The sequence below is a fragment of the Sphingomonas endophytica genome, assembly GCF_014199415.1.
Lineage (GTDB): Bacteria > Pseudomonadota > Alphaproteobacteria > Sphingomonadales > Sphingomonadaceae > Sphingomonas > Sphingomonas endophytica.
The window spans coordinates 57,672-170,013 of the sequence record NZ_JACIJN010000004.1 but is presented as its reverse complement, the minus strand read 5'-3'; the positions used below and the strand labels follow the sequence as shown (position 1 = coordinate 170,013).

Genomic DNA, 112,342 nt, shown 5'->3' with positions numbered 1-112,342 from the left:
ATCACCAGCGCCGGGCGCGCGCTGTCCGACGGCGGCGCGGGCCAGCCGGTGCGCGTCGTCGCGCTGGCGACTAACCGCACATTGGACGGAGTGGTCGACGGGGAAGGGCGCGTGCGCGTGACGGCGCGATGAGGAGAGTGACATTGCGATCCACCATCACCCTGGTCACGCTCGCGGCGTTGCTGAGCGGTTGCGGCTCGATCGGCCGCCTCCGCCAGATCGGCAAGCCGCCGCGGATGTCGACTTCGGACGCGACGGGAGCGCCGGTGATCGAGCCGTCGCTCGGCGACCAGACCTATGCGCATCGCGGCGCCGGCGATCCGACGCATGGTGTGCCGCCGCCCGCGCCGAATGCGTCGCTGTTCCGCACCGGCGCGGGCGCGTTCTTTCACGACCAGCGCGCGTCGCGCAAAGGCGACGTGCTCACCGTGCGCATCCGGATCGCGGACAAGGCGGTGCTCGACAACGAGACGTCGCGGTCGCGCAGCGGCAGCGAAAGCGCCGGGCTGCCGACCTTCCTCGGTCTGCTCGGCAAGGGCGCATCCGCCTTGGTCGACGGATCGTCCACGTCCAAATCGAGCGGCGCGGGCAACACCGCGCGCAGCGAACAGATCGACACGGTCATCGCCGCGATCGTCACCGATGTCCTTCCCAACGGCAATCTGCTGGTGCAGGGGCGCCAGGAAGTGCGCGTCAATTTCGAGCTGCGCGAGCTGCTCGTCTCCGGCATCGTCCGGCCGCAGGATATCGCGCGCGACAACAGCGTGCTCAACAGCCAGCTCGCCGAGGCGCGGATCAGCTACGGCGGCCGCGGCCAGCTTACCGATGCGCAGCAGCAGCGTTGGGGCCAGCAGATCTACGACGCGCTGTTTCCGTTCTGAGTGCGTCCACCGCGCGCTTCGACGCCGATCGACCGCCCGCCGCATGGGAGTGCGGCGGGCGTTTCGTTGCAGGCGCGCGGCTGGCCGTCGCCGCGGAAAATTTTCGTGCAGCGCGCCCGACGCCGCATACGTCATCCTATCATGAAGCCGTGGGGGGCAGTCGGCTCTTCCACTTAGTCATCCGGCGGTGCGCCGGGCTGGGACGAAGAATCGACCCGCACATCCCAGAAGGACAATCTCATGAGCAATATCGTCAACACGAACGTCGGTGCATGGGCCGCGCTGCAGAACCTGAGCGCTTCGCAGCGCTCGCTGGGCACGCTGCAGACCCGCATCAACTCGGGCCTGTCGGTGTCGTCGACCAAGGACGATTCGGCCGTTTACAACCTGGCGCAGAGCCTGCGTGGCGACGTCGGCGGTCTCGCCGCGGTCGGCTCGTCGCTCAGCACCGCCAAGAGCGTCGTCGACGTCGCCGTGAACGGCGCCGAGTCGATCAACGACATTCTCAACCAGATGAAGTCGGTCGCTACCAAGGCCGATGACGGCACGCTGACCGACGCACAGCGCGGCCAGTACGACACTGACTTCAAGAACCTCCAGAAGCAGATCGACACGATCGTCAAGTCGTCGAACTTCAACGGCATCAACCTGCTGAAGGACGGCGGCGGTTCGGTGTCGGCGCTGAAGTCGCTCTATGGCGGCGGCAGCGTCGGTGCGACCACCGGCAGCGCGATTGCATGGTCGCCGAACACGCTGGAAGTCGACAACGTCGGCGTCGACGGCGGCTCGGGCCTCACCGCTACCGGCAGCGGCGTCGATCTGACGAGTGCCGACAACGCCAAGGCGGCGCTGGGCAAGCTTGCCGACGACACTGTCACGCTTGGCAGCGCGCTCAGCAAGCTCGGTTCGGCGGCGCGTACGATCGACTCGCAGCTGACCTTCAACAGCAAGCTGACCGACACGCTGAACAGCGGCATCGGCAATCTGGTCGACGCCGACCTCGCCAAGGAATCGGCCAACCTCCAGGCGCTGCAGGTCAAGCAGCAGCTGGGTATCCAGGCGCTGTCGATCGCCAACCAGGCACCGCAAACGCTGCTGTCGCTGTTCCGCGGCTGACGCGAACCCGTCTTTCCGGGCATAACACCGGAAGGAACGAAAGGGACCGGGATGGCGTCAGCGCCATCCCGGTCTTTTTTTGGTCATGGTTAGTGGTGCGCTATTTACAGCGAACGAAAAACGGCGCGGCCAGCGGGGCCGCGCCGTTTGCTTCTTGAAAGAGAGTTGGATCAGGCGGTCTGCCGCCTCGCCAGATCGACTTGGAGATCGATCACCCGCAGGTAGGAGGCCAAGCGATTCCGCTCCAGCGTCGCCAGAAGTTCGTTCTGGTGGTAGGGAATGAGAAAGTCTGCCAGCTTCTCGCTCCAGGGCGCTGTCGTCGAGAAGAGGATGCCCAAGCCGAGGACCGCCGGGATCTCGACATAGGCCAGGTCGTCACGCTCTGTTGAACGCTCGGCGACGAAGTCGACGAGCGCGGTCTTCACGCCGTTGCGCGGGCCGCCCTCCCGCAAGGCCCAGGCAAAGTGCTTGGCACCCGTAACGCCGCGACCATAAGCGAGATTGCTTTGGCCGGGCAGTGCTCCCCCTTCATAGCTGTGCGGGTGGCGAAACTCCTCCGGAATGTCCTCCGGCGCGTAATAAAGGTCGCGAAATGCGCATGGCCATCCCACGTCATGCATGAAGATCAGGAGAGGTTTGCCCTCCCTTGAGCAGATCTCGTCGACTTTCTCCAGCTCGTTATAAACGGTATGCCAATTGTGATCGCCATCGATCAGCCACGCATCAGCTGTGGCCACGTGATCGAGCGCCTCAAGGCTGTTATGCGCGACGTGCTCGACATGTGGCGTTAAATTGACCCAATCGAGGAACATCTTTTTCGGAGCGGGATCGATGCTGATCAACCGGCCATGGTGCTTCTCGGTAAATTCCGCCAGCTGCATTGACATGCCGCCATATTCGGCTCCGATCTCACAAATGGTACGAGCTTCGGCCAGTTCGAGCGCCGGCAGGATGATACCGCTGAACTCGGCCATGCTGTGCAGGTAAAGATCGGTCATGTCAGGCAGCCTTCTTCTGCGCGGCCTGGCTTTCGCCGGCCTTTATGATGGGACGAAGGACCAGGCTCAGCACCCAGCTCAGGCTCTCGTCGAGATCTTCGGCAGCGGGCGGCGGAAGCAGCATGAAGCTTTGCGCGCCATCGCAACGGTACAGCCCGGCGGCCATTTCCTCCATTCCGTCGAGGATCGGCTGGGCAGGGATCAGCCGTTCTCGTCCGGTCAGATCTCCAACCGGCAAGTAAGCCGCTTCCTCGATCTGAATGATGTGGCCAAGGCTGGCCAGTCGCAATCCGACGGAATAGCGTCGACGGCCGATCGGAACGAGTGCGCGGTAATATCCGTCGCTGGTGGGGTGGGCGTCCACCGTCGTGACGATCGGTTCACCGCCATCGAGCAACACGATCGGCAGGCGTGGTCCCCCGACATCGAAATCGGCCGCGCGGAGTTGAAGGGCAAAGCGCGAGATCGTCAGCATCGAGAGGTTGAGCGGCAAGCCGAGACCACGCAATTCGGCTGCCTGATAGATGCGTTCACCGTTTTTGACATAGGTCAGTCCACGACGGCGCATACCGTCTTCGGCCGCGGCGGTGTCGATCATGCCGACCTTCATCTTCGTGCCCATGTTCACGTCGAGCTGGAAACAGGAAAAGATGCCGGTCTCTTCCGCGCTGGGCAGGAAGATCAGGCGCCCGAGAACGCTCAGCGCTGTGCGGCGCCAGCCTTCGACATCCGCTGACGCCGGTGGCGCAACCACGGCCTCGCGGACATGCGCGAGATACGCCAGCGCCGCTGCCTGGGCGGCGTCACGATATTCGCCTTGTTGCTCATGTAAGTCGGCCTCGCCGCGGATCGGCGTACCGTCACGATCGTAATCCAGCACGGATCCCTGCGCCACGGTGCACATCATTTCCAGGATCGAGATGTCCTGGAACAGGGACCGCAGCACCTCCATGCTGTAATGGCGCAGGTCGAACAGGCCCTTCTTGTCCAGCCCGGACAGATGATCCTCGCACAACAGCAGATAACGCCCGTGGATATCGAGCTGCATCTTCTGACGAAGCATCGGCTCTGCGGCGTTCTGGACCGTGCCGTTATAGCCAAGGTCGACCATCAGTACCGTGTCGCCGTCCTCGACACCATTTGCCCGGAGATGCGCGCAGAGCCGTTCGGCCATTCTGTTCGACCGCGTCGTGATCTTCTCGACGTTGAACGGCAGCACCAGCTTCTTGACGAGGTCGCCGCGCCCGCGGGTTGCGGTGAAGCGATGTTGCTCCTCTTTGTCGAACAGCAATTGCTGCGCGATGAAGGCGGGCGTTGCCCGCGTCGGGACGACGTCCATCAGGTAACGCTGGATGACGAGCGGATCGGTGAAGCTGGCGGCTCTCGAGGTGAAGCGGCTGATCTCGGCGGTCAGGACGCGATCCTGCCATTCGGGATAAAGCGTGGCGAAAGCACGGGCGGGCATATGGCCGTCGCGCATCAGGAACAGCAACTTCGCCCGCTTGCCCGTCTGCTTTTCCAGCGCCTCGGCTTCGGCGCGCAGCCAGACGGCAAAGCCGTGAAGGATCGGCCCCAATACGTCATGCCCCAGTGCGAACAGCGCGTCGTCGCTGGCGCGGCGGGCGATCTGCGGCCGATGGGCCTGGATCGGCATCGGCGAGACGCTGGCCTCAGCCTCCATGACCGCCGCGACGGCGGCCTCGTGTCGCAACCGCTGCTCCGCCCGGTCGTCGAACTGGACGAGATGAGCCGTGTGAATCCCGATCCGCGCCGGCGCCTGCTGGTCACTGACCGGATTGTCGCCGAGGTGCAGGATTTCTTCCGGAGCGGCATGCAGCGTCGTCAGCACGGCCTCGAACAAACCACTGGGCTTGGCGACGCCATATTCGCACGAGCAGAAGATCCGATCGATCATCGACAGTGCCTCGCCGCCGCCCGCGCGCTCGATCAGTTTGCGCAACCGCTTTTCGTTCAGATAGGTGTCGGAGACGATGATGACGCTCAGACCGCGGCGCCTTGCTTCGGAGATCAGGTCAAGGATCGGCGCGAATATATAGCAATGGCGCGCTTCCGCCTCTAACTCAGCCTCGATCAGCACCTGACGTTCGGCCGCCCGGCTGGCCGGCAGAAGCCTTTCATGAATTTCGTCCAGCGACACGTCGCGTTGACTGCGCAGTTGGAACACGTCCGCCCGCGCCGCAGCTTCCGCCCGCTGCCTCAGTTCGGAACCACCCGGCAGCGGCAGTTCGGCAAAGATGTCGGTTGGTTTGTGTACGTTGCGCCACAATAACGTATCGAAGCAGTCGAGGGACAGATAACGCACCTCGGGTGGCAGGTCGGCAAGAAGGCCGGGCAGCTCTGCCGGCCGGACGGATGAATGTAGCATGTGGCTCTCCGACGGACCCCGGCTGTTTTCGGGTCAGCAGGTCCTTCACGCATTATAGACATGTGCCGCCATCCGACGCCGTGACTCGCCCAAGTGGGAAAGCGGTGCCCGCTCGAACTCGACGGGATCACCGATCTGGGTCATCAGGATTGCCGCGGTGGCCGCTCAATCAAATGGACGTGAAAGGCACGCGAAACGGGGTCCGGAAGGACGAGGGAAAAATCAAGCTCGAATGGCAAATGCCTGATAGTGCTGCCGATTGCTTGCGGATGCCGCCATCGCGGCCGCGATGTAGTTGCGATGGTGCGCCTGATATCCTGATATGGCGCAAGTGCCGTGAAGATCCGCTTTCATTTGCTTGCCAGATTGGTAATGGGCGCCGTCGCCGGGCAGTGGTATGTCTTGCGCGGCGCCTCGTCCGGCTTTGCCGGGCACCGCGATGGACCCGTGAATGGCTGGAGATGACGATCGTGGAGGTTAGGGTGCAGCTTGCCGTCACCACGCCATCGCGGTTGTGGGAAGGCGCGGCGCTGCGCCTCCGGCAAAGCGGCCTGCACTATGACGAGATCGTCGAGACCATCGGCTCGGTCCTCGACCCGCAGCTCGAGGATTGCGTCGCGGTCATGCTGATGCCGGGCCAGATCGACGGTTGCACGCTGGAGCTGTTCCAGGTCAATTCCGCCGCACGGCCCGGCATCGCGCCGGTCAATTGATCGTGGTCAGCTTGGCCACGGGCACGTGCAGGCCGTTGATCCCGACCAGCACCGCGCCGTCGTTCTGGACGACATCCTTGATGATCCCGGCCGTCTTCACCGTCACGGGAAGCTCGTCCCCGCTGACGGTCGTGGCCTTGAGCGACAGCGTATAAAGACCATCGGGGGCGACCCCGGCGGCGGTGCGCCCGTCCCAGCGGATCGTACCGGTCGCACTGGGATTGAGGGTGATGGTGTCGACCGTGCGGCCGTGGCTGTCGAGGATCGTCCCGGTCAGCGCGGCGGGGCGCTGACCGATGTCGAACGACCAATTGGCGGGCGTGTCGCTCGACAGGCCCGCGATGTCGGACGCGACCTCGACCTGATGGCCGACCAGCGCCGAGGCTTGCGCCATGCCCTGCGTCGTGAGGCCGGACAGGATTTCCTTCAGGGTCAAGGTCTGTTGCAGCGATTGTTCGACCTGCGAATATTGCACGAGCTGCTGCGTATATTGCGCGGTGTCCATCGGGCTGAGCGGGTCTTGATGCTGGAGCTGGGTGGTCAGCAGCTTCAGGAACATGTTGAGATCGGGCGTCAGCGACTTCTGCGTGGCGGCGGTGCGGGCCGCGGCGGTGTCGGTCGGGGTGATGCTGGTCATGACAGGGCTCCTAGGCCATCAGGTTGATGCGGGCGCCGCTGCGCCCCGGGCGATAGGCGGGGATGGCAGCCTCGTCCGGACCCGCCGGTGCGAAGACCGGCGTCGCGGCGGCGACGGCGCGCCGGTCCTGCTGCGGATGCGGCGATTGGCCGAAGCCGCTTGCATGGCCGTCGCTGCGGTCGAAGCTGAAGGACGACAGATCGGTGCTGATCCCGGCGTCGGCCAAGGCGCGCCCCAGGTCGGGCGCGTCGCGCCGCAACATGTCGAGCGCGGCCGGATTGTCGGCGCGGACGGCGGCGTGGAGGTGTCCCTCGTCGGTAAAGGAGAGGCGCACGTCGACCCGCCCCATGTTTGCGGGGTTGAGGCGCACGGTCAATTGTTCGCGGCCGTCGGCGACATGCCGGGCGATATGAACGCCGATGTCATGGCCGAGCCGCCCCGGCGCGGCGCTTGCGGTTGGCTCGGCCGCAGGCGCGGCGGACGGCGTGGGTGGCACGGGCGCCGCCGGTGCCGCCGGTGAAGCCTGCGCGACATCGACGCGCGCGCCGAAATCCGTCGCGGCCGCCGGGCCGTTCTCCGCAGTCGCTCGCGCCGTGCTCACGTCCTTCTCGCCCGGGCGCGACGGCGCGGGCGGTGCCGCGCCGCCCGGCAGCGCGTCGGCGCTTGCCGTCGCGGTTCGTGGCGCCGCGTCGGCGATCCGATCGTTGCGCGGCGCGGCGGGGGGCGGCACGGTCACCGCCAGCGACGCAACGGCGGTCGGCACCTGATCGGCAGAAAGCGGCGTGGGCGTCGCCGGGGCGTCGTCGGCAGCGGCGTGCCGCTCGCGCTCGTTCGCCGATGCCTTGCCGGCAGGCACGCCGTCGTCACCCGTCGGCGCGTCGGCCGGCGCCTCGACGCTCGCGGTGAGCGGCGCCGGGATCCGTATGCCGGGAGGCAGCGCCCGGCGCAGGGCTGCCGTCTTCGCCGTGTCGGCGCGCGGCACCGCGGGTTTGGCGACGCCCGGCGCATCGTCGCCGGATGTCGCCGGGGCGGGCGGCGTGGCGGGTTCGGCCGCGGGCGTGGCATCTTCGGCGGACGGGGCGAGCGGCGGCAGCGCCTCCGGCAGCGCTGCCGGTGCGTCGGGCGTCGCGGCGGTCAGCGCCGCGCCCGGCGACGATGCCGCGGCTGGCGGACTCACCCGAACCGGCGTCGCGCCGACCGGCAGCGGCGGAACGATGCCCGCCAGACCCGCCGCCGAGCCACGGGATACGATCGCCCCCGCTGCTGGCACGACCAGCGCGGCCCCCGGTGCCGCGGCCGTCTGGTCGTCGACCATGCCGCCGAAGTCGACGCTCGCGGTGCCGGCGCCCGGGCGCGGCGCGGCCGACGTGCGCTCTGGCGTAGGGGCGGGGGCGGCGACAATTTCCATGAGCAGCGTCTCGATCGCGAAAGAGCTTGAACCTCATTATAGCGCGCGCGACGCCGGCACCGGATCAGGCGGTCAATTGACCATGCCGAGATTGCGGATCCGTGCCCGCGTATGGATTTCGTCCTGCGACAGCACCACCGTCGCCGGGCGCACCCGCTCGATGATCGCGCGGACATAGGGGCGCAGCGTCGCATTGGTCAGCAGGCACGGAATTTCCCCGTCGGCTGCCAGCCGATCGAACGCGTCGCGTACCGCGGCGATGAACTCCTGCAGCCGCGAGGGTGCCATCGCCAGATGGCGGTCGTCACCCTGGCCGATCAGGCTTTCGCTGAACGCTTCGTCCCAGTGCGGGGCGAGCGTCACCACCGGGATCGCGCCGTCGCGGGTCTGCTGCGAGGAGATCTGCCGCGCCAGCCGCGCGCGGACATGTTCGGCGATCTGGGTGATGTTCTGGGTCAGCCCGACTCCTTCGGCGATGCCTTCGAGGATCGACGGCACGTCACGGATCGACACGCCTTCGGCCAGCAGCAGCTGGAAGATGCGCTGGATGCCCGAGATGCTGATCCGCGCCGGGACCAGCTCGTTGTAGAGCTTCTCGCAATCCTTGTGGATGTCGGTCAGCAGCTTCTGCGTCTCGGTGTACGACAGCAGGTCGGCGATCGAATCCTTGACGATCTCGGTGAGATGGGTGGTGATGATCGTGCCGCTCTCGACCACGGTCAGCCCGCGCAGGCCCGCCTCGTCGCGCAGCGAACGGTCGATCCACAGCGCCGGCAGCTTGAAGACCGGCTCCTGCGTCGGTTCGCCGGCAAGCCCCGGGGGGGCGCCGTTGGGATTGATCGCCAGCAGCTTGTCGATCCGCAGCTCGCCGCGCGCGGTCTCGGTCTCCTTGATGTAGACGACATATTCGTTGGGCTTGAGCGCGACATTGTCGGTGATCCGCACCGCCGGCAGGATGAAGCCGTAATCGATCGCCATCTGGCGGCGCAGCGCGCGGACCTGATCGTCGAGCCGCGGCTCGCTGACCGACTGGTTGATGATCGGCAGCAGCGCATAGCCGAGTTCGATCCGCATCGCGTCGATCGCCAGCGTCTGCTGGATCGGCTCTTCGCTCCGCTGCCCCTCGGCGGCCTCCTTTTCGATCAGCGCCGATCGCGCCGCGGCGATGCGGGCGTTGCGCTTCAGCAGCCAGGCGAGCCAGCCGCTCAGCCCCGCCATCGCCGCGAATGGCAGGAACGGCAGCCCCGGCATCACCGCCAGCCCGCCGAGCAGCGCCGCGACAACGCCGAACGCCTTGGGATCGTTGCCGAGCTGCTGGGTCAGCGTGGTGCCGGTGCGCCCGTCGATCCCGCCCTTCGAGACCAGCAGGCCGGCGGCGGTCGAGACGATCAGCGCCGGGATCTGGCTGACCAGCCCGTCGCCGGCGGTCAGCACCGTATAGGTCTTGAACGCCTCCGCCACCGGCAGGTCGTGGAAGACGACCCCGACGATCAGCCCGACGATGATGTTGATCGCGGTGATGACCAGCGCGGCGATCGCGTCGCCCTTCACGAATTTTGACGCACCGTCCATCGCGCCGAAGAAGCCGCTTTCCGCTTCCAGCTCGCTGCGGCGTTCGCGCGCCTGCTTCTCGTCGATCAGCCCGGCGTTGAGATCGGCGTCGATCGCCATCTGCTTGCCCGGCATCGCGTCGAGGCTGAAGCGCGCCGCGACCTCGGCGATGCGCCCCGCGCCCTTGGTGATGACGACGAAGTTGATGACCACCAGGATGATGAAGATGGTCAGCCCGATGACGGTCTGGCCGCCCATCAGGAAGGTGCCGAACGCGCCGATCACCCCGCCCGCGGCATTCACCCCCTCGTGCCCGTTGCCGAGGATCAGCCGCGTCGAGGAAAGGTTCAGGCCGAGCCGCAACATGGTGGTGATGAGCAGGATCGTCGGGAAGCTCGACAATTGCAGCGGCTTTTCGATGAACAACGCGGTCATCAGGATCAGCACGGAGGCGGTGATCGACAGCGCGAGCCCGAAGTCGAGCAACCAGCCCGGCATCGGCAGGATCAGCATCGCGATGATCGCCACGACGCCGAGCGCAAGCGCGACGTCGCGATTGGGGCCGAAGCGCGACAGCATGCGCTCCCATTGCGGCGGCATCATCTCTCTCCCGTCGAGACCACAGGATCAGCGCAGCGCCGGCCATACGGTCGGCGCAAAGCCCACCGGCCGCATGTCGCGCAACGTGTCGCCGATCCGCCGCGCCGGGATGCCGAGGATCATCGCCGCGCGCTCGCGGTCGCCCTGGCAGCGCGCCAGCGTGCGCCACGTCAGGTCGCATTCGATATCCGCCAGCGTGCGGCCGATCAGCGTCTCGATCGGATCGATCGTGGGCGCGCTGGTCCCGCTCGTGTCGGCGCGCAGCCGGTCCGTCGCCCAGCCGAGATCGAACGTCACCTTCACCGACAATTGGGTCGCTTCGGCTTGCGTCGACGGTGTCGGGGCGGTGACATCGGCGGCGTCGACCTTCAGCATCGCGTGCGGCGACCGCGCCAGACCATAAGCGAGCGCGAGCACCGCGCCCGGCTCTCCGACCAGCGTGCACTGGCCCACGGCGGCGCCTGGCATCTCAGCTGCGATCCTGATGGACGATTTCGGTCAGCGTGACCCCCAGCGTCCCGTCGATCAGCACCACCTCGCCGCGCGCGATCAGGCGGTTGTTGACGAAGATATCGGCCGGTTCGCCGACCCGCCGGTCGAGTTCAATGACGTCGCCGGTCTTGAGCCGCAGCAGGTTGGAGATCGTCATCCGCGACCGGCCCAGCACCGCCTGCACGCGGACCGGCACGTCGAACACCGCCTGCAGGTCGGCGGGCGAGGGCGGGCCGTCGCGGGTGACGGGGTCGACCGGATCGGCATCCGAGTCGAAGGAGGTGGGCGCGAGCAGGGGTAGCGCGCTGTCCTGCGTCAGATTTTCTTCGGTCATGCGTTCATCCAGTTACGGATCACCGAGGTGGATTCGGTGGGGTTCTTGGCGATCACCTCGCCGATCTTCTTGATCGCGGAGAGCCGGACGCGTCCGTCGACCTGCGCCAGATCGATCTCCTGGTCGAGCATCGGCACGTCGGGATCGGCCCCGCTTTCGATCAGCTCGGGCGCGGCGGCGCCGTCCACCGGCTGCGCGGTCAGCGCGATCGGTGCGGCCGCCTCGGCGGCGAGCGGACGGAGCCGGTTCAGCGCCATGCGGAGCCCGACCAGCAACAGCCCGCCGATCAGGATGATCTTGGCAAAGCCGATCAGCGTCGCGGGGGTCAGCCCGAAGGGAAGCTTGCCGCTCGCGCCATCCAGATCGGCCGGCGCCACGAACGGCATGCCTTCCACGATCACGCTGTCGCCGCGCTCGCTATCGAAGCCGACCGCATTCTGCACCAGCCGGGTCAGCCGCTGGTTCTGTTGTTCGCTCAGCGGCTTGCCGCCGGTGTCGATCATCACGGCCACCGTCAGCCGGTCGATCTTGCCCGGCGTGCGGACGCTGATCGAATGTTTGCGGCTGTTCTGGTAGCTGGTGTCCTCCGACGTGTCGGACTTGGTGGACCGCTGGCTGTCGCCCCCGCCGCCGTTGATCGGACCGGCACTGTCGGGCAATTGGCTGCTGACCGACGCGCCCGGCGCGCTGGCCTGGTTCTGCTGGTTCTGGTCGTTCGATTCGACCGTCACCTGATGCGCGATCACCTGCTGGTCGGGATCGTAGGTGTCGGCTTCCTCGCGCGTTTCGTCGCGGTCGAGCCGCGCGGCGATCTGTGCATGGACCTTGCCGGTGCCGACCACCGGTTCGAGCAGCCGCTCGACCTGTTCGCGCAGATGCGCCTCCAGCGACGCCTGCCGCTCCTCGATCTGCGACGAGGTGCCGGCGGCGGGATCGCCCGCCCGCGCGAGCAGCGCGCCCTGCTGGTCGACGACCGAGATGCTGTCGGGCGACAGATCCGGCACCGAGGAGGCGACCAGGTACCGGATCGCCTGGACCGATTCGTTCGACAGCCGCCCGCGCGTCTTGAGCGTCACCGCGGCGGTCGCCTTGCGCTCCTGCGTCGAGAACATGTCGCGGTCGGGCATCACGATATGGACGCGCGCCTTGTCGACATTCTGCAGGCTCTCCACCGAGCGCGCGAGCTCTCCCTCGATCGCGCGCGTCTCGTTCAGCTTCTCGCGCGACGACGACACGCCGAACGGCTGTTCGGCGTCGAGAATTTCATAGCCGATCTTGCCACCCAGCTTCTCGCCGGCGAGCTGCATCCGCAGCTCCGCGAGCCGATCGACCGGCGCCATCACCGCGGTGCCGTCGGGCGACATCTGGAAGGGCACCGACTGCGCCTTCAGCTTCTCGGTGATCGACTGGGCGGAGGAGGGATCGAGGTCCGTGTAGAGATAGCCCATGTCCGGTGAGGCGCCGCGCAATGCGAGGGCGCCGACGCCGATCAGCACGGCGAGCGCGACGCCCCCCATGATCATCAGGCGGCGGGTTCCCAGCTGCGCGATCAACGATCGCAATCCTTCCAAGGCCGGCCTCGTGAATAATGGTGAAGGGCGCGTTCGCCCCCGCTGATGTCATTATAGAGGGGTCGTGCCGACGGGGCCGGCGCGCGCCGTTTTCTTGCGCTTGCGCCGCGATCAAGGCGCCAGGTCGGGCAACAGCGGGCGCAGTTCGTCGATCACGATCGCGCGGCGCGCGGCGGCGTCGACCATCAGGCCGCCCTCGTCCCAGACGATCCGCGCATCGCCCTCCGCGACCGACGGATCGGCCAGCGGCGTCACGTGCAATTGCCGCCGGTCGAGCTGCTGCCGCGCCTCCAGCGCGATGACCAGTTCCGGGTAGAGCGCCGGATGGACGTACACCGCGAGGTGCGTGCCGCGCGAGACCTGCGCCAGCGCGCGGGTCAGCGCCTCCTCGATCGCGCGCAGCGGCGCGGCGGCGACGGCATGGCCGGCCAGCACCTCGGCCGCGGCGAGCGCGGCCTCCGCGGCCATGCGCGTCTGCTGCGCCGCGACCGCGACGAAGCGCACGTCGAGATCGTCCAGCGCGGCATGGATCGCGTCGGTGGCGGACAACAGCGCTGCGGCGCCTTCGCGGCGTCCTTCGTCCATGCCGGCGCGAAAGCCCTCGGCATGCGCCGCCGCCAGCGCCGACGCCTGCGCCTCCTCGGCCTGGGCGAGCTGCTCGGCCAGCGCTCGCGCCTGCGTCGAGCGCTCGGCGTCGGCGGGCTCCGGGACGGCCTTGCCGGGGTGGAAGACGCGGTCGAAGCCGAACGGCTCGACCCTGCCGGGCTGGGGCCTCGTCATCGCAATGTCTCCGTGCGGTTCGTGACCTTCGTCCGACGCGCCATGGTCAGTAGATCATCGCATCGTTGCTCTTGGGATCGACGAGGATGATCTCGCCGCGATCGCCGAGCGATTTGGCCAGCCGGACCAGATTGGCCTGCGCGTCCTCGCAATCGCGCGCGCGCACCGGCCCCATCGCGCTCATGTCGCTGCGGATCAGCTTGGCGGCGCGCTCGGTCATGCTCGACAGGAAGAGCTGGCGGATCTCCTCGTTGGCGCCCTTCAGCGCAAGCGCCAGCTCGCGCTTGTTGGCGTTGCGCACCAGCGTCTGCACCGCCGCCGGCAGCAGCTTGCCGAGGTCCTCGAAGGTGAACATCAGGCTGCGGACGCGCTCGGCGGATTCGGGCGAGCGCTCGTCCAGCGCGGCCATCATCCGCTCCTCCGACGAGCGGTCGAGCGCGTTGAAGATCTCGGCGATCGTCTCGTGCGGGTCGCGCCGCTGCGCGCGCGCGAGGTTCGACATGAACTCGCTGCGCAACGTCTGCTCGACCTCGAGGATGACCTCCTTCTGCACATGGTCCATGCGGATCATCCGCATGATGACGTCCGCCGACAGCTCCTGCGGCAGCTCGGCCAGCACGCGCGCGGCGTGGTCGGGACGTACCTTGTCGAGGATCACCGCCACGGTCTGCGGATATTCGTTCTTCAGATAGGTCGCGAGCAGCGTCTCGCTGACGTTCGACAATTTGTCCCACATCGTCCGGCCGGACGGGCCGCGGATATTCTCCATGATCTCGCGGACCTTCTCCTCCGACATCACCGCGCGCAACAGCCGCTCGGTGGAATCGTAGGAGCCGTGCAGCGTAGCCATCCCCGCGACCTCGCTGGAAAACTGCACGAGCAGATGCTCGACCACCGCCGCCGGCACGCGCCCCAGCTCGGCGATGCACGACGACAATTCGGTCACCTCGTCGATCGACAGTTGCGCCCAGATCGGCGCACCATGCTTCTCGCCCAGCGCCAGCATCAGCGCACCGGCACGCTGCATCCCGGAATATTTCTTGAGATCGGCAGGTTCGATGACCGGTGCCAACATAGCGCTTCCATCCCCAGAAAGTCGTCCGGGCGCGACCGTCGGCCGCGCTTTTCGTCTATCTTATAGGAGGAATGCACGATCGCTCCGCGTGGAGGTGAAAATGGTGAACGATAGTGGCGCCCTGACCGGCCTCGGTCTTTTGACCGGCAGCTATGTCGGGGGCGGGGCAACCGTCTCCGAAACCCCGGCGGCGCGCGCCGCGCGCAAGTTGTTCACCACGCCCGCGACAAAGGCGCCATGGACGGTCAAGACGAAAGCCGACACCAGCCTGAACGGGATCCTCGCCAAGGCGAGCACGGTGCGGATGATGCATTCGATCGTCGACGCGTTCCGCCCGTCGGACGCGGCCGGCTCCGACGATGTCGAGACCAGCTTCATCACCTATCGCGCGCTCGACCGGCTGAACGCGCTCGCCAAGGCGGGTCAGCAGGCCGGGTTGAGCGACGCCGAGCGCAGCGGCCTGCAAAAGGCCTTCAGCAAGGGCCTGACCGATCTCCGGCGCTTCCTGGCCGACGCCCCCGCCCAGAAGCTCAGCCTCGCCTTCGGACCGCCGTCGTCCACCGTGAAGAGCGCGCCGGCCGAGGCGACGCAGGACATCGGCAAGTTCACCGGCACGGGCGTGGTCGACGATCTCGACGCCGCCATCCCCGGGCTGACCGGCAAGGAAGTGCTGTCGATCACGCTCGCCAGCGGGCACGACCAGCACGACACCGTCACCGTCGATCTCTCGACGCTCGACCAGCAGCCGCCGACGCTCCAGCAGGTGGCCAAGGCGATCAACGACGCGGTCGCCGCGCCGGCGAGCGGCTTCGACTATAGGGTCAAGTTCAGCGTCGCGAAGGTCGACGACAAACATTACGGCCTGACCATGTCGTCCGGTTCGACCCGCGTGTCGATTGATCAGGCCGGCGCGGGGGACGCGCTGACGGTGGTGAGCAGCCGGACGCGCTACGATGCGGCGGAGGGCGCGCAGATCTACCGGATCGCCGACCCCGCGACCGCACTGGACCGGCAGAAGCTCGGCGAGATCGTCGCCATCGACCGGCTCGCGACCGGCGCGGCGCAGGAGAAGGTCAAGGCGCGCGACGCGGCGACCGCCGGTGACCGCAAGGCGCGCGCCACCGATCCGGCCACGCCGCTGCCGACCGTCACCGCCGGTCTGACGGCGCAGGCGTCGGTAACCGCATCCGATGGCTTCACCTATGTGGTCGGCACCACCAGGGGTGATCTGGGCACCAACCGCTCTGACGGCAGCGACGATCTGTTCCTCTCCAAGGTCGACAGCGAGGGCACGATCGTATGGCAGCACGCGCTGGGCGCGACCGGCACCGCACAGGGCGCGGCGATCAGCCTCGGCGCGCATGGCGACATCATCGTGGCGGGAACCGTGACCGGCACGTCCGGCGACAGCGGCGACGAGCGCAGCGCGATGCTGGTGGCGCGCTACGACACGACCGGCGAGAAGCTCTTCGCGACCGAATTGCCGAGCAGCGGGCACGACGAGGCGACGGCGGTGGTCGCCGCCGCGGATGGCAGCATCTATGTGGGCGGGCGCACCGCGGTCGAGGATGGCGGTCGGGCGGGGTATGTCGCGCATCTGGACGCCAACGGCAAGTTCGTCGAACAGCGCAGCCTCGGCACCGAGGCCGACCGGGTCAACGCCCTCGCGATCGACACGTCCGGGAACCTGCTGGCGCTGACCCGGAAGCAGGGCGAGGCCACGCTGCGGCGGCTCGACGCCACCGCGCTGACCAACGAGCTGGGCAGTGCGGATCTCGGCGCGGCGGATGCGCGCGCGCTGGCGGTCGCGGCGGACGGCCGGATCGCGGTGGTCGGCGCCACCTCGCAGGCACTGCCCGACAATGCCGCCTTTGGCACGGACCATGGCAGCGACGGTTTCGTGACCCGTCTGAAGAGCGACCTGACCGGCGCCAGCACCACCTATCTGGGCGGCGAAGGCGAGGATCAGGCCGACAGCGTCACCTTCGTCGGCGCCGCGCTCTACGTCGGCGGTCGCACCACCGGCAACCTTGGCGGTACGCGTGAAGGCAAGCTCGACGGCTTCGTCGCACGGATCGATGCGGCGAGCGGCGCGATCGGCGCGCTGTCGCAATTCGGCAGCGGCGGCGGGGTCGCCGATCCGGTGATCGTTGCCGCGGCGAAGGGCGGCAACACCGTGCTCGGCGCGCTGGGGCTGCATCGCGGCGCGTTGAACGGCGAGATCGCGACCTCGTTGTCGACGCAGTTCGGACTGGCCGACAACGACAGTTTCAAGGTGCAGCTCGATAACGGCGTTGCGCAAAGTATCACGATCAAGGCCGGCGAGACGATGACCAGCCTGCGGCTGAAGATCCAGCAGCAACTGGGCAGCGATGCGGTGATGGTCACGACGACGCGCGACGCCGACAATCATGTCCAGCTCAGCATTTCGGTCCGGCAGGGGCATACGCTCAGCCTGACCGGCGGGCCGAAGGGGCGCGACGCGCTGGCCAAGCTCGGCATCGCGCCGACGCGGGTCCATTCGGACGCGGTGCGCAAGAAGAGCGACCCCAAGGTCCTGCCCGGCGGCAGCTTCGGCCTGTCGCTATCCGACACGTTGAACATCGCCACGGTCGACGCGGCCAAGGGCGTCGGCAAGACGATCGAGGCGGCGATCTCGATGACGCAAACCGCCTATCGCTCGCTCTATTGGGACAAGACCAAGGCGACCCAGGCCAGCGGCATCGTGGACGGCGGCGGGACCGCCCGCCAGCAGGCGCAGCTCGCGTCCTACAAGCTGGCGCTCAGCCGTCTCGGCGGCGGCGCCTGACCCCTTCTTCCTTTTTCCGAGGTCCTGTCATGTCGAACCCCGTCTCGTTGATCGAAGGCCTGACCGGCGCGATGAAGCATCTCGCCGAGCGGCAGCGCGTCGTGGCGCAGAACATCGCCAACAGCGAAACTCCCGCCTTCCGGGCGCAGGAGGTGGAGGCGCCGGACTTTTCGGCGTTGCTCGTCGACAAGGGCAAGCCGCATGTCGCCGCGCCGCGCGTGCGGGTGACCAGCGGGATGATCGCGCTCGGCGCTTCGCCCGCGGTGGACGGGCATATCTTCAACGATACGCAGGTCAGCGAGACCAAGCCGGACGGCAATACGGTGACGCTCGAGGATCAGTTGCTCAAGATGGGCGACATCCAGAGCCGCTTCCAGACGATGACCGATCTTTATCACAAGCAGATGGCGCTCCTGCAAACCGCGATCGGCCGCTGATCCACGCGGCGCGGGCGCCGCGCCGCGTGTCCATCACAGCGGATCGCCGCCGTCGCCGAGGCGCTGGCGGATGCCGTGCAGGCTCGTGTCGAGGAAGCGGCGGCAGTCCTTGGCGAAGTGCGAATGGTCGACATAGCCGGCTTCCCACAGCACCCGCCCGGTCGCGGTCGGATCGGGGAGCAGCCGCCGAAGCACGCGCACGAAGCGGCGCAGCATCAGCAGCCGCTTGGGCGGCAGACCGAACGCGTGCAGGCAGGCGGCCGACACTTGCTGCGGCGTGAGGCCGAGCGCCGCGCCGATCTCCGCGACGCTGGTGCGCGGGCTGGCGTCGATCCGCGCGACGATCCGCTGCGCCACGGCGTCGCGCGCATGGCCGCTGGCGCAGCGCGCGGCGAGCCACGGCGCGAAGGCCGCCGCCGCGCCCGCGCCGGGATCGCAGACGACCGGCCGCGCGACCGGGTCGATCGTCGCCAGCGGCACGATCCGGTCGGTGAAGCGCGACAGGTCGCGATCGAACAAGGTCGCCCAGGCGGTCGCGCGCAGCCGCAGCCCGAAAAGGAGCGCGTCGCCGTGATCCAGTTGCGCGATCGTGGTCGTCGGTCCGATGAACCCGACCCGCGGCAGCAGATCGCTGCGTCGACCGCGGCGCGTCAGCCGCGCGTCGCCTGCGCCGCCCAGCAGCATGTACAGCCGTGGCCCACCCGGCAGGACAATCGTCTCGCGTACGCCCGCCGCCGGCATCCGCGCGACATAGCCCGCGACGAGCCCGTCCGGCGATAGCGGGGGCGCGCGCCGCCCCGGCGCTGGCGATGGTCTGTCCAAGTGCGGCTCCGCGGTGATGTCCGCGAAGATACGGTGCCGACCGGCCGGCGGATGCGCCGCGCGCGCTTGCGGCGTCAGCGGCGGTGGAGATGATCGTGCGTCGAGGCGCGGATCAGGTTGCTGAAGATCAACCGGACGAGATCGACCTGCCGATTGCTGCCGGTCTTGACGAACACCTGCTTCAGATAGCCGCGCGCGGTGCCCAGCTTGACGTGCAGCGCCTGCGCGGCGGCGGCCAGCGTCTGCCCCGATGCCAGCAGGCAGGTCAGCTCGGTCTCGACCCGCGACAGCCGGAACAGCTTGCAGACCGGCTCGGCAAGCTGGTGGATGTCGAGCCCCGGATCGACGAAGAACAGCAAGGCGCCATCGTCGTCGGACCGGTCGGAATGCGGCAACGCGGCGAAGGACGTGACCAACGGCGGCCCGCTCTCCCGGTGCAGCATCAACAGCGGCAGCCGGTCGGCGCCGCCGTCCGCCCCGCTTTGCGCCAGCACATAGCCGATCGCGGTCGACAGCGCCGCGGCATCGGCGCGGTCGGTCGCCTGCACCTGGCCGCGATGCTCGCGGATGCCGTCCTGCCGGTCCATCAACTGTCGCGCCGCGTCGTTGGCGAACACGATATGCCCGTCGCCCGACAGCAGCACGATCCCGATCGCGACCAGGTTCAGCCCGGTTTCGACGCCGATCGTACGCCGCTGCGCCAGCCGCGCCGCCTCCCACAGCCGGAAATAGGCCGAGACGCTCGGCCATTCGCTTCGGCACCGCGTCTCGATCTCGCCGCGCGCGTCATCGTCGGGCGAGCGGAAGACAAGGTTGACGAACGCGCCCGGTTGGCCCGGCGTTCGCGGCACCGGGATCACCAGCGCCGAGGCGGGGTGCGCGGTCGACAGCCGGTCGCACCACAGCGGCGCGGGCGCGTGATGTTTGAAGCCGGTGTCGATCCGGTCGGCGATCCGGACCAGCGCCGCGCAGCTGTCGTCGTCGAGGCCGTCGGCGGCGAGGCAGCGCGACGCCCCCTGTTCGTGCGTGCTGGTCAGCGCCCAGGCGTCGGCGCCCAGGGTGCGGGCGAAGTGGCCGGTGACCAGCGCGACATCGTCGGATATCGCCAGTCCGTCGTCGTGAATGTCATGAAAAGCGATCCGCGCGATACGCTCCGTCGGCCGCCCCTGTGTCGAATGCCGCAAGCTCCCTCCATCGCGCTCCGCCAATATATCGGCGCGCGCGATGGCTCCGCGAAAGAGCATGGGCAGATCCTTCTCTGCCAGCAATGCACTACCTCTCCACCGTCATTCCCCGATTCCCTGAGTCGGGGTTTTTTCTGTTGTACGCCAACTGGCCGCCAAGTCATTCGATCCCGTCTATCCCATTTTGAAACAAGGCAAATAGCAGCAATTTTTACCCCCTCATTTGGGGGTGGCGAGCATCACGGAACGGGAGGAACGGTCGCCCGCGAAGAGGGGGAATGGTGAACGAAAGATTAACGGTATTTCCGATTCGGCTCGGTCCGCAGGATTGCCGGGCTGGAAAACACCGCCGGGCTAACCGGCCAACAAGGGATGCCTCACCATGAAATCGCGTCTTCTGATCGCCGCATCGATCCCGGTTCTGGCGTGGACCGTGCCCGTGTCCGCGCAAACCACCGAGCCCGGCAGCACCTATACCACCACCAACACCGACAGTTCGACCAACGACAGCAACAACACCGCGACGAACACCCAGACCGATTCGTCGGACCGTTCGTGGACCGACAATTCCAACCGCTCGTCGATGGACAATTCGAATAATTCGCGGACCAACAATTCCACGAACGACAGCAACAACACCGCCACCACCACCTCGACGTGGACCGATCAGGCGAACAATTCGACCACCGACAATTCCAACAACGCCCGCACGAACACCACCACCAACACCGACAGCAGCGGCGCGTCGGGCGCGCAGGTCGCGGCCAACAACGGCAGCAACGCCACCGACAGCCGCAACCAGTCGACCACCAACACCAGCACCGACAATGCCGACCGGTCGATGACCGACAATTCGAACCGCTCGACCACCGACAATTCGAACCGGTCGACGGCGACCACCACCAACACGACCAACTCGTCGGCGAGTGGCGCGCAGGTCGCGGCCAACAACGGCAGCACCGCCACCGACAACCGCAACCAGTCGACCACCAACACCGACAATGCCGACCGGTCGTACACCTATAACGACAATGCCGATCGCTCGACGGTGAACAACGACGCTTCCAACCGCTCCACCACCAACACCTCGACCACCACCTCGGCGTCGGGCGCGCAGGTCGCGAACAACGGCAGCGGCTCGGCGACCGACAGCCGCGACCAGTCGAACAATTCGCGGATGACGACCACGAATACCGACAATTCGGCGAGCGGCGCGCAGGTCGCGGCCAGCGGCGGCGGCAACGCCAGCGACAGTCGCAACCAGTCGACCACCACCAACACGACGACCACCTCGGCGTCGGGCGCCCAGGTCGCCTCGAACGGCAGCGGCTCGGCCACCGACAGCCGCAACCAGTCCACGACCGACAATTCGGACAATTCTAATCGCTCGCGGACCAGCTCGGCAAGCGGCGCGCAGGTCGCGAACAACGGCAGCGGTTCCGCGACCGACAGCCGCAACCAGTCCACGACCGACAATTCGGACAATTCGAACCGCTCGATGACCAGCTCGGCCAGCGGCGCGCAGGTCGCGGCGAACAACGGCGACGCCACCGACAGCCGCAATCAGTCGACCAACGACAATTCGGACCGTCGCAACACCGCCAGCAATTCGGGCCGCGGCTCGGTCGCGACCAATGGCGACGCCAGCTACGCCGACAGCTCGATGCGCAGCACCGGCATGGCGTCGGCGGGAACCGGGGCGGCATCGACCTCGAACGTCTTCGGGGCCAGCGCGGTGGTCTCCTCGGCGACGCTCGCCAGCTACGTCACCGGCGTGCGGGTCGATTACAGCCAGACCCCGGGCGGCGCGACCAACTCGGTCAACAACAGCCTGACCACCGGCGACGGCGCGTTCCAGAACCTCGCCGGGCTGCAGTCGCTCAACATGAACACCGGCGCCGGCGCATCGCAGAATTCGGCGGTGAACGTCAGCGTCGCGGCCGGCACGATCAACCTCGGCGGCGGTCAATAAGGCAAGGGGGCGGGGAGGGGTGGCGGTGCCGCCCCTCCTCCTTTTCTCTGATCGATCGGGAGATCGGGACATGCGTATGCTCTTCATCGGTCCGGCGCTGCTCGCCGCCGCCGTGCCGGTTTCGGCCGTTGCGCAGACCGCGCCGGCCGCGGCGCCGCTTCAGGCCAGTCCGTTCGGTGCCGCCGCACCGGTCGACAATGCACAGCTCGGCGCGGTCACCGGCCAGTCGGATCTGTCGCAGGTGATCCGCGCGCAGAACACCAGCACGGTCAGCGGCAACAGCGTCAACGGCCATTCGGAAACCGGGACGATCAGCTTCGACCCCAATTCCTTCCAGAATCTCAACGGCCTGTCGTTGCTCAGCGCGAACACCGGAAACAATGTTTCCATCAATTCGTCGCTGAACGTGAACGTCGCGATCAACCAGTAACGATGCGCGCGCCGCTCCGCCTCGCCCGGTGGCTGCCGGCGGCGCTGCTGGCGACCGCCGGCTGTACCGCGATGCCGCTGCCCGAGGGCGGGAACGTCACCAACTTCTCGCCGACGCTCAATTTCACCGTTCCCGTCACCAGCCTGATCGGGCGGCGGTTCGAGACGGTGGTGCGGCAGCAATATGATTTCAGCTGCGGATCGGCGGCGCTCGCGACGCTGCTGCGTTTCCATTACGACGATCCGCAGAACGAGCAGAGCGTGTTCCTCGGCATGTTCCGCGACGGCGATCAGGCGCAGATCCGCCGGCTCGGCTTCTCGCTGCTCGACATGAAGCGTTATCTCGCGGCGCGCGGCATCGCCGCCGATGGCTTCAAGGTCAGCGCCGCGCAGATCGCGCGGGCGCGCGTGCCCGGCATCGCGCTGATCGACTTCGACGGTTACCGCCACTTCGTCGTCGTCAAGGGGATCGACGATCAGACCTTGCTGCTCGGCGACCCGTCGCTGGGGCTGCGGCGCGAGACGATCGGGCGCTTCGCCAAGCAATGGAACGGCGTGTTCTTCATCATCAGCGGGCGCGACGCGGTCGGGCAGTCGCATTTCAACATGCCCGTCGACCTTGCGCGCGCGCCGCATGGTCGTCCGTTCCTGCCCGCCGATCCGCTGGAAAGCGCGCAGCTCGCGCTCACCCGCCCGCGTCTGGGAGAGTTCTGACATGTCGATCGCCTTGCTGATCGCCGCTTCACTGGCCGCGCCCGGCGACGCACCGGTGCCGGTCCCGGATCGCGAGCTGGCGACGATGCGCGGCGGGCTGATGCTGCCCAACGGGCTCAACGTCGCGATCGGCATCGACATCCAAACGCGCATCGACGGCGTGCTGGCGCTGCACACGATCTTCTCCAGCGAGGCGCAGGGCGTGCGCGTCTTCACCGACGGCAGGACCAGCCCCAGCGAGGTGCCCGGCACCGTCACCGTCGAGACCGGCGACCCGAGCTGGCCGACCGTCTCGGTGTCGCGGACGCCGACCGGCACCACCGTCACCGCGCCCGGCACGGACACGCCCGCCAGCGTCAACATCGTCTCCGGGCCGACCACCGGCTGGCTCGACGCGTCGGGGCAGACCCCGGTGCCGGTGGTCGCCAACGGTCCGGCGGTCGACGCCAGTTCGGGGAGCATCCGGCTGACCAGCGACGAGCGCGGCAGCCAGGTGCAGTTGGTGACGCCGACCACCGAGATCCGGCATCTGGTCGGGCAGGCGACCGGCGCGGTGATCTCGAACACCGCCAACGACCGCGTCATCGATACCGTCAGCACCGTCAACGTCAATCTGGTCGGGCTGCCCGCCGGGCTGACCAACGGCATGCTGCTCGCCAACCGGATCGCGACCGAGGCAGCGGGTCCGCGCTGAGCCAATTGGAAAAGGGGATAATCATCGATGCGACCGGCGGCCTCCAGTGCGTTTCTCTCTCTCGGCCTGATCGCCGCGCCGGCGGCGGCGCAGCAGCCGGTGTCCCCGGCGACCGCGGCAATGCCGGCCGCGGTGGATGACGGCGACGAGCTGCGCCGCACGCTCGCCGCCGAGCGGCAGGAGCTGGACCGCCAGCAGCGCGCGCTCGACGAACAGCGCGCGCGGATCGACCGGCTGGAGGCGCGGCTGTCCGGGCGCGGCGATGCCGGCACGCAGGTCGCACAGACCGCGCTCCCGCCGGGCGGCGTGCCGCTCCCGGCGTCGCCGCCGCCCGCGCCGCCGCCCTCTGCCGCGGCCTCGACCGCGAGCGCGGGCACGCAGGTGCAGACCGTCGGCGAGGCGCCGTCCGACCAGCGGCAGGTGCAGGTCGCGGTCCTCTCCGAACAGGGGGGGATCATCACCAAGGCGGGCCGCGCGACGGTCGAGGTCAACTTCGAATATGCGCGCGCCGACCGCAACCAGGTGGTGTTCCGCGGCGTGCAGATCCCCGAGGCGGTGCTGATCGGCGTCTTCGACATCAACCAGAGCCGGCAGGACGTGCTGACCGTCGGCACGGTCGGGCGGCTCGGGCTGACCAGCCGGCTAGAGATCAACGGGCGGCTGCCGTTCGTCTACCGGTCCGACAAGTCGGTGCTCGCCCCGGTCGCCAATCCGACCGAGCCCAACGCCGGGCAGCTCGACCGGCCGGTCAGTGGCGCGAACATCGGCGATATCGACTTCGGGCTGCGCTACCAATTCACCGACGGCAACAACGGCGCGCCGTATCTGATCGCGGGCGTGCAGGCGGTGGCACCCACCGGCACCGATCCGTTCCGTGTGCCGCGCGATGCGCTCGGCAATGCGCTCAAGGGCGCAACGGGGGCGGGATTCTGGGGCGTGACACCGAACCTGACCGCGATTCTACCCAGCGATCCGGCGGTTTTGTTCGCGACATTGGGCTACACCTACAATTTCGCGCGCACCATCAACCGTCAGATCGGTGCCGCGTTCATTGAACGCATCGCCCCGGGCAGCCAGCCGTCGGCGAGCGCAGGGATCGCGATCGCATTGAATCCGCGCACGTCGCTCAGCTTCGGCTACGCCCAGACCTGGGCGTTGGGGACGAAAACCCGCGTCCGCGCGCTCAACCAGACGACGCAGGAACTCGGCGACGCCATGACCGCCGAAAGCCGCGATCTCCAGATCGGGCGTTTGCTGTTCGGCGTCAGCTACCGCACCTCGCCGACGACGACGCTGAACTGGAACGTCGAGGTAGGGGCGACCGACGATGCCGCCGACGTCCGCACCACGTTGCGCATCCCCTTCACGTTCAACGCTTATTGACGCCCGTCATCACGCCGCGCGCGCGAGCGGAGGCGGTGCCGCGCCGACGTCGAAGCGTGCGATCTGGCTGCCGAGCGCACCGGCCTGCGTCTCCAGCTTGCGGGTAACCGCGGTCACTTCCTCGACCATCGCCGCATTCTGCTGCGTGGTGCCGTCGATCTGCGCCAGCGCGATGTCGATCTGACGCAGACCCTCGGCCTGTGCGGAAGCATTGGTCGCGATGTCAGATACCTGCGTGGTAATCGCGCCGATCTGCGTCGTGATCCGCTCCAGCGCGCTGCCGGTGTCGTTGACCAGCCGCACGCCATCCTCGACCTGCTGCCCGCTCAGCACGATCCGCTGTCGGACATCGGTGGCAGCGTCCGAGCAGCGCCCGGCGAGCGCGCGCACCTCGCTGGCGACCACCGCGAAGCCCTTGCCGGCGTCGCCGGCGCGCGCCGCCTCGACCCCGGCGTTGAGCGCCAACAGGTTGGTCTGAAAGGCGATACCGTCGATCACCGCGATGATCTCCGAAATCTCGTTCGACGCCTGTTCGAGCCGCCCCATCGCCGCGACCGCCTCGCGTACCACCTGCGCGCCGTCGCGCGCCTCGCCGTGGACGCGGTGCATCGCTTCCTGCGCACTCGCGGCGCCGGTAGCGGCATTGTTCACGGTGTCGGCGATCGCGCTCATCGCCGCAGCGGTTTCCTCAAGGCTCGCAGCCTGTTGCTCGGTGCGGCACGACAGATCGTCGGAGGCCTGCGTCAGCTCGGCGGTGAAGCGGTAGACGGTCTCGCTGCCGCGGCTGATCCCGAGCAAGGCGTCATGGATCGACGACAGCGCGCGGTCGAAATCCTTTGCGAGCGTCGCATAAGCGGCGGGCAGCGTCTGTCCGAGCCGCTGCGTGAGGCGCCCGTCGGCGAGCGCGGCAAGCTGTTGTGCGAGGGCGTCGACCGCCTGCTGCTGCTCGGCATCGACGCGCGCCTTGGCCTCGCCGGCATCGCGGAACACGACCAGCGCCTTGGCCATCGCGCCGATCTCGTCGCGCCGCTCCGTGCCCGGAACCGCGACATCGCGCCGCCCGCCGGCCAGTACGGTCATCGCGCGCCGCATCTCGCCGAGCGGGCGGAACATCTTTCGAGTCAGCGCGAGACACGCCAGCGCGGCACAGAGCGTCACCAGCACCGCGACGATCGCGATACTGCCCTGAACCTCATGAACACTGGCGAGGAAGTCGGCGGCCGGGATGCCGACGTAAAGGATGCCGACTACCGCGCCGTTCGCATCCTTGATCGGGTCGTAAGCGGTGAAATAATTGGTGCCGAGAATATCGGCGCGGCCGCGATAGTTGCGGCCGTCGCGCAGCACGGTCTCACGGACGGCGTCGCTGGTCAGCTTGGTGCCGGTCGCGCGGCTGCCGTCCTTGTTCTTGACGTTGGTGGCGATGCGGGTGTCGCCGCGGAAGATCGTCGCGGTGCCACCAACCAGTTCCTTGACGCGGTCGACCGCGCTGTGATCGCCGTTGAGGACATGCCCGTCGATTGTGAGCAGATCACCGTTTACGGTGGCGTAACGGCCATGGCGCTGGAGCACGCTCCACGCGACACGCATGTTCGCCTCCTGACGCTCGGTCGCGCTCCGCTCGGCATTGATCGCCAGCACGGTGGCAGTGACCCCAGCCGTCACCAGCGACAAGAGGCACAGCGACAGCGCGATAAGCCATGTCACCTTCGCGGAAAGACCGAGATCGCGAATTCGTGCGGCCACACCCGGCATCTGACGCTTCCATTTCTCTGTTGTTCGCTCATCGCCTGCTCGGCGGCTAAACGGCCATTTGAAGAAAAAGCGTTAATTTACAGACACCATCGATCGATTGCGGCCCGCCCGACGACCGGGCGGGCCGATCGGGTCAGCCGGCGGCGGCGGCCGCTTCGGGCTTGAGCGCACGGCTGGTGCGACCGTCGATGCCACGCGGCACGTCTCCGGCGACCGTGGCGCGGCGCAGGTGACGACGCTGCAATCCGAAATCGGCGACCGCGCGATGCTGCGTCGAGCGATTGTCCCAGATCGCCACGTCGCCGGCCTGCCAGCGCCAGCGCACGACATTCTCCGGCTTGGTGATGTGATCCTGCAGGATCGCGAACAACCGCTGCGAATCCGCGGTGTTCAGCCCGGCGAAGCGCTTGACGAAATGACCGAGCAGCAGCGAGCGCGCGCCGCTCACCGGATGGACGCGCACCACCGGATGTTCGGTTTCGTAGATCGTCGAGGTGAAGACCTTGCGGTGCTCCTCCTGCGTCTTCGACGCGCCGGCCAGCACCTCGGCATAGTCATAGTCGTTGCTGTGGATCGCGGTCAGCCCGTCGACGAGCGTGCGCAGCGCGTCGGGCAGCTCCTCATAGGCGGTCTCGCCGTTCGCCCACAGCGTGTCGCCGCCCGCGTCGGGGATCACCAGCGCGCGCAGGATCGATGCCTTGGGATAGGCGGGGACGAAGGTGACGTCGGTATGCCAGCTCGACGCGGCATAGCCTTCCTTCGACTCGAGTTCGAGCAGGTAGCGCGACCCCTCGGCGACCGGCACCGTCGGGTGCGCGATCGGCTCGCCGAGCAGCGCGGCGAACGCCTCGTGCGCTTCGTCGGTGAGATGCTGTTCGCGGAAGAAGATCACCTTGTGGCGGACGAGCGCGGCCTCGATCGCGGCGACGGTCAGCGGGTCGAGGTCGCCGCCGAGCTTCACGCCGCGGATCTCGGCGCCGATCCGGCCGGCGACGGGGTGGATGTCGAGCGGGCTTTCCGCTTCGGCGGCGTTCACGAACCGGTGGACGAGAGACGTCATGGCACTTCTCCTTCTTCGTGGTTGATGGCGGTTATGGGTCAGTCGGCGAGCGCCCGGCGGATGCGCGCATGCTCGGCTTGATCGAGCGGAAAACGGTAGAGGCTGGCGGCGGAGATCAGGTGCGCGGCCGCGGGGCCAAGCGCAAAGACCAGCAGCAAGCCGTGCAGGGCGGCGGGGCTGTTCGCGGCGCCCGGCGTGAAGCCGAGCCACGCCACCAGCGGCAGCGCGATCCCGATCGCCGCCGCCATGCCGGCCTTGCTGGTCAGGCTGAACACCGAGAAGAACAAGGTGGTGCGATCCGCGCCGGTCTCCAGCCGGTGCTTGTCGGCGACGTCGGCGACCATCGATCGCAGCATCAGGTTGCCCGAACCCTGCGCGAGCCCCTGCGCCAGCGTCAGCGCGAGCAGCAGCGGGAAGCGGGCCGGGGTGACGAAGAGCAGCCCGAGGTTGATCGCGACCTGCACCAGCTCGCCGAGGATCGCGGTCCGGTGCTTGCCGAGCCGGGTGGAAATCCGCAGCCAGATCGGCCCCGCCGCGATCCCGAAGACGAACTGGAACAGGAACAGCCCGCTCGCCCATTCGGGGCGGCCCATATAGGCACTGACGAAGAAGACGATCAGCGCCGAGCGGATCAGCTGTCCGGTCGTGACCGCGAAGTCGGACAGGATCACGCGGAGCAGCAAGGTCTCGCCGAGGATCAGCCGCACCGCGCGCGCGAACGGCATCCGCGCGTTCGCGACCGGCGGGCGGCTGTTGTCCTCGACCGCGGTCAGCGCCAGCGGCAGCGTCACGACCAGCCCGCCGATCACCACCAGCCCGAACGAGGCGAGCTTCAGCGCGGCATCTTCGGGGCGCAACTGGTCGATGATCGTCGGCAGGATCAGCACCAGCAACAGCGCGATCGATCCGGCGACCGTGCCATAGGTGGCGATGCGGGTGCGCTCGTCATAGTCGCGCGAGATTTCACCCGACCACGCCAGATACGGGATCTGGATCATCGACCAGCCGAGATAGAAGAGGAACAACGCCGCGGCGAGCAACGGCGCGCCGAATCCGGCCGGCGGGAAGAACAGGGTCGACGCCGCGGCGGCATAGACGACCGCGCCGGCGAGGATCCACGTTCGCCGGCGACCGAGCCGGCTGCTGCCGTAATCGCCGAGCACGCCGATCAACGGGTCCGCGATCGCGCCCCACACACGCTCGAGCAGGAAGATCAGCCCGATCGTCGCCAGCGACAGCCCGTAATGCTCGGCATAGATCGCGGGCAGATAGACTGCGAGCGGTCCCTGCGCGGCGTAGATCGGCAGCGTCAGTGACGAGAAGGCCGCCAGCCGCAGCGGGGTGAGCCGTCTGCTGCCGCGCGTTGCCGGGGCGAAGAGGGATGCGGGGAGTGTGGCCATGCCGCTGGATCCTCACAGCTTCGTGCGAAGGGTGACGCCCCACGTGCGCGGGTCGCCGACGATGCCGGTCACCAGCCCGAAATTGGTCGGCGACAGCGTCTGGAAGTAATCGGTGTCGCCCGCATTCCTGACCCAGGCGGACAGGTCCCAGCGGGCGTCTTCGGTGCGCAGGCCGACGCGCAGGTTGAGCACGCCGTACGCGTCGATCACGCCGTAGCGCGAGTTGCCGGCGGTGGTGTTGAACGACGAGCGATGCGAATAGTCGGCATGGCCGTACAGTTCGAGCGCGCCGCCGAGCGGCTGCGCGGCGTCGGCGCCGAGCGTGTAGGTGAACTTCGGCACGCCCGCGAGCTGTTGCCCGGTCAGGTTCTGGATGCCACCGAGGTTCAGCCGCTCGGGCGCCTGCGGCGCGTTGCGGTAATCGCGGTAGGTGGCTTCGGTGTAGCTGATGGAGGCGTTGAGCGAGGCGTGCCGCACCGGCGCCCAGACCAGATCGCCCTCGACCCCGCGCGAGCGCACCGACGGGATGTTCGCGATATACTGGCGATAGGTGACGGTGTCGGCGAGTTGCTCGGTGATGCCAGTCTGATAATCCGAAACGTCGGTCCAGAAGCCGGCGAGGTTGAGCGTCACCGTCCGGTCCAGCCATTGCGACTTCAGCCCGACCTCATAGGCGTTGACCCCTTCCGGTCGGACGTTCGGGTCGATCCCGGTGGGCAGCGCGGTGAGGTTGAGCCCGCCCGATTTGCTGCCGCGCGAATAGGAGGCGTAGAGCAACGCATCAGGCGCGACGCGGTATGATAGTGTCGCCAGCCCCGAGAGGCTGTCGTCGTTGAGCCGGGTCGTGAAATCCATCACCGGATTAAACTGCGTCCGGATCGCGAGCGCGGCGGTGCGCGCCTGCGCAGACAGTGACGACAGGTCCGCCCCCGCGTAATGGAACTGGCGGAAGCGGCCGTTCTTGCGTTCGGTGGTGTAACGTAGCCCGACGGTGAGGTGCAGCGCGTCGGTGGCGTTCCACGTCGCCTGCCCGAAGGCGGCGAGGCTCTTCGTCTCCGGCGTCGAGGTCGAGCGCGCCTCGAACCCGGACAGCGCGGCATTGCCGATCGTCGCGGACACCGCCGGCAGGTTCCAGTTGGCGGCCGCGGGGCCGTAAGCGGTCGCGCCGTAGCCGCGGACGATCTGCCAGAAGTAATAGGCGCCGACCACGTAATCGACCGTGTTGGTGCCAGTCGACGCCAGCCGCACTTCCTGGCTGAACTGGCGCTGGCGGTTCGCCTGCTGCGCCTTGATGGTGACCGGCAGCGCCGTGTTGTCGCCGTCGTTCGCAGGGTCCCAGTCCCACCAGCGATAGGCGGTGATCGAGGTGAGCGCCGCCGACCCCAGATCCCAGTCGAGCTGCCCCGACGCGCCATAGCTCTTCATGTTCGACTGATAATGGCTGTCGGATTCGCCGCGGCGCGCGAACGGATCGACCGGCAGCGGCGTATGGCCGGCGCGCGCGGTGCGATCGCGAAAGTTGTTCGGGATCGCGGCGCCGTTGTCGTAGCTGCCGAAATAATCGGCGAAGATGCCGAGCACGAAGTGCTGCTTCTGCTGCGCATAGTCGCCGATCAGCTTGATCGCGAGCGCCGGGGTCGGCGTGATGAGCAATTGACCGCGCGCGGAGAAATTGTCGTAATCCTGCGCGCGTTCGCGGGTGGTGACGTTGGTCAGGAAGCCGTTACGATGCGTGTCGGCGATGCTCAGCCGATAGGCGATCGTGTCGGCGACGATCGGCCCCGACAGCGAGCCGCGGACCTGATGATAGCCATAATCGCCGAGCGTCGCCTCGCCCGCGAACTCGGTCGTGAAGCTCGGCGCGCGGGTGGAGATGTTGATCGCGCCGGCGGTGGTGTTCTTGCCGAACAGCGTCCCCTGCGGCCCGCGCAGCACCTCGATGCGATCGAGGTCGACCAGATCGAACTGCGACTGGCCGACGCGGCCGTAAAAGACATTGTCGATATAGATGCCGACGCCATTCTCCAGCCCGTCGTTGGTCAGCGCGACGTTCGAGCCGAGCCCGCGGATGTTGATGTTGGTGTTGCGCGGGTTGAAGCTGAAGACCTGCAGGCTCGGCACGAGCTGCTGCACTTGGCCGAGCGTGAAATTACCGGTGCGCTCCAGCGCTTCGGACCCGACGACGCTGAGCGCGATCGGCACGTCCTGCGCGCGCTCCTGCCGGCGGCGTGCAGTGACCAGCACCTCCGCACCGGCCTCGTCGGGCGTGGCGGGATCGGTGGTCGGCGCGGCGGCGGGGTCGGCCGGCGCGACGGTGGTGAGATCGGCGTCCGCACGCGGGCCGGCGGCGAGCGCACCGCTCGCGGTGGCGCCCAGGAGGCCGGTCAGCAGAATGCGCCAGGCGCGACGCGGCACGCCGCACGCCAAGGTGGTCGATGGCAGCAAGATGTGGAACTCCCGTCGCGATCCGGCGCCCGTCCCCCGAAGGCGGCACGAACCGGTCGCTGGATTGTCGTTGGATCCGGCGCGCGCCGGGCGTCGCCGTGGCGGCGCACCGGCGGCACGATCGTCTAGCTGATGAAGCGCATCACATTCCCCTTCGCATCAGGGGGAAGACACGAGGCCTGGCGTGGTCGCCTCGGCATCGTGCGCTTTAGCCGTTGGTGACGCGGAGCAAGCTGCATCCCGATCAAAAGCCGCGGGCCCTGTTTCCGGTGAACCGGAAGCGGCGGGCCAATCCGCTGTGGGAATATCTATCGAACCGATAGAAGATCAGGTCACGAAAGCTTTGGTATCAACGCCGAAAGTTCAATCGGTGAAGCGGCGGCGACGAGTGACGTCGAGCTGCACGACCCGCGCGTCGTGCACCGTCAGGATGATCGAGCCATAGTCGAGGCCGGCGATCGCCTCCTCCACCGCGCGCAGCACGGCGGCGCGCGGGGCGGGACCGGAGCGGTCGACGACGGCGGATTGTTGATCGGTCACCGCTTCGGCTTTCGCTGGCGGGGTGAGGGGGAGCGTCGCGCGGGTCAATGCGCCCCGCTTTCCGGCGCGGCGGGGCGACCGCGCGCACGCACATCGTCCCAGGTGACGAGCGGATAGAGGTTGTGCGCCTGCGCTTCGGTGTCGAACAGCGCCTGCAATTCCGCCAGCTTGGCCGGGTTCTTCGCGGCCAGATCGACCCGCTCGGTCGGATCGGCGTCGAGGTTGAACAGCCGCCACGACGGCGCGCCGCGCGGCAGGCCGACATCGGCGTCGTTGATGAGCGGATTGTGCGCCGCGAGCGACGCCTTCCAGCCGTCGCGGTAGATCGCACGCGCGCCGAAGATATAGTAATATTGCGTCCGGTGGCGTGACGGGGCGGCGGCGTCGGTGATCGAATAAGCGAGCGAAACGCCCTCGATCGGCTGCTGCGCGACGCCGCGGATCGTGGTCGGCGCGGTGATCTTCGCCAGCTCGAGCGTCGTCGGCAGGATGTCGATGACATGTCCGTATTGCGACCGGATGCCGCGGGCCGCGATCCCCTTCGGATAGGTGACGATCAGCGGGTTGCGCGTCCCTCCCTCGCAATTGGCGTCCTGTTTCCAGCAGCGGAACGGCGTGTTGGCGGCCTGCGCCCAGCCGAGCGGGTAGTTGGCCTCGATCCCCTCGGGCTTCCCGATCTGGTCGATGTGCGCGAGATTATAGGCGATATTCTCCTTCGCGCCGAGCGGCGGCGCGGTCATCGCGCGATCGACGTCGCCGTTGAGCGTGCCTTCCTTGCTGGCGCCATTGTCGCCGACCATCACCACGAACAGCGTGTTGTCGAACTGGCCGATCCGCTTGAGATGATCGACCAGCCGCCCGATCTGCGCATCGGTGTAGGTCATATAGCCGGCATAGACTTCCATGAAGCGCGCGTAGAGCTTGCGCTCGTCGGGGCTGAGCTTCGCCCAGGCGGTGACCCCCGCGTCGCGATCGGGGAGGACGGCGTTGCGCGGGATCGTGCCGAGCTTCTGCTGCTGCGCGAACACCTGCCGGCGATAGACGTCCCAGCCGGCATCGAAGGCGCCGCGATAGCGGTCGCTCCATTCGGCGGGCACCTGATGCGGGGCATGGGTCGCGCCCGGGGCGTAATAGAGGAAGAACGGCTTGGACGGCGGCGCGGCGGCATCGGCGCGTACTGGCGCGGCGTGGCGCTGCCGATCGATGAAGGCGATCGCCTTGTCGGTGATCTGCTCGCTCAGATGGCGGCCGTCCGGGGTGACATGCGCCTGATCCTCGACGAGGTCGGGTTTGTACTGGTCGGTCTGCGAGCCGAGGAAGCCGAAGAAATGGTCGAAGCCCTTGCCGGTCGGCCAGCGATCGAACGGGCCGGCGTCGGTGGCGTCCTCGTCGGGGGTGACGCCGTATTTGCCGACCGCGAAGGTGCTGTAGCCGTTGCCGTGCAGGATCTCGGCGATCGTGCCGGCGCTGGCGGGCAGATAGCCGTCCCAGCCCGGGAAGCCGGCGGCGAGGCGATGATGCGAGAAGCCGGCGACGTGCACCGAAGAACTGTTGCGCCCGGTCAGCAGCGCGGCCCGGGTCGGGGCGCAGATCGCGGTGGTGTGGAAATTGGTGTAGCGCAGCCCCTGTTGCGCCAGTTCCTCGAGCCGCGGCGTCCTGATCCCGCCGCCGAACGCGCTGGCGGCGCCATAGCCGACGTCGTCGAGCAGGATCCAAACGATGTTCGGCGCACCGGCGGGCGCACGGACCGGCGCGGGCCAGGCCTCGGTTGATTCCGCGAGCGTGCGGCCGATCTTGCCCGGGAACGGCTGTTGCGTCTGCGCCTGCGCCTGTCCGGCCAGCATCAGGATCGCGGCGAGCGCGGTCATGGGTCGTCTCATCGTCTCTTCCCCTTTTGAATGGATGCGGTGGCGGGCGGCGCGGGGCGCCAGACGCAGCGAAAGCCGATGTGCGTCGTCCCGGTGTCGGTTGCCTGCGCGTGGCGCGCCGCCGGGCGATAGCGGCGGCAGTAATTGTCCGCGCACAGATGTGAGCCGCCCTTGAGCACCTTGCGCCCGCCGCTGTCGGCGCGGGTGCCGCCGCGCGGGTTGGCGGGCGCGCAACAGCTTTTCGTCGGGGTGGCGGCGACCGCATACCAGTCGTCGGTCCATTCCCAGACGTTGCCGATCATGTCGTGCAGGCCGAAGCCGTTGGCGGGATAGCTGCCGACCGGCGAGGTGCGGCTCCAGCCGTCGCGCGTGTCGTTGGCGAGCGGAAACGCGCCGTGCCAGTAGTTGGCGAGGATCCGCCCGTCCGGCGCGAGTTCGTCGCCCCACGCATAATCGGCCCCGGCCAGCCCGCCGCGCGCGGCATATTCCCATTCGGCCTCGGTCGGGAGCGACTTGCCCGCCCAGTGCGCATAGGCGAGCGCGTCGGGATGCGCGACATGGACGACCGGGTGATCCTCCAACCCGTCGATCGTGCTGTCGGGGCCGGTCGGATGACGCCAGTCGGCACCGAAGACGAACCGCCACCATTGGCGATGGTCGCTTGGGTCGGTCAACCGGGTCGGCGGCACGAACACCGACGATCCCGCCTGCGCCATGTCGGGGGCCATGCCCGGATAGTCGCGCGGATCGGGCGCGACCTCCGCCACGGTGCGATAACCGGTCGCGGCGACGAAGGCGGCGAACTGCCGGTTGGTGACCGGGTGCGGGTCGATCCAGAACGCGTCGACCCGCACGTGGCGGACGGGCGCTTCCTCGGGATAGAAGCGCGCCGATCCCATCGCGAACGTGCCGCCGGGAAGGGCGACCATCGTCGCGCGATCCACCGCCGCATGCGCCTGTCGCGCGCGGTGCCGGTAAAATCGTGATCCGGTCGATCTCGCTTGATTCATCGGTGGTCCGTTCGTCGCTCCGGCACGCCACCGGGTAACTCGTGTGCAATCCACACTAGATTGATGGGAGATGCGAACCCCGCAAATCTTTTGCGGTGAGAAGGTCAGCTTGGTGACTACCGCACCGACCGAGCGCTGCCGACGCAACAATCTGTAAACGTTGCATGTTCTTGTCGGAGTATTTAGGTCGGCCAAGGACCGGCGGCAGTTGCTGGCGAGGGGAGAGGATATGAGAGCGTTCTTCGCAGCAACGACCATGGCGCTGGCGCTCGGCACGATCGCGTCGTCTGCACCGTCGGTCGCGCAGCAGGCGGTGCCGGACGTGCGGCAGCTGGCCATTGTCCCTGCGCTGGCGGGCTATCCCGCGCCCAAGGTCGTCGCGGCGGCGCGTTCGGCGTATCTGCTCGCCTATTTCAAGGACGAGACGCACTCGCTGCATTTCGCGACTTCGGCGGACGGCTATACCTTCACCGACGTCAACGACGGCGCGCCGGTGCTGTCGGGGCGCGCGGTCGCCGACCAGAAGGGCATCCGCGATCCGCACATCATGCGCGGGCCGGACGGCGCCTTCTATATGTCGATGACCGACCTGCATATCTTCGCCAAGCGCGAGGGGCTGCGCGCCACCGACTGGGAGCGACCGGAGAAGGAGTACGGCTGGGGCAACAACCGCAACCTGATCCTGATGAAGAGCCACGACCTGCTGCACTGGACGCTGGCGAAGGTGAACGTCAGCGCCTTGTTCCCGGCCTTTGCGCAGGCGGGCAACGCCTGGGCGCCGGAGACGATCTGGGACCCGGCGCGGAAGCGGATGATGGTCTATTTCACCACCCGGATCGGCAACGGTCCGAACTTCATGGTGCAGTCGCTCGCCGACCCGGCGTTTAAAACGCTGACCACCGAGCCGAAGCAGATCCTGCACTATCCACGTCCGGCGGTGAACACGATCGACGCCGACATCACCAAGGTCGGCGACCGCTATCACATGTTCTATGTCGCGCACGAGCAGCCCGGCAGTATCCGGCAGGCGGTGTCCCGACGGATCGACGGCGGCTATGTCTACGACGCGCAGAAGATCGATCCCGAGACGGTCGCGGCTGAGGCGCCGAACCTGTGGAAGCGCTATGGCACGAACACCTATGTGCTGATGTACGACGTGTTCGGGGCGAAGCCGAACAACATGGGGTTCGCCGAGACGACCGACTTCAAGACCTTCCGCAACATCGGGCGGTTCAACGATCCGGGCTCGACGATGAAGACCACCAATTTCACCGCGCCCAAGCATGGCACGGTGATGGCGATCACGCCGGAGGAGGCCGAGCGGCTGCGGGGGTATTTCGGGGCGCGGTGACGGTCGTCGTCCCGGACCTGATCCAGGGCGGCGAGAGCGACAGAGCGAAGGAAAGGATGACAGGGCGGCCCTTCATCGTCATCCTGTCTGCAAGACGAAGCGGGAGAGGAAGATGGACAGCGCACGGCGTCGCTTGTGGCAGGGACTTACCCTAGCGATCGCGGCGGCGCTCGCCGTGTCGCCCGCGGCCGCACAATCGCCCGACGCCTATACCCCTGCGCCCGCCAATCTCGCCGCGCGCAAATGGTTTCAGGACGCCAAGTTCGGCATTTTCCTCCACTGGGGTCTGTACAGCGAGCTGGGCGGGACCGGATCGTCGGGTGGCGCCGAGTGGATCATGCAGGACAACAAGATCCCGGCGGCTAAATATGAGCGGCTCGCCAAGTTTTTCTACCCGCAGAAGTTCGATGCCGATGCCTGGGTGCGCTCGTTCAAGGACGCCGGCGCGCGCTATATCGTCATCACCAGCAAGCATCACGACGGCTTCGCGATGTTCGACAGCAAGGTGTCGCCGTACAATGTCGTGCAGGCGACACCGTTCAAGCGCGATCCGATCGGTGAGCTGGCGGCGGCGTGCCGGCGGCAGGGCGTGAAGCTGTTCTTCTATTATTCGCAGCTCGACTGGCACCATCCCGATTACTTCCCGCGCGGGCGCACCGGCCATTCGGCAGGGCGGCCCGAGGCGGGCGATTGGGACAAATATCTCGATTATCAGGACGCGCAGCTGCGCGAGTTGTTGACGCAATATGGGCCGATCGGCGGGATCTGGTTCGACGGCTGGTGGGATCAGGAGAAGACGCCGCTGCGTGATCGCTGGCGGCTGGAGCGCACCTACCGGCTGATCCACCAGCTTCAGCCCGGCGCGTTGATCGTCAACAACCACCATCACGCACCGTTCGCGGGCGAGGACTACCAGACCTTCGAGCGCGACCTGCCCGGCGAGAACAAGACCGGGTTCAGCGGCACCGCAACGATCGGCAGGCTGCCGCTGGAAACCGCCGAGACGATGAACGGCAGCTGGGGCTTCAACCTGACCGACGATCAGTACAAGTCGCCCAAGACGTTGGTGCAGACCTTGGTCGGCGCGGCGGGGCGGAACGCCAATTTCCTGCTCAATACCGGGCCGATGCCCAATGGCGAGATCCAGCCGGAAAACCTCGCGACCTTCCGCACGATCGGCGACTGGCTGAAGGTCAACGGCGTCAGCATCTACGGCACGCGCGGCGGGCCGTTGTCGCCGGGCGAATGGGGCGTCACCACGCAGAAGGGCAAGACGGTGTACGTCCATCTGCTGCGCGCGCATGACGGACGTATCGTGTTGCCGTTGCAGGCGCCGGTCGCCGCGGCGCGGCTGCTGGACGGCGGCGCGCGGATCGCGGTCGCGCGGCGGGGGGATGGTGTTGAAATCACCGGGCTTCCGCCGCTCGGCGACAGCTGGGATCAGGTGATCGAACTCACGCTGCGCTGAGGCTTGGTCGATCGCGCGGGCGGGAGCATAAGCGGACGCATGGCTGCTTTCGATGATTCCGCCGACCCCGCGCTGGGCGCTGCGTGCAACCGCCTGGCATCATGGGTCGAACCCTTGCCGGCCGGGATCGTGATCGACCCGGCGTCGGGGCTGAGCGAAGCAGATCTGGCGTTGATTTTACGGCATCTCCACGCGACCCGGCGCCAAGGTGCACCCGGTCGGTCCTCGGTGCCGCTGACGGCGCGGGACTGACCGCGATGAGCGAGCGCAGCGAGAAGCAGAAGATGCTGGCCGGCGAGCCCTATCATGCGGGCGACGAAGAACTTATCGCCGACCATCAGGCGGCGCTGGTGTGGATGGAGCGCTATAACGGCGCGGCGGCACGATCGGCGGCCGAGCGGCGCGCGCTCCTGCGCGAGCGGTTGGCGGCGGTCGGCGAGGGGGCGGTGATCCGGCCGCCGTTCCATTGCGATTACGGCTATAATATCCGCCTCGGGGACGATGTGTTCCTCAATTATAGCTGCATCATCCTCGACGTGGTGGCGGTGACGATCGGAACGGGGACGCAGATCGGACCGGCGGTGCAGATCCTGACCGCGGATCATCCGCGCGACCCGGCGACGCGCGCGACCGGCGCCGAATGGGGGCGGCCGATCACGATCGGACGCAATGTGTGGATCGGCGGCGGGGCGCTGATCCTGCCCGGCGTCACGATCGGCGACGATGCGATCATCGGCGCGGGCAGCGTGGTGACGCGCGACGTCCGGACGGGCGCGACGGTCGCGGGCAATCCGGCGCGCGAGCGGCGCAGGGACGTCGTGCCGCCGGGTTGACCCGCGCCATGCCCCGGTTATTGTCTGACTTAACCGGGGGAGATGACGCATGACCATCCTTGCCGCTGCGCGCATCGGCGTGACAGCTGCGCTGCGCGCCATGCTTATCGTGGCGCTCGCGTGCGCCACGTGGTCAGTGGCGACTGCCGCCCCGCGCGCCCCCGATGCGCCGCTGCTGCTGCCCGACATGCCGCTCCACGACCCGTGGATCATCGCCGACCGCGCCACGCGCACCTATTGGCTGTTCACCCGCAACGAGCACCGACTGACCGGCGACAAACGGCTGGGGATCATGGCCTATCGCAGCCGCGACCTGAAGCATTGGCAGCGGCCGGTGCTGGTCTTCGCGCTGCCCGAGGACAGCTGGGCCAACGACGGCGCCTGGGCGCCGGAGGTGCATCGCTGGAAGGGGCGGTGGTATCTGTTCTCCACCTTCTACAACGACGCGCTGAAGCTGCCGGGGGAGAACGGGCGTCAGCCGGTGCGGCGCTCGACCCTGCTCGCCTCGTCGGCGACGCTCGGCGGGCCATACCGGATCGAGCGTGGCGGCGCGCCGATCGTCGATGCGGCGCGCATGACGCTCGACGGCTCGCTGCACGTCGACCGGAACGGCAAGCCGTGGATGGTCTATGCGCACGAATGGGTGCAGGTCGGCGACGGGACGATCGAGGCGGTGCCGCTTGACCACGGGCTCGCCGCCGCGGGGCCGCCGCAGCTGCTGTTCCGCGCCTCCGACGCGCCATGGGTCAAGCGCGCCGATCCCGCCGACCCGAAGGCCGGCAACGTCACCGACGGGCCCGAGCTGTTCCGCACGCGCACCGGCACGTTGCTGATGCTGTGGTCGAGCTACGACCGGCGCGGTTACGTCCAGTCGCTTGCGCGCTCCAGGAGCGGGACGATTGCGGGACCGTGGGAACAATTGCCCCCGCTGGTGCGCGGTGACAGCGGACACGGAATGCTGTTCCGCACCTTCAAGGGCAGGCTGACGATGGTGCTGCACCGCCCGTTCGAGAATGCGCGCGGCAAGCTGTATGCGATGCGCGACCTCGGCGACACGATCGCGGTCGAGCGCGAGCTGACCGAGCTGGACGGCGAGACGCGGCCGGTGGTGACGGCGGCTGGGGATTAGGTTTGGTCGAGCTTCGACATTTCATCCGCCCCCTCGTGTCATCCCGGACTTGATCCGGAAGCCCGCCAGTTTTCCGACCGCAAAAAGAAGCGGGACCCCGGCTCAAGGCCGGGGCGACGAGGGAGGGCGGCCGGACCGCTTCTGGTCAGTAATCGACCGCATAGTCCTTGCGAAAATCCTGTCCGGCGAAGGCGCGGCGCATCGTCCAGGGCTGCGGCGGCGCGGTCCAGTAAGCGTGATCGGCGGGCAGACCGAGCGCGATCAGGCTTTCCGAAGCGATATACATGCTGCCGGCGTTGGAATAGATGTCGCCCAGCGTCGGCTGGTGCCGCGCAAAGCCGATCGTCAGGAAACCGTCGGCGTTGAAATTGCTCGGATCGGCGAACACGCGCCGCTGCGCCGCCATCGTCGCGGCGCGCACTTGCCCCGGCGGCAAGCTGTCGGGCAATTGCCCGCGCCACGCCAGATGCCCGAGCGGCTGATGCACCGCGGTGCGATAGGTGAGCGAGCGGCCGATCGCGGCATAGCTGCCATCGGGGGCGATCATCCGCTCGAGATGCTCGGCATAGCGCTGCTCACGCTTCACCGCGCGCGCCAGTTCCTCGGCGGGGCGGAGGTTGTTGAAGCCGGGTTTGCCAACGGCGAGCGTGGCGAGGATCTGCACCAGCATCGGGTGGATGACGTAGCTGTTGTAATAATCGAAGTGGAAGCGCGCGCCGTCGCCGTACCAGCCGTCGCCGACATACCATTCGAGCATCTTCTTGACGGTCAGGTCGACGCGCATCGGGTCCCAGTCCTCGCCGATCGCGAACAGGAACGCCTCGTTCATCGCCGCGAACAGCAGCCAGTTCTGATACGGCGGGGAGATGCGGCGCAGGCCCTTGACCTCCTCGACGATCCGCGCCTTGGTCTTCGCGTCGAGCGGTTTCCACAGCGCATCGGGCGCACGCAGCAGCGCGCTGGTGAAATAAGCGGAATCGACCAACGCCTGCCCATGGCCACGCCACAGCAGATAGTCGGGGCTCTTCGGATCGACGGCATGGGTGTAGCTCTCCAGCGCCTGTGCGCGGAGCCGGGCGCGCAGCCGACCCTCGGCGCTGGAATCATCGGGGAGCGCGAGCCATGGCGCGATGCCGTCGATCAGCCGGCCGAACGCCTCGAGATACGCGACGCCGGGATTGCGGCCGTCCCATGTCGGGCTGAGTTCCGGTGTCCATTCGGCATGCAGCCGCCCGCGCGCCATACGCCCGAGCACCGGCTCGGCCATGCGGCGCAGGAGCGCAAGCGCGTCGGCGCGGTCGGTCGCGCCATCGGGAAGCGGAGGCGCGGCGGGCTGCTCCTGCGCCGCTGCGGCCGTCGTCGCGAGCGCGCCCGCCGCCAGTCCGCCCGCCAGCAGTGCGCGTCGATCCACCTTCATCGTCATTGCCCTGCCTTCGGTATCGTGAAATCGAGCGCAGCGCCTCTGGCGTAATCGTCCCATTGCGCGCGCGTGCGGAAATCGCCCTCGCCATGGCTCCATGCCGAGCCCGAATAATAGACGAACGGCGTGCCCGGCGTGACGCGCAGCAGCACCAGCTGGTTGTCGGCGTCGGCGCGCACCTCGGCGATCATCCGCGGGTCGACGCGGATCGCGATCGCGATTCGTCCGTGGCCGGGATCGTCCGGACCCCACCACGACAGCAGCCCGCGCGCGCGATCGACGGTCAGCTCGCCCGCGCCCTGTCCGGTGGTGTGCTTGCCGATCCCGATCCCGACCAGCAACGGCTCGGCACGGTCGGAGGAGAGCGTCGAGACCATGCGCGTGAAATGCGTGCCGAGTGGCAGCGTGAAGCGCCGCGTCTCCCACACCTTGCGCACCGTATCGACCGGCCAGGGTGCATAATCGACGGTGAAATCGGCGCGATCGCCACCGCTGGCGAGGATGCGGTGGCGGACGAAGTTGCGCGAGGTCCACAATTTGTTGTCGTGCCAGATGCCCAGCCCGCCCGCGCCGCGCGTCGTTCCGACATTGTAGAAGTCGATCCCCTCGCCATGATAGGCGTGCTGGTCGCCGGTGCGGAGCTGGCGGTCGGCGAACGACCAGCGCACGTTCTTCCCCCAGCTGTCGATCCCAGAGCCCGACGGCGGTTCGGCCGCCTCCAGCGCATGGCCGTAAATGCGGTGCGCGGTGCGATCATTCTCCCACAGGAGATCGTCGTAACGATAGTCGGCGAGCAGCGCGACCGCGCGCGGCGTGCGGTCGGGCGGCGGGGGGAGCGGCGAGACGACCGGGAGCGGGAGCGGCGGCTCCTGCGCCGCGGCCGGCGCCCCCGCCAACAGGCACCACGCCACCGCTGCGCCCGCTCGCCCGCCGATCCTCATGCCCAACCCCTCCGCACCGCAATGTTGTAGGATAACCTAAGGCATCGTATCTATTTTGCCAAGGCGACGCTTTTGCCCATGGGGTTGGCGCGCGACCTTGATATAGAGCGGGAATGACCAAGACCATGTCGCTGGCGGATGCCTTGTACGTGAAGCTGGAGGCGCGAATCCGCTCGGGCGAGATGCCGCCCGGCGCGCGTCTGCCGACCCAGAAGGAAATCGCCGAGGACGAGAAGGTCAGCCGCACCGTGGTGCGCGAGGCGGTCGCGCGGCTGGAGGCGCATGGGATTGCGGTCGCGCGCCAGGGGTCGGGCGTGTTCGTCACCGACGATGCGCGCTATCAGGCGTTCCAGATCACGCGGCAGGATATGAGCGAACTCGCGGATGTGATCCGCTTGCTCGAAGTGCGCCTGTCAGTGGAGGCGGAGATGGCGGCTTTCGCGGCGTCGCGGCGGACCCTGACCGATATATCGGCGATGCGCGCGGCGCTGCGCGACATGGCGGCGGTCGCCGACGATCCGGTCGCCTCGGCCGGCGCCGACACGCGCTTCCACGCCGCGATCGCGCGCGCGACGCAGAACGAGACCTTCGTCAAGCTGATCGAGTTCCTGGGCGTGCGGCTGGTGCCGCCACGCAACCTGTACCTGCGCGGTCAGCCGCCCGAGGCGCAGCGCGCCTATGTCGAGAAGGTGCGCGCCGAACATGAGGCGATCGTCGACGCGATCGTCCGGATGAACCCGGCCGGCGCGCGCGATGCCGCGCGGCATCACATGCAGGAGAGCCTCAGCCGCCATACCGAGCTAAGCGAGGCGGCGCATCTTTCTGGCAGCGGGGAATTGACGATCTGACGAACTTGTATGATAACCCGATCTGCAAGCCGCAAGCAGCGGCGCAACAGGAGGGGTTGTCGTGGGCAGGTCGTTGTTCATCGGTATGGCGTCGGCGCATGCCATTGCATTGACGTTGGCGGCGGCTCCGGCCGTGGCGCAAACCACGCTAGCCGATCCTGCCGCGCCGACCGGCGCCGACGCACAGGTGCCCACGGACGCGCCCGGCGAGGATATCGTCGTTACTGGCTTCCGCCGCAGCCTTGCCGAAGGACTGGAGCTGAAGCGCGAGGCGGTCGGCATCCGCGACTCGATCGTCGCCGAGGACATTGGCAAGTTCCCGGAGGCGAACGTCGCCGATTCGATGCAGCGCATCCCGGGCGTGATCCTCAGCCGCGATGGCGGGGCCGGGACCAACGAAGGTCAGCGGGTGGCGATCCGCGGGCTCAGTTCCGACTTCGTGGTGACGACGCTCAACGGCGCGCCGGTGCGCACCACTTCGGCTGGTAGCGTCGGCAGTTCGAGCCGCGCGTTCAACTATGACGTCTTTCCGTCCGAGCTGTTCGGCCGCGTCGACGTCTATAAGTCGCCGCTCGCCAATCTCGAAGAGGGCGGGATCGGCGGCAACGTCGATCTGCAGACGCCGCGCCCGTTCGACAGCAAGGAGCGGGTGTTCCGCTACACCGCGCAATACAGCTACAACGACCAATCGGAGAAGTGGCGGCCGCGCGGGTCGTTGATCGTCAGCGATCACTGGGGCAATTTCGGCGTCCTGTTCGGCGCCGCTTATGCCAAGACCGTCAACGAACGCTCGGGTTTCCAGTCGACCGGCGGCTACAATTCGTCGACGCTCGGCCGGCGTCCTTATTACGGCTCGGTGCCGTCGAACACGAGTGGTCCGTTCCAGTTCGAGCTGAACCTCGACAGCCCGCTCGCCAAGCTCGGCAACCTGACGCGCGACCAAGTCGCCAACGCGTTGCTGCCGCGCTTCTATCGCGTCTATACCTCGAACACCGAACGCGAGCGGATGGGGTTCGTCGGCTCGGTGCAGTATAAGAGTGACCGCTTCGAGGCGAGCCTCGACGGCATCTATTCCAAGCTGACCGACCAGATGGACGAGTTCACGTTCGGTGTGCCGGTGCGCAGTACCCGCACGGCGCCGGGCACGACCGCGACGCCGGGAACCGGCACCAACTCCGGCATCATCCCGCTCGACGTCAAGATCGACCAGTACAACAACCTGTACGGGACGTTCGGCAACACCAGCATCATCAGTGAGAGCTTCTTCCGCGATTTCGAGACCAAGTTCTCGTACGGCGTGGCGCGCGCGAAATATGATTTCAGCGACCGCGTGACGTTGCAGGCGCAGGGCAGCATTTCGAAGAGTCGGGCGTGGCAGTCGGGCAACCGCATCGTCTCGAACATCTACGGGATCACGACGACCTACGATCCGACCGTCAACGTTTCCTATCCGACGATCAGTTCACCGACGTCGTTCACCGATCCGGCCAATTTCCGCGACCCGTCGCTCGGCTTCTCGATCCAGCGCGAGGACGATACCGTGAAGAGCCTGCGTTCGGCGCTCGACTGGACCGTGGTCGATACCGGCGATACCAGCATGGCGTTCAAGGTCGGCGGCAGCTACGTCTCCAGCCTCAAGAGCCGCACGAAGCAGGACGGCTCGTCGATCGCGCGCGCCGCGGTGCTGCCGAACGGAAACACCTTCGCCGCGAGCGGTAATGGCGTGTTCCAGTATATGGATCCGTTCCTGCAATACGGGACGCTCAACAACGGCGGCAACTCGGGCTATCCGTCCAATTTTGCGACCTTCTCGCGCGACTTTGTGATGGGCACGCTGAACGCCAACGGGGCCAACCGCCAGGCGGCGCGCCAGCTCAACGCCACCTATGAGGCGGAGGAGCGCGTCACGTCGGGGTTCCTCGAGACGTCGTTCAAGCTGACGATCGGTGGCCACGAACTGCGCGGCGATGCCGGCATCCGTTATTCCGATACCAAGACGATCATCGACAATTACACCAACCTGGGTGGCGTGTTCACGCCCAACCGGCGCACCGGCGGCTATCAGAACTGGCTGCCGTCGGCGAGCCTCGCCTTCGACATCACGCCCAAGCTGCTGCTGCGCGGATCGATCGGCAGCACGGTGACGCGCGGCGCGCTCAACGACATCGCCGGCAGCATCGTCGTCCCGAACGTGTTCAGCAATGCGGTGACGGTCGGCAACCCCGACCTGCGCCCGCAGGTCGCGACGACGTATGACGCGGTGCTCGAATGGTATTTCGCGCCCGCCGCGTTGTTGAGCGTCGGCCTGTTCGAGAAGGACATCACCGATCAGCCGGTTGCGATAATCGAGGACGTCCCGTTCGCCGCAACCGGCCTCGACCCGAGCTATTTCAGCTGCGCGGCGTTCGGCGGCCCGACCGGCACCTGTACGCTGGCGCAGGTCAATGCGCTGACCAACAACAACCCGCTGATCCGGCGGACGATCGTGCAGAATGCCGGGCAGTTGAAGCTGCGCGGGCTGGAAGCGGCCTATCAGCAGAACTTCACCTTCCTGCCCAAGCCGTTCGATGGTTTGGGCCTGACGAGCAGCTTCACGCTGATCGATCAGCAGCAGAAGGGCATCGACTATAATTTCGTGCTGACCAACGGCAGCGTCGTCGCGCTCCAGAGCGTACCGAAGTACACGTACAGCATCACAGGCTTTTACGAGAAGGGGCCGTTCTCGCTGCGCGGATCGTACAATTACCGGTCGAAGACGGGTGGGCCGCAGCGCAATACGCTGAACGACGAAATCTCGTATTTCGCCGCGCAGGGGTATCTCGACGCAACGGTCGCGTTCAAGATCAACGACTATATCGAATTGCGTGTCGACGCGCTGAACATCACCAACGAAAATACCTATACCTTCTACCAGAATCCGTCGAAGTCGGTCGGAGAGACGCACCGCGACAATTCCTACTTCAACGGGCGGACCTTCTCGTTCGGCATCCGCGGCAAGTTCTAAACCGTTCCCCACCTGGCGCGCGGCGGTGTCGCGCGCCCTTTTTTCCCGGAGCGCCACCGCCATGCCGGACCTCGCCGCCGCGCCGCCGACCGGGCGCTATCGCTGGACGATCTGCGCGCTGCTGTTCGCGGCGACCGCGATCAACTATATCGACCGGCAGATGATCGGCGTGCTCAAGCCGGTGCTCCAGCAGGATCTGGGGTGGAGCGAGGCGCAATATGCCGACATCGTCTTCTGGTTCCAGGCCGCCTATGCCGCCGGGTTCCTGATGATGGGGCGGTTGATCGACCGGTTCGGCGCGCGGCTCGGCTATGCGCTGGCTTTCTCGTTCTGGACGCTGGCGCATGTCGCGCACGGGCTGGTGAGCAGCGTGGCGCAATTCGGTGCGGCGCGGTTCGCTTTGGGGCTGGGCGAGGCGGGAAACTTCCCGTCCGGGTTGAAGGCGGTGACCGAATGGTTTCCGCAACGTGAGCGCGCGTTGGCGGTCGGGCTGTTCAACGCCGGGGCGAATGTCGGCGCGATCGCGACGCCGCTGCTCGTGCCCGCGATCACGCTCGCTTATGGCTGGCGGATGGCGTTCATCGCGACCGGGGCGTTCAGCGTGCTGTGGCTGATCGCGTGGGTCACGATCTATCGCCGGCCGGAGGAGCATTCGCGCGTCACGCCGGGCGAGCTGGCGCTGATTCGCAGCGATCCGGCACCGGCGGTGCAGCGCGTGCCGTGGCTGCGGCTGTTCGCCTATCGCGAAACCTGGGCCTATGCGGTGCCGAAGTTTCTGACCGATCCGATCTGGTGGATGTTCCTCTTCTGGCTGCCGGACTTCCTTGGGAAGCGCTATGGGCTCGATCTCAAGTCGTTCGGACCGCCGCTGGTGGCAATCTATCTGCTGTCGGATGCGGGGAGCGTGCTGGGCGGCTGGACCTCGTCGCGGTTGCTGCGGCGCGGCTGGTCGGCCAATGCCGCGCGCAAGGCGACGATGCTGGGCTGCGCAGTCGCGGTGCTGCCGATCGTCACCGTCCAGTACGTCGACAGCCTGTGGATCGCGGTCGCGCTGATCGGGCTGGCGACCGCCGCGCATCAGGCGTTTTCCGCCAATCTGCTGACGCTGCCATCCGACCTGTTCCCGCGCGCCGCAGTCGGCTCGGTCGTGGGGATCGGCGGGACGGCGGGGGCGATCGGCGGGATGCTGATCGCCAAGTTCGTGGGGCACGTGCTCGGCATATCGGGCAGCTATGCGCCGATCTTCGCGGTGGCGGGGGGTGCCTATCTACTGGCATTGCTGGCGCTGCACGTCATCAGCCCCCGGCTCGCCCCGGCCCGTTTCGACCTTGAGGAGAGCGCCGCATGATCTTTCGACACCTTGCCCTCGCTACCAGCCTCGTGGCGGTCGCTGCCCCCGCCGCGGCACAGCAACAGGGGCCGATCGCGCAGGCGGTGAAGCTGGCCGACTGGCAGCTGGCGCACATGGACGTGAACCCGCGCAGCGGCGACATGCGCGCCTGGGAGCCGGCGGTTTTCTGGGTCGGGATGACCGCGCTCGCCGATGCCGGCGCGCCGCCGCGGATCAAGGATGCGATCATGACGATGGGGCGCGCAAACGGCTGGCGGCCGGGCGAGAAGCCTTATTTCGCGGACGATCATGCGATCGTGCAAAGCTATCTGTGGGCCGCCGCGCATGGCGGGCCACCGCAGGCGCTGGCCAGCGCCAAAGCCACGTTCGACCGGGTGGTGGACAGGCCGGCGGTGACGACGCTCGCCTTTGCGGTACCGCCGGCGGGCTATGGCGCGACCGAGTGCCTGACGCGTTGGTGCTGGTGCGACGCCTTGTTCATGGCGCCGCCGGCGTTGATCGAGCTGAGCCGCCAAACCGGCGACCCGAAATATCGCGACTTCGCGCTGAAGGAATTCTGGGCGACGACCGACTTCCTGCTCGATCCGGTCGAACAGCTTTATTACCGCGACAGCCGCTTCTTCGAGCGGCGCGATGCGCAGCGCCGCAAGCAATTCTGGGCACGCGGCAATGGCTGGGTGTTCGCCGGCATGGCGCGGATCATCCCGCTGCTGCCGAAGAACAGCCCGGATCGCGTGCGGATGGAGGCGCTGTTCCGCAAGATGGCGGCGAAGCTGAAGGCGTTGCAGAAGCCCGATGGCTATTGGGCACCGTCGCTGCTCGCCCCTGAGGGCTCGCCGCCGGAATCGAGCGGCACCGGCTTCTTCACTTATGGCATGGCGTGGGGCGTCAACGCCGGGGTGCTGCCGCGCGCCGACTACGCCCCGGTCGCGAACCGCGGCTGGGCGGCGCTGGAGCGGTCGATCCAGCCCGATGGCCGGCTCGGCTGGGTACAGCAGGTCAGCGATCGGCCCGACAAGGTCGCCGCGCAAGAGACGCAATATTACGGCGTGGGCGCGTTCCTGCTGGCGGCGACGCAAATCGCGCAGCTCGACCGCGCCCGTTGAACAGGAGCACCGACGTGTACGCCAAAACTTATTACGCCACCCACCCGGACATGATGGAAGGCGCCTCCAATCAGGCGCTGCGCGACCGCTATCTGGTTGGCGGATTGTTCCGCGACGGCGAGATCGTGCTGACCTATTCGCATGGCGAGCGCTTCATCATCGGCGGGGCGGTGCCGGGGGCGACTCCGCTGGCGTTGCCGACGCACCGCGAGCCGGAAAGCGCGGCGGGGCACCCGCTGCTCGAACGGCGCGAACTGGGGGTGGTCAATATCGGGCGCGGCACCGGCAGCGTGACGGTCGACGGGCAGGTGTTTGAACTGGCGCGCTACGAGGCGCTGTACGTGCCGATGGGGTCGGCGGAGGTGACGTTCGCGGGCGAGGGCGCGCGCTTTTATCTGCTCAGCGTCCCCGCCCATGCGCCGTTCCCGCTGCGCAAGGTGACGCTGGATGATGCCAATCCGATGCAGCGTGGCAGTCTGGAGACCTCGAACGACCGCACCATCTATCAGTTGGTGCTGCCGCATCTGTGCGCCAGCGCGTCCTTGTGCCTCGGGCTGACGCAGTTGAAGCCGGGATCGGTGTGGAACACGATGCCGCCGCACGTCCATGAGCGGCGCAGCGAAATCTATCTCTATTTCGATCTGGAGGATGACAATCGCGTCTTCCACTACATGGGCCGCCCCGACGACCTGCGGCATATCGTCGTCGACAATGAAGAGGTGGTGATCAGCCCGCCGTGGTCGGTGCACATGGGGGCGGGGACCAGCAACTATACCTTCATCTGGGCGATGGCGGGCGAGAACCAGGATTATAACGATATGGACGTGTGCGACATATGCCAGCTGCGCTGAACCATCCGTTCGACCTGAGCGGGCGCGCCGCGATCGTCACCGGTGCGAATACCGGGATCGGGCAGGCGATCGCGGTCGCGCTGGCGCAGGCGGGGGCGGATGTCGCCTGCGTCGGGCGCACCGCGGCGGAGGAGACGGCGGCGCAGATCCGCGCGCTGGGGCGGCGTGCGGCGGTGATCCACGCCGATCTCGCCAAGATCGAACCGGTCGGGCGGGTGGTTGCGGAGACGCTCGACGCGCTCGGGCGGCTCGACATCCTCGTCAACAATGCCGGGATCATCCGGCGCGCCGATGCGGTCGACTTCACCGAGGAAGACTGGGATGCGGTGATCGACACCAATCTCAAGTCGGTTTTCTTCCTCAGCCAAGCGGCGGGGCGGCACATGATCGCCGCCGGCGGGGGGCGGATCATCAACATCGCGTCGATGCTGACCTTTCAGGGCGGGATCCGCGTGCCGAGCTATACTGCGGCGAAGAGCGGGGTCGGCGGGCTGACCAAGCTGCTCGCCAATGAATGGGCAAAGCATAATGTGACGGTGAATGCGATCGCGCCGGGCTATATCGCGACCAGCAACACCGCGGCCTTGCAGGCCGATCCGGAGCGCAACCGCGCGATCGTCGAGCGCATTCCGGCGGGGCGCTGGGGCGCGCCGGCCGATCTGGGCGGGGCGGCGGTGTTTCTCGCCTCCGACGCCGCCGCCTATGTGCAGGGACATGTGCTGGCGGTCGACGGGGGTTGGCTGGCGCGGTAGCGACAAGCTGCGCAACCTCCCTTCGTTATTGCGAGCATAGCGAAGCAATCCAGCGCCGGATCAAGACGCCCTGGATTGCTTCGCTACGCTGGCGATGACGAGGCACTCAGCCGATCGTGCGGCGGAAGAAGGCGAGCGTCTGCGTCATCGCCTGCAGGAACAGCGCGGGGTCGTAGCGCGGGCCCTCGTCGCGCAGGAAGGCGTGCTGCGCATTCCACTCGTGCCATTCGTAGGAGGCCCCCACGTCCTCAAGCCGCGCGCGGATCGCGGCGCGGCCCTCTGGCGGGACGTGCGGGTCCTGCCGTCCCCAGACGAGCATCAGTTCCGCCTTCAACGCCGCCAGCCGCGCCAGCGTGTCGTCGTTGCGGCCTGCGCCGAGCGTGCCCGAGTGGATGTCGGTCGGGTAGAAGCACGCCGCGGCGACGACGCGCGGGTCGAGCGCGGCACGGCATGCGAGATGCCCGCCGAGACACACGCCGAAGGTCGCCAGCGAGCCGGTGCAGGCCGGGTGCGCCGCCAGCGCGCCGATCGCCGCGGCGGCATCGGCGTCGAAGGCGGCGACCGGCTTGGTGAGTTTCAGCGCATTGCCGCGCTCGGTCCCGGCCGCGTCATAGCCGAGCACGGTCCCGGCGGGCTCATAGTCGTGATAGACTTCGGGGACCGCGACGACATAGCCGTTGCCCGCAAGCATCGCCGCCAGCCGCCGGATCGGCGCGGTCACCTGATAGATTTCTGAATAAAGCAGCACGCCGGGATGGCGACCGTCCGCGACCGGGCGGAACAGGTGCACCCGCATCGCGCCGCTGCCCGGCACGTCGATGTCGACGGTTTCATCACTGCGCAGGATCATCGGCGACTTTCCTATTTGCCCGGGAAACTATTACGAAAGCACTGTCGTGTAGGGCAGCGACATGACACCGCCCACCTTCCATATCGAAGCCGATGCGCCGGGAGAATTCCTGAAACTGACGTTGGCCGGCGACTGGAATGAAGAGATCTCCGCGCGGTTCGGCGTCGCGGTGGCGGCGACGCTGCGGCAGATGCTGGTCGACGGCACACGGCACGGCCAGTTGCGCACCTTGATCGACATGAAGCGCAAGAACGTCCTGCCGCAGACCGTCGTCGCGGACTTCGCGAAGATGGTCCGCCCGGACTCCCCGTCGAAGCGGATCGCGATGGTCTTTTCGGGCGCGCTTCACCGGATGCAGGTGAAGCGGATCGCCGACCATCGCTGCGCCTTGTTCGACAACGTCGAGGAGGCGCGTGCCTGGTTGTTCGCCGACTGACACGGCAGCGGACGGATCGCTCGACCGCCGGCGCTCGACGGCGCAGCGATACCTTATTGCACGCCCGGCCAGCCGTCGGCGCTCCACGTCAGCGGCTGGATCTGGAGCGTCGGGAAGCCGTTCTTCTGCCGGTCGTAGGCGTGGTAGACGATATAGTCGCCGTCCGCCTGTTGCAGCACCGCGACATGCCCGCGTCCGACGAAGCGGCTGCCGTCGTTCTGGCCGTTGCCGAGCACCGGCGTGCCGCCGCCCTGGAGCATCGGCTTGCCGTCGCGGTCGACGTACGGGCCGTCGGGGGCCGACGAACGGCCGACGACGGTGTTGTAGGTGCTGTTCGCCCCCGCGCAGCAGGTGTCGAACGACACGAACAGATAATAGAAAGCACCGTGGCGGACGATGTACGGCGCTTCGATCGCTCCGGGGAAGGGCCGCTGCGCCAACGCCCGCGGCGCGGGGTCGCCGCTCAGCCGCAGCCCGGTGGTAGGATCGAGCCGGATCAGCTTGATCCCCGTCCAGAAGCTGCCGAACGTCAGCCAGGCGCGGCCGTCGGCGTCGGTGAAGGCCATCGGGTCGATCGCATTGTAATCGTCGCTGGTCTGTGACTGCACGACCGGGCCGCGGTCGACCCAATTGGCGGCCGGCCTCGTGGGATCGATGACCGTCGCGGTGGCGAGGCCGATCGCCGACTGGTTCGACCCGAAGGTCGAGATCGAATAATAGAGCCGGTATTCGTTGCCGACCTTGGAGATGTCGGGCGCCCACATCCCGGTCGCGCCGGGGACGGCGGTCGCGGTCCACGCCGGCAGCGCGGTGTAGCTGCCGCCGCGCAGCGTCCAGTCGCGCAGGTCGGTGGAGGTGCGCAGCGCCAGCAGGCCCTCGGCATCGCCGGCGTTGCCGGTGGTAAACAGGTAATAGGTGTTGCCGTCCTTGAGGATCGCCGGATCGTGCGCGGGGGCGATATTGCCGGTGAGCGCGAGCGTGGCGCTGCCAGTCGGCGTCGGGGTGGGCGCAGGAGTGGGCGAGGGCGTCGGTGACGGCACCGGGGTCGGCGTCGCGGAAGGGGCGGTGCTGGCGGACGGCGCGCCGTCGCTGCCCCCGCAACCGGAGGCGAGCAGGAGCAACGCGAGCGTGGGGAAGCGCTTCACGGCAAATTCCTTTGCGAAGAAGAAAGGGGCGGACCGGCCGGTCCGCCCCTTGATGAGGTCAGTTGAAGCTGTAGCGGACACCGACCGCGAAGGTGCGCGGGATCAGCACCGTGCCGAGATTATAGCGATCCTTGTCGCCGACATTGTCGAAGCGATAATATTCCTGCTGCTTGGTGCGCGTCAGGTTGACCGCGTCGAAGGTGAGGCCGAGCCGGTCGGTCAGGCGCGCGGTCAGCTGGAGGTCGAGGCTCGCCTCCGCGCGGCGCCAGACGCCGAGCGGGTTGGCGAACAGCCGCGCCTCGTAACGCGCCTGCCATGCGTTGCGGTAGACATAGGACAGGCGGGCGCCGACCGGGCCGTTATCATAGGCCAACGTGGCGTTGTACGAGAGGTCCGACACGCCGAAGAAGCCCGAACGCTGCTCGCCGACCTGCTGCCCCGAATTGTTGTAGATCGGCACGTTCTGATCGGAATCGAGCACCGTCAGGCTGCCCTGGAAGCCGAGCCCGTTGAGCACCGACGGGAGATAGGTCGGGAAATAGGTGAGCCCAACCTCGACGCCCTTGAGCACGCCGTTCGAGGCGTTGGCGGGGCGGCTGATGACGAAATTGTTCGTCGCGCCGGCGACGATGCCGTTGTTGGGGATGAATTCGAGCTGGCTGACCGGGACGACCAGCCCTTCGATCTCGCGGCGGAAGCCGGTGACGGTGATCGCGCTGTTGCGATCGAAATACCATTCCAGCGCGACGTCATAGTTCTTCGACGTGGTCGGCTTGAGCCCGGCAGTGCCGGCCGTGCCGCTGCCATAGCCGACGTTGGTGAGATCGCCGGTCAGGTTGAAGTTCGGGTTGATGTCCCCGAAGTTCGGCCGGCGCAGCGTCTCGCCATAGTTGAAGCGCGCGCGGATCGCCGACGTGATGTCATAGCGCGCGGTGAAGCTTGGCAGGAAGCGCGCCGAGCCCGGCGAGGCGCGCGAGATCGCGCCGTTGTTGAAACGGTCTCGGAAGGTCGCATCGGTATCGACCGTGACGGAGCGGAACCCGCCCTGCAGGTTCAGCGGACGCCCGAAGATCGTGATCTGCGCATCGGCCTGCAGATAGGCGGCCAGCGTCGTCTCGCTGACCTCGAACACCTTGGTCAGCGACAGCTGGTCCGAGGTCTTCAGCCCGTACAGCCCGCGGATCTGGTCGGCATTGGCGTAATTGTAATAGCCGTTCGCCGACACCCAGCTGGTCGGCACGTCGCCGCGACCCTCGAAGAAGTCCGAGTTGGTGAAGGTCGCGCCCTCGGGCAGGCTCGACAACGGGCGATTGAGCCCGGCCGCGTCGGCGGTACGGATCTCGCTCGACGCGCGGCGATTGTCGAAGCGGAAGCCGGCCTTGATCTGGCGGAGGAAGCCGGTGTCCCAACGGTAGAAGCCGTCGAGCGTCCCGGTGATCGCGCTGCCCTTGTCGCGCCCGGCATTGTCATACAATTGCGCGACGTTCCACACGCTGGGGTCGGCGAGCAGCGCGTCATTGTCGAAATGGTAGGACGGGATGCCGCCCCCGGCGTTGAAGTCGGTGGTGATCTGGCTTGCGACGCGGTCGGTACGCATCGCGAAGAACGCGGTCTTGTTGGTGCTGGTCTGATAGGCGACGTCGGCGACGATCCCGCCGTGATCGCCGACATCCCACTTGCCGTTCAGCGCGTAGACGAAGCTGTCGGTCTGACTGCGGCTGTAATCGGCGCTGTTGAAGCCATAGACGTCGTTGGCGACGCGCGACTTCACGATGTTGGTGCCGTCGTACACTTCCGGCGCGACCGGGTTCGCCCAATAATCGACGAAGCTGAACTGGAGGCTGTTGAACGTTTCGTTGCGGAAGCCGGCATAATAGGCCTCTGCGGTGTAGACCGAGCTGCTGTTCGGCGCCCATTGCAGCGCGACGTTGACCGACGGGCGCTCGCGCTTGCCGTACAGGTCCGAGCTGAACACCGCGTCGCGTGACAGGTAATAAGGCGTCTCGACGCCGTTGACGTTGATCGTCGAGCCCGGCGTCGTCGAAAGCCCGGTTTCGGTGCCGACCTGCCAGTTGCCGAGGCCGGGAGCGCTGATGAACTGTCCGGTCAGCGGATCGGTCGCGGCCGGGAAGATGCGCTGGAAGCCGGACAGCCCGCTGCCCGCCGGCGGGTTGAGCGTCGCGAACGGCACGAACGCGCCCGCGGTGGTCGACATGGTCCGGAACTTGGAGCGCGTGTAGCTGCCGTTGACCAGCACGCCGATGTCGCCGATCCCGGTCTCCCAGCGATCGCTGATGAGCAGGGCGCCGTTCGGATTGAACTTGTCGGCCTCCTGATCATAGATGCCGCGCGCCAGCGCCGAGATCGCGAAGCCGTCGAAATCGAACGGGCGGCGCGTCACGACATCGACCTGACCGGCGAGCCCCGTTTCGATCTGATCGGCGGCGCGCGTCTTGAAGATGTCGACGCGCTTGATGAGGTTGGCCGAGATATCCTGCAACGCGAACGACTGGCCGGCGGCGGTGAAGATGTTGCGGCCGTTGAGCGTGGTCAGCGCGTCGGGGAGGCCGCGGATCTGGATGCCGGCGGCTTCGCCCTGGCCGCGGTCGGTGACCTGCACGCCGGTGACGCGCTGCAACGCCTCGACGACGTTGTTGTCGGGCAATTTGCCGACATCCTCGGCCACCACCGAGTCGACGATTTGCGTCGATTCGCGGCGGCGGTTGAGCGCGCCGACGATCGAGGCGCGGACGCCGGTGACGACGATGTCATCGGGCGATTGCTCCTGCGCGGCGGGCGGCTGGTTGCCGTCGATCGCCTGCGCGGTGCCGGAAGAGGCAACGGCGGCCCCCGCCTCGCTCTGTGCGAGCGCCGGTGCGGCGGCCAGCAGCGATGCGGCCGAAACCGATGCCAGGAAAAGCAGCTTGGGTGCCATGTCGATCCTCCCCATTTTTCGTCGCCGTGTTGTCGAGATGGCCGATCTTATGTCGGTCATTACTCCTACATTCGCGTAGCAGGCTGGCGGGAATAGGCAAGCAACTTCGTTGTGGCTGGTGGGACAAATGCTTGAGATGAAACGCCGATGAAGCCGAGCGGCCGAGGGTGACGCTACGGTTTTCGCGGTTGGAAGGGGCCAGGATCGGACCTTCTTTGCTCCGATCAAAGGCGTTCCGGGCGCCCGCCGGTCACAGCCTTTCAACGCCGAGAATTGCCGGGAGGGTCGCGTCGGCACGTTGCGAGGGATGCGGCGGCGGTCCGCCTCCCGTCCCGCCATGGTTGGGCCGCTCCGTGGATGCGCAGCCTGACGCCGCGCGGTGCGCCGGGCGCTGTCCGGCCTTGTAGCGGAGCGAAGCCGTGGCGCGTCCACGACACGGCGCCCGGCGACGATGACATCGGTCGTCACGCCGTTCGCACTTTGGCCCATGTCGGCGCGGGCGAGATCGAGAAGGCGGCCGACGAGCTGCCTCAGCCGCCGGCGTCTTCGTCGATCTTGGCGAGAAAGCGGTCGCGATCGGCGGTCCGGGTGTCCGGATGGTCCTGCAGCAGTTCCTCCGCACCGTCGACCCCGGCGAGCGCGCCAGGTCGAACTGAAGGGAGAAGCGTGCGTCCCAACCGCCTCCCGCATTTCAGCGGCAGGAAAAGGAAAGTCAGGGAAGGCCAAAAGCACAACGGCCCCGCGATCGCTCGCGAGGCCGTTGGAGAAACTGGTGGACGCACTTGGGCTCGAACCAAGGACCCGCTGATTAAGAGTCAGCTGCTCTACCAACTGAGCTATGCGTCCAGTGACCGTGGGAGAAGCGTTTCCGAAGAACCGCCCCGCGATCGGGAAGCGCGCCTCTAACAGCGCTTCCCGGATTCGCAAACCCCTTTTTTGACTTTTTTCACCACCGCGTCGGCTGGCGGGTCGAGGTCGAGCGGTCGATGCCCATCAGGATGCCGATCGAAATCAGCACCGTCATCTGCGCCGAGCCGCCGAAACTGACCAATGGCAAGGGGATACCGACCACGGGCGCCAGCCCCATCACCATCATCAGGTTGATCGCCATGTAGAAGAAGATTGTCGTCGCCAGGCCGGCGGCGGCGAGCTTGGCGAAGCGATCCTCGGCGCGCACCCCGACGTTCACGCCCCAGCGAATCACCAGCAGGAAGGCGATGATCAGGAACGCGCCGCCCGCCAGCCCCCATTCCTCGGCCATCGTCGCGAAGACGAAGTCGGTGTGGCCCTCGGGAAGGTAATCGAGGTGGCTCTGCGTGCCTTGCAGGAAGCCCTTGCCGAACAGCCCGCCCGAGCCGATCGCGATCTTCGACTGGCTGATGTGATAGCCGGTGCCGAGCGGATCGCTCTCCGGGTCCAAGAAGATCAGGATGCGGTGGCGCTGATACTCGTGGAGCACATAGTTGAAGGCGAGCGGGATCGCGGTCGCCACCGCCAGCGCGCCGCCGACGAACAGCCGCAGCGGCACCCCGGAGAGGAACATCACCGTCGCGCCGCCCGCGCAGATCATCAGCCCGGTGCCCAAATCGGGCTGCATCATCACGATCAGCGCGGGCATCCCGATCAGCACCGCCGCCGGCCAGATCGCCTGAAAGCGGCGCGTCTCGGCGGCGGGGAGCAGGTCGTAGAAGCGCGCCAGCGCCAGCACGATCGCCAGCTTCATCGTCTCGGACGGCTGGATGCGCAGCGGGCCGTAACCCAGCCAGCGCTGGCTGCCGCCGCGTACCGCGCCGAGCAGCTCGACCATGATCAGCAGGATCAGAAAGATCCCGTAGATGTAGAAAGCCGATTTCTTCCACCAGTCGAGCGGCACGCGCGACAGGGCGACCGCGCCGATCATGAACACCCCGAACCGCAGCCCCTGCGGGATTACCCACGGGCGCAGGCTGCCCCCGGCGGCGGAATAGAGCACGATCAGCCCGAAGCCGCCGATCGCGGTGACGAGCAGCAGCACGCGCCATGGCAGGACCGCGAGGGGGGCGGGGACGAAGCCGCTCATGGTCGCGGGTCCGTGGCGGGATCGAGCGGCGCGGCGCGACGCTCGCCCTCCGTCTCCGGGTCGGGCGAGCCGGTGCGGGCAGGGCCACCGCTGGTCGCGATGTCGCGCGCGGTCGCCTCGGCGCTGGCGTTCGATGCGTCGGTCGCGGCTTCGACGGCTGGCGAGTTCGAGGCGGGCACGTCGTCGTCGTCGACGACCGGCGGCGCGGGGGCATGCGCGGCGCGATAGGCGGCGCGCTGTGCATTCATGCGCGTGGTGATGTCGCCGCCCCAAGTCGGCTCGACCTCGGCAAGGCTCTTCATCGCGCGGTCGCGGTCGAACAGGTAGGTCATGATGTCGCGGCCGATCATCGGCGTGTCGAGGTTGCGGACGGTATGGCCGTTGTGCTCGAGCACCACCGCCGCGGCATAGCGCGGATTGTCATAGGGCGCGAAGCACACGAACAAGGCGTGGTCGCGCAGCTTGAACGGCAATTGCCCGTTCTTGAGCACGCCCGAGCGCCGTTCCGCCATCGTGATGCGGCGCACTTGCGCGGTGCCGGTCTTGGCGGCGATCGAGACGCCAGGCACCAGCATCCGCGCCGCGCCGCCGGTGCCGCCGTGGTTGACGACGCCGTCCATTGCCTCGCGGATGATGCGGAAATGCTCGGGATCGATCGGGAGCATCTCGGCCTGCGGCTTGAACGGATCGCGGATCAGCGTCGGCACGAGCTTGCGCCCCGACGCCAGCCGGCTGGCCATCACCGCGAGCTGGAGCGGGTTGGAGAGCACATAACCCTGACCAATCGAGGCGTTGAGCGAGTCGGCAACCTTCCAGTCGGTCTTGTACTTGCGCTGCTTCCATGCGCTGTCGGGCACGGTGCCGTAGCGCTGCGTGGAGAAGGGCAGGTCGAACTTCTGCCCCAGCCCCAGCTCGCGCGCGACCGGCGCGATTTTGTCGTAACCGACGCGGCGTACCATTTCGTAGAAATAGATGTCGCAGCTCTGCATGATCGCATTCTTGAGATCGAGCGGACCGTGACCGCCTTTTTTGTGGCAGTGGAACACGCCGTTGCCGACGCGCATCGCGCCCGAGCAGAACACGCGCTCGCTCGCGCCGACCCCGGCGGCGAGCAGCGCAAGGCCGTTCATCGGCTTGACGGTCGAGCCCGGCGGGTAGAGACCCTGCGTCACCTTGTTCATCAGCGGGACGTGATCGTCCTCGCTGAGCATCTTCCACTCCATCTGGCTGATGCCTTCGGAGAAGGTGTTCGGATCGTAGGCGGGCATCGACACCATCGCGAGCATCTCGCCATTGGTGCAGTCGAACACCACCGCCGAGCCCGAGTTGGTGCCGAGCCGCCGCGCGGCATATTCCTGGAGCCCGGCGTCGATCGTCAGCCGCAGCGTGCGCCCGGGGACGTCGGGACGGGTGGCGAGTTCCTTGACCAGCTTGCCGCGCGCGGTGACCTCGACGCGCTTGGCGCCGGCGGCACCGCGCAGCAGCGGCTCCATGGTCTTCTCCAGCCCGTCCTTGCCGAGCTTGAACCCGGGGGTGACGTAGAGCGGGTCGCGGGTCTTCTTATACTGCTCGGCGGTCGCGGCGCCGACATAGCCGATCAGATGCGCGACCGCCGGGCCGGCGGGATAGTGGCGCGCGAAGCCGCGCGTCGGCGCGACGCCGGGCAGCTCGGGCTGGCGGATCTGCACCGCGGCGAACCGCTCCCAGTCAATGTTCTCGGCGATCTCGACCGGGCGGAAGCCGGGGGCATGTTCCAGCTCGGCGTTGATCTGCGCGAGATCCTCGTCGGTCAAGCCGAGCAGCCCGCGCAGATGCGCGAGCACGCGGTCCTTGTCCTCCAGCCGGTCGGGGATGACGTCGACGCGAAAGTCGGTGCGGTTGCTCGCGATCGGCTGGCCGTTGCGGTCGACGATCCAGCCGCGGCGCGGCGGGATCATCGTCATGCTGACGCGATTGCTCTCGGCGAGCAGATTGTAATGCTCGTTCTGCGCGATCGCGAGATAGCCCATCCGCCCGATCAGCAGCGCGCCGAGTCCAGCCTGACCCGCACCGAGCAGCCACGCGCGGCGCGAGAAGCTGTAGCTCAGCGCGGCTTCGGTCATGATCTTGGGCGCGCGCGGCCTCATAGCGCCCGCCGCAGGTCGATCCACGCGACCAGCCGCGCGGCGGCAGGGAAGAACAGCACCGAAATAATGATCTGGAGCAACAGCACGCTATCGACATGGGCATCGAACGGCGTCGCCGCCAGTCGTCCGCCGAGCAGCACGAACGCGATCGCCAGCGCCGCGATCGCCCAGCTCTGTTTGAAGTCGCGTACGCCCGACCGTGCGTCGATCGCGTCGACCAGGAAATAGGCGAGCGTCCACAGCAGCATCGCGCTGCCCAGCGGCTGGCCGGACAGCAGATCGTCGAACAATCCCAGCAGCGCGGGCGCCCAGACGCGCAGCGACAGCGGCGCGAGCAACCGCCACGACAGCAGCAGCAACAGCCCGACCGGCGGCAGCAGCGGCAGCGTCGCGCCCCATGGCAGGATCGTGACCAGCGAGCCGACCAGCACGGTCGCCCATGGCAACAGCCGCGCGCGTCCCCGGCCGAGCGGTTCCTCAAAGGGCGGGCGCGCGGGCGGCTTCACGGATCGGGCGTGGGCGTCGGAGTCGGGGTAGGGGCGGGCGTCGGTGCCGGCGGCGGGGGCGGGGGCGGCATGAACGCGCGATGGACGATCGCGACGTCCAGCGTCTCTGGGCGCGCGAACGGGCGGGCAGGGGCGCTGTCGGTGCCGGCGCGCAGCACGCGCGCGACCGGCACGCCGGGGACGAACATCCCGCCGGTGCCAGAGGTAACGAAGATGTCGCCCGGGCGGAACTTGCCGTCGGCGGTGTCGATCGTGCGGATGTCGATCAGCCCGTCGCCGCGCCCCGCGGCCAGCGCCGGACGGCCGTCGCGCGAGCGGCGGACCGGCACGACGCTCTCGGCATCGGTGACGAGCAGCACGCGCGCGGTGTTCGGGCCGGCGTAGAGGATGCGCCCGATCAGCCCCTCCGGCCCCTGGACCGGCTGCCCCTCGGCCACCCCCTGCCACGTCCCGGCGTTCAACAGGCCGTAGCGGCGCGTGCTCGACGCGCTGGTGCTGACGATGCGCGCGGCAGTGACGACCTGCGGGTTCTGGTCGCGCAGCGCCAGCAGCGCGCGCAGCCGGACGTTCTCGATTCGCGCCTGCCGACCGACCAGCAACGCGCCGCGCGCCCGCGCCAGCCGCGCGCGCAAGTCGGCATTTTCGTCATGGACGCGCCACCACGTCCCGATCTCGTCGGGCACGGTCGCGACCGCGCGGACGAGCGCTGCGGTCGCCGTGGAAACGGGGACGGTCACTTCGGCGACCGCCGCGCGCGCCACCGAGAAGGCGGCGGGGTGGAATGTCGAGAGGGCGAGCAGCACCGCTCCCACCACCGCCCCGGCGATGCCGAGGATGTAAGTGACGAACAGCCCGTATTGCGCGCGCCGTGAAAAGCCGGGGCGCCGATCCCGCGACGGCGCCATTGCCGTCACCTCCCGCCTTGGTAACTAGAGTACGATCATCTTAACCTGAGCCGGCATTGCGCGGGTGGCGAGGCCATCCAGCGTTTCGCGGGTCGCCCTGGATCGCTTCTCCACGCACGCCATGACGACCCCGGGCGACGTGCCGTCACCCCGTTCTTATCCGTTCTGCAACACCGCGCGGAACATCGGATCCTCCAGCGCGCGGCCGGTGCCGATCGCGACGCAGATCAGCGGATCGTCCGCGACCGTCACCGGCAGCCCGGTCTCGTCGCGCAACACCTCGTCGAGCCCCTGGAGCAGTGCGCCACCGCCGGTCAGCACGATGCCCTGATCGACGATGTCCGCCGCCAGCTCGGGCGCGGTATTCTCGAGCGCGATGCGGACGCCGTCGACGATCGTCGCGACCGGCTCGCTGACCGCCTCGGCGATCTGCGCCTGGTTGATCTGGATTTCCTTGGGAACGCCGTTGACGAGATCGCGTCCCTTGATGTGGACGGTCTTGCCGATGCCGTCGACCGGCGGCTTGGCGCACCCCAGTTCCTGCTTGATCCGCTCGGCGGTCGCCTCGCCGATGAGCAGATTGTGGTTGCGGCGCACGTAGCTGACGATCGCCTCGTCCATCTTGTCGCCGCCGACGCGCACCGACGTTGTATAGGCGAGTCCGCGCAGCGAGAGCACCGCGACCTCGGTGGTGCCGCCACCGATATCGACCACCATCGACCCGACCGGCTCGGTCACCGGCATGTCGGCGCCGATCGCCGCCGCCATCGGCTCCTCGATCAGATACACCGCGCTGGCGCCGGCGTTCTGCGCGGCGTCGCGGATCGCGCGCCGCTCGACCTTGGTCGAGCCCGAGGGGACGCAGATCACGATCTCCGGCCAGCGCATGAAGCGGCGACGCCCGTGCACCTTCTCGATAAAATATTTGATCATCTGCTCGGCGACGTCGATGTCGGCGATCACGCCGTCGCGTAAGGGGCGGATCGCCTCGATCGAGCCGGGCGTCTTGCCCATCATCAGCTTGGCGTCCTCGCCGACCGCTTTCACGCGCTTGACGCCGTTGATCGTCTCGACCGCCACCACCGACGGCTCGTTGAGCACGATGCCGCGGCCGCGCACATAGACGACCGTGTTCGCGGTTCCGAGATCGATCGCCATGTCGTGCGAGGTCATCTTGAACAGGCGCGAGAATACCATTGACCGTATCGTCCGTATCGTTGTCGCCGGAAAAGGGGCGCCGGCAGTGATCGTCCAAGTCCGCGCATCCCGCAGGAATCATGCTGGCGATGGTATCTGCGGGGTCGCGGGACGCCGCGGCTTGGTCTAGGTGTTGCCGCGTGTCAATACGCCGTCTCCCCTCGCATCTGGTCAACCGTATCGCCGCCGGTGAAGTGGTGGAAAGACCAGCCAGCGCGTTAAAGGAGTTAGTCGAAAACGCGATCGATTCCGGGGCGACGCGCATTTCGGTCGTGCTCGCCGCGGGCGGCGTCGACCGGATCGAAGTCGCCGACGACGGCTGCGGAATGACCCCGCCCGAGATCGCGCTGGCGCTGGAGCGCCATGCCACCTCCAAGCTGCCCGAAAGCCTTTTGGGAGAGAATGGGGATATCGATCGCGTCGCGACGCTCGGCTTTCGCGGCGAGGCGCTGCCGTCGATCGCCTCGGTGGCAAGGCTGACGATCGAAAGCCGGCCGGCGGGCGCGGAGGGCTGGGCGCGGACGATCGACAACGGCGCGCTGGAGCGCGACGGCCCGGCCGCGCTGCCGCCGGGAACGCGCGTCGTCGCCGAGGCGCTGTTCGCGCAGGTGCCCGCGCGGCGCAAGTTCCTGCGCTCGGCGCGCTCCGAATATGCCGCCTGTCTCGACGTGGTGCGGCGGCTGGCGATGGCGCGGCCCGACATCGCCTTCTCGCTCGAACATGACGGGCGGCGCACCCTGTCGGTCGCCGCCGCCGACAGCCGCCCGGCGCGGGTCGCGGCGCTCACCGACCGCGCGCTCGCCGACAATTCGGTCGCGATCGATCTCGAACGCGACGGTCACGTCCTCGGCGGGGTGGCGGGATTGCCGACCTTCCACCGCGGGGTGGCGGATCACCAATATCTGTTCGTCAACGGGCGTCCGGTGCGCGACCGGCTGCTGATCGGCGCGATCCGCGGCGCCTATGCCGAGATGATGCCGCGCGACCGTCACGCGGTGGTGGCGCTGTTCCTCGACGTGCCGCCGAGCGAGGTCGACGTGAACGTGCATCCGGCGAAGACCGAGGTGCGCTTCCGCGACCCGGCGCTGGTGCGCGGGATGATCGTCTCGGGGCTGCGGCGCGCGCTCGACGCGGCGGGGCATCGCGTTGCGCATTCGGCGCCGGCCGACATCATGGCGCTGTGGCAGCAGGAATATCAACACCCCCTCTCCGCCACGGAGGAGGGCGTGGGAGGGGCGTTGTTCGGCGGGCCGCTCGAACCTCACGCTCCCACCCCAATCCCTCCCCCGATGGGGGAGGGGCTCCGCCTCAACGACCACCGCCCGACTTTCTTCGCCGCGCCGCCCGCCGCGCGCGCGGTGCCGGACTGGACGCCGCCGCCGACGGCGACCGACTTCCCGCTCGGCGTCGCGCGCGGGCAGGTGGCCAAGACCTATATCGTCGCCGAGGCCGCGGACGGGCTGGTGCTGGTCGACCAGCACGCCGCGCACGAGCGGCTGGTGCTGGAGCGGATGCGTGCCGCGCTGGCCGGCGGGCGCGTCGCGTCGCAGGCGCTGCTGATCCCCGAAGTGGTCGAGCTGGACGAGCCGGCATGCGACCGGCTGGAGGCGCGGGTCGCCGAACTGGCCGAATTCGGACTGGAGCTGGAGCGGTTCGGCGCGCGCGCGATGCTGGTGCGCGCGACTCCGGCGCTGCTCGGCAGCGGCGATCCGCGCGGGCTGGTCACCGACCTTGCCGACGAACTGGCTGCCTATGACGAGGCGCTGAGCCTGCGCGAGCGGCTCGATGCAATCGCGGGGACGATGGCATGCCACGGATCGGTGCGCGCGGGGCGCGTGCTGTCACCGGCGGAGATGAACGCGCTGCTCCGCGAGATGGAGGTCACGCCGCATTCCGGGCAGTGCAACCACGGGCGACCGACGTGGGTGAAGCTCGACCTGAAGAGCGTCGCGAAGCTGTTCGGGCGATCTTAGCGGCCCTTCCGCCCTCCCGGATTGGATCCGGACTGGCGGGCACATGGGTCTTCCCTAGCCCTGATCCTTGTACGCCAGCTGGAGGATGCCCCAGTGCGCGCCGTTGACGTTGATCGAGGCGATCACCTGCTTGAGCAGGATCACGGCGCCATCGGATTGCGGCCGCCGATAGGCCTTGAGACAGAAGGGCTTGGTGATCTTCACCTGCTGTTCGGTATCGCTGAAGTGGAAGAACACCCCGGCGCGCGAATATTCGGTGTTCCAGCCGCGCTGCCCCGGCCGTTGCGGCAGCGAGCGTTCCGGCATCGCCACCGCGCCGAAGCAGCGCCGGTCGGTGAAGCTCATCCCGAAGAACCCCGGCAGCGCGCGCGCCGCCTCCTGCTGCGGGCGGGCGAGGGCGGTGATCGTCGCCATTGCCGGATGCGTGAACAGCGGCGGGTCGCTGCCCTCGACCGGTTCATAGGCATCGCCGAGGATCGCCGCCTCGTCGATCAGCCCCGACGCCACCGCCTGCGCCAGCCCTTCCGACACCTGCCGTGCCGCGGCGATCGCGAAATGGATATAGGGGCGGTCGGGCGTGTCGGCGTCACTCTCCGCGAGCAACTGGAGCAGGCCGTTGGTGTCGTCGCTCACCGTGGTCAGCCGCTGCGACAGGCGTTGCAGCCCGGTGGCGTTGTCGGTGGAGGTCGCGGACAATTGGCCGAGCCCGGTCTTCACCTCGACCACCGCCGACAGCATCGAGCCGATCCGCCGCACCACGCTCTCGCTGTTGCGCTCCAGCCCGTCCATCAACCCGCGCAGCTGCGCCACCAGCGCCTTGACCTCGTGCGTGCCCTGATGCGCCGAACGCGCCTTGGTAACCCCCTGATCGACACGGCCGAGCATCGCATCGGCCTGTGTGGTCAGCGCGCGGATCGAGGTGTTGATCCGCGAGGTGGCGGCGGCGGTCTCCGACGCCAGTTTCTTGACCTCGCCCGCCACCACCGAAAAGCCGCGCCCGGCGTTACCCGCGCGCGCGGCCTCGATCGTCGCGTTGAGCGCGAGCAGGTTGGTCTGTTTGGCGATCGCGTTGATCGTCGCGGTCACGCGCCCGACCTCCTCGAGCGCCGAGGTGAAGGCGCCGAGGCTGTCGTGGATACGGCTGACCTGCGCGATCAGATCGACGACGTTGCCCATCGCCGCATCGATCTGGACATGCGAGCTGGCCAGCAGGCCGTGCGCGCCGGTGGTGGCGCCCGACGCCTCGCGCGCGGCGTCGGCGACATTCTCGACATCGTCGGTGAGGCGGCTGGTCTGCGCGTCGACGCTCTCGATGGTCTGCGCCTGCGCGGTGACGCGCATCGCCAGTTCGGAGATGTCCGCCTGCAGGTCGAGCGTGCGGATTCCCAGCTCGCCAGCCACGCGCGAAGCCCCGGTAATTGTTTGATCGAGCGTCAAATTCGCCACCTCCGCACCGTGCGGTAGCGCCAGATGGTTAACGATTGATCGACATGGGCAGCCAGCCGCAACGATCCCGAACGATGCCGGCAGGTTTTGAAAGAGTGTGAAAAGCTGGTGCACCCGACTGGATTCGAACCAGTGGCCTCTGCCTTCGGAGGGCAGCGCTCTATCCAGCTGAGCTACGGGTGCCGGTTCGGCCCGCCTAGCAGGGGTCGGCGCGCGACGCTACCCGTTTCGACAGCGAAAATCGTCAATGGTCGAGCGTGATCGGCTGGAACGGCGCCAGCCCGCAGCGCGCGCCCTGCATCGGACCGCTGGCGTAGAGGACGGTGATGAGGTCCTGCGCGCACAACTGGCCGATCGAGGTCGCATAAGCGAAGCGGCGTTCGCTCCCCAGACCCGGGCAGCGCTGCGGCAGGGTGACGCGATAGAGGCGGCGGCCGATCGTGCGGATGTCGATCACGCGGTCGCTGCGCACCAGCGTTTCCTCGATCGACGCCAGCGACAGGCAGGTACGCGCCGGGCCGGACGGTGTCGCGGGCGGCACCTCGGGGGCGCGGTCGCGCGCCAGCGTCGGCGCGGCGACCGTCAGCAGCACGGCAACGATCAGCGGGCGCATCGTCACTCCTTCGTCCGCGCGGCCGGCGGCGGGGTCTTGGGCTTGAACGCGCAAAGGTCCACGACGATGCACCGCCAGCATTCGGGACGGCGCGCCTTGCAGACGTAGCGGCCGTGCAGGATCAGCCAGTGGTGCGCGTGGACGCGGAACGGCGCGGGGGTGGCGGCGTCGAGGCGCTTCTCGACCGCGAGCACCGTCTTGCCCCGGGCGAGCCCGGTGCGGTTGCCGACGCGGAAGATGTGCGTGTCGACCGCGAAGGTCTCGGCGCCGAACGCCACGTTCATCACGACATTGGCGGTCTTGCGCCCGACGCCGGGCAGGTTCTCGAGCGCCGCGCGGCTGTCGGGGACGCGGCCGCCATGCTCGTCGACCAGCGCCTGCGACAGCGCGATGACGTTCTTGGCCTTGGTGTTGAACAGCCCGATCGTGCGGATGTGCTGCTTGAGCCCGTCGAGCCCGAGCACGAGCATCTTTTCGGGCGTGTCGACCGCGGCGAACAGCGCGCGCGTCGCCTTGTTGACCCCGGCGTCGGTCGCCTGTGCCGACAACACGACCGCGACCAGCAGCGTGTAGTCGTTGACCGACTCGAGCTCGGTTTCGGGATGCGGATTGGCCTCGGCGAGGCGTCGGTAGAATTCGGCGACGTCGGCCTTCCTCAAAGCCCGAGCACCTCGGCCATTGCGTAGCGGCCCGGTGCGCGACCGGCGAGCCACAGCGCGGCCTTCACCGCGCCGCGCGCGAAGATCGTGCGGTCGTCGGCGCGGTGCCCGATCTCGATCCGCTCGCCCTCACCGGCGAAGACGACATTGTGATCGCCGACCACCGACCCGCCGCGCAGGCTCGCGAAGCCGATCGTGCCCTCGCTGCGCGCGCCGACCAGCCCGGCGCGACTGTCGACGCGGACCTCCGCCAGCCGCATGTTGCGCCCGGCGGCGGCCGCCTCGCCGAGCAGCAGCGCGGTACCCGACGGGGCGTCGACCTTGTGGCGGTGGTGCATCTCGGTGATTTCGATGTCCCAGTCCGCGCCGAGCCGTGCCGCGGCCTCGCGCACCAGCACCCCGAGCAGCGTCACGCCGAGCGAGGTATTGCCGGTCTGGAGCACCGCGATCGACTCCGCGGCGCGTTCGATAAGGGCGTGATGAGCCGCGAGGAGCCCGGTGGTGCCGATCACGATCGGGGTGCGGGCCGCGACGGCCGCCTCCAGATGCGCCTCGAGCGCGGCGGGAGTCGAGAAATCGACCAGCACGTCGGCGGCTTGCGCGATCGGCAGCGGATCGCTGCCGGCATCGCCGCCGCCCGCGACCGTCACGCCCTCACCGGCGGCGATCGTGGCGATCGCGCGGCCCATGCGGCCGTTGCTGCCATAGATGCCGATATTGGTCATGCTGGGTCACTCTGTCGGGGATTGTGTCGGACAATTCCCTTTCGCACGAAACCGCACGGGGCGGCAGGGGGCGCGGAGAAGAATTCCGCCGCGCGCGCTGCCGCCGTTGTACGTTACAGCGCCAGATCGGGGTGGCGGTCCGGCTTGACCCGCGTCGCGGCCGGACGCGGCTGCGACGCGACCTGGACCGGCGGCGGTGCGATCGCCAATTGCAGCGTCTCGGCGGTCGCGGCCCATTCGCGCGCGAGCAGATCCGGCTGCGCATTCAGCGGCGTGCCATAGCTGGGGACGATCGCGCGGAGGCGTTGCTGCCACGCCGGGGTCGCCAACCGGTCGGCGAAGACTTTTCCGAGCAGGTCGAGCATGATCGACGGCGCGGTCGACGCGCCCGGCGAGGCGCCGAGCAGCGCGGCGATCGAGCCGTCCTTCGCGGCGACGATCTCGGTGCCGAGCTTGAGCACGCCGCCCTTCTTCGGATCGCGCTTGATGATCTGCACGCGCTGCCCGGCCTGCCACAGCCGCCAGTCACCGTCCTTCGCGCCGGGCAGATAGTCGCGCAGCGCGTTCATCCGGTCCGCGTCGCTCATGATGAGCTGCCCGGCGAGATATTCGACCAGATCGAAATCGTCCCAGCCGACCGCGAGCATCGGGCGGAAATTGTCCAGCGTCACCGACGCGGGCAGATCGAAATACGAGCCTTGCTTCAGGAATTTGGTCGAGAAGGTCGCGAACGGGCCGAACAGCAGCACCTGCTTGCCGTCCAGGTAGCGCGTATCGAGATGCGGAACCGACATCGGCGGCGAGCCGCTCGCCGCCTTGCCGTAGACCTTGGCGAGATGGCGCGTCGCGACCGCAGGGTTCTCGGTGACGAGAAACGATCCGCCGACCGGGAAGCCGGCATAATCGTCCGCTTCCGGGATGCCGGACTTTTGGAGGATCGGCAGCGCGCCGCCGCCTGCCCCGGCGAAGACGAAGCGCGCGGTGATGACCTGCTCGCCGTCGTCCTTCATGCCGCGGGCGGAGACGCGCCACGTGCCGTCGCGGTTGCGCTCCAGCGAACGGACCTCGTGCCCGGTGGTGAGCGTGAAATTCGCACGCTTGCCGAGCGAGGCGAGATATTGCCGCGTCACCTCGCCCCAGTCGCAATCGGTGCCGAGCGGCGAGCGCGTCGCCGCAAGCTTCTGCCCGGGCGCGCGGCCCTCCATCATCAGCGGCACCCAGCCGGTGATCTGCGCGGGATCGGTGGTGAATTCCATGCCCGAGAAGAGCGGGCTGGCGCCCAGCGCCTCGTATCGCTTGCGGAGATAGGCGACATTTTCGTCGCCCCAGACCAGGTTCATGTGCGGGGTGGAGTTGATGAAGCGGCGCGGATTGCCGAGCACCCCGGCCTTGACCTGCGACGACAGGAATTGCCGCGTGATCTGGAATTGCTCGTTGATCTCGATCGCCTTGGCGATCTCGACGCGGCCGTCGGCGCTGTTGACCGGGGTGTAATTGAGTTCGCACAGCGCGGAATGTCCGGTACCGGCGTTGTTCCAGCCGTTCGAGCTTTCGTCGGCAACCGTGTCGAGCCGCTCGACCAGTTCGATCGACCAGCCGGGTTCGAGCTGGCTGAGCAGCACCCCGAGCGTCGCGCTCATGATCCCGCCGCCGATCAGCAGCACGTCGACCTTGCGCTCGGTCGGCGCGGCGCGTGCGGTCGGCGCAACGGCGGCGGTGCCGGCGGCAAGGCTCGCGCCGAGCAGATTGCGGCGGGTGACGCCGAAGGAAGGGGGAGTGGTCTGCACCGGATGGGTCTTTCCGTTATGACAACAAGCCGCCGGTCCTTCGGGTCGAAGGACTGACGCACGTCTTCGTGCCGGACGCAGTGCCGGATGGCGCGGCGCGGCCGAAATGGTAATCCTCACCCAAAATGGATTGTTCGACCCGCCAAATGGCACCGGCATCGGTACAGTGCAAGGTGTGCGGGCGCGACAAAGCGCGTCGTGGGGCTGGGCCGGACGCTTAGGTGTTCCAGCCGTCAAGGTGATCCCCGCGCCTGCCGCCATCCCCGCGAAGGCGGGGATTCAGACGCAAGGGTCTTCGTGAGAGGCGAGACATCAGGGGTTCTGGGTTCCTGCCTGCGCGGGAATGACGGAGCGGGGCGAGCGACGGGGGTGGGGGGGGGCGCACCCACCCCCACCGGTCCCGCCGGTCAGTCGACCGACAGCGCCAGCTTGCCCTCGCCTTCGTCGACATGGACGCGCGCGCCGTCCTTCACCTCGCCACGCAGGATCAGCTCGGCGAGCGGGTCCTGCAGGTGGCGCTGCACCGCGCGCTTGAGCGGGCGCGCGCCATAGACCGGGTCGTAGCCGACCCGCCCGAGCCACGCGCGCGCCGCGTCGGTGAGGTCGAGCGTGACCTTGCGGTCCGCCAGCAGCTTGCCGACGCGCCCGACCTGGATGTCGACGATCGGCCCCATGTGCGCCTGACCCAGCCGGTGGAACAGGATGATCTCGTCCAGCCGGTTGAGGAATTCCGGCCGGAAGTGCGCGCGCACCACTTCCATCACCTGCGGCTCGACGCTTTCGACCGGCGCATCGTCGGGCATGTTCGCCAGATACTGGCTGCCGAGGTTCGAGGTCAGGATGATGAGCGTGTTCGAGAAATCGACCGTGCGCCCCTGACCGTCGGTCAGCCGGCCGTCGTCGAGCACCTGCAACAGCACGTTGAACACGTCGCCATGCGCCTTCTCGACCTCGTCGAACAGCACGACCTGATAGGGGCGACGCCGCACCGCCTCGGTCAGCACGCCGCCTTCCTCATAACCGACATAGCCCGGCGGGGCACCGATCAGCCGCGCGACGGCGTGCTTCTCCATGAACTCGCTCATGTCGATCCGCACCATCGCGCTGGAATCGTCGAACAGGAATTCGGCGAGCGCCTTGGTCAGCTCGGTCTTGCCGACGCCGGTCGGCCCGAGGAACAGGAAGCTGCCCAACGGCCGGTTCGGGTCCTGCAACCCGGCGCGCGCGCGGCGCACCGCGGTGGAGACGGCGCGCACCGCATCGGCCTGACCGATCACGCGCTTGCCGAGCACCTCTTCCATACGGAGCAGCTTCTCACGCTCGCCCTCCAGCATCCGGTCGACCGGCACGCCGGTCCACCGGCTGACGACCCCGGCGATGTCGTCGGCGGTGACTTCCTCGCGGAGCATCGCGCCCTGCGTCGTCGCCTGCGCATCGGCGAGCTGCTTTTCGAGCGCGGGGATGCGCCCGTAGGACAGCTCGCCGGCCTTGGCGAGATCGCCCTGCCGCTGCGCCTGTTCGAGTTCGAGCCGTGCGGCGTCGAGCTGTTCCTTCAGCTTCGCCTCGCCCGCGATCTTGTCCTTCTCGGCCTGCCAGCGCGTCGTCAGTTCGGCGGATTGCTGTTCGAGATTGGCGAGTTCGCCCTCCAGCGTGTCGAGCCGGTCGAGCGACGCGACATCGGTTTCGCGCTTCAGCCCCTCGCGCTCGATCTTGAGCCGCAGGATGCGGCGGTCGAGCGTCTCGATCTCCTCGGGCTTGCTCTCCACCTCCATGCGCAGCCGGCTGGCGGCCTCGTCCATGAGGTCGATCGCCTTGTCGGGCAGGAAGCGGTCGGTGATGTAGCGGTTGCTGAGCGTCGCCGCCGACACCAACGCGCCGTCGGTGATCCGCACGCCATGGTGCAGCTCATACTTCTCCTTGAGCCCGCGCAGGATGCTGATCGTATCCTCGACGGTCGGCTCGCCGACGAACACCGGCTGGAAGCGGCGTTGGAGCGCCGGGTCCTTCTCGACATGCTTGCGATATTCGTCGAGCGTGGTCGCGCCGACGCAATGCAGCTCGCCGCGCGCCAGCGCGGGCTTGAGCAGATTGCCCGCGTCCATCGCGCCCTCGGACTTGCCCGCGCCGATCAGCGTGTGCATCTCGTCGATGAACAGGATGATGTCGCCATCGGCCTGCTTCACCTCGTCGATGACCCCTTTCAGCCGCTCCTCGAACTCGCCGCGATATTTCGCGCCCGCGATCAGCGCGCCCATGTCGAGCGCCATCAGCGTCTTGTCCTTGAGACCATCGGGCACGTCGCCATTGGCGATGCGCAAGGCGAGGCCCTCAACGATCGCGGTCTTGCCGACGCCCGGCTCGCCGATCAGCACCGGATTGTTCTTGGTGCGGCGCGCGAGCACCTGGATCGTGCGGCGGATTTCCTCGTCGCGGCCGATCACCGGGTCGAGCTTGCCGTCGCGTGCCGCCTGCGTCAGGTCGCGCGCGAACTTCTTGAGCGCGTCGTAGCGGTCCTCGGCGCTGGCGGTGTCGGCGGTGCGCCCGCCGCGCAATTGCGTGATCGCGGCGTTGAGCGCCTCCGGCGTGGCATTGGCGGTCTTGAGCGCCTTGCCCGCGGCGGTGTTGAGGCTGAGCGCGAGCGCGACCAGCAGCCGCTCGACCGTGACATAGGAGTCGCCGGCCTTTTGCGCGATTTGCTCGGCCTGATCGAGCACGCGCACCGCGTCGGCCGACAGGCCGGGCTGGTTCTGCGCGCCCGAGCCGCTGACCGCCGGGATCTTGGCGAGCGCGGCGTCGGTTTCGGTGGTCGCGCGGCGCGCGTCGCCGCCCGCGGCGGTGATGAGCCCGGCGGCCATGCCCTGTTCGTCCTCCAGCAACGCCTTGAGCAGATGCTCGGGCGCGATCTGCTGATGGTTCATGCGCAGCGCGACGGTCTGTGCCGATTGGAGGAAGCCGCGCGCGCGGTCGGTGAATTTGTCTAGGTTCATCTGTAAGCCCTGTCTCTCTTGGGTGTCAGATGGTGTTGCTATTCGGCAACACAAGGGGATCGCTTGCGTCACCGAAGCTAGGATGGCACCGCGAGCCCCGCAAGCATGGAGGCAGAAGTGGCGCGTCGTGTTCTGGTGACCGGGGGCTGTGGGTTCGTGGGGCGCCATCTGGTCGCCAAGCTGGCCGCTGAGGGGGGCAACGAGGTCTGGATCATCGACGACCTTTCGACCGGCAAGGCGCCGGCCGACTGGGAGGTGCCGCAACTCCGCCACGTCGGCGAAGATGGCGGTGTCGCGTTCCACGAGGTCGTCGGCCATGACGCGGTGGTGCGCTTCATCCGCGCCGACTTCGTCGCGGTGGCGCAGGCCGAGCTGGGGATGACGCCGTCGCTGGGGCTCGCCAAGCTGCCGGCGTTCGACGAGGTCTATCATCTCGCCAGCGTGGTCGGCGGGCGCAACGTGATCGACAATGATCCGCTGGCGGTCGGGATCGATCTGGCGATCGACAGCAGCTTCTTCCTGTGGTCGGCGAAGGTCGCCCGGCCGGAGCGCATCCTCTACGCCTCCTCCAGCGCGGCCTATCCGATCGATCTGCAGGAAGCCGGTGAGAGCCGCGCGCTGCGCGAGGATGACATTTCGTTCGAGAAGCGGCTGGGGCTGCCCGATTACACCTATGGCTGGAGCAAGCTGACCGGCGAGTATCTCGGCCGGATCGCGCATGAGAAATACGGGCTGAGCGTCGGGGTGGTGCGGCCGTTCTCGGGCTATGGCGAGGATCAGGACGTGGTCTATCCGTTCCCGGCGATCGCGCTGCGCGTCGCGGCGCGGCGCGATCCGGTGCGGGTGTGGGGATCGGGGCACCAGACGCGCGACTTCGTGCATATCGACGACGCGTGCGCGGCGTGCCTGCTGGTGTGCCGCGGCGTCAGCGACGCGCGGGCGTTCAACATCGGGTCGGGCAAGGCGACCAGCTTCCTCGATCTCGCCGCGCGGATGGTGGCGATCGAAGGCTATGACGCGCCGGTGCTGGGGACCGCGGGCAAGCCGGTCGGCGTGGCGGAACGCTATTCGGATGCGGCGCGGATCAGGGACGAGCTGGGATGGACCCAGACGATCCCGCTCGACGAGGGCATCCGCCGCGCGCTGGATTATGCGCGCGGACGGCTGGCGCGCGGGGTGGAGCCGGAGTGACCGGCTAGAGCCACGTCTTGTCGCGCAGATTGCAATTGTCCATCCGTCGCGCCGCGAGCCGCGGGCCGAGAAAGCGGTAGAAATACCAGTCCTTCGCGGCCGCGGGCGTGAAATGGTAGAGCAGGCGCTCGGCGAGGGTCCAGTTCACCGCGCTGCGGTCCACACGGCGGTTCGACGGCACGCACCACAGGTCGAACGGATAGACGATCCGGCCGTGCTTGACGACGCGCTGCATGACCTCGTGATCTTCCAGCACGTAGCGCCACCAACGCTCGCCATAGCCGCCGGCGGCCTTCAGCGCCTCGGTGCGGAAGGTCTGGCCGTAGCCGCCGCTGTGGGTCTGCCGCGGCCACAGCCGGCTGACGCGCTGGACGTGACGCCGCTTGCGGAGCGCCGCCGCGGCATCGTCGCCGGGTACGTCGGTGCCCATCACCGCCACCACCCCCGTCGCAAAGCCAGCCTCGGCGGTGGCGAGATAATGCGGCGGATAGATCGTATCGGCATCGCCGAACGCGACGAACGGCGTCGTCACCGCCGCAAGACCGCATTCGAGCGCGTGGATCTTGCCGGGACGATGCTCGTGCACATGCACCACGTCGATGTCGGCCAGCGTCGCGCCGATCTGCCGCGCGAGCGCCGCCGACGCATCGGTGGAGCCATTGTCGACCAGCACCAGCCGGAAGGGTCGCAGCGTCTGCGCCGCGAGGCTGGCGAGCGTCGCGGGCAGATAGTCGGCCTCGTTGTAGTAAGGGATGACGAACGACCAGTTCACCGCAGCATTCCCGCGAGCACCTGACAGGCCGCGACGCTGCTATCCAGCCCATGTGTCGCGACGGCATGTTGCCGCGCGGCTGCGCCCATCGTTGCGATCCGCGCCGGATCGTCGAGCAGCGCCGCGGTGGTCGCTGCGAACGTCGCGCGATCGACGCGCAGTCCGCAGTCGGGCGGGATGACATCATCGCCCATCCGCGCGCCGAAGCCGACCACCGGCTTGCCGCACGCCATCGCCTCGACGATCGCGCGCGGGAAATAGTCGCGGCGACCGGCATGGAAATAGACGTGCGACTGGTGGAGCAGGCCGGGCACGTCGCGATGCGGGACATGCCCCAGCCAGTCGATCTTGGGATAGCGTTTCGCCAGCGCCGCCGCATCCGGTCCGCCGCCCGCCACCGCGACGCGGTAGCGTTGCGACAGCGCGCCGACCTCGTCGAAGCTCTTCCACCGCGACAGGCGGCTGACCGCGATCACGTCCCAGCGGATCGGCCGCACCTCGGGATGGAACAGGTCGGTATCGATCGCCTTGGGCAGCCGCAGCATCCGCGTGCGCGGGATCGGCGTGCGCCAGAAGAAGCGCGGATGGGCGAGCGCCTGTTCCTGCACCGCCGATTCCGGGAAGACCATCCTGGCGTGCGGCAGCAACCGGCTCCAGTAATCGCCGCCGATGATGACCGCATAGCGCCGCGCGTCCGGTTTCAGCAGCCGGTCGTACAGATGATAGCCGATCCCGCCGTTGGTGCCGATGACGACGAACAGCGCGTTGGTGACCGCGCGCGCCGCTGCCAGCATCGCGGCGCTGACGTGCTCGCGCGGTGCACGGCGCGGATTGTCGGCGCCGAACAGCCGCACGGTGTAGCGCGTGCCGGCATCGCCCGCTGCTTCGACCACCTGCGGTGTGCGCCCGATCCCCCACAACTCGACTTCCACCCCCATCGCCGATAATATAGCGGGCATCCGACGATCGCGATTGTTCCACGCCAGCCATTCGGCCTGGTCGGCGACGCTGACGTAGGTGGGATAGCTGAGGATGAAGATGATACGCGTCATGCAGTGGTCGCTGGTAGCCGGTTCGCGGGCTCCTGCCCAGCACGCGGAGACGCGCGCATGATCGCGCCCTTCGACGACGCGGGGCCGCGCATTTCCTGCCTGATGGTCACCGCCAATCGCCGCAAGCTGGCGGAGCGGTCGATCAATTGCTTCCTCGCGCAGGATTACCCCAACCGCGAGCTGGTGATCGTCGACGATGGCGAGGAAGATTACGCGCCGATCCTTGCCGCGATCCCCCCCGAACGGCTGATCCACCACCGGCTGGTCAAGGATCCCAAGCGGACGCTGGGCGACCTGCGCAACCTGTCGCTCGATATCGCGCGCGGTGCGTTGATGTCGCATTGGGACGATGACGACTGGTTCGACCCGGCGCGTCTGTCGCGTCAGCAGCAGGTATTGGGCGGCAAGGCGGCGTGCTGGACCACCGCGACGCTCGTCCATCTCGACGATCCGGCGTGGCTGGAGCGGCCCTATGTCGGCTACATCCAGGGGGGCGCACCGAGCACGATCCTGCACGTTCGCGACGACGGGATCCGTTATCCCTCCGAGCGCAAGGGCGAGGACAGCACCTTCCGCGATGCATGGGTGAAGCGCGGCGTCGTGACAATGGACGCCGAATGGGCCGGACTGCTGATCCGCTGTTTCCACGGCAGCAATACGTGGGAACGCAACCACTTCACCCGACGGGTGGCGCTGCGCCCGCAACACGTCATCGAGTGGAACATCCGCAAGCTGTTCGGCACCACCGCCAATTACTCGCAGTTCCGGCTGACGCCGCGGCAGCAGGCGTCGTTCGACGCCTTCTACGCGGAGTCGCGCGCGCTCGGCATCTTCTGACGCGCCACGGCGATGCTGGAGGAACGTCTCGACCGCTGGCGCGCGCTGGCGGAGCGGCCGGCGGCCAAGATCGCGGGCAAGGTGGCGCGGATCGCCTTCTTCGTCGGGATGATCGCGTGGATGATGTTGAAGGTCCGCGCGATCGGCTGGCGCGACGTCGTCGCCAGCCTGCCGGTCAACCCATTGTTCTACATCCTGTTCGTCGCCGGCTTCCTGATCCTCCCGGCGTCGGAGATCGCGGTGTTCCGGACGATCTTCGCGCGGCCGCTGCCGGGCGGACTGCCGATCTACATCCGCAAGCGGATCCTCAACAGCGCGCTGGTCGGTTATTCGGGTGAGCTGTACCTGTTCGTGTGGCTGCGGCGGACGATCGGATTGCCCGCCCGGACGATCGCAATCGGGCTGAAGGACAATGCGATCCTGTCGGCGCTCGCCTCGGGGATAGTGACGTTGCTGCTGCTGGTCGCGTTCGCGGCGGCGGGCGACGCGCGGCGGATCGCGGCATGGCTCGACCCCGGTCCCGCGCTGCTGATCGCGGGCGTGCTGGGGGCGATCTTCGTCGCGCCGTTGCTGTTCCGTCTCCGCAAGCAGTTGATCGCGATGCCGGTACGCCGGATGGCGCAGGTGATGACGATCCATAGCGCGCGGATCATCGCCTCCGTGCTGTTGCAGGCCACGCAATGGGCGGTGGTGCTGCCGCAGGAGCCGTGGAGCGTCTGGCTGGTGTTCCTGACCGCGCAGATGGTGATCTCGCGGCTGCCGGTGATCCCGAACCGCGACCTGCTGTTCCTCAGCGCCGCGCTGGAGATGAGCGGGACGATTCATGGTCCGCGTGAGGCGATGGCGGGGCTGTTGCTGGCGGGCGGGGCACTGACGCAGGGAAGCAATCTGGTGTTCTACCTGCTCACGTCATTGTCGAAGCAGCCGCCGGTGATGGAAGCCGGCGATGTCATCGAGGCGGAGGAACCCGACGGGGACAAGATCGCCGGGATGCCGTGAATGACGGAGTGGAGCTTACCGCTCCACCGCGGCGACATCCGCGCGCGTCCAGCCGCCGCCCATCGCCTGATACAGAGCGACATAGCTGTTGAGGCGGTCGGCGCGCGCCTGCGCGAGCGACAGTTCGGCGGTCAGCAACGTCCGCTGCGCGTCGAGCTGCTCGATATAGCTGGAATAGCCCGCACGGTAGCGGTTGGTGGCGTTCTGGAGCGCGCCGCGCGAGGCGGCGACTTGCTCCGACAATGCCTGCGCCTGTTCGCCGGTGCGGCGCACGCCGGCCAACGCGTCCTCGACCTCGCGGAACGCGGTCAGCGCGGTGCGGCGATAGGCGAAGGCGGCCTGATCGCGGCGCGCGGTCGCGCCGCGTTCCTGCGCGCGCAGCCGCCCGCCGTCGAAAATCGGGCCGAGGATGCTGGCGCCGAGCGAGAACACCACCTCCGGCTGCGCGAGCGCGGTCGACAGCACGAGGTTCGCGGCGCCGGTCAGCGACAGATTGGGCAGCATCGCCGCGCGCTGGCTGTCGAGCGAGCGGTCGGCGGCGACCAAGGTCTGCTCGGCCTGGAACAGATCGGGGCGGCGGCGGAGCAGATCGGCTGGGAGCCCGTCCGGGATCGCCGGGGTGGCGAGCCGTTCGAGCGTCACGCCGCGTTCGATCGCGCGCGGGACGTCGCCGGTCAGCAGCGCCAGCGCGTTCTCTGCGCGCGTGATCGCGAGTTCGGCGGCGGGGACGAGTTGCGCGGTGCTGGCATATTCGGCCTGCGCCTGCCGGTATTCGAGCCGCGAGGTATAGCCGGCCTCGAAGCGCCGCTGCGCGATCCGCAGCGCCTCGGTACGCGCGGCGAGCGTATCGCGCGCGACCGCCAGGCGGTGGTCGAGCGCACGTAACGTGATGTAGCTTTGCGCGGTGGTCGCGGCGACCGCGAGCCGCACCGTATCCGCCGCCGCCGCGGTGGCGAGCAGTTGCGCGCGCGCCGCGCGGGTCGCCTGCCGCAAGCGCCCGAACAGGTCGAGGTCGTAGCTGAGCGTCAGCCCCGGCTGCACGGCCGCCGAGCGCGCGGTGGTGCCGAGCGCGCTGATCTGTTGTCCCTGCGTCTCGGGCACCGCGCCGCCGACCTGCGGGAGCAATTGCGCGCGCGCCAGCGCCTCGGCGGCGCGCGCTTCCTCGACGCGCACGGCGGCGGTCTGGATGTCGAGATTGTTGGCGAGCGCGCGCTCGACCAAAGCGGTCAGCACCGGGTCGCCGAACCCCTGCCACCAGCCGGCCTGTACCGGCCCGCCGACCGGCAGCGCGTTGCGCCACGCCGGGGGCGGGACGACCGCGGCGCTCTCCGGCGCGGCGCGGCGCGGGCCGGGCAGGGCGCAGCCCGCCAGCAACAGCGGGAGCAGCAGCGCGCGGCTCTTGCTCATTGCGGGGCGGGCACGCCATCGGTGTCGACGCGCGCCTGCACCGACATGCCGGGGCGCAGCCGCTCGGCGAGCCGCTGGCCGGGGTCGACGCGGATGCGCACCGCGATCCGCTGCGGCACCTTGGTGAAATTGCCGGTGGCGTTGTCGGACTTCAGCACCGCAAACTCGCTGCCAGCAGCGGGCGAGATGCGCTCGACGCGGCCGGTGAGCCGCGCATTGGCGAGCGCGTCGACGGTGAAGCTGGCGCGCTGCCCGACCGTAATCCGCGCGGTCTGCGCTTCCTTGAAGTTGGCGATCACCCATGTTTCGGGTGGCACGAGGAACATCAGCTGCGAGCCCGCAGTGACATATTGCCCGACGCGCACTCCGACCTCGCTCAGCCGCCCCGCTTCCGGCGCGCGGATCACGGTATTGGCGAGGTCGATTCTGGCGAGGCGCAGCGCGGCGCGCGCGCCCGACACCCCGGCCTGCTGCCCGCCGCGCCCGACCTCGACGGTGCGGATGTCCTGCCGCGCGATTTCCTGCGCGGCCTCGGCCTGATTGAGCTGCGCCTGCGCCTGCCGCAGCGCGGCGAGCGTCTGGTCGCGCTCGCGCAAGCTGACCGAGCCGTCGGTGACGAGATCGTTGACGCGGTTCATGTCGGCCTGCGCGCGCATCAGCTGCGCGCGGGCGTTGGCTACCGCCGCGCCCTGCGCGCCGAACGACGCCTGCCGGCTGGCCGCGGTCTGGGTGGCGTTGGCGAGCGTCGCCTGCGCGTTCTCGACCTGCGCCTGCGCCTGTTCGACGCGCTGCGCGTAGATACGGTCGTCGATCGCGACGAGCGGTTGGCCGGCTTTCACGTTCTCGAAGTCGCGCACCAGCACCCGCGTGACATAGCCCGACACCTGCGGCGCGATCACCGTCGTGCGGCCGCGGACATAGGCGTTGTCGGTCGACTCGTAAGCGGTGGTGAACGGCCACACCCGCCATGCCGCCAGCACCGCGGCGATCCCGGTGACCGCGAGCAGCAGGATCAGCGCGACCGCGGTCCGCGACAGCGCGGGCGGGCGCCACCCCGAGCCAGCCGGCGGGGCAGGGGCCGCAGCGGCGGCGTCTTCGGCCACTTTCTCCTCGGTGGCGGGCGCGGCGGCAACGGGGGAACGGGTATCGGTCATGCGGTGGCCTGAACGCGCGCGCGCCACGAACGGCGCAGCAGGAGGAACAGAAGGTAGAAGAAGGTGAGCGCCGCCAGCACCGCGATCAAGCGGAACATATCGTCATAGGCGAGCACGTTCGCCTCGCGCGTCGCGGCTTGCGACAATAGCGCGCCGCCCTCGGCGCTGCGCAGCGTCGGATCGCCGACGACGCGCGCGACGCCGCTCGCCCCGGACTGGAGGCGCGCCTGCACGATCGGGTCGGTCGGGTCGATCGCCTGCACCAGCGCGGCGCTGTTCGCCTTCTCGCGGACCACCTGATAGGTGCCGAGGATCGCGGTGCCGGCGAGCCCGCCGATCGAATTGAGCACGCCGAACAGCGCGAGGAAGCTGATGACGTGCCCGGCGCCCTGTTGCAGCGCGCGCGTCATCCCGAACAGCAACGACGGCCCGAGGAAGAAGGCGCCCGCAAAGGCGATCGTCGCCTGTGTCGCATAGAGCTGCGGCGCGCGCGTCAGGCTGGTGGAATAGGAATCGACCCACGCGGCGATCGCGACCAGCCCGATCGCGAGCATCACCGGATGCGCGAGCTTGGTCGGGTCGAGCGTGATCGCGCTGATGACAAACCCCGCGACGGTGGCGAGGAAGATGATCGTGAAGAACGGCACCAGCTGATCGTTGTTTTGCCCGAGCACGGTCAGCAGCCCGACCGCGCCATAGGTCTGTTCGGAGAGCACGATCCGCGCCATCAGCGTCACGACCGCGAAGCGGATAATGTCGGCGCTGCCCAGCCAGCGCGTGTTGAGCAACGGATTGGCGCGGTGATGCTCGATGATGAGCGCCGCCGCGAGCATCGGGATCGCGCCGAGCAGCGCCCAGCCGATCCACGTCGATTGCGTCCACCAGACGTAGCGCCCGAGCCCGAGCACCGCCGCGAACAGCCCCATCGACCCGGCAAACAAGGCGAAGGTGACGAAGTCGAGCTTCTCGAACGCCTTCTGCCGCGTCGTCGGCGGCAGGCGGAAGGCGAGGACGGCGGCGAGGCTGAGCGCCGACAGTCCCAGTTCGAACAGGTACAGCGTCCGCCACTGGCTCATCGACAGCAATTCGGGCGAGAACAGCCGCGCGAGCGGTGTGGCGAGCTGCGGGATGCCGATCCCCAGCACGATCGCGCGCAGCCGCCATTTGGCGGGGAAGGCCTGCATTAAATAGTAGAGCGCGAAGGTGTTGAGCGCCGCGCCCGCCATGCCGCTGGCGCCGCGCACCAGCACCGCCGACCAGAAATCGCGCACGAACAAATGCCCGAGCGTCAGCAGCAGGTAGAGCGACAGGAAGATGATCGCGAACGGCCGCAGCCCGAATTGCTGACGGAACTTGATGAGCAGCAGGTTGATGCTGACGTTGGTCATCACATAGACGGTCGGCAGCCACGCGATCTCGGCCGGATCGAGCCCGAGCGCGCCCGCCAGCGGGGCGGTGTTCGCGCTGACCAAAGCATTGCCGAACCCGCTGGTCAGCCCGACGAGGATCGCGACCAAAGCATAGGCGAGCTTGCGGCGGCGCGGGTGGTCGGGCGAGCCCGGCGAGCCGGGCATAACCGGGCGCTCGTGGGGCGCATAGTCCCAGCGTTCCTCGGCGAGAACGGTGCGGAGGCGGGTGAGCAGCGCCACGGCGCTGTTTTTACCGCGTCATTGCGAGCGTAGCGAAGCAATCCAGAGCCGCGCGCGTCCCGCTCTGGATTGCTTCGCTACGCTCGCAATGACGGAGCGGGGGTATGCGTACGCGTGTCTCTCGGGCGTTTCGATGCAGGAGAGAGACATGGGCCCCTGCCTGCGCAGGAGCGACGGTGGGTAGTCGGGCGTCACTCCACCCAATCGAGGCCGAGGTCGCGGTAGACGCCGCGGTCCTCGTCCCAGCCGGGCTTGACCTTGACGTGCAGGTACAGATGCACCGGGCGGTCGAGCAGCACCGCCAGCTCGGCGCGCGCCTTCGCGCCGATCTCCCTGATCCGCGCGCCGCCCTTGCCGAGCACGATCGCGCGCTGCGAGGTGCGTTCGACCATGATCTGCTGGTGGATTTCGGTCGAGCCGTCCGGACGGTCGGTGAACTTCTCTGTCTCGACGACGCTGGCATAGGGCAGCTCGGCGTGGAGTTGCAGGTATAATTGCTCGCGCGTCACCTCGGCGGCCATCGCGCGCTCGGTCGCGTCGGAGACGTGATCCTCCGGATAGTGCCACGGCGCGGCGGGCAGCGCCTTGGCCAGCTCGCGCTTGAAATGCGCGACGCCGTCGCCGGTCTGCGCGGAGATGAAGAACGTCTCCGCGAACGGCAGCAACGCGTTGAGCTTCTCGGCGTGAAGCAGCAATTTGGGCTTGTCGGCGAGATCGACCTTGTTGAGCACGAGATAGATCGGCTCGGGCCGACCCTTCAGCGCCTCGGCGATCTCGGTCACCTTGGGGCCGAGCCCGCCCTTGCCGTCGACGACCAGCGCGATCACGTCCGCGCCCTCGGTGCCGCCCCACGCCGCCGACACCATCGCCCGGTCGAAGCGGCGCTTCGGCTCGAAGATGCCGGGGGTGTCGACCAGCAGCAGCTGCGTGTCGCCGTCGATCGCCACGCCCATCAGCCGGGTGCGCGTCGTCTGCGCCTTGGGGCTGACGATCGCGACCTTCTGCCCGACCAAGGCATTGACCAGCGTCGACTTTCCAGCGTTCGGCGCGCCGACCACCGCAACGAGGCCGCAATGTTGCGCCACGGTTTCCCCGGGCGAATGTTGCGAATGTTGAGACGCTGGCGCGTTGGACTCCGGGAGCGCGTTTTCTTCAGACTCGGTCATTCGCCCGCAATGACATTCTTGAGCCGCGAGAAGAAGCCCTGGCTCTGCGGGCATTCCTCACCGGTCTCGGTTTCGCGGAATTCTTCCAGCAAGGCGCGCTGGCGCGTGCTGAGCTTGGTCGGCGTCTCGACGTCGATCTGGATGACCAGATCGCCGTGACCGCGGCCCTGCAGCACCGGCATCCCCGCGCCGCGCTGGCGGAGCTGCTTGCCCGACTGGATGCCGGCCGGGATCTTTACCTCGTGGCGCTTGCCGTCGAGCCCGGGGATCGACATCGTCCCGCCCAGCGCAGCGGTGGTGAAGCTGATCGGCGCGCGCGCGAACAGCGTCGTGCCCTCGCGCTCGAACAATGCGTGCCGCTTGACGTGGAGGAAGATGTACAGGTCACCGGCCGGCGCGCCGCGCGCGCCCGCCTCGCCCTCGCCGGTCAGCCGGACGCGCGTGCCCTCATCGACGCCGGGCGGAACCGAGACGGCGAGCGTCCTGGTCTTCTCGACGCGACCTTCGCCGCGGCAGTCGCCGCACGGATCGGTGATGACCTGCCCCGAGCCGTGGCAGAGCGGACAGGCGCGCTCGACGACGAAAAAGCCCTGCTGCGCGCGCACCTTGCCGTGGCCGTGGCAATGCTGGCAGGTGTGCGCGTGCGTGCCGGGCTTCGATCCGGTGCCGTGACAGGTGTCGCACGGCGCGGAGATGTCGACGGTGATCTCCGTCTCCTTGCCGTGGAACGCTTCCTCGAGCGTGATCTCCATGTCGTAGCGCAGGTCGGCGCCGCGACGCGTCTGCTGTCGCCCGCCACCGCCGCGCTGGCCGCCCATGAACTCGCCGAACACGCTCTCGAAAATATCGGAGAAGCCGCCGAAATCCTGCGATTGCTGCCCGCCGCCACCGCCGTTGCGGAACGCGGCATGGCCGAAGCGATCATAGGCCGCGCGCTTCTGCGGGTCCTTGAGGCAGTCATAGGCCTCGCTGACCGCCTTGAACTTCGCCTCGGAGTCCTTGCACCCGGCGTTCTTGTCGGGGTGGTACTTCATCGCGAGCTTGCGGTACGACGATTTGATCGTCGCCGCATCGGCGGTGCGCTCGCATTCGAGCAGCTCGTAATAGTCGATTTCGGTCATGCTGGCACTTCTAGCCCTCTCCCCACTGGGGAGAGGGTTGGGTGAGGGGCGGCCACGCACGCTGTCGCTTGTTGCATGACCACCCTACCTCACTACCCCTCACCCCGACCCTCTCCCCGCAGGGGAGAGGGAGGGCGTTTCATTACTTCTGTTCGTCGACTTCCGAGAATTCGGCGTCGACCACGTCGTCCTTCTTGGCCTCTTCGGCACCCGCCTCGCCCTGCGGCGCGGCATCGGCCTGCTGCTGCTTCTCGTAGATCGCCTGACCGAGCTTCATTGCGACCTGCGCCAGCGCCTGGCTCTTCTCGTTCATCTGCTCCGGGTCGCCGCCCTCGACCGCCGCCTTGGCCGCGTCGATCGCCGACTGGATCTCGCCCTTGAGCGATTCGTCGACCTTGTCGCCGTTGTCGGCGAGCTGACGCTCGGTGGTGTGGATCAGCGATTCGGCGTTGTTCTTCGCCTCGGCGGCCGCCCGGCGCTTCTTGTCCTCCTCGGCGAACGATTCGGCGTCACGGACCATCTTGTCGATGTCGGCGTCCGACAGACCGCCCGACGCCTGGATCTTGATCTGCTGCTCCTTGCCGGTGCCCTTGTCCTTGGCGGACACGTTCACGATGCCGTTGGCGTCGATGTCGAAGGTCACCTCGATCTGCGGCACGCCGCGCGGGGCGGGGGGGATGCCGAGCAGGTCGAACTGGCCGAGCAGCTTGTTGTCCGCCGCCATCTCGCGCTCGCCCTGAAAGACGCGGATCGTCACCGCCTGCTGATTGTCGTCAGCGGTCGAATAGGTCTGCGACTTCTTGGTCGGGATCGTGGTGTTGCGGTCGATCATGCGCGTGAACACGCCGCCCAGCGTCTCGATGCCCAGCGACAGCGGGGTCACGTCGAGCAGCAGCACGTCCTTGACGTCGCCCTGCAGCACGCCGGCCTGGATGGCGGCGCCCATCGCGACGACCTCGTCCGGGTTGACGCCGGTGTGCGGGTCCTTGCCGAAGAACTGCTTCACGACCTCACGGACGCGCGGCATGCGGGTCATGCCGCCGACGAGCACGACTTCGCTGATCTCGCTGGCCGACACGCCGGCATCCGCCAGCGCCTTCTTGCAGGGATCGAGCGTGCGCTTGATGAGATCCTCGACCAGCCGCTCCAGATCGGCGCGGGTGATCGTCTTCACCAGATGCTTCGGGCCGTTCTGGTCCGCGGTGATGAAGGGCAGGTTGACCTCGGTCGACGCCGCCGACGACAGCTCGATCTTCGCCTTTTCGGCGGCTTCCTTGAGCCGCTGGAGTGCGAGCTTGTCCTTGGCGAGGTCGATGCCCTCGTCCTTCTTGAAGCCCTCGGCCAGATATTCGACGATCTTGTTGTCGAAGTCCTCGCCACCCAGGAAGGTGTCGCCGTTGGTGGCCTTCACCTCGAACACGCCGTCGCCGATCTCGAGGATCGAGACGTCGAACGTGCCGCCGCCGAGGTCATAGACCGCGATCGTCTTGCCGTCCTGCTTGTCGAGGCCATAGGCCAGCGCCGCCGCGGTCGGCTCGTTGATGATGCGCAGGACTTCGAGGCCGGCGATCTGCCCGGCGTCCTTGGTCGCCTGACGCTGTGCGTCGTTGAAGTACGCCGGCACGGTGATGACCGCCTGCGTGACCGTCTCGCCGAGGTACGATTCGGCGGTTTCCTTCATCTTCTGGAGCGTGAAGGCGCTGATCTGCGACGGGCTGTAATCCTTGCCGCCGGCCTGCACCCAGGCGTCGCCATTGGCACCCTTCACGATGTGATAGGGGACCAGCTCGGTATCCTTCTTGGTGACCGGATCGTCGAAGCGGCGGCCGATCAGGCGCTTCACCGCGAAGATCGTGTTGTCACCATTGGTGACGGCCTGACGCTTGGCGGGCTGCCCGATCAGTCGCTCGCCATCCTTGGCGAAGGCGACGATCGACGGCGTGGTGCGCGCGCCTTCCGCATTCTCGATAACCTTGGCCTTGCCGCCTTCCATCACGGCCACGCACGAATTGGTGGTGCCGAGGTCGATACCGATAACTTTTGCCATGAGTGCTTTACCTAGCCCCTGCATATTGTGACTTCATCGCCGCCACGCCCCGTTACGGCAGCGCAACCGCGTGTGACGAAGGGCGATATAGGTGACGTGATCCGGCCCGCAAGATTGCCGCATGCTGTCGGCGGGAACCATTGCCTGTTCGCCGCGTGCGCCGTAGGAGGAGCGCATCATGCAGACCGCCCGCATCTATCAGCGCCCGAAGAACGCCATGCAGTCCGGCAAGGCCCGTACCGATACGTGGCAGCTCGAGTTCGAGCCCGGCGAGGCGAAGCGCCCCGATCCGCTGACCGGCTGGGCCGGCAGCGGCGACACGCGCGACCAGATCCGGCTGTTCTTCCCGACCTGCGAGGCGGCGGTGGCATATGCCGAGGCGCAGGGGCTGGCGTATACGGTGATCCCGACGCCGGAGAAGAAGCTCAAGCTGCAAAGCTACGCGGATAATTTCCGCTGATTTTTTGATGTGATGGGGGCCAGCGCTTTGCCCCCGAGCGCCGTCGCCCCTGCGAAGGCAGGGGTCCATGTCTGTGTCGTCCGGGTGGATGCCTGACACAGTACCCAACGTCGCTGTGTCACCCCGCGCTCATCCACTCGACAGCCATAGGCCCCTGCCTGCGCAGGGGCGACGGCGCTCGGGGGGCAGGGCGCGCGCCTAACCGGCGACGGTTACCCGATCAGCGCATCCGCGAGCAGCACCAGCATCTTGACGTCCATCGCCACGCCCGTTGCGCGCTTCTGCGCGACGAAGGCGGCGATTTCAGTGCGCGGCACCAGATGCACCTCGATATCCTCGTCGGCCTCGCCGCCGCCCTCGCCAACCCTGACCAGATCGTGCGCACGCACCAACGTGAAGCCCTCGCTGTTCATCCCAGGCGAGGAATGGAAGAATCCGAGTTCCTCGATCCGCCCGGCGCGATAGCCGGTTTCCTCCTCCAGCTCGCGCGCTGCTCCGACCGCGACCGCCTCGCCTTCGGTCTCGTCGCCGATCAGCCCGGCGGGGAGTTCGAGGCAGCGGCAGCCCAGCGGCACGCGATATTGCTCGACCAGCACCACGCGGTCGGCGTCGTCGATCGCGACGATCACCGCCGCCTGTATGCCGCGCTGGCGGGCGACGAACTCCCAGCCGCCCTGCTTGACGACCTTGATGTAGCGGCCTTCCCAGGCGGTTTCGGGCGGGAAGGCGGCGTCGCGGTGCGGATGGGTCATGCCGCCCGTTTATCGGCGCGGCGGCGCTTGGCGAAGCGAAAAACCGCGCCTAACCTCGGTCATATCGTGCAACAGGGAAGGAAGCCGAACATGCTCAAGGATTTCCGGGCGTTCATCGCGCGCGGCAACGTGCTGGACCTGGCGGTCGGCGTCATCATCGGCGGCGCGTTCGCGACCATCACCAAATCGCTGACCGACGACGTCATCATGCCGATCGTCGGCGCGCTGTTCGGCGGCTTCGACTTCTCCAGCTATTTCATCCGGCTCGGACCGGTGCCCGCCGACTATAAGGGCTCGCTCGCCAGCTACGCGCAGCTCAAGGCAGCGGGCGTGCCGTTGCTCGGCTATGGCGAGTTCATCACGGTCGTCATCAATTTCGTGATCCTCGCGTTCATCGTCTTCCTGCTGATGCGCAGCGTCAACAGGCTGATCGCGACCGTCGAGCGCGAGAAGGCCGCAGGCGATGCCGAGCCGGCCGCCGATCCCGCCGAGGTGGTGCTGCTGCGCGAGATCCGCGACGAGCTGAAGGCGCGCGGGCCGGTGCCGCCGCAGGTGTAACTGCCGTCGCCCTGCGAAGGCAGGGGCCTATGGCTGTCTCGTGATGCGGGCGGCTGACACAGCGGATTCGCTGCATGTGTCAGATCTATCGTGAGACGAGACAGACATGGGCCCCTGCCTGCGCAGGGGCGACGAAAGAAAAAGGGCCGGAGAGGATCGCTCCTCCCGGCCCTTTTTCTTGCCCGGCGTCAGCGATCAGTGCGTCTCGTGCACCTCGACGATGCCGCGCCCGAGATGGCTGTGGCCGCGGCTGTAGCCGAAGTAGATCACCAGCCCGACCGCGCCCCATACCGGCAGCACCAGCATCGCCGCCGAGGGCAGGTTGAAGAACAGGAACACGCAGCCGACGATCGTCAGCGGCCCGACCAGCCACAGCGCCGGGGTGCGGAAGCTGCGCGGCTGGTTCGGCGCGGTGCGACGCAGGATCATCACCGCCACTGCGACCATCGCGAAGGCGTAGAGCGTGCCGGCGTTGGCGATGTCGGCGAGTTGCCCGACCGGCAGGAACGCCGCGGCGAACGCCACGCCGACGCCGGTCATCGCGGTGACGATATGCGGCGTCTTCCACTTCGGGTGGACGGTCGACAGTCGCTCGGGGAGCAGGCCGTCGCGGCTCATCACGAAGAAGATGCGCGTCTGGCCGAACATCAGAATCAGGATCACCGACGGCAGCGCGACGAACGCGGCGATGCCGAGCAGGTTGCCCACACCCGACCAGCCGATCGTGCGCAGGACGTGCGCCAGCGCCTCGCCCGAGCAGACCAACGCGTCCTTATATTGCGGCAGCGCGCATTCGCGGGCCAATTCCTCGGAGCCGGCCGGGAACGGGATGCCGTTCGGCCCCATGATCGGCTGCCCGCCAATCGTGCCGATCGCGCCGGCCGCGACGAGGATGTAGAAGACGGTGCAGAACAGCAGCGACCCGATCAGCCCGATCGGCACGTTGCGTTGCGGGTCCTTGGTTTCCTCGGCGGCGGTCGAGACCGCGTCGAACCCGACATAGGCGAAGAAGATCGTCGCCGCCGCACCGACCGCGCCGACCCCGGTCCCGAAGCCGCCGAAGACGCCCGCGGGCAGGAACGGGTTGAAGCGATCGGTGCTGAAATAATCGCTTGGCAGCGTCAGCGCGACGAACGCGGTCAGCGCCGTCACCTTGATCGCGACCAGCACCGCGTTGACGCGCGCGCTCTCGGTGGTGCCGATCATCAGCAGCCAGGTGATGAGTAGCGCGATGACGATCGCCGGCAGGTTGATGAACCCGCCCGGCGCGCCGCCCAGCGCCAGCGGCGCCGCCGACAGCCACGATGGCAGATGCACGCCGAGGAACTGGTTGAGGATCGTGCCGGTAAAATAGCCCGACCAGCCGACCGCGACTGCGCTGGCGGCCACCGCATATTCGAGGATCAGCGCCCAGCCGACCGTCCAGGCGAGCAGCTCGCCCATCGTCGAATAGGTGTAGGTATAGGCCGATCCCGCCACCGGGATCATCGCCGCGATCTCGGCATAGCAGAGCGCGGCGACGATGCAGATCGCGCCGGCGATCGCGAAGGCGAGCATCAGGCCGGGGCCGGCTTTTTGCGCGCCCGCGGCCGTCAGCACGAAGATGCCGGTGCCGATCACGCAGCCGATGCCGAACAGCGTGAGCTGGAACCAGCCGAGCGTGCGATGCAGCGACTTTTTCTCGGCGGTGGCGATGATGGCGTCGAGAGGTTTGACGCGCCCGAATATCATGTAGGTCGAAGCCCCCGGAATATCAGATTTGACGGGAGCCTAGCGGCGGATCGCGGCTGCGCAATAGTGTTGCGTTACGATGACGGTTTCAATCGCGTCCGTCGTTCTGCACCAGCATGGGACCGAGCGCGCGTCCGGCAAGAATGTGGACGTGGAGATGCGGCACCTCCTGATGCGCGTCGCGCCCGGTGTTGGCGATCAGCCGATAGCCGCCCGCGACCAGCCCGGCGTCGCGCGCCGCCTGCCCGATCGCGCGGGTGAAGCTGACGATCTCCGCCTCGCTCGCATTGGCCGAGAAATCGTCCCAGCTGACGTAGCTGCCGCGCGGCACCGCCAGCAGGTGCGTCGGCGCCCAGGGCGCAATGTCGTGGAAGACGATCGTGTGCTCGTCCTCGTAGACGCGCTTCGACGGGATCTCGCCGCGCAGCAGCCGCGCGAAGATGTTGCCGTCGTCATAGGGCAAAGTGGCGTCGACGCTCATGCGCGGCTCCTTATTCGGCGCGGAAGGAGAGGGGAAGCGGGCCGCGCGCGGCCTTTTCCTCGTGCCCGCTCGTTCCTTCGCGCTGCGCCAGCTCGGCGCGGACGTCGTCGGGGGTCAGCCCGGCATCGGCGAGCAGCACGAACAGGTGATAGAGGAGGTCGGCGGCCTCGGGGACGATCGCGCGCGGGTTCGGCCCCATCGCGGCGATGACGATCTCGGTGGCTTCCTCGCCGATCTTCTGCGCGATGCGGGCGCGGCCGCGCGCGAACAGCGAGGCGGTGTACGAGCCATCGGTATCGGCGCCCTTGCGCGCGGCGATCGTCGCGAACAGCCGGTCGAACGTGTCGGGTGCGGTCATGGCGACGGGGTGCCGCGTCGCGCGGGCGGGGTCAATGCTTCCCCGCCCGCGCACGCGATGACGGGTCAGGCGCCCGGCGGGTAGCGCGACGGCCGGCCGGCCGTCGCGACCTTGCTCGCCTTGTGCCGGTCATAGGCTTTTTTCGCGACATAGGCGCCGCCGAGCGCCCAGCCGAGCGGGCCCATCCGCGTCACCGCGCGCGCGGCGACCGCGCCGAGGATCGCGCCGCCGGCCCCGCCGTCGCGCCCGCGCCGATCGAGTTCACGCCCGATCAGTCCACCCAAAATGCTGCGAATCATGCCTTGATCCTTTCCGATACGCTGTCACCGAGGATTTCGATTCCCTTCAGCACGCCCCAGCCGATCGCCCAGGTCGCCACCACCGGCAGCACGACCTTCAGGACGTTGGCGGTGATCGCGCCATACAATGCGCCGTCCGCGGCGCTGTCGTCGCCCGACATCGAGTCGATCGCGCCGCCAATCAGCGCGCCGATCGTGGTTGCACCCATGGTGATGACCCCTGTTCGTTTCGCATCAACAATGCCGGGGGAGCGGTGGGGTTCCGGGAAGCTGAGCAGACGTCAGATCATGATGAAATGACCAGTTGTCATTGCGAGCGTAGCGAAGCAATCCAGGGCCGGACCAGGACGCCCTGGATTGCTTCGCTACGCTCGCAATGACGAAGATTGGTTCAGGATCAGGAACGCCCCAGCATTGCCTCGGGCCGCACCACCCGGTCGAACGTCTCCGCATCGACCAGCCCCAGCGCCAGCCCTGCCTCCTTGAGCGTCAGCCCTTCCTCGTGCGCGTGCTTGGCGATCTTTGCGGCATTGTCGTAACCGATCTCGGGCGCGAGCGCGGTGACGAGCATCAGCGAGCGGTCGAGCAGGTCGCCGATCCGCGCCTCGTTGGCGGTCAGCCCCTCGACGCAGCGTTCGGCGAAACTGTTGCAGCCGGTCGCGAGCAGGTCGATCGAGCGCAGCACTCCCGCGCCGATCACCGGCTTGAAGACGTTGAGTTCGAGATGCCCCTGCGCGCCGCCGAACGTCACCGCGACATGGTTGCCGATCACCTGCGCCGCGACCATCGTCAGCATCTCGCATTGCGTCGGGTTGACCTTGCCGGGCATGATCGAGCTGCCCGGCTCGTTGGCGGGCAAATCGAGTTCGCCGAGCCCGCAGCGCGGGCCGGAGCCGAGCAGCCGGATGTCGTTGGCGATCTTGGTGCACGCCACCGCCAGTGTATTGAGCGTGCCCGACAGATGGACGAGCGGATCGTTGCTCGCCAGCGCCTCGAAGAAGTTCTCCGCCGGGCTGAACGCGATGCCGGTGATCGCGCCGAGTTCGGCGCAGATGTCGCGCGCGAAGCCGGCGGGAGCATTGAGCCCGGTGCCGACCGCGGTGCCACCCTGCGCGAGCCGGTCGGTGCCTTGCTCGACCGCCGGCCCGATGCGGGCGAGGCAACGCTCGAGCTGGTGCGCATAGCCGGAGAATTCGTCGCCGAGCGTCAGCGGGGTCGCGTCCTGCAAATGGGTGCGGCCGATCTTGACGAGGTCGCGCCATTGCTGCGCCTTGGCATCGAGCGCGGCGTGGAGCCGCTCGACCGCAGGCAACAGCCGCTGCCGCACCGCGATCGAACAGGCGATGTGGAGCGCGGTTGGGAAGCTGTCGTTCGAGGACTGGCCGCGGTTGACGTCGTCATTGGGGTGGACGGGCGACTTGCCGCCGCGCGTGCCGGTCAGGATCTCGTTGGCGCGGCCGGCGATCACCTCGTTGACGTTCATGTTGCTCTGCGTGCCGCTGCCGGTCTGCCAGATGACGAGCGGGAAGTGATCGTCGAGTTCGCCCGACGCGACTTCCTGCGCGGCCTGTTCGATCGCCTCGGCCTTGTCGGCGGCGAGCCCGTGGCGGCGGTTGACGCGCGCGGCGGCCTGTTTGACGAGCGCCAGCGCGTGGACGATCTCGATCGGCATCCGCTCGCGCGCGCCGAACGGGAAGTTTTCGAGGCTGCGCTCGGTCTGCGCCCCCCAATAGGCGTCGGCGGGGACGTCGATGGGGCCGATCGAGTCGGTTTCGGTGCGGGTGGCGTGGGTCATGCGGGGATAACTGGCCGGGCGGGCGGTTGTTGCGCAACCCGCTCCCCTCTCGTCATTCCCGCGAAGGCGGGAATCCAGACGCGCAGGTTCTCGCAAGGGCCGCTACGTCAGGGGTTCTGGATCCCCGCCTTCGCGGGGATGACGGAGGGGGCGGGGATAACGGGGGTGTGGCTCAGCCGATCCGCTTCGACAGGAAGAAGCGTGCCTCGCCGGGCGGATAGTCGTCGATCTGCCCGAACACGCCGTAACCCAGCTTCTCGTAGAAGCCGCGCGCCTGAAAGCTGAACGTGTCGAGCCAGATGCCGACGCAGCCCAGCCGCCGCGCTTCGTCCTCGACGGCGAGCATCAGCGCGCGCCCCTGTCCCTTGCCACGCGCTTCCGGCGGAAGCGCGAGATATTTGACGAACAGCCAGCGATAGCTCGCTTCCGCCCACAGGCCGCCGATCGCGGCGCCGGCGTCGTCGCGCAGGACCAACGCGACCTTGTGGCGCTCGGTCGGGCCGGCGGCGGCGTCGTTGTGCGCGGCGAGCGGGGCTAGGATCGCGTCGAGTTCGGCGTCGCCGGGGTTAGGGATGAAGTCGATCATGTGTCAGCCTTACTTCGTCGTCCCGGACTTGATCCGGGACCCCGCTTCTTCTGATCGCGGCAGAAGCGGGACCCCGGATCAAGCCCGGGGTGACGCCAACGGCAAAGGGCACGTCATGGGAGTAAATCCCACGACGTCGGACGCGGGCGTTGCCGCGCCGGCCGTGCCGATGCGTCGCGATGCGACCGCGGCGCACTGGTGCGCCGCTCGCATCGTCACTTCTTCCTTTTAAAGTCCACCGCCACGACGTTCGAGCCATCCTCGACCGGGGTCACGCTCGGGCCGTCGTTCTCGGCCGGATCGTGCGGGCCGGGGCCGTCGCCGGGGCCTTCCTGCGCCTGGAAGCGCAGCTCGAAATTGACCGTCGGGTCGTGGAAGCCGGTGATCGCCGAATAGGGGATGACCAGCTTCGACGGCACCTGGTTGAAGCTGAGGCCGACCGAGAAGCGCTCCTGATCGACGGTCAGGTCCCAGAAGCGGTTCTGGAGGACGATCGTCATCTCGTCCGGGAAGCGCTCGATCAACCGCTGCGGGATGTCGACCCCCGGCGCCTGCGTCTTGAAGGTGATGTAGAAGTGGTGCTCGCCCGGCAGGCCGCCCGACTCGGCCACGGTTCCCAGCACACGCCCCACGACCGCGCGCAGGGCTTCCTGCACGATTTCGTCATAGGGGATCAGGCTGTCGGGCAGCATATCGCTCATGGCCGCCATGGGTAGCGCGGTGCGCGCCCCGGTCAAGCATGCTTGGTAAGGTTACGCGGCAAGGTTGCCTGTGCAGCGCGGCGCGTTATGGACGACGCGATATGCGCACCGCCACGATCCGCCGCGACACTTCGGAGACGAAGGTCGCCGTCACCGTCAACCTCGACGGGACGGGCGTCTACGACGTGAAGACCGGCGTCGGCTTCTTCGACCATATGCTCGAACAGCTCTCGCGCCACGGGCTGATCGACCTGCACGTCCGCTGCGACGGTGACCTGCACATCGACGAGCACCACACCGTCGAGGATACCGCGCTGGCGATCGGCAGCGCGGTGGCGCAGGCGCTCGGCGACAAGCGCGGCATCCGCCGTTACGGGGATGCGCTGAGCCCGATGGACGAAACGCTGACCCGCGTCGCGCTCGATATTTCGGGACGGCCGTGGCTGGTGTGGCGTTCGCGGTTCTCGCAGGCGCGGCTGGGCGGCATGGATACCGAGATGTTCCAGCATTTCTTCCACAGCTTCGCGCAGAACGCCGGGATCACGCTGCACATCGAGACATTGTACGGCGACAACAACCATCACATCGCCGAAAGCATGTTCAAGGGGCTGGCACGCGCGCTGCGCGCCGCGGTCGAGATCGATCCGCGCAAGGCCGATGCGATCCCCTCGACCAAGGGGACGCTGTGACCGGGTTCCGCGCCGGCGGCGAGCTGTGCGTGGTGCTGCTCAGCTATGTGCGCCCGCTCGACGAGGTGGATGCGCAGATGGCGGCGCATGTCGCGTGGCTGGAGCAAGGGTTCGGACAGGGTGTGTTTCTCGTCGTGGGGCGGCGGACACCGCGCACCGGCGGGGTGATCGTGATGCGCGGCGCGCGCGCGGCGGTGGAACAGGTGGTCGCGACCGATCCGTTCGTGGCCAGCGGGGTCGCGACCGCCGAGGTCGTGCCGTTCAACGCCAGCTTCGCCGCGACCGAGCTGCACGGGTGGCTGGCATGACGCTCGCGCTGATCGACTATCAGGCCGGCAACCTGCACTCGGTCGAGAACGCGCTGCGCGCGGCGGGCTGCACCGATCTGACCGTCACCGCCGACCCCGAGGTGGTGCGGCGCGCCGATCGCATCGTGCTGCCCGGTGTCGGCGCGTTCGGCGCGTGCGCGGCGAATTTGCGCGCGGTGCCGGGGATGGTCGCGGCGCTGGAGGAGCGCGCGCTCGGGCAAGGCGCGCCGTTTCTCGGCATCTGCGTCGGGATGCAATTGCTTGCCGAGACCGGCGAGGAGCTTGGCGTCCATACGGGGCTTGGCTGGATCGCGGGCAGCGTGCGCCGGATCGACCCGGCGGGCAGCGACGCCAAGGTCCCGCACATGGGCTGGAACGACGTGGTGCCGACCGCCGGCCATCCGCTGATCGTCCCCGGCGAGGCCTATTTCCTTCACAGCTACGCCTTCACCGGCGCCGGCGTGGTCGCGACCACCGACCATGCCGGCCCGGTGACCGCCGCGGTCGCGCGCGACACGGTGCTCGGCGTGCAATTCCACCCCGAAAAGAGCCAGCGCTACGGCCTGGCGCTGCTCGAAAGGTTTCTGGCATGGCGTCCCTGATCGTCTTCCCCGCGATCGACCTCAAAGGCGGACAGGTCGTCCGGCTCGCCGAGGGCGATATGGCGCGCGCGACCGTCTATGGCGACGATCCCGCCGCGCAGGCGCGCGCCTTCGCGGCGGCGGGTGCGACGCACCTGCACGTCGTCGATCTCGACGGCGCGTTCGCGGGCGAGAGCGTCAACGGCGAGGCGGTGCGCGGGATCGTCGCGGCCTTCCCCGGCAAGGTGCAGCTCGGCGGCGGCATCCGCACGCCCGAGGCGGTCGAGGCATGGCTCGATCTCGGCGTCGCGCGGGTGGTGATCGGCACCGCCGCGCTGGAGCAACCGGAGTTCGTGCGCGACATGGCGGCGCGCTATCCCGGCCATATCGTCGTCGCGGTCGACGCGCGCGACGGGATGGTCGCGACCAAGGGCTGGGCGGAGGTCTCGACCACCAGCGTCGCCGATCTCGCACGGCAGTTCGAGGATGCGGGCGTCGCGGCAGTATTGTTTACCGACGTCGGGCGCGACGGGTTGCTCAAGGGCTGCAACGTCGCCGCGACCGTCGCGCTGGCGCGTGACGTTCGCATTCCCGTGATCGCCAGCGGCGGGGTCGCGGACATCGACGACATTCACCAACTCGCCGCGCATGCCGATGACGGCGTCGAGGGCGTCATCACCGGGCGCGCCTTGTACGACGGGCGGCTCGACCTCGGCGACGCGCTGCGGGTGGCGGGACGCTGACCGGCGTGAGGGCCGGGCACATCGGCGCGGTGCTGGCGCGCGCCGACCGCTTCCTGCTGCTGCTGATCGCGACCGTCGCGCTCGCCGCGGTGCTGCCGGCGCGTGGGCAAGCGGCGGTGTGGGTCGAACATGGCACCACCGTCGCCGTGGCGTTGCTATTCCTGCTGTACGGCGCGCGGCTCGCGCCGCAGGCAATCTGGGCGGGGCTGGCGCAATGGCGGTTGCAGCTGCTGGTGTTCGCCAGCACCTTCCTGCTGTTCCCGCTGATCGGCCTCGGCGTCGCGGCGGCGACGCACGCGTGGCTTCCCGCGCCGATCGTCACCGGGCTATTGTATCTCTGCCTGCTGCCGTCGACCGTCCAGTCGTCGATCGCCTTCACCTCGATCGCGCGCGGCAACGTGCCCGCGGCGCTGTGCAGCGCGTCGCTGTCGAACCTCGTCGGCGTGGTCATCACCCCGTTGCTGGTCGCGCAATTGCTCGCGACCGCCAGCGGCGGGCTGTCGCTCGACGCGTTGCGCGACATCGCCCTGCAGATCCTGCTGCCGTTCGTCGTCGGGCAGGCGATCAGGCCGTGGGCGCAAGGCTGGCTGCTCGCGCATCCGCTGCTGACCAAGGTGGTCGATCGCGGATCGGTGCTGGTGGTCGTCTATGCCGCGTTCGGCGCGGGGGTGGTCGCGGGATTGTGGCACCATGTCTCGCCGCTCACGTTGGTGGCGATCGTGCTCGTCTCGCTGGTGATCCTCGCGATCGTGATCGCTGCGATGACGCTTGCGTCGCGCGCCTCGGGGTTCACGGTGCCCGACGAGATCGCGACCGTCTTCTGCGGCTCGAAGAAGAGCATGGCGAGCGGCATCCCGATGGCGGCGATCCTGTTCCCGTCGCACAGCGTCGGGCTGGTCGTGCTGCCGCTGATGATCTTCCATCAGGTGCAATTGTTCGTCTGCGCATGGCTGGCGCGGCGCTATGCGGAGCGGGCTGACCAAAACGGGTGACGCGGGTGCTGGGTGGCGCGTGCGCAGGGCGCTAATACTATCGTCATGATCGCCGCCTTGCTGCTCGCCGCTGCCGCCACGCCGACGCTGGAGGAGATCATGCGGCTGCCGCCCGCGACGGCGGGCGAGCTGGCGCTCGCCGGTTATCCGCACGAGCCGATCGTGGAGGTGCGGCACGTAGGCGATGCGCTCCCGCCGCCCGGAACGACCGAGCTGACGATGGTCGAGCGTGCGACCGCACTGCCCGGCGGAGGCTGTCTGCGCCATTATTGGCGTGTGTCCTTCAGTCGTCTTCATTCCGACGACACGGGGGGACCGCAATATCTGGACGTCGACCGGGCTCGATCACGTCCCGAAGTCGCGCTCGGCAGTGGCGCTGGCTGCCCGACAGGAGGCTATGTCGGGACGCACCCCGACCTTGCTCCCGCCGTTGCCATCGCTGAACTCACGCGCTTGCACGAGTGGCGCGCCGGGCATGGCGCCCCGCGCTATCGCTGTACCGACCGTACCGGATCGCGATTGTGCGTGACGGCGGCAGGGCTCCGTCGCGAACTCGCGCGCGTGCAGCCATGGATGATCTTACGCGAGCAAAACGAGATCGTGATGTGGATGGGTCAGCGCGGCGCTATTGTGACCGAGCTTCGCTACGTGCCAGGCGACCAAGTGACGACCGCGACTGTCACGCGCTTCATCCCCGCGCCCTTCTGACCCGCTTGCCCCGCCGCCGCCGCGCGGGCATGAGCCGCGCATGACCGTTCGCGCCCGTGTGATCCCGTGCCTCGACGTTGCCGGCGGGCGCGTCGTCAAAGGCGTCAATTTCGTCGATCTGGTCGATGCCGGCGATCCCGTCGAACAGGCGCGCGCCTATGACGCGGCGGGGGCCGACGAACTCTGCTTCCTCGACATCACCGCGAGTCATGAGGCGCGCGGCACGATCCTCGACGTCGTGCGGCGGACCGCGGCGGTGTGCTTCATGCCGCTGACCGTCGGGGGCGGGGTGCGCACCGCCGAGGATGCGCGCGCGCTGCTGCTGGCGGGGGCGGACAAGGTCGCGGTCAATTCCGCCGCCGTCGCGCGCCCCGAGGTGGTCGCCGACATCGCCGAGCGGTTCGGCAGCCAGTGCTGCGTCGCCAGCGTCGATGCGCGGCGTAGCGGGGACGGCTGGGAGGTGTTCACGCACGGCGGGCGGCGCGCGACCGGGATCGACGCGGTCGAACACGCGCTGCGGCTCGCCGAGCTGGGCGCGGGCGAGTTGCTGGTGACCTCGATGGACCGCGATGGGACCAAAGGGGGCTATGATCTCGACTTGATCCGCGCGATCGCCGACCGCACCGCGGTGCCGGTGGTGGCGAGCGGCGGGGTCGGGTCGCTGGACGATCTGGTCGCAGGGGTGGTCGAGGGGCATGCCTCGGCGGTGCTGGCGGCGTCGATCTTCCATTTCGGTCAGGCGACGGTGGCGGAGGCGCATGACGCGCTGGCGGCGGCGGGGGTGCCGGTACGGGCGCCGTTGCGGTAGGCGGGGGCGTTTGCCGAGATAAATGGCTAACACGGCAGTGGGTGCAGGTTAGTTTTGCTAATCAGCCATCTAAATTGCTCTTGTGGTCTAAAGCTACACGGCGCACAATGAGTGTCGTGAAATCCGATCACCCTGTTTTTCTAACGCTGCGTGATTACGAATGGAGTGCTATCTCTTCGATCGCGACGGCTTTGGCGGTAATAGTTGCCTTAGTTGTTCCACTCGGAATCAATTTGCATCAACTGCTAAGAAATGCGAAAGTTGCGGCCGACGCGGATAGGCGGAGCGCTATCCATGTAGCAGAGGCGTGTCATGAAGCCACTGCTATACTTATGGAGACGAGGCGAGCTTTCAACATTTCTTGGAAGGCCGATAATTTCGATTCTGATCTATGGACTCGTGCATTACGCCATGTAGCGATTCGCGCTGCTCGTAGATCGGAGATGCTCCGGATTGTGGCAAGCCAGCCAGACAGAAATCATTTGTCGATATCGTGCGCACTTGCCTCGGCTGAAGCAATGGACATAATCGCAAGCGTTTGGGATGATTATTCGTTAATTCGAGGTGTTGATGCTGAGCGAGGCCTTGCGGCCGCAATCGAGTATGTCAATGAGATACTAATGGCGATGCAGATGGATTTGAATGACCTGCTCTCGCACGCTTCAGTCAATTATAATGTTGGTCCAGAACCGCGATTCTTCACTAGTGTTTACGATCAAACGCCCTAGAGATAAAACAGCATTGTATTTTTGCTGGGTGGCCGCGTTTATAACCAAGTCTTCAAATAAATCGTAGTGGCGAGGTGAGCCTCGTGGCAAGGCATGTAAATCCGGTACATCGTCTTCGATTGAACGGCTCACGCGAGTCGACGTGCTCCTTTGATTAGATCAGGTCATTTATGCTCAGCGGATGCCAAGTGGATTGATAGCCTCTTTGAGGCGATCACAGCCACGCAGCACCCGCATGTTCCCCCAGTCGCGGGCTCGGGCGCGCCGCCACCGCGCGTTCGCCGTCGTAGCGGATTGGTGAGGCGAGCCCCGGCACCCCAGCCATCGCCAGTTGCATCCCGCGCGCAATCACCTGCGGGTCGGCGAAAACCTGATCGATGCGGTTGACCGGGCCGACCGGCACCCCCGCCGCCTCCAGCGCGGCGAGCAGGTCGGCGGCGCGCCATAGGACAGTGCGCGCCACCAGCAGCGGGAGCAAAACGGCGCGGTTCGCCACGCGCGCCGGATTGGTCGCGAACCGCGCGTCGTCCGCCAGTGTTGGCACTTTCAGTACCGCGCACAGCTTCGCGAACTGGCGATCGTTGCCGACCGCGACGATCAGGTCGCCGTCGCTCGTCGGGAAGCTCTGATACGGCGCGAGATTGGGGTGGCCGTTGCCGAGCCGCTGCGGCACCACGCCGCTCGCCATCCAGTTGAGCGCCTGATTGGCGAGCACCGCGACCTGCGTGTCGAGCAGCGCCATATCGATATGCGTGCCGACCCCGCTCGATGCGCGCGCGACCACCGCGGCGAGGATCGCGACCGTCGCATAGACGCCGGTGAACAGATCGGCGTGCGCGACGCCGCCCTTCTGCGGGGGGCCGTCGGGCTCGCCGGTGATCGACATCATTCCGCCCATCCCCTGGATGATGAAGTCGTAACCGGCGCGCTGCGCATAGGGACCGTCCTGCCCGAAACCGGTGATCGAACAGACGATCAGCCGCGGATCGGCGGCGCGCAGGCTGGCGGGGTCGAGGCCGTATTTGGTCAGCCCGCCGACCTTGTAATTCTCGATCACCACATCCGCCCCGGCGGCGAGCGCGCGCACCTGCGCCTGTCCCTCGGAGGTGGCGATGTCGATCGCGACCGAGCGCTTGCCGCGGTTGCAGGCGTGATAATAGGCCGCCGAGCCGCGCTCGCCCGGCGTGTCGGCGACGAACGGCGGGCCCCAATGGCGGGTGTCGTCGCCCTCGCCGGGGCGCTCGACCTTGATGACGTCCGCGCCGAGATCGGCGAGCAACTGCCCGGCCCATGGGCCGGCGAGGATACGCGCGAGTTCGAGGACGCGCAGGCCGGCGAGGGGGCGGATGGTCATGCGCTTCGGTCTAGCGGCGACGGCGACGCCTTGAAACCGTCCCTGATCGCCGCCTAAGACCCCGCCCACAGTCACGAAGAGGTTGCCCCATGAAGACCCGCGCCGCCGTCGCGTTCGAGGCGAAGAAGCCGCTGGAGATCGTTGAGCTGGATCTCGAAGGCCCGAAGGCCGGCGAGGTGCTGGTCGAGATCATGGCGACCGGCATCTGCCACACCGATGCCTATACGCTCGACGGGCTCGACAGCGAGGGGCTGTTCCCCAGCGTGCTCGGGCACGAAGGCTGCGGCATCGTGCGTGAGGTCGGCGCGGGCGTGACCAGCGTGACGCCGGGCGATCACGTCATCCCGCTCTACACCCCCGAATGTCGCCAGTGTAAGTCGTGCCTCAGCGGCAAGACCAATTTGTGCACCGCGATCCGCGCCACGCAGGGGAAGGGCTTGATGCCCGACGGCACGACGCGTTTCAGCTACAAGGGGCAGTCGATCTACCATTATATGGGCTGCTCGACCTTCTCGAACTTTACCGTGCTGCCCGAGATCGCGGTCGCGAAGATTCGGCCCGACGCGCCGTTCGACACCAGCTGCTATATCGGCTGTGGCGTCACCACCGGGGTCGGCGCGGTGGTCAACACCGCCAAGGTGGAGGTCGGCGCGACGGTGATCGTGTTCGGGCTCGGCGGGATCGGGCTCAACGTTATCCAGGGCGCGAAGCTGGCCGGCGCGGCGCGGATCGTCGGGGTCGACATCAACCCCGATCGCGAAGCGTGGGGGCGGCAGTTCGGGATGACCGATTTCGTCAATCCGAAAGACGTCGGCGACGTCGTCCAGCATCTGGTCGCGCTGACCGATGGCGGCGGGGATTATACGTTCGACTGCACCGGCAACACGGTCGTGATGCGGCAGGCGCTGGAGAGCGCGCATCGCGGCTGGGGCGAGTCGATCGTGATCGGGGTCGCCGAGGCGGGCAAGGAGATCAGCACGCGGCCGTTCCAGCTCGTCACCGGGCGCGTCTGGAAGGGCACCGCGTTCGGCGGCGCGCGCGGGCGGACCGACGTGCCGAAGATCGTCGACTGGTATATGAACGGGATGATCCAGATCGATCCGATGATCACGCATCGGCTGACGCTCGACGAGATCAACAAGGGCTTCGACCTGATGCATGCCGGCGAGAGCATCCGCAGCGTCGTGGTTTACTGAGGGAGGGACGACGATGTTCAGTCATGTGATGGTCGGATCGAACGACGTGGCCCGGTCGAAGAAATTCTACGACGCGCTGTTCGCCGCGCTGGGTGGACGCGAGGGGCGGCAGGACGAGAAGGGCCGCGTCGTCTATGCGCATGACGGCGCGCTGTTCATGATCTCGCGCCCGATTGACGGTGAGCCGGCGTGCCACGCCAATGGCGGGACGATCGGTTTCCGAATGAGCGGGCCGGAGCAGGCGCAGGCGTGGCACGACGCGGGCGTGGCCAATGGCGGCACCGCGATCGAGGACGCGCCGGGGGTGCGCACCAGCCCGTTCGGGCAACTTTATCTCGCCTATCTGCGCGATCCGGACGGCAACAAGCTGTGCGGGGCGTATCGCGTGCCGGCGTGAGTGCTGGCCGTCATCGCGAGCGTAGCGAAGCAGTCCAGGGCGTCCTGATCCGGCACTGGAGCGCTTCGCTAGGCTCGCAATGACGACGTATTTTCGTCATCCCGGACTTGATCCGGGAGCCCGCTTTTCTTCTCAACCGAAGTAGAAGCGGGGCCCCGGATCAAGTCCGGGGCGACAGAGTGGGGGAGGGCTCCCTCCCATCATCCACCCGCACTCCGAAGCAGACCGGCCTTGAAAGGATCATCCATGGAAACCGTCTCCACCGCGCGCGCGCATGGCGGGACGCAGGGCGTGTACCGCCATCGCTCGAGCGCGACCGGCACCGACATGACCTTCTCGGTTTATGTCCCCGATCACGCGCCGGGCGCGACGCTGCCGGTGGTCTGGTACCTGTCGGGGCTGACCTGCACCCACGCCAATGTCACCGACAAGGGCGAGTTCCGCCGCGCCTGCGCCGAGCACAAGCTGATCTTCGTCGCGCCCGACACCAGCCCGCGCGGCGACGACGTGCCCGACGAGGAGGCATGGGATTTCGCCAAGGGCGCCGGCTTCTACGTCGACGCGACCGAGGCGCCATGGGCGACGCATTACCGCATGTGGTCCTATGTCACCGCCGAACTGCCCGCGTTGATCGGCGAGCACTTCCCCGCCGATATGGCGCGCCAGTCGATCATGGGACATTCGATGGGCGGGCATGGCGCGCTGACCGTCGCGCTGCGCCACCCCGGCCGGTTCCGCGCCGTTTCCGCCTTCGCACCGATCGTCGCGCCGACTCAGGTGCCGTGGGGCAAGGCGCTCGACCGCTATCTCGGCGACGACGCTGCCGCCAAGCGCCGCCACGATGCGGTCGCGCTGATCGAAGATGGCGCGCGCGTGCCGGAAATCCTGATCGATCAGGGCGATGCCGATTCGTTCCTTGCCGGGCAACTCCGCCCCGAATTGCTGGCGACCGCCTGCGCCGACGCCGGAATCGACCTGACGTTGCGGATGCAGCCGGGCTACGACCACAGCTATCACTTCATCTCGACCTTCATGGCCGATCAGCTCGCGTGGCACGCGGCGCGGCTGCGCGCTTGACGTCTCCAGCGCGGCTGCGCGCTTGACGCAAGCGGGCGGGGCGGGGCATCAGCCCCCATGCCCGATCGCCTCCCCGCCGACCCGCACCACATGAAGCGTCGCGGATTGTTGTTCGTCCTGTCCTCGCCTTCCGGCGCGGGGAAGTCGACGATCGCGCGGATGCTGCTCGCCAGCGAGCCCGAACTGTCGCTGTCCGTGTCCGCCACCACCCGCGCGATCCGCCGCGGCGAGGAGGACGGGCGCGATTACCATTTCGTCTCGCTGGACAAATTCCGCGAGATGGCGGCGAATCACGAATTTCTCGAATGGGCGCACGTCTTCGATCAGCGGTACGGCACGCCGCGCGCGCCGGTCGACGCGATGCTGTCGGACGGCAAGGACGTGCTGTTCGACATCGACTGGCAGGGCGCGCAGCAGCTCCACCAGATCGCAGGCGGCGACGTGGTGCGGGTGTTCATCCTGCCGCCGTCGATGGAGGAACTGCGCCGCCGGCTGGAGGGCCGCGCCACCGACGCGCAGGAGATCATCGAGCGCCGGATGAGCCGCGCCGATGCCGAGATCAGCCACTGGGACGGCTATGACTATGTGCTGGTCAACGACGATGTCGAGAGCTGCTACGCCAAGGTGAAGACGATCCTCGCCGCCGAACGGCTCAAGCGCTCGCGTCAGACCGGGCTGATCGGCTTCATCCGGAAGCTGCGCACGCCGGCGGGGTAGGAGCCGCTAACAAGTATAAGTTCAAGGCCGCGTCACACTCCTGCGTTGCTTGGCTGCGGCATCAACCTTCGGGCGACAGATGCGGATCGACGGCTGACAGGCTATCCCGATTGTCGAGCAGCGGGTGATATTTTCACCGACCGTACAGGCGCGGCAGACGCGCTTCACGTCGGTACAGGAGGTCGTCGTCGCGAGCGTGAGGGCCATGGTCACGAGCATCGTCGCTCTTCCTACGATGGGGGTAGGGCTTTGCTTGGAAAGCCGGGGGCGGTGTATTGTCGTGCTGCTGCCGCAGAACGATCGGCCTTAGAGAACGACGGAAATCGTCAGCCGGTATCCGTCTCCGCGCGCTGGCGAAGAGCCTTGTTCATGGCTTTCATTCCTTGCTCCACCTTCTCGAAAGTGGTTGAGCCGACCAGCCCGACCAGAAGACCGCTAAATGTTTCGCCTTGTGTGAACAGGGTGCCAGACCCCACCGGCTTCAATGTGAAATAATGTTCACCGTCCAAAAGGCCCGGCAGGATCAGCCTGCCTCGCCAGCGAAGTTCGTGGCCTCTTCGGGCTGCCAAGACCGTTGGCCTGAACGACATGGGCTTGCCACCGGGAGGGCAAATGCGAATTTACAGGCTAGTGCCAGATACTGGTGATCCCGACGCCGCTCGGATGAACGGGTTCCAGACCGCGTATAATGAGAAATCTGTTAGTACATTCCATATCTTGTCGGGATGAGCTGCAATCGTGATTGCGGATGAGATGTCTTTCATCGCATTTCTGCCGGCTCGCGTCCTGCCGCTACTCTACAATTGTTTGGTGTTGCTGCAAGGCTATTTGGTTGGATCGAGTCCGTGAAAGATAAGGGCCTGTGAATTTCCGATTAAAACGCGTTTTCGTTGTGGTTGACCGGTTTGACGACCATCTGAGTCAACGGTGACACAGGTCAGTTCGGTAGCTTTCTGCCCATCATCGTCTTCACGCGTCCTTCAACTGACCTCGACCAACGACAGAAACCGCGCCGCCGCGTCATAGTCGCGCCGCTTACCCGCGCGCGCTTGCGCGGCGAGCGGGTCCTCGCCCCAGCGTTCGGCCTGCCAGTCCTCGTCGACCATCGCCGCAGTCCATAGTGCGTCCGGCGTCACCGCGCCCTCCGCGAGCGCCAGCGCGCCCACCAACGTGCCGGTCAGCGTTACCAGCGGCGACAGCGACGCGAGCGTGAAGGCGTCGCGACTCGCCACCGCCTCGCCCAGCCGGGCGATCGTGGCGGGCGGCTGCGCGCGGTGCATCACGCCGGTGACGATCTCGAAATGCACGTCGTAGCGGTCGCGCGCCCAGTCGAGCAGCGGGTCCCATGCCGCCGCCTGCCGCGCGACCAGCTCGGCGGGTGCATCGGCGCGATAGCAGAGCAGGTCGCTCTCGGCATAGGCGGCGAGCCCGGCGGCAAACCCGTCCGGCGCCGGGGCGATGCGGTCGATCGCGGCATTGGCGAGCCCGGTCAGCGGCATCGCGCGCGGGTCGAGCGTCTCGCCGACCGCGCGCCACTCGTCCGCCACCGCCTCGGCCAGCGCCAGCGTCGGCAGCGCGAGCGGCGCGCGCCCCGGGGTCCGCACCGGGCGCGAGTCGAGCCGGATCGCGCGGTCGGCGTCCACCGCCACCTCGGTCCAGAAACGCTTCACTTCGGACTCCTCCACCGCCGCGCCAGCGCGCGCGGCACGGTGGCGATCATCCACAGCGCGCTGACCACGATCGCCACGCCCAGCAACTTCGGCCCCAATGTCTGCGCGCGCCCGAGCAACACCACACCGAGCAGCGCGCCGGCGGTACCCGCCAGCCGCGTCGCGACGATCGCCGCCCAGCGCGCGCGTGCCGGATCGCTCATGCCGCCAGACACGCCGCCAGACACTGGGGCAGCTCGGCGCAGCGGTGCGCGACGCGCGCCGCCCCGGCCTGCCACAGCGCTTCCTCGTGGTGATAGCCCCAGCTCACGCCGATCGCGCGCGCACCCGCCGCGCACGCCATCGTCATGTCGAACGTCGTGTCGCCGATCATCGCCGTCATATGGGGCAATGCGCCGGCCTGCGCCATCGCGGCGTGCAGCATCGCGGGATCGGGCTTGGAGGGATGCCGGTCGGCGGTCTGGAGCGTGACGAACCGATCGGCGAGGCCGTGGACCGCCAGCACATGCGCGAGGCCGCGGTCCGACTTGCCGGTCGCGACGCCGAACGACCAGCCGTCCGCCGCCAGCACGTCGAGCGCTTCGACCAGCCCGTCGTAGAGCGGTTCGGCATCGAGCTCGCCGGTCTCGCGCATCCGGCGAAAGATCATCTTGTACGCATCGGTCAGCGCCAGATGCACCGCCGGGTCGAGACCTGGCGCGAGCAACGCCATCGCCTCGACGAGGCTCAATCCGACGATCGCGCGGATCGCCGGGCGCGGCGGGGCGACCAGCCCGAGCGCGGCGAAGGCGTGTTCCATGACGCGGCAGATGTTGGCCTGGCTGTCGACGAGCGTGCCGTCGCAATCGAAGACGGCGAGTCGGATGGGCATGAAAATGCCTGTTAGTCGGCGAAGCGTGGGAGGCAAGCGGCGAGGCGCGCGTTAACGACTTCGTGACGGACCGAAGCTATGGTTAATCGCGCACGGACGCCGGGGGGCGTGCACAACTCTAGCCGGAGCCGAGGGGCGGGTAATGATCGAAGCCGTTGCACTAACGTATGGAATGCTGCTGAGTTTCGTGCTGACGGGCGCATCGCGCAACCGCAAGCTGGAGCGCGCGAACCCGCCGATGCTCAACTATATCGGTTACGTGCTGTTCGGGATCACCTGCTCGGTGGCGATGATGGCGGCGACCTATGCGGCGTGGGGCGTTATCTCCGATTCGGCGGCGGCGATCTGATCGCTCCCTTTTCGTCATTGCGAGCGTAGCGAAGCAATCGAGGGCGTTCTGGTCCGGCGCTGGATCGCTTCGCTACGCCCGCAATGACGAGAGAAGTTACCCGCGCTTGCGCGCCTGCGCATAGGTGCCCAGCACGCGCACCCATTTCGCGTGAAAGCCCAGCTCCTCCATCGCGCGGTCGAAGGCCGGGTCGCCGGGGCGGCCCTCGACGTCGCAATAGAATTCGGTCGCCGCGAAGCTGCCGCCGGTTTGATAGCTTTCCAGCTTGGTCATGTTGACGCCGTTGGTCGCGAACCCGCCCATCGCCTTGTAGAGCGCGGCGGGGACGTTCTTCACCGCGAAGATGAAGGTCGTCATCCACGGCCCCTCGCCCGACAGCGATCGCGCGCCGCGCGCCAGCGTGACGAAGCGCGTGGTATTGTGGTCGGCATCGGCGATGTCGGTGGCCAGCAGTTCCAGCCCGTAGATCGCCGCCGCGCCCGGCGGAGCGAGCGCCGCGATGCGCGGGTCGCGCAGCTCCGCGACCACCGCCGCCGCGCCCGCGGTGTCGGGGTAATTGACCGGCGCGATCCCGTGCGCCTTCAGCCAGTGGCGGCATTGCCCGAGCGCCTGCGGATGGCTCATCGCCTGTTGCACGCCGTCGCGCGGGCCGCAGCCGATCAGCGCGTGGCGGATGCCGAGGAAATGCTCGCCGGTGATGACCAGCCCGGATTCGGGGAGCAGGAAATGCATGTCGGCGACGCGGCCGTGCAGCGAATTCTCGATCGGGATGATCGCGCAATCGGCCGCGCCGGTCTTCACCGCGTCCAGCGCATCCTCGAAGCTGAAGCACGGCAGCGGCAGCGCGTCGGGAAAGGCTTCCTGCGCCGCGACATGGCTGTTCGCGCCCGGCGCGCCCTGAAATGCGACCGCGCGCCCCGGCTCGGCGGCGGCGGCGGCGGCCATGGCGGCGACGATCGGGCGGGCAGGCGCGGCGTAACTTTGCATGGCCGCGTGGCCTAGAAGAGCATGCCGCGCCGCTCAAGCGCTTGCGATGCGCGGGAGCCCTTTCTATGGAACGCTGAAGGAAGAGGGGCGAAACGGCGACATGGACGATCGGACCAACACGATTTTCGGCTGGGCGCTGGCGGCGGCGGGGACGGCTTTGGGGCTGTCGATCGCGGGCGGCATGCTGTTCCACGGCGAGCGCCCCGAGAAGCCGGGCTATGCGATCGAGGGTGTCGAGGAGGCTGGCGGCGGCGGCGCGGCTGCCGCCGTGCCGATCGCTTCGCTGCTCGGCAGCGCCGACCCGGCCAAGGGCGCCGAGGTCTTCAAGAAGTGCGCGGCCTGCCACACGATCAATCAGGGCGGCGCCAATGGCATCGGCCCGAACCTGTACGGCACGCTGGGCGAGCCGATCGGGCAGGGCAAGGGCGGGTTCGCCTTCTCCGACGCGCTGAAGAGCGTCGGCGGCAATTGGGACTTCGAGAAGATGAACGCGTGGCTGACCAGCCCGCGCAAATTCGCCAACGGCACGAAGATGACCTTCGCCGGGCTCGGCAATGCCGAGGACCGCGCGAACATCATCGCCTATCTGAACCAGCAGGGCTCGAACCTGCCGCTGCCGGCCGCACCGGCGGCGGGTGCGGCGGCGCCGACCGACCCGGCGGTGGCGAACGTCACCGAGGCGACCAAGGGCGACACCGCCGACCTCGCCAACACCGGGACCCCGGCCTCGGGCGCGCCGTCGATCGATCCGGCGGCCAAGGAAGACAAGGGGCTCGGCGTCGTACCGCCGGCCAAGCAGTAAGCGTTTCGTCTTTGCGAGCGTAGCGCGGCAATCCAGGGCGTCCTGATCCGGCCCTGGATTGCTTCGCTACGCTCGCAATGACGGCTATTCTTTCGTCGCCCCGGACCCTTCGACAAGCTCAGGAGAGCCTTGATCCGGGGCCCCGCTTCTTTCCTCGTGCGCGGGAGAAGAAGCGGGGCCCCGGGTCGAGCCCGGGGCGACGTGTGAAGGGGGGAGGTCGCGCCCTCAGGCTGCACCCCTTCCGATCCGCGCTTTACTCGCGCAGGAAGAGGCGGTGTCCCGGATTACGTCCGGGACGACGCTGCGATCACCCCGCCGCCAGCCACGCCGCGACCTGCGCCGCGATCGGGGCGAACACGCGGTCGTCCGTCCCCGCGGCCGGCGGCTGGCCGGCATCCGAGGCGGTGCGGATCGCGATATCGAGCGGCACGCGGCCCAGAAAGGCGATCCCCGCCTCGCGCGCCGCCGCCTCCGCGCCGCCATGGCCGAACGGGTCCGACACCTCGCCGCAATGCGGGCAGGCATAGCCGGCCATATTCTCGACCAGCCCGATGATCGGCACGCCCGCCTTCTCGAACAGGTCGATCGCGCGGCGCGCGTCGATCAGCGCGAGATCCTGCGGGGTCGAGACGATCACCGCGCCGGCCGGGCGGTGCTTCTGGACCATCGTCAACTGCACGTCGCCGGTGCCCGGCGGCAGGTCGACCACCAACGTATCGGTCGCGCCCCAGTGGGCGTCGATCAATTGCCCCAAGGCACCTGCGGTCATCGGACCGCGCCACGCGATCGCGCGGCCGGGCTCGACCAATTGCCCCATCGACAACAGCGGCACGCCATAGGGCGTCGCGACCGGCAGCAACACTTTGTCGCGCGCCTCGGGCCGCGTGCCCTCGACCGCCATCAGCCGCGGCTGCGACGGGCCGTAGATGTCGGCGTCGACCAGCCCGGTGCGCCGCCCGGCCTTCGCCAGCGCGATCGCGAGATTGGCGGACAGCGTCGACTTGCCGACGCCGCCCTTGCCGCTGGCGACCGCGACGATGCGGCGCGCGACGCGCTCGGCGGTGACGACGGTGCGCACCTCATAGCCGGGGCGCGCCGCCGCCATCCGCACGCTCGCCTCCAGCGCGTCGCGCGTCGGGGCGTCGAGCCCGGCGGCGTCGATCACCACGCCGATCCGCTGCCCCTCGATTCGCACCGTGGCGCGGGTTCCGGCCACCGCGGCGACGGCTGCTGCCACTTCTTTCTCGTCCATGAGGGCGATCCGTAGGCGCGTACAGGCCGCTTGCCACTGTTTTTCGTGAACAGCGCACCTATAAAGACCAACATGACCATCCTGCGACGCTGGCTCCGGCGCCCGATCATCCTTGCTGCCGACAACAATGGACCGTGGGGAGGCGGCGGCGACAACAGTGCCGGCCCGCGCAACCCATGGTCGGTGCCGCCGGGTGGCCGACGCGCGTCGACCAAGCCAACCGCGCTCGACGAATTTCTCAAGAAGACCCGCGTCGGCGGCGGTGGCGGCGGGGGCGGCGGCGGTCGCCCGCAGCTGCCGCTCGGCGCGTCGGCGCGGACGCTGTGGCTGATCGGCGTCGGGCTGCTGGTCGCGGTGTGGCTGCTGCTGACGTCCTTCCACCAGATCGGGCCGCAGCAGCGCGGGGTCGTCACCTATTTCGGCAAATATTCGGGGATGCTGGAGCCCGGCATCCGCGTCACCCTGCCCGCGCCGATCGTCAACGTGACCAAGGTCGACGTCGAGCAGGTCCGCACCGACGAATTCCCGCAGGACGGCGGGGAGGCGGTGCTGACCGGCGACCAGAACATCATCGATCTCGCCTATACGGTGCGCTGGCGGGTGTCCGATCCGCGCAATTACGTGTTCGAGATCAAGGACCCGCAGGAAACCGTGCGCGCGACCGCCGAAAGCGCGATGCGCGCGGTGCTGGCCACCACGCGGATGAACGACGCGATCGGGGCAGGGCGCGGGCTGATCGAGGCGCGCGTCACGCAGACGATGCAGCAGATCCTCGACAGCTATCAGACCGGGGTGCGCGTGCAGGGCGTGTCGATCAAGCAGGCGTCGCCGCCCGCGGCGCTGGTCGACGACTTCAACGCCGTCACCGCCGCGCAGCAGGAAGCGGTCGGCAACCTCAACAACGCCCGCAGCTATTCGCAGCAGGTGATCGCGCGCGCGCAGGGCGAGGCGTCGGCCTTCGACCAGGTCTATGCGCAATATCGCCTCGCTCCCGAGGTGACGCGCCGCCGCATGTATTATGAGACGATGGAGGCCGTGCTGGCCAAGACCGACAAGACGATCGTCGAAACGCCTGGCGTAACCCCGTATCTGCCGCTCGATCGCGCGCGCAAGCTGGTCGAGCCGGCGCAGGGGACCACGACGACCACCACTACGTCTCCCGCGCAGGGAGGGCAGCGCTGATGAGCCAGTTGACGCGTAACCCGATCGCGATCGGGATGGTGGCGCTGTTGCTGGCGATCCTTGCCGCGGCGACCTTCGCGATCGTGCCCGAGACGCAGCAGGCGGTGGTCCTGCGGCTCAACAATCCCGTCCGGCTGGTCAACCAGTGGCAGCCGGGGCAGACGATCGGCAACACCGGCGCGGGCGTGATCGCGCGCGTGCCGTTCATCGACAAGATCGTCTGGGTCGACAAGCGCGTCCTCGACGCCGATCTCGACAATACGCTGGTGCTGTCGACCGATCAGTTGCGGCTCAACGTCGATGCCTATGCGCGCTTCCGGATCGTCGATCCGCTCAAGGCGGTGACCTCGACCGGCAGCACCTCGAACACCGAGGAGCGCGTCGCCGACCAGCTGCGTCCGCTGCTCGGCACCGCGCTGCGCAACGAACTCGGCAAGGTGACGTTCGCGGTGCTGCTCAGCCCCGAGCGTGGTGCGGTGATGGATGCGATCCAGAACTCGCTGCAGGGCTCGGCACGCCAATATGGCGCGGAGATCGTCGATGTGCGGATCAAGCATGCCGACCTGCCCGAGGGCAGCCCGCTCGACAGCGCGCTCCAGCGGATGCGCACCGCGCGTCAGCAGGAGGCGAACACGATCCGCGCGCAGGGCCAGAAGCAGGCGCAGATCGTCCGCGCCGAGGCCGATGCGCAGGCGGCGCGCATCTATGCCGAGGCCTTCAGCAAGGACGCTGATTTCTATGACTTCTATCGCGCGATGCAGAGCTATCGCCACACGTTCGGGGCCGATGGCGGGGCGCAGCCGGAAGGTTCGACCAATATCATCATGAGCCCGAACAATGGCTATCTTCGTGCGTTCGAGGGTGGCGGTCGTTAATCGGCGATGAGCGCGGCGTTCATATTCAAACGCCGTTCATCACGATTGCCGCACAGGGTGCAGTGTATTCATCACTTTCGGATCGGGTGACCAAGAGGACATGAAAACCGTGCGTTACGCTTACGCCTTGACCGGCGCCCTCCTGCTTGGCGGCACGGCCGCGTCGCTCGCGCTCCAGAACCCGGCCACCGCGCAGATCGCGCAGAACGAGCCGGGCGCGATCAGCGCCGCCGCACCGCGCGCCGGCGCGCCGATGAGCTTCGCCGACATGGTCGCGAAGCTCCAGCCGGCGGTGGTCAACATCTCCACCACGCAGAAGGTGACCGTCCAGCAGCAGGCGAACCCGTTCGCGGGCACGCCGTTCGGCGATCTGTTCGGCCAGTTCGGCGGCGGGGGCGGCGGTGCCCCGGTGACGCGCGAGGGCCAGTCGCTCGGGTCGGGCTTCCTGATCTCGGCCGACGGCTATGTGGTCA

At 67.8% G+C, this 112,342-nt stretch carries 108 protein-coding genes and 2 tRNA genes (2 of these 110 only partly in view); 46 read left to right on the top strand and 64 right to left on the bottom strand.

The genetic code is table 11. From position 1 onward, the window contains the following. The 3 genes from flgA to FHS97_RS07795 all read left to right on the top strand — a co-directional run. A protein-coding gene (flgA, locus tag FHS97_RS07805; protein WP_184035452.1) for a flagellar basal body P-ring formation chaperone FlgA crosses the window boundary here: on the top strand, positions 1–132 show its 3' end. The gene continues 330 nt to the left of window position 1, outside the view; only the last 132 of its 462 coding nucleotides appear in the window; its start codon lies off the left edge, out of view; the stop codon is at positions 130–132. Between the two features lie 11 nt (positions 133–143). Next, on the top strand, positions 144–881 hold the full coding sequence (flgH, locus tag FHS97_RS07800; protein ID WP_246346530.1) for a flagellar basal body L-ring protein FlgH: 738 nt from the start codon (positions 144–146) through the stop codon (positions 879–881). Positions 882–1,121: 240 nt separating this feature from the next. Beyond that, positions 1,122–1,997: a flagellin gene (locus FHS97_RS07795; RefSeq protein WP_184035444.1), complete on the top strand. Its 876-nt coding sequence runs from the start codon at positions 1,122–1,124 to the stop codon at positions 1,995–1,997. Between the two features lie 170 nt (positions 1,998–2,167). Here the strand turns inward: FHS97_RS07795 and FHS97_RS07790 are convergent, their stop codons facing one another. Together FHS97_RS07790 and FHS97_RS07785 are read right to left on the bottom strand one after the other, a co-directional pair. Continuing rightward, positions 2,168–2,995, bottom strand: a complete 828-nt coding sequence (locus tag FHS97_RS07790; protein ID WP_184035441.1) for a class I SAM-dependent methyltransferase — start codon at positions 2,993–2,995, stop codon at positions 2,168–2,170. 1 nt (position 2,996) lies between these two features. Continuing rightward, on the bottom strand, positions 2,997–5,381 hold the full coding sequence (locus FHS97_RS07785) for an HAD family hydrolase (RefSeq protein WP_184035438.1): 2,385 nt from the start codon (positions 5,379–5,381) through the stop codon (positions 2,997–2,999). A 482-nt stretch (positions 5,382–5,863) separates the two neighbouring features. On the opposite strand from FHS97_RS07785, the gene FHS97_RS07780 reads away from it, so the two are divergent. Beyond that, complete coding sequence (locus tag FHS97_RS07780; protein WP_184035435.1) at positions 5,864–6,094, top strand: hypothetical protein; 231 nt, start codon at positions 5,864–5,866, stop codon at positions 6,092–6,094. On the opposite strand, the gene FHS97_RS07775 is transcribed toward FHS97_RS07780, so the two are convergent. The 8 genes from FHS97_RS07775 to FHS97_RS07740 form a co-directional block, all read right to left on the bottom strand. Continuing rightward, complete coding sequence (locus tag FHS97_RS07775; RefSeq protein WP_184035432.1) at positions 6,087–6,731, bottom strand: flagellar hook assembly protein FlgD; 645 nt, start codon at positions 6,729–6,731, stop codon at positions 6,087–6,089. The two genes, FHS97_RS07780 and FHS97_RS07775, sit on opposite strands and share 8 nt — an antisense overlap. Positions 6,732–6,741: 10 nt before the next feature. Beyond that, the gene (locus tag FHS97_RS07770; protein WP_184035429.1) at positions 6,742–8,139 is read right to left on the bottom strand and encodes a flagellar hook-length control protein FliK; all 1,398 of its coding nucleotides are present in this window, start codon (positions 8,137–8,139) and stop codon (positions 6,742–6,744) included. 72 nt (positions 8,140–8,211) lie between these two features. Next, positions 8,212–10,290 (bottom strand): flagellar biosynthesis protein FlhA, encoded by a 2,079-nt coding sequence (gene flhA / locus FHS97_RS07765; protein ID WP_184035426.1) that lies wholly within the window; start codon positions 10,288–10,290, stop codon positions 8,212–8,214. Between the two features lie 27 nt (positions 10,291–10,317). Beyond that, complete coding sequence (locus FHS97_RS07760) at positions 10,318–10,758, bottom strand: hypothetical protein (RefSeq protein ID WP_184035423.1); 441 nt, start codon at positions 10,756–10,758, stop codon at positions 10,318–10,320. 1 nt (position 10,759) lies between these two features. After that, on the bottom strand, positions 10,760–11,116 hold the full coding sequence (gene fliN / locus FHS97_RS07755) for a flagellar motor switch protein FliN (protein ID WP_184035420.1): 357 nt from the start codon (positions 11,114–11,116) through the stop codon (positions 10,760–10,762). Further along, positions 11,113–12,639 (bottom strand): flagellar basal-body MS-ring/collar protein FliF, encoded by a 1,527-nt coding sequence (gene fliF / locus FHS97_RS07750; protein WP_221233204.1) that lies wholly within the window; start codon positions 12,637–12,639, stop codon positions 11,113–11,115. The genes fliN and fliF overlap by 4 nt, the downstream gene beginning before the upstream one ends. 159 nt (positions 12,640–12,798) lie before the next feature. Continuing rightward, positions 12,799–13,467: a FliH/SctL family protein gene (locus FHS97_RS07745; protein ID WP_184035414.1), complete on the bottom strand. Its 669-nt coding sequence runs from the start codon at positions 13,465–13,467 to the stop codon at positions 12,799–12,801. A gap of 46 nt (positions 13,468–13,513) precedes the next feature. Further along, positions 13,514–14,542, bottom strand: a complete 1,029-nt coding sequence (locus FHS97_RS07740; protein WP_184035411.1) for a flagellar motor switch protein FliG — start codon at positions 14,540–14,542, stop codon at positions 13,514–13,516. Positions 14,543–14,642: 100 nt separating this feature from the next. Here FHS97_RS07740 and FHS97_RS07735 point away from each other — a divergent pair, with 100 nt between their 5' ends. Together FHS97_RS07735 and FHS97_RS07730 are read left to right on the top strand one after the other, a co-directional pair. Next, entirely contained in the window at positions 14,643–17,351 is a 2,709-nt protein-coding gene (locus FHS97_RS07735) for a hypothetical protein (RefSeq protein ID WP_184035408.1), read from the top strand. 29 nt (positions 17,352–17,380) lie between these two features. After that, positions 17,381–17,788, top strand: coding sequence for a flagellar biosynthesis protein FlgB (locus FHS97_RS07730; RefSeq protein WP_184035405.1), 408 nt, complete (start codon positions 17,381–17,383; stop codon positions 17,786–17,788). 33 nt (positions 17,789–17,821) lie between these two features. Here the strand turns inward: FHS97_RS07730 and FHS97_RS07725 are convergent, their stop codons facing one another. Together FHS97_RS07725 and FHS97_RS07720 are read right to left on the bottom strand one after the other, a co-directional pair. After that, positions 17,822–18,610 carry a helix-turn-helix domain-containing protein gene (locus tag FHS97_RS07725; protein ID WP_184035402.1) on the bottom strand — a complete coding sequence of 263 codons (789 nt, stop codon included), beginning with the start codon at positions 18,608–18,610 and terminating at the stop codon, positions 17,822–17,824. A 74-nt stretch (positions 18,611–18,684) separates the two neighbouring features. After that, complete coding sequence (locus FHS97_RS07720) at positions 18,685–19,794, bottom strand: helix-turn-helix transcriptional regulator (protein ID WP_184035398.1); 1,110 nt, start codon at positions 19,792–19,794, stop codon at positions 18,685–18,687. Between the two features lie 382 nt (positions 19,795–20,176). Here FHS97_RS07720 and FHS97_RS17445 point away from each other — a divergent pair, with 382 nt between their 5' ends. The 5 genes from FHS97_RS17445 to FHS97_RS07695 all read left to right on the top strand — a co-directional run bounded on the left by FHS97_RS17445 (position 20,177) and on the right by FHS97_RS07695 (position 24,986). Then, on the top strand, positions 20,177–21,766 hold the full coding sequence (locus tag FHS97_RS17445; RefSeq protein ID WP_246346529.1) for a beta strand repeat-containing protein: 1,590 nt from the start codon (positions 20,177–20,179) through the stop codon (positions 21,764–21,766). A gap of 70 nt (positions 21,767–21,836) precedes the next feature. After that, positions 21,837–22,196, top strand: coding sequence for a hypothetical protein (locus tag FHS97_RS07710; protein WP_184035395.1), 360 nt, complete (start codon positions 21,837–21,839; stop codon positions 22,194–22,196). 2 nt (positions 22,197–22,198) lie between these two features. Next, entirely contained in the window at positions 22,199–22,909 is a 711-nt protein-coding gene (locus FHS97_RS07705; protein ID WP_184035392.1) for a C39 family peptidase, read from the top strand. A 1-nt stretch (position 22,910) separates the two neighbouring features. Next, positions 22,911–23,603: a hypothetical protein gene (locus FHS97_RS07700; protein ID WP_184035390.1), complete on the top strand. Its 693-nt coding sequence runs from the start codon at positions 22,911–22,913 to the stop codon at positions 23,601–23,603. Between the two features lie 27 nt (positions 23,604–23,630). After that, complete coding sequence (locus FHS97_RS07695) at positions 23,631–24,986, top strand: hypothetical protein (RefSeq protein WP_184035388.1); 1,356 nt, start codon at positions 23,631–23,633, stop codon at positions 24,984–24,986. Positions 24,987–24,995: 9 nt separating this feature from the next. Here the strand turns inward: FHS97_RS07695 and FHS97_RS07690 are convergent, their stop codons facing one another. From FHS97_RS07690 to FHS97_RS07660, 7 genes are all read right to left on the bottom strand, one after another. Further along, positions 24,996–26,741 (bottom strand): methyl-accepting chemotaxis protein, encoded by a 1,746-nt coding sequence (locus FHS97_RS07690; protein WP_184035386.1) that lies wholly within the window; start codon positions 26,739–26,741, stop codon positions 24,996–24,998. A 133-nt stretch (positions 26,742–26,874) separates the two neighbouring features. Next, positions 26,875–27,801 (bottom strand): TauD/TfdA dioxygenase family protein, encoded by a 927-nt coding sequence (locus FHS97_RS07685; protein WP_184035384.1) that lies wholly within the window; start codon positions 27,799–27,801, stop codon positions 26,875–26,877. 38 nt (positions 27,802–27,839) lie between these two features. Beyond that, a complete protein-coding gene (locus FHS97_RS07680; RefSeq protein ID WP_184035381.1) occupies positions 27,840–29,201 on the bottom strand; it encodes an MFS transporter in 1,362 nt (453 codons plus the stop codon). A gap of 12 nt (positions 29,202–29,213) precedes the next feature. After that, entirely contained in the window at positions 29,214–31,616 is a 2,403-nt protein-coding gene (locus FHS97_RS07675; RefSeq protein WP_343053399.1) for a TonB-dependent receptor, read from the bottom strand. 393 nt (positions 31,617–32,009) lie between these two features. Then, positions 32,010–32,234 carry a YezD family protein gene (locus FHS97_RS07670; protein WP_221233190.1) on the bottom strand — a complete coding sequence of 75 codons (225 nt, stop codon included), beginning with the start codon at positions 32,232–32,234 and terminating at the stop codon, positions 32,010–32,012. Next, positions 32,231–34,066, bottom strand: a complete 1,836-nt coding sequence (locus FHS97_RS07665) for an arylsulfatase (RefSeq protein ID WP_184035378.1) — start codon at positions 34,064–34,066, stop codon at positions 32,231–32,233. The genes FHS97_RS07670 and FHS97_RS07665 overlap by 4 nt, the downstream gene beginning before the upstream one ends. Then, positions 34,063–34,983: a formylglycine-generating enzyme family protein gene (locus tag FHS97_RS07660; RefSeq protein ID WP_184035771.1), complete on the bottom strand. Its 921-nt coding sequence runs from the start codon at positions 34,981–34,983 to the stop codon at positions 34,063–34,065. Before FHS97_RS07660 ends, FHS97_RS07665 begins: the two co-directional genes overlap by 4 nt. 310 nt (positions 34,984–35,293) lie before the next feature. On the opposite strand from FHS97_RS07660, the gene FHS97_RS07655 reads away from it, so the two are divergent. From FHS97_RS07655 to FHS97_RS07635, 5 genes are all read left to right on the top strand, one after another. Beyond that, positions 35,294–36,415: a glycoside hydrolase family 43 protein gene (locus FHS97_RS07655; RefSeq protein WP_184035375.1), complete on the top strand. Its 1,122-nt coding sequence runs from the start codon at positions 35,294–35,296 to the stop codon at positions 36,413–36,415. A gap of 112 nt (positions 36,416–36,527) precedes the next feature. Continuing rightward, positions 36,528–37,883, top strand: a complete 1,356-nt coding sequence (locus tag FHS97_RS07650; protein WP_184035373.1) for an alpha-L-fucosidase — start codon at positions 36,528–36,530, stop codon at positions 37,881–37,883. Positions 37,884–37,922: 39 nt separating this feature from the next. Then, positions 37,923–38,135, top strand: a complete 213-nt coding sequence (locus FHS97_RS07645; RefSeq protein ID WP_184035371.1) for a hypothetical protein — start codon at positions 37,923–37,925, stop codon at positions 38,133–38,135. A gap of 5 nt (positions 38,136–38,140) precedes the next feature. Then, the gene (locus FHS97_RS07640; protein ID WP_184035369.1) at positions 38,141–38,716 is read left to right on the top strand and encodes a sugar O-acetyltransferase; all 576 of its coding nucleotides are present in this window, start codon (positions 38,141–38,143) and stop codon (positions 38,714–38,716) included. A gap of 49 nt (positions 38,717–38,765) precedes the next feature. Next, complete coding sequence (locus FHS97_RS07635; protein ID WP_246346528.1) at positions 38,766–39,845, top strand: glycoside hydrolase family 43 protein; 1,080 nt, start codon at positions 38,766–38,768, stop codon at positions 39,843–39,845. Positions 39,846–39,990: 145 nt separating this feature from the next. On the opposite strand, the gene FHS97_RS07630 is transcribed toward FHS97_RS07635, so the two are convergent. Together FHS97_RS07630 and FHS97_RS07625 are read right to left on the bottom strand one after the other, a co-directional pair. Beyond that, entirely contained in the window at positions 39,991–41,268 is a 1,278-nt protein-coding gene (locus FHS97_RS07630) for a DUF2264 domain-containing protein (protein WP_184035366.1), read from the bottom strand. Further along, positions 41,265–42,206 (bottom strand): DUF4861 family protein, encoded by a 942-nt coding sequence (locus FHS97_RS07625; RefSeq protein WP_184035363.1) that lies wholly within the window; start codon positions 42,204–42,206, stop codon positions 41,265–41,267. The genes FHS97_RS07630 and FHS97_RS07625 overlap by 4 nt, the downstream gene beginning before the upstream one ends. Before the next feature lie 113 nt (positions 42,207–42,319). Here FHS97_RS07625 and FHS97_RS07620 point away from each other — a divergent pair, with 113 nt between their 5' ends. The 6 genes from FHS97_RS07620 to kduD all read left to right on the top strand — a co-directional run bounded on the left by FHS97_RS07620 (position 42,320) and on the right by kduD (position 50,118). Further along, the gene (locus tag FHS97_RS07620; RefSeq protein ID WP_184035360.1) at positions 42,320–43,054 is read left to right on the top strand and encodes a FadR/GntR family transcriptional regulator; all 735 of its coding nucleotides are present in this window, start codon (positions 42,320–42,322) and stop codon (positions 43,052–43,054) included. A 133-nt stretch (positions 43,055–43,187) separates the two neighbouring features. After that, positions 43,188–46,058 carry a TonB-dependent receptor gene (locus tag FHS97_RS07615; protein ID WP_343053398.1) on the top strand — a complete coding sequence of 957 codons (2,871 nt, stop codon included), beginning with the start codon at positions 43,188–43,190 and terminating at the stop codon, positions 46,056–46,058. Positions 46,059–46,119: 61 nt separating this feature from the next. Further along, positions 46,120–47,406 (top strand): MFS transporter, encoded by a 1,287-nt coding sequence (locus FHS97_RS07610; protein ID WP_184035357.1) that lies wholly within the window; start codon positions 46,120–46,122, stop codon positions 47,404–47,406. Further along, positions 47,403–48,515, top strand: a complete 1,113-nt coding sequence (locus tag FHS97_RS07605) for a glycoside hydrolase family 88/105 protein (protein ID WP_184035354.1) — start codon at positions 47,403–47,405, stop codon at positions 48,513–48,515. Before FHS97_RS07610 ends, FHS97_RS07605 begins: the two co-directional genes overlap by 4 nt. 14 nt (positions 48,516–48,529) lie before the next feature. Then, on the top strand, positions 48,530–49,366 hold the full coding sequence (kduI, locus tag FHS97_RS07600; RefSeq protein ID WP_184035351.1) for a 5-dehydro-4-deoxy-D-glucuronate isomerase: 837 nt from the start codon (positions 48,530–48,532) through the stop codon (positions 49,364–49,366). Next, positions 49,363–50,118, top strand: coding sequence for a 2-dehydro-3-deoxy-D-gluconate 5-dehydrogenase KduD (kduD, locus tag FHS97_RS07595; RefSeq protein ID WP_184035765.1), 756 nt, complete (start codon positions 49,363–49,365; stop codon positions 50,116–50,118). The genes kduI and kduD overlap by 4 nt, the downstream gene beginning before the upstream one ends. A 106-nt stretch (positions 50,119–50,224) precedes the next feature. Here the strand turns inward: kduD and FHS97_RS07590 are convergent, their stop codons facing one another. Beyond that, the gene (locus tag FHS97_RS07590) at positions 50,225–50,968 is read right to left on the bottom strand and encodes a dienelactone hydrolase family protein (RefSeq protein ID WP_184035348.1); all 744 of its coding nucleotides are present in this window, start codon (positions 50,966–50,968) and stop codon (positions 50,225–50,227) included. Positions 50,969–51,029: 61 nt separating this feature from the next. Between FHS97_RS07590 and FHS97_RS07585 the strand changes: the two genes are divergently transcribed. Then, positions 51,030–51,404, top strand: a complete 375-nt coding sequence (locus FHS97_RS07585) for a hypothetical protein (RefSeq protein ID WP_184035345.1) — start codon at positions 51,030–51,032, stop codon at positions 51,402–51,404. 53 nt (positions 51,405–51,457) lie between these two features. Here FHS97_RS07585 and FHS97_RS07580 read toward each other — a convergent pair whose 3' ends face one another. From FHS97_RS07580 to FHS97_RS07540, 9 genes are all read right to left on the bottom strand, one after another. Then, a complete protein-coding gene (locus tag FHS97_RS07580; RefSeq protein WP_184035341.1) occupies positions 51,458–52,549 on the bottom strand; it encodes a family 43 glycosylhydrolase in 1,092 nt (363 codons plus the stop codon). Between the two features lie 58 nt (positions 52,550–52,607). Next, positions 52,608–55,484: a TonB-dependent receptor gene (locus tag FHS97_RS07575; RefSeq protein WP_184035338.1), complete on the bottom strand. Its 2,877-nt coding sequence runs from the start codon at positions 55,482–55,484 to the stop codon at positions 52,608–52,610. A gap of 530 nt (positions 55,485–56,014) precedes the next feature. Then, positions 56,015–56,161: a hypothetical protein gene (locus tag FHS97_RS07570; protein ID WP_184035336.1), complete on the bottom strand. Its 147-nt coding sequence runs from the start codon at positions 56,159–56,161 to the stop codon at positions 56,015–56,017. 93 nt (positions 56,162–56,254) lie between these two features. Beyond that, positions 56,255–56,330: transfer RNA gene (locus tag FHS97_RS07565), tRNA-Lys, on the bottom strand. A 100-nt stretch (positions 56,331–56,430) separates the two neighbouring features. Beyond that, positions 56,431–57,543 carry a rod shape-determining protein RodA gene (gene rodA / locus FHS97_RS07560; RefSeq protein ID WP_184035332.1) on the bottom strand — a complete coding sequence of 371 codons (1,113 nt, stop codon included), beginning with the start codon at positions 57,541–57,543 and terminating at the stop codon, positions 56,431–56,433. Next, a complete protein-coding gene (mrdA, locus tag FHS97_RS07555) occupies positions 57,540–59,669 on the bottom strand; it encodes a penicillin-binding protein 2 (protein ID WP_184035330.1) in 2,130 nt (709 codons plus the stop codon). Before mrdA ends, rodA begins: the two co-directional genes overlap by 4 nt. After that, the gene (gene mreD / locus FHS97_RS07550) at positions 59,666–60,175 is read right to left on the bottom strand and encodes a rod shape-determining protein MreD (protein ID WP_184035328.1); all 510 of its coding nucleotides are present in this window, start codon (positions 60,173–60,175) and stop codon (positions 59,666–59,668) included. The genes mrdA and mreD overlap by 4 nt, the downstream gene beginning before the upstream one ends. After that, positions 60,172–61,080: a rod shape-determining protein MreC gene (mreC, locus tag FHS97_RS07545; protein WP_184035326.1), complete on the bottom strand. Its 909-nt coding sequence runs from the start codon at positions 61,078–61,080 to the stop codon at positions 60,172–60,174. The genes mreD and mreC overlap by 4 nt, the downstream gene beginning before the upstream one ends. A gap of 156 nt (positions 61,081–61,236) precedes the next feature. Beyond that, positions 61,237–62,277: a rod shape-determining protein gene (locus FHS97_RS07540; protein ID WP_246346527.1), complete on the bottom strand. Its 1,041-nt coding sequence runs from the start codon at positions 62,275–62,277 to the stop codon at positions 61,237–61,239. A gap of 140 nt (positions 62,278–62,417) precedes the next feature. Between FHS97_RS07540 and mutL the strand changes: the two genes are divergently transcribed. Next, positions 62,418–64,250, top strand: a complete 1,833-nt coding sequence (mutL, locus tag FHS97_RS07535; RefSeq protein WP_184035324.1) for a DNA mismatch repair endonuclease MutL — start codon at positions 62,418–62,420, stop codon at positions 64,248–64,250. A 54-nt stretch (positions 64,251–64,304) separates the two neighbouring features. Here mutL and FHS97_RS07530 read toward each other — a convergent pair whose 3' ends face one another. From FHS97_RS07530 to clpB, 7 genes are all read right to left on the bottom strand, one after another. Continuing rightward, a complete protein-coding gene (locus FHS97_RS07530) occupies positions 64,305–65,651 on the bottom strand; it encodes a methyl-accepting chemotaxis protein (RefSeq protein WP_184035322.1) in 1,347 nt (448 codons plus the stop codon). Between the two features lie 151 nt (positions 65,652–65,802). Continuing rightward, positions 65,803–65,879: transfer RNA gene (locus tag FHS97_RS07525), tRNA-Arg, on the bottom strand. 61 nt (positions 65,880–65,940) lie between these two features. After that, positions 65,941–66,309 (bottom strand): hypothetical protein, encoded by a 369-nt coding sequence (locus FHS97_RS07520; protein ID WP_184035319.1) that lies wholly within the window; start codon positions 66,307–66,309, stop codon positions 65,941–65,943. A gap of 2 nt (positions 66,310–66,311) precedes the next feature. Then, positions 66,312–66,968 (bottom strand): endonuclease III, encoded by a 657-nt coding sequence (gene nth / locus FHS97_RS07515; protein ID WP_184035317.1) that lies wholly within the window; start codon positions 66,966–66,968, stop codon positions 66,312–66,314. After that, the gene (gene dapB, locus FHS97_RS07510; protein WP_184035315.1) at positions 66,965–67,693 is read right to left on the bottom strand and encodes a 4-hydroxy-tetrahydrodipicolinate reductase; all 729 of its coding nucleotides are present in this window, start codon (positions 67,691–67,693) and stop codon (positions 66,965–66,967) included. The genes nth and dapB overlap by 4 nt, the downstream gene beginning before the upstream one ends. Positions 67,694–67,806: 113 nt before the next feature. Next, complete coding sequence (mqo, locus tag FHS97_RS07505) at positions 67,807–69,480, bottom strand: malate dehydrogenase (quinone) (RefSeq protein WP_184035313.1); 1,674 nt, start codon at positions 69,478–69,480, stop codon at positions 67,807–67,809. 407 nt (positions 69,481–69,887) lie between these two features. After that, positions 69,888–72,467 carry an ATP-dependent chaperone ClpB gene (gene clpB / locus FHS97_RS07500; protein WP_184035310.1) on the bottom strand — a complete coding sequence of 860 codons (2,580 nt, stop codon included), beginning with the start codon at positions 72,465–72,467 and terminating at the stop codon, positions 69,888–69,890. 117 nt (positions 72,468–72,584) lie between these two features. Between clpB and FHS97_RS07495 the strand changes: the two genes are divergently transcribed. Further along, the gene (locus FHS97_RS07495; RefSeq protein WP_221233189.1) at positions 72,585–73,658 is read left to right on the top strand and encodes an NAD-dependent epimerase/dehydratase family protein; all 1,074 of its coding nucleotides are present in this window, start codon (positions 72,585–72,587) and stop codon (positions 73,656–73,658) included. Positions 73,659–73,662: 4 nt separating this feature from the next. Here the strand turns inward: FHS97_RS07495 and FHS97_RS07490 are convergent, their stop codons facing one another. Both FHS97_RS07490 and FHS97_RS07485 read right to left on the bottom strand, forming a co-directional pair. After that, positions 73,663–74,430 (bottom strand): glycosyltransferase family 2 protein, encoded by a 768-nt coding sequence (locus tag FHS97_RS07490; protein ID WP_343053396.1) that lies wholly within the window; start codon positions 74,428–74,430, stop codon positions 73,663–73,665. Next, a complete protein-coding gene (locus tag FHS97_RS07485; protein ID WP_184035305.1) occupies positions 74,427–75,482 on the bottom strand; it encodes a glycosyltransferase in 1,056 nt (351 codons plus the stop codon). Before FHS97_RS07485 ends, FHS97_RS07490 begins: the two co-directional genes overlap by 4 nt. Before the next feature lie 57 nt (positions 75,483–75,539). Between FHS97_RS07485 and FHS97_RS07480 the strand changes: the two genes are divergently transcribed. Continuing rightward, entirely contained in the window at positions 75,540–76,319 is a 780-nt protein-coding gene (locus tag FHS97_RS07480; protein WP_184035302.1) for a glycosyltransferase family A protein, read from the top strand. Positions 76,320–76,331: 12 nt separating this feature from the next. Then, complete coding sequence (locus tag FHS97_RS07475; protein ID WP_184035299.1) at positions 76,332–77,318, top strand: hypothetical protein; 987 nt, start codon at positions 76,332–76,334, stop codon at positions 77,316–77,318. A 15-nt stretch (positions 77,319–77,333) separates the two neighbouring features. On the opposite strand, the gene FHS97_RS07470 is transcribed toward FHS97_RS07475, so the two are convergent. The 6 genes from FHS97_RS07470 to dnaK all read right to left on the bottom strand — a co-directional run bounded on the left by FHS97_RS07470 (position 77,334) and on the right by dnaK (position 85,862). After that, complete coding sequence (locus tag FHS97_RS07470; protein WP_184035296.1) at positions 77,334–78,725, bottom strand: efflux transporter outer membrane subunit; 1,392 nt, start codon at positions 78,723–78,725, stop codon at positions 77,334–77,336. Beyond that, positions 78,722–79,879: an HlyD family secretion protein gene (locus tag FHS97_RS07465; protein ID WP_184035293.1), complete on the bottom strand. Its 1,158-nt coding sequence runs from the start codon at positions 79,877–79,879 to the stop codon at positions 78,722–78,724. The genes FHS97_RS07470 and FHS97_RS07465 overlap by 4 nt, the downstream gene beginning before the upstream one ends. Further along, the gene (locus FHS97_RS07460) at positions 79,876–81,528 is read right to left on the bottom strand and encodes an MFS transporter (RefSeq protein ID WP_343053395.1); all 1,653 of its coding nucleotides are present in this window, start codon (positions 81,526–81,528) and stop codon (positions 79,876–79,878) included. Before FHS97_RS07460 ends, FHS97_RS07465 begins: the two co-directional genes overlap by 4 nt. Before the next feature lie 191 nt (positions 81,529–81,719). Then, positions 81,720–82,613, bottom strand: coding sequence for a GTPase Era (gene era / locus FHS97_RS07455; protein WP_425506297.1), 894 nt, complete (start codon positions 82,611–82,613; stop codon positions 81,720–81,722). Between the two features lie 77 nt (positions 82,614–82,690). Further along, complete coding sequence (dnaJ, locus tag FHS97_RS07450; protein ID WP_184035287.1) at positions 82,691–83,815, bottom strand: molecular chaperone DnaJ; 1,125 nt, start codon at positions 83,813–83,815, stop codon at positions 82,691–82,693. 142 nt (positions 83,816–83,957) lie between these two features. Then, positions 83,958–85,862: a molecular chaperone DnaK gene (gene dnaK / locus FHS97_RS07445; RefSeq protein WP_184035283.1), complete on the bottom strand. Its 1,905-nt coding sequence runs from the start codon at positions 85,860–85,862 to the stop codon at positions 83,958–83,960. A gap of 178 nt (positions 85,863–86,040) precedes the next feature. Between dnaK and FHS97_RS07440 the strand changes: the two genes are divergently transcribed. Further along, positions 86,041–86,322 (top strand): ETC complex I subunit, encoded by a 282-nt coding sequence (locus FHS97_RS07440; protein ID WP_028966732.1) that lies wholly within the window; start codon positions 86,041–86,043, stop codon positions 86,320–86,322. Between the two features lie 212 nt (positions 86,323–86,534). Here FHS97_RS07440 and FHS97_RS07435 read toward each other — a convergent pair whose 3' ends face one another. Then, entirely contained in the window at positions 86,535–87,074 is a 540-nt protein-coding gene (locus FHS97_RS07435; protein WP_184035280.1) for an NUDIX hydrolase, read from the bottom strand. Between the two features lie 90 nt (positions 87,075–87,164). Here FHS97_RS07435 and mscL point away from each other — a divergent pair, with 90 nt between their 5' ends. Beyond that, on the top strand, positions 87,165–87,632 hold the full coding sequence (gene mscL / locus FHS97_RS07430) for a large conductance mechanosensitive channel protein MscL (RefSeq protein WP_184035277.1): 468 nt from the start codon (positions 87,165–87,167) through the stop codon (positions 87,630–87,632). A 195-nt stretch (positions 87,633–87,827) separates the two neighbouring features. On the opposite strand, the gene FHS97_RS07425 is transcribed toward mscL, so the two are convergent. From FHS97_RS07425 to FHS97_RS07390, 8 genes are all read right to left on the bottom strand, one after another. Then, entirely contained in the window at positions 87,828–89,363 is a 1,536-nt protein-coding gene (locus FHS97_RS07425) for an amino acid permease (RefSeq protein ID WP_184035273.1), read from the bottom strand. An 88-nt stretch (positions 89,364–89,451) separates the two neighbouring features. Continuing rightward, positions 89,452–89,844, bottom strand: a complete 393-nt coding sequence (locus FHS97_RS07420; RefSeq protein ID WP_184035270.1) for an HIT domain-containing protein — start codon at positions 89,842–89,844, stop codon at positions 89,452–89,454. A gap of 10 nt (positions 89,845–89,854) precedes the next feature. Next, a complete protein-coding gene (locus FHS97_RS07415; protein ID WP_184035267.1) occupies positions 89,855–90,202 on the bottom strand; it encodes a phosphoribosyl-ATP diphosphatase in 348 nt (115 codons plus the stop codon). A gap of 65 nt (positions 90,203–90,267) precedes the next feature. Beyond that, positions 90,268–90,501: a hypothetical protein gene (locus FHS97_RS07410; RefSeq protein WP_184035265.1), complete on the bottom strand. Its 234-nt coding sequence runs from the start codon at positions 90,499–90,501 to the stop codon at positions 90,268–90,270. Beyond that, positions 90,498–90,710 carry a hypothetical protein gene (locus FHS97_RS07405; RefSeq protein ID WP_184035263.1) on the bottom strand — a complete coding sequence of 71 codons (213 nt, stop codon included), beginning with the start codon at positions 90,708–90,710 and terminating at the stop codon, positions 90,498–90,500. Before FHS97_RS07405 ends, FHS97_RS07410 begins: the two co-directional genes overlap by 4 nt. Positions 90,711–90,898: 188 nt before the next feature. Beyond that, positions 90,899–92,296: a class II fumarate hydratase gene (fumC, locus tag FHS97_RS07400; protein ID WP_184035261.1), complete on the bottom strand. Its 1,398-nt coding sequence runs from the start codon at positions 92,294–92,296 to the stop codon at positions 90,899–90,901. A 172-nt stretch (positions 92,297–92,468) separates the two neighbouring features. After that, the gene (locus tag FHS97_RS07395) at positions 92,469–92,882 is read right to left on the bottom strand and encodes a GNAT family N-acetyltransferase (protein WP_184035259.1); all 414 of its coding nucleotides are present in this window, start codon (positions 92,880–92,882) and stop codon (positions 92,469–92,471) included. A gap of 215 nt (positions 92,883–93,097) precedes the next feature. Beyond that, positions 93,098–93,583, bottom strand: coding sequence for an SspB family protein (locus FHS97_RS07390; protein ID WP_028966722.1), 486 nt, complete (start codon positions 93,581–93,583; stop codon positions 93,098–93,100). Between the two features lie 101 nt (positions 93,584–93,684). Here FHS97_RS07390 and hisB point away from each other — a divergent pair, with 101 nt between their 5' ends. The 8 genes from hisB (at position 93,685) to FHS97_RS07350 (ending at position 99,140) form a co-directional block, all read left to right on the top strand. Further along, positions 93,685–94,272 (top strand): imidazoleglycerol-phosphate dehydratase HisB, encoded by a 588-nt coding sequence (gene hisB / locus FHS97_RS07385; RefSeq protein ID WP_184035257.1) that lies wholly within the window; start codon positions 93,685–93,687, stop codon positions 94,270–94,272. Beyond that, entirely contained in the window at positions 94,269–94,580 is a 312-nt protein-coding gene (locus FHS97_RS07380; protein ID WP_343053393.1) for a YciI family protein, read from the top strand. Before hisB ends, FHS97_RS07380 begins: the two co-directional genes overlap by 4 nt. Then, the gene (gene hisH, locus FHS97_RS07375; protein ID WP_184035255.1) at positions 94,577–95,182 is read left to right on the top strand and encodes an imidazole glycerol phosphate synthase subunit HisH; all 606 of its coding nucleotides are present in this window, start codon (positions 94,577–94,579) and stop codon (positions 95,180–95,182) included. The genes FHS97_RS07380 and hisH overlap by 4 nt, the downstream gene beginning before the upstream one ends. Next, a complete protein-coding gene (hisA, locus tag FHS97_RS07370; protein WP_184035253.1) occupies positions 95,170–95,904 on the top strand; it encodes a 1-(5-phosphoribosyl)-5-[(5-phosphoribosylamino)methylideneamino]imidazole-4-carboxamide isomerase in 735 nt (244 codons plus the stop codon). Before hisH ends, hisA begins: the two co-directional genes overlap by 13 nt. Positions 95,905–95,909: 5 nt before the next feature. Then, positions 95,910–96,896: a bile acid:sodium symporter family protein gene (locus tag FHS97_RS07365; protein WP_425506296.1), complete on the top strand. Its 987-nt coding sequence runs from the start codon at positions 95,910–95,912 to the stop codon at positions 96,894–96,896. 45 nt (positions 96,897–96,941) lie between these two features. Then, complete coding sequence (locus tag FHS97_RS07360; protein WP_184035251.1) at positions 96,942–97,604, top strand: hypothetical protein; 663 nt, start codon at positions 96,942–96,944, stop codon at positions 97,602–97,604. A 40-nt stretch (positions 97,605–97,644) separates the two neighbouring features. After that, the gene (gene hisF, locus FHS97_RS07355) at positions 97,645–98,412 is read left to right on the top strand and encodes an imidazole glycerol phosphate synthase subunit HisF (protein ID WP_184035249.1); all 768 of its coding nucleotides are present in this window, start codon (positions 97,645–97,647) and stop codon (positions 98,410–98,412) included. Between the two features lie 116 nt (positions 98,413–98,528). Then, on the top strand, positions 98,529–99,140 hold the full coding sequence (locus FHS97_RS07350; RefSeq protein ID WP_184035247.1) for a hypothetical protein: 612 nt from the start codon (positions 98,529–98,531) through the stop codon (positions 99,138–99,140). Positions 99,141–99,354: 214 nt separating this feature from the next. On the opposite strand, the gene FHS97_RS07345 is transcribed toward FHS97_RS07350, so the two are convergent. After that, positions 99,355–100,494: a CaiB/BaiF CoA transferase family protein gene (locus FHS97_RS07345; RefSeq protein ID WP_184035245.1), complete on the bottom strand. Its 1,140-nt coding sequence runs from the start codon at positions 100,492–100,494 to the stop codon at positions 99,355–99,357. Between the two features lie 89 nt (positions 100,495–100,583). Here FHS97_RS07345 and FHS97_RS07340 point away from each other — a divergent pair, with 89 nt between their 5' ends. From FHS97_RS07340 to gmk, 4 genes are all read left to right on the top strand, one after another. Then, positions 100,584–101,690: an S-(hydroxymethyl)glutathione dehydrogenase/class III alcohol dehydrogenase gene (locus FHS97_RS07340; RefSeq protein WP_184035243.1), complete on the top strand. Its 1,107-nt coding sequence runs from the start codon at positions 100,584–100,586 to the stop codon at positions 101,688–101,690. Positions 101,691–101,703: 13 nt separating this feature from the next. Next, the gene (locus FHS97_RS07335) at positions 101,704–102,087 is read left to right on the top strand and encodes a VOC family protein (protein WP_184035241.1); all 384 of its coding nucleotides are present in this window, start codon (positions 101,704–101,706) and stop codon (positions 102,085–102,087) included. Positions 102,088–102,333: 246 nt separating this feature from the next. Beyond that, the gene (fghA, locus tag FHS97_RS07330; RefSeq protein WP_184035238.1) at positions 102,334–103,164 is read left to right on the top strand and encodes an S-formylglutathione hydrolase; all 831 of its coding nucleotides are present in this window, start codon (positions 102,334–102,336) and stop codon (positions 103,162–103,164) included. 57 nt (positions 103,165–103,221) lie between these two features. Beyond that, on the top strand, positions 103,222–103,881 hold the full coding sequence (gene gmk, locus FHS97_RS07325) for a guanylate kinase (RefSeq protein WP_184035235.1): 660 nt from the start codon (positions 103,222–103,224) through the stop codon (positions 103,879–103,881). A gap of 21 nt (positions 103,882–103,902) precedes the next feature. Here gmk and FHS97_RS07320 read toward each other — a convergent pair whose 3' ends face one another. From FHS97_RS07320 to FHS97_RS07300, 6 genes are all read right to left on the bottom strand, one after another. After that, complete coding sequence (locus tag FHS97_RS07320; RefSeq protein ID WP_184035233.1) at positions 103,903–104,100, bottom strand: hypothetical protein; 198 nt, start codon at positions 104,098–104,100, stop codon at positions 103,903–103,905. A gap of 107 nt (positions 104,101–104,207) precedes the next feature. Continuing rightward, the gene (locus FHS97_RS17250) at positions 104,208–104,471 is read right to left on the bottom strand and encodes an SRPBCC domain-containing protein (protein ID WP_221233188.1); all 264 of its coding nucleotides are present in this window, start codon (positions 104,469–104,471) and stop codon (positions 104,208–104,210) included. 30 nt (positions 104,472–104,501) lie between these two features. Further along, entirely contained in the window at positions 104,502–104,645 is a 144-nt protein-coding gene (locus FHS97_RS17765; RefSeq protein ID WP_221233187.1) for an SRPBCC family protein, read from the bottom strand. A 216-nt stretch (positions 104,646–104,861) separates the two neighbouring features. Then, positions 104,862–105,551, bottom strand: a complete 690-nt coding sequence (locus tag FHS97_RS07310; protein ID WP_184035231.1) for an ATP12 family protein — start codon at positions 105,549–105,551, stop codon at positions 104,862–104,864. Continuing rightward, a complete protein-coding gene (locus FHS97_RS07305; RefSeq protein WP_184035229.1) occupies positions 105,548–105,754 on the bottom strand; it encodes a hypothetical protein in 207 nt (68 codons plus the stop codon). The genes FHS97_RS07310 and FHS97_RS07305 overlap by 4 nt, the downstream gene beginning before the upstream one ends. Further along, the gene (locus FHS97_RS07300) at positions 105,751–106,422 is read right to left on the bottom strand and encodes an HAD-IA family hydrolase (protein ID WP_184035227.1); all 672 of its coding nucleotides are present in this window, start codon (positions 106,420–106,422) and stop codon (positions 105,751–105,753) included. Before FHS97_RS07300 ends, FHS97_RS07305 begins: the two co-directional genes overlap by 4 nt. 172 nt (positions 106,423–106,594) lie before the next feature. Between FHS97_RS07300 and FHS97_RS07295 the strand changes: the two genes are divergently transcribed. Continuing rightward, the gene (locus FHS97_RS07295; RefSeq protein WP_246346526.1) at positions 106,595–106,771 is read left to right on the top strand and encodes a hypothetical protein; all 177 of its coding nucleotides are present in this window, start codon (positions 106,595–106,597) and stop codon (positions 106,769–106,771) included. A gap of 96 nt (positions 106,772–106,867) precedes the next feature. On the opposite strand, the gene FHS97_RS07290 is transcribed toward FHS97_RS07295, so the two are convergent. Further along, a complete protein-coding gene (locus FHS97_RS07290; protein ID WP_184035223.1) occupies positions 106,868–107,758 on the bottom strand; it encodes a prephenate dehydratase in 891 nt (296 codons plus the stop codon). Positions 107,759–107,858: 100 nt separating this feature from the next. On the opposite strand from FHS97_RS07290, the gene FHS97_RS07285 reads away from it, so the two are divergent. After that, complete coding sequence (locus FHS97_RS07285) at positions 107,859–108,560, top strand: c-type cytochrome (RefSeq protein ID WP_184035749.1); 702 nt, start codon at positions 107,859–107,861, stop codon at positions 108,558–108,560. Positions 108,561–108,867: 307 nt separating this feature from the next. On the opposite strand, the gene FHS97_RS07280 is transcribed toward FHS97_RS07285, so the two are convergent. Then, positions 108,868–109,812 (bottom strand): Mrp/NBP35 family ATP-binding protein, encoded by a 945-nt coding sequence (locus FHS97_RS07280; RefSeq protein WP_184035221.1) that lies wholly within the window; start codon positions 109,810–109,812, stop codon positions 108,868–108,870. 72 nt (positions 109,813–109,884) lie between these two features. Between FHS97_RS07280 and hflK the strand changes: the two genes are divergently transcribed. The 3 genes from hflK to FHS97_RS07265 form a co-directional block, all read left to right on the top strand. After that, positions 109,885–110,994, top strand: a complete 1,110-nt coding sequence (hflK, locus tag FHS97_RS07275) for a protease modulator HflK (protein WP_184035219.1) — start codon at positions 109,885–109,887, stop codon at positions 110,992–110,994. Continuing rightward, positions 110,994–111,869: a protease modulator HflC gene (gene hflC / locus FHS97_RS07270; protein ID WP_184035216.1), complete on the top strand. Its 876-nt coding sequence runs from the start codon at positions 110,994–110,996 to the stop codon at positions 111,867–111,869. The genes hflK and hflC overlap by 1 nt, the downstream gene beginning before the upstream one ends. 109 nt (positions 111,870–111,978) lie before the next feature. Next, positions 111,979–112,342: the start of a Do family serine endopeptidase gene (locus FHS97_RS07265; RefSeq protein ID WP_184035745.1), read on the top strand. Its footprint extends 1,172 nt past the window's final position; 364 of the gene's 1,536 nt are visible here — the first part of the coding sequence; it begins with the start codon at positions 111,979–111,981; its stop codon lies beyond the right edge, outside the window.

What these genes read in the sequence shown, in the direction of transcription:
- FHS97_RS07795 (WP_184035444.1), top strand. Translation starts at nt 1,122, where the DNA reads ATGAGCAATATCGTCAACACGAACGTCGGTGCATGGGCCGCGCTGCAG.
- FHS97_RS07790 (WP_184035441.1), bottom strand. Translation starts at nt 2,995, where the DNA reads ATGACCGATCTTTACCTGCACAGCATGGCCGAGTTCAGCGGTATCATC.
- FHS97_RS07785 (WP_184035438.1), bottom strand. Translation starts at nt 5,381, where the DNA reads ATGCTACATTCATCCGTCCGGCCGGCAGAGCTGCCCGGCCTTCTTGCC.
- FHS97_RS07775 (WP_184035432.1), bottom strand. Translation starts at nt 6,731, where the DNA reads ATGACCAGCATCACCCCGACCGACACCGCCGCGGCCCGCACCGCCGCC.
- FHS97_RS07770 (WP_184035429.1), bottom strand. Translation starts at nt 8,139, where the DNA reads ATGGAAATTGTCGCCGCCCCCGCCCCTACGCCAGAGCGCACGTCGGCC.
- flhA (WP_184035426.1), bottom strand. Translation starts at nt 10,290, where the DNA reads ATGCCGCCGCAATGGGAGCGCATGCTGTCGCGCTTCGGCCCCAATCGC.
- FHS97_RS07760 (WP_184035423.1), bottom strand. Translation starts at nt 10,758, where the DNA reads ATGCCAGGCGCCGCCGTGGGCCAGTGCACGCTGGTCGGAGAGCCGGGC.
- fliN (WP_184035420.1), bottom strand. Translation starts at nt 11,116, where the DNA reads ATGACCGAAGAAAATCTGACGCAGGACAGCGCGCTACCCCTGCTCGCG.
- fliF (WP_221233204.1), bottom strand. Translation starts at nt 12,639, where the DNA reads ATGATCATGGGGGGCGTCGCGCTCGCCGTGCTGATCGGCGTCGGCGCC.
- FHS97_RS07745 (WP_184035414.1), bottom strand. Translation starts at nt 13,467, where the DNA reads ATGACGAGGCCCCAGCCCGGCAGGGTCGAGCCGTTCGGCTTCGACCGC.
- FHS97_RS07740 (WP_184035411.1), bottom strand. Translation starts at nt 14,542, where the DNA reads ATGTTGGCACCGGTCATCGAACCTGCCGATCTCAAGAAATATTCCGGG.
- FHS97_RS07735 (WP_184035408.1), top strand. Translation starts at nt 14,643, where the DNA reads ATGGTGAACGATAGTGGCGCCCTGACCGGCCTCGGTCTTTTGACCGGC.
- FHS97_RS07730 (WP_184035405.1), top strand. Translation starts at nt 17,381, where the DNA reads ATGTCGAACCCCGTCTCGTTGATCGAAGGCCTGACCGGCGCGATGAAG.
- FHS97_RS17445 (WP_246346529.1), top strand. Translation starts at nt 20,177, where the DNA reads ATGAAATCGCGTCTTCTGATCGCCGCATCGATCCCGGTTCTGGCGTGG.
- FHS97_RS07710 (WP_184035395.1), top strand. Translation starts at nt 21,837, where the DNA reads ATGCGTATGCTCTTCATCGGTCCGGCGCTGCTCGCCGCCGCCGTGCCG.
- FHS97_RS07705 (WP_184035392.1), top strand. Translation starts at nt 22,199, where the DNA reads ATGCGCGCGCCGCTCCGCCTCGCCCGGTGGCTGCCGGCGGCGCTGCTG.
- FHS97_RS07700 (WP_184035390.1), top strand. Translation starts at nt 22,911, where the DNA reads ATGTCGATCGCCTTGCTGATCGCCGCTTCACTGGCCGCGCCCGGCGAC.
- FHS97_RS07695 (WP_184035388.1), top strand. Translation starts at nt 23,631, where the DNA reads ATGCGACCGGCGGCCTCCAGTGCGTTTCTCTCTCTCGGCCTGATCGCC.
- FHS97_RS07690 (WP_184035386.1), bottom strand. Translation starts at nt 26,741, where the DNA reads ATGCCGGGTGTGGCCGCACGAATTCGCGATCTCGGTCTTTCCGCGAAG.
- FHS97_RS07685 (WP_184035384.1), bottom strand. Translation starts at nt 27,801, where the DNA reads ATGACGTCTCTCGTCCACCGGTTCGTGAACGCCGCCGAAGCGGAAAGC.
- FHS97_RS07680 (WP_184035381.1), bottom strand. Translation starts at nt 29,201, where the DNA reads ATGGCCACACTCCCCGCATCCCTCTTCGCCCCGGCAACGCGCGGCAGC.
- FHS97_RS07665 (WP_184035378.1), bottom strand. Translation starts at nt 34,066, where the DNA reads ATGAGACGACCCATGACCGCGCTCGCCGCGATCCTGATGCTGGCCGGA.
- FHS97_RS07660 (WP_184035771.1), bottom strand. Translation starts at nt 34,983, where the DNA reads ATGGTCGCCCTTCCCGGCGGCACGTTCGCGATGGGATCGGCGCGCTTC.
- FHS97_RS07655 (WP_184035375.1), top strand. Translation starts at nt 35,294, where the DNA reads ATGAGAGCGTTCTTCGCAGCAACGACCATGGCGCTGGCGCTCGGCACG.
- FHS97_RS07650 (WP_184035373.1), top strand. Translation starts at nt 36,528, where the DNA reads ATGGACAGCGCACGGCGTCGCTTGTGGCAGGGACTTACCCTAGCGATC.
- FHS97_RS07645 (WP_184035371.1), top strand. Translation starts at nt 37,923, where the DNA reads ATGGCTGCTTTCGATGATTCCGCCGACCCCGCGCTGGGCGCTGCGTGC.
- FHS97_RS07640 (WP_184035369.1), top strand. Translation starts at nt 38,141, where the DNA reads ATGAGCGAGCGCAGCGAGAAGCAGAAGATGCTGGCCGGCGAGCCCTAT.
- FHS97_RS07635 (WP_246346528.1), top strand. Translation starts at nt 38,766, where the DNA reads ATGACCATCCTTGCCGCTGCGCGCATCGGCGTGACAGCTGCGCTGCGC.
- FHS97_RS07630 (WP_184035366.1), bottom strand. Translation starts at nt 41,268, where the DNA reads ATGACGATGAAGGTGGATCGACGCGCACTGCTGGCGGGCGGACTGGCG.
- FHS97_RS07625 (WP_184035363.1), bottom strand. Translation starts at nt 42,206, where the DNA reads ATGAGGATCGGCGGGCGAGCGGGCGCAGCGGTGGCGTGGTGCCTGTTG.
- FHS97_RS07620 (WP_184035360.1), top strand. Translation starts at nt 42,320, where the DNA reads ATGACCAAGACCATGTCGCTGGCGGATGCCTTGTACGTGAAGCTGGAG.
- FHS97_RS07610 (WP_184035357.1), top strand. Translation starts at nt 46,120, where the DNA reads ATGCCGGACCTCGCCGCCGCGCCGCCGACCGGGCGCTATCGCTGGACG.
- FHS97_RS07605 (WP_184035354.1), top strand. Translation starts at nt 47,403, where the DNA reads ATGATCTTTCGACACCTTGCCCTCGCTACCAGCCTCGTGGCGGTCGCT.
- FHS97_RS07590 (WP_184035348.1), bottom strand. Translation starts at nt 50,968, where the DNA reads ATGATCCTGCGCAGTGATGAAACCGTCGACATCGACGTGCCGGGCAGC.
- FHS97_RS07585 (WP_184035345.1), top strand. Translation starts at nt 51,030, where the DNA reads ATGACACCGCCCACCTTCCATATCGAAGCCGATGCGCCGGGAGAATTC.
- FHS97_RS07575 (WP_184035338.1), bottom strand. Translation starts at nt 55,484, where the DNA reads ATGGCACCCAAGCTGCTTTTCCTGGCATCGGTTTCGGCCGCATCGCTG.
- rodA (WP_184035332.1), bottom strand. Translation starts at nt 57,543, where the DNA reads ATGAGCGGCTTCGTCCCCGCCCCCCTCGCGGTCCTGCCATGGCGCGTG.
- mrdA (WP_184035330.1), bottom strand. Translation starts at nt 59,669, where the DNA reads ATGAGGCCGCGCGCGCCCAAGATCATGACCGAAGCCGCGCTGAGCTAC.
- mreC (WP_184035326.1), bottom strand. Translation starts at nt 61,080, where the DNA reads ATGGCGCCGTCGCGGGATCGGCGCCCCGGCTTTTCACGGCGCGCGCAA.
- FHS97_RS07540 (WP_246346527.1), bottom strand. Translation starts at nt 62,277, where the DNA reads ATGGTATTCTCGCGCCTGTTCAAGATGACCTCGCACGACATGGCGATC.
- FHS97_RS07520 (WP_184035319.1), bottom strand. Translation starts at nt 66,309, where the DNA reads ATGCGCCCGCTGATCGTTGCCGTGCTGCTGACGGTCGCCGCGCCGACG.
- dapB (WP_184035315.1), bottom strand. Translation starts at nt 67,693, where the DNA reads ATGACCAATATCGGCATCTATGGCAGCAACGGCCGCATGGGCCGCGCG.
- clpB (WP_184035310.1), bottom strand. Translation starts at nt 72,467, where the DNA reads ATGAACCTAGACAAATTCACCGACCGCGCGCGCGGCTTCCTCCAATCG.
- FHS97_RS07485 (WP_184035305.1), bottom strand. Translation starts at nt 75,482, where the DNA reads ATGACGCGTATCATCTTCATCCTCAGCTATCCCACCTACGTCAGCGTC.
- FHS97_RS07480 (WP_184035302.1), top strand. Translation starts at nt 75,540, where the DNA reads ATGATCGCGCCCTTCGACGACGCGGGGCCGCGCATTTCCTGCCTGATG.
- FHS97_RS07475 (WP_184035299.1), top strand. Translation starts at nt 76,332, where the DNA reads ATGCTGGAGGAACGTCTCGACCGCTGGCGCGCGCTGGCGGAGCGGCCG.
- FHS97_RS07470 (WP_184035296.1), bottom strand. Translation starts at nt 78,725, where the DNA reads ATGAGCAAGAGCCGCGCGCTGCTGCTCCCGCTGTTGCTGGCGGGCTGC.
- FHS97_RS07465 (WP_184035293.1), bottom strand. Translation starts at nt 79,879, where the DNA reads ATGACCGATACCCGTTCCCCCGTTGCCGCCGCGCCCGCCACCGAGGAG.
- dnaJ (WP_184035287.1), bottom strand. Translation starts at nt 83,815, where the DNA reads ATGACCGAAATCGACTATTACGAGCTGCTCGAATGCGAGCGCACCGCC.
- dnaK (WP_184035283.1), bottom strand. Translation starts at nt 85,862, where the DNA reads ATGGCAAAAGTTATCGGTATCGACCTCGGCACCACCAATTCGTGCGTG.
- FHS97_RS07440 (WP_028966732.1), top strand. Translation starts at nt 86,041, where the DNA reads ATGCAGACCGCCCGCATCTATCAGCGCCCGAAGAACGCCATGCAGTCC.
- FHS97_RS07435 (WP_184035280.1), bottom strand. Translation starts at nt 87,074, where the DNA reads ATGACCCATCCGCACCGCGACGCCGCCTTCCCGCCCGAAACCGCCTGG.
- mscL (WP_184035277.1), top strand. Translation starts at nt 87,165, where the DNA reads ATGCTCAAGGATTTCCGGGCGTTCATCGCGCGCGGCAACGTGCTGGAC.
- FHS97_RS07425 (WP_184035273.1), bottom strand. Translation starts at nt 89,363, where the DNA reads ATGATATTCGGGCGCGTCAAACCTCTCGACGCCATCATCGCCACCGCC.
- FHS97_RS07420 (WP_184035270.1), bottom strand. Translation starts at nt 89,844, where the DNA reads ATGAGCGTCGACGCCACTTTGCCCTATGACGACGGCAACATCTTCGCG.
- FHS97_RS07415 (WP_184035267.1), bottom strand. Translation starts at nt 90,202, where the DNA reads ATGACCGCACCCGACACGTTCGACCGGCTGTTCGCGACGATCGCCGCG.
- FHS97_RS07410 (WP_184035265.1), bottom strand. Translation starts at nt 90,501, where the DNA reads ATGATTCGCAGCATTTTGGGTGGACTGATCGGGCGTGAACTCGATCGG.
- FHS97_RS07405 (WP_184035263.1), bottom strand. Translation starts at nt 90,710, where the DNA reads ATGGGTGCAACCACGATCGGCGCGCTGATTGGCGGCGCGATCGACTCG.
- fumC (WP_184035261.1), bottom strand. Translation starts at nt 92,296, where the DNA reads ATGACCCACGCCACCCGCACCGAAACCGACTCGATCGGCCCCATCGAC.
- FHS97_RS07395 (WP_184035259.1), bottom strand. Translation starts at nt 92,882, where the DNA reads ATGATCGACTTCATCCCTAACCCCGGCGACGCCGAACTCGACGCGATC.
- FHS97_RS07390 (WP_028966722.1), bottom strand. Translation starts at nt 93,583, where the DNA reads ATGAGCGATATGCTGCCCGACAGCCTGATCCCCTATGACGAAATCGTG.
- hisB (WP_184035257.1), top strand. Translation starts at nt 93,685, where the DNA reads ATGCGCACCGCCACGATCCGCCGCGACACTTCGGAGACGAAGGTCGCC.
- hisH (WP_184035255.1), top strand. Translation starts at nt 94,577, where the DNA reads ATGACGCTCGCGCTGATCGACTATCAGGCCGGCAACCTGCACTCGGTC.
- hisA (WP_184035253.1), top strand. Translation starts at nt 95,170, where the DNA reads ATGGCGTCCCTGATCGTCTTCCCCGCGATCGACCTCAAAGGCGGACAG.
- FHS97_RS07360 (WP_184035251.1), top strand. Translation starts at nt 96,942, where the DNA reads ATGATCGCCGCCTTGCTGCTCGCCGCTGCCGCCACGCCGACGCTGGAG.
- hisF (WP_184035249.1), top strand. Translation starts at nt 97,645, where the DNA reads ATGACCGTTCGCGCCCGTGTGATCCCGTGCCTCGACGTTGCCGGCGGG.
- FHS97_RS07345 (WP_184035245.1), bottom strand. Translation starts at nt 100,494, where the DNA reads ATGACCATCCGCCCCCTCGCCGGCCTGCGCGTCCTCGAACTCGCGCGT.
- FHS97_RS07340 (WP_184035243.1), top strand. Translation starts at nt 100,584, where the DNA reads ATGAAGACCCGCGCCGCCGTCGCGTTCGAGGCGAAGAAGCCGCTGGAG.
- FHS97_RS07335 (WP_184035241.1), top strand. Translation starts at nt 101,704, where the DNA reads ATGTTCAGTCATGTGATGGTCGGATCGAACGACGTGGCCCGGTCGAAG.
- fghA (WP_184035238.1), top strand. Translation starts at nt 102,334, where the DNA reads ATGGAAACCGTCTCCACCGCGCGCGCGCATGGCGGGACGCAGGGCGTG.
- gmk (WP_184035235.1), top strand. Translation starts at nt 103,222, where the DNA reads ATGCCCGATCGCCTCCCCGCCGACCCGCACCACATGAAGCGTCGCGGA.
- FHS97_RS07320 (WP_184035233.1), bottom strand. Translation starts at nt 104,100, where the DNA reads ATGCTCGTGACCATGGCCCTCACGCTCGCGACGACGACCTCCTGTACC.
- FHS97_RS17250 (WP_221233188.1), bottom strand. Translation starts at nt 104,471, where the DNA reads ATGTCGTTCAGGCCAACGGTCTTGGCAGCCCGAAGAGGCCACGAACTT.
- FHS97_RS17765 (WP_221233187.1), bottom strand. Translation starts at nt 104,645, where the DNA reads ATGAAAGACATCTCATCCGCAATCACGATTGCAGCTCATCCCGACAAG.
- FHS97_RS07305 (WP_184035229.1), bottom strand. Translation starts at nt 105,754, where the DNA reads ATGAGCGATCCGGCACGCGCGCGCTGGGCGGCGATCGTCGCGACGCGG.
- FHS97_RS07300 (WP_184035227.1), bottom strand. Translation starts at nt 106,422, where the DNA reads ATGCCCATCCGACTCGCCGTCTTCGATTGCGACGGCACGCTCGTCGAC.
- FHS97_RS07295 (WP_246346526.1), top strand. Translation starts at nt 106,595, where the DNA reads ATGCTGCTGAGTTTCGTGCTGACGGGCGCATCGCGCAACCGCAAGCTG.
- FHS97_RS07290 (WP_184035223.1), bottom strand. Translation starts at nt 107,758, where the DNA reads ATGCAAAGTTACGCCGCGCCTGCCCGCCCGATCGTCGCCGCCATGGCC.
- FHS97_RS07285 (WP_184035749.1), top strand. Translation starts at nt 107,859, where the DNA reads ATGGACGATCGGACCAACACGATTTTCGGCTGGGCGCTGGCGGCGGCG.
- FHS97_RS07280 (WP_184035221.1), bottom strand. Translation starts at nt 109,812, where the DNA reads ATGGACGAGAAAGAAGTGGCAGCAGCCGTCGCCGCGGTGGCCGGAACC.
- hflK (WP_184035219.1), top strand. Translation starts at nt 109,885, where the DNA reads ATGACCATCCTGCGACGCTGGCTCCGGCGCCCGATCATCCTTGCTGCC.
- hflC (WP_184035216.1), top strand. Translation starts at nt 110,994, where the DNA reads ATGAGCCAGTTGACGCGTAACCCGATCGCGATCGGGATGGTGGCGCTG.